The organism is Algoriphagus antarcticus, assembly GCF_002150685.1.
In the GTDB taxonomy this organism is placed as follows: domain Bacteria; phylum Bacteroidota; class Bacteroidia; order Cytophagales; family Cyclobacteriaceae; genus Algoriphagus; species Algoriphagus antarcticus.
Map to the genome: position 1 here is coordinate 1 of NZ_MSSW01000002.1, position 115,343 is coordinate 115,343.

General features: G+C 40.7%; 92 protein-coding genes, 2 tRNA genes, 1 other RNA gene and 4 pseudogenes (1 of these 99 running past the window's edge). 53 read left to right on the plus strand and 46 right to left on the minus strand.

The features are described 5' to 3' along the window. Positions 1-137: IS3 family transposase (locus BVH04_RS26535; protein ID WP_140160497.1), on the plus strand; the 137-nt coding region annotated here is incomplete at its 5' end. A gap of 188 nt (positions 138-325) precedes the next feature. Here BVH04_RS26535 and ispG read toward each other — a convergent pair. The 20 genes from ispG to BVH04_RS01260 form a co-directional block, all read right to left on the minus strand. Further along, the gene (gene ispG, locus BVH04_RS01165; protein WP_086539511.1) at positions 326-2,308 is read right to left on the minus strand and encodes a (E)-4-hydroxy-3-methylbut-2-enyl-diphosphate synthase; all 1,983 of its coding nucleotides are present in this window, start codon (positions 2,306-2,308) and stop codon (positions 326-328) included. 4 nt (positions 2,309-2,312) lie between these two features. Beyond that, on the minus strand, positions 2,313-3,017 hold the full coding sequence (locus BVH04_RS01170) for an SDR family oxidoreductase (RefSeq protein WP_086539512.1): 705 nt from the start codon (positions 3,015-3,017) through the stop codon (positions 2,313-2,315). A gap of 63 nt (positions 3,018-3,080) precedes the next feature. Beyond that, positions 3,081-6,545 carry a hypothetical protein gene (locus BVH04_RS01175; protein ID WP_086539513.1) on the minus strand — a complete coding sequence of 1,155 codons (3,465 nt, stop codon included), beginning with the start codon at positions 6,543-6,545 and terminating at the stop codon, positions 3,081-3,083. Between the two features lie 46 nt (positions 6,546-6,591). Beyond that, complete coding sequence (locus tag BVH04_RS01180) at positions 6,592-10,296, minus strand: sensor histidine kinase (protein ID WP_086539514.1); 3,705 nt, start codon at positions 10,294-10,296, stop codon at positions 6,592-6,594. A 56-nt stretch (positions 10,297-10,352) separates the two neighbouring features. Further along, complete coding sequence (locus BVH04_RS01185; RefSeq protein ID WP_086539515.1) at positions 10,353-10,604, minus strand: hypothetical protein; 252 nt, start codon at positions 10,602-10,604, stop codon at positions 10,353-10,355. A 34-nt stretch (positions 10,605-10,638) separates the two neighbouring features. After that, positions 10,639-11,193, minus strand: coding sequence for a DUF420 domain-containing protein (locus BVH04_RS01190; RefSeq protein WP_086539516.1), 555 nt, complete (start codon positions 11,191-11,193; stop codon positions 10,639-10,641). Then, positions 11,174-11,848, minus strand: a complete 675-nt coding sequence (locus BVH04_RS01195; protein WP_086539517.1) for an SCO family protein — start codon at positions 11,846-11,848, stop codon at positions 11,174-11,176. The genes BVH04_RS01190 and BVH04_RS01195 overlap by 20 nt, the downstream gene beginning before the upstream one ends. A gap of 77 nt (positions 11,849-11,925) precedes the next feature. Beyond that, positions 11,926-12,258, minus strand: coding sequence for a cytochrome C oxidase subunit IV family protein (locus BVH04_RS01200; protein WP_086539518.1), 333 nt, complete (start codon positions 12,256-12,258; stop codon positions 11,926-11,928). 18 nt (positions 12,259-12,276) lie between these two features. Then, positions 12,277-13,053: a cytochrome c oxidase subunit 3 gene (locus tag BVH04_RS01205; RefSeq protein ID WP_086539519.1), complete on the minus strand. Its 777-nt coding sequence runs from the start codon at positions 13,051-13,053 to the stop codon at positions 12,277-12,279. Positions 13,054-13,080: 27 nt separating this feature from the next. After that, positions 13,081-13,662 (minus strand): cytochrome c oxidase subunit 3, encoded by a 582-nt coding sequence (locus BVH04_RS01210; RefSeq protein WP_086539520.1) that lies wholly within the window; start codon positions 13,660-13,662, stop codon positions 13,081-13,083. 2 nt (positions 13,663-13,664) lie between these two features. Beyond that, on the minus strand, positions 13,665-14,567 hold the full coding sequence (gene cyoE / locus BVH04_RS01215) for a heme o synthase (RefSeq protein WP_086539521.1): 903 nt from the start codon (positions 14,565-14,567) through the stop codon (positions 13,665-13,667). 2 nt (positions 14,568-14,569) lie between these two features. Next, positions 14,570-15,646, minus strand: coding sequence for a COX15/CtaA family protein (locus BVH04_RS01220; RefSeq protein ID WP_086539522.1), 1,077 nt, complete (start codon positions 15,644-15,646; stop codon positions 14,570-14,572). After that, the gene (locus tag BVH04_RS01225; RefSeq protein ID WP_086539523.1) at positions 15,630-17,504 is read right to left on the minus strand and encodes a cytochrome c oxidase subunit I; all 1,875 of its coding nucleotides are present in this window, start codon (positions 17,502-17,504) and stop codon (positions 15,630-15,632) included. Before BVH04_RS01225 ends, BVH04_RS01220 begins: the two co-directional genes overlap by 17 nt. A gap of 18 nt (positions 17,505-17,522) precedes the next feature. Beyond that, entirely contained in the window at positions 17,523-18,554 is a 1,032-nt protein-coding gene (locus tag BVH04_RS01230; RefSeq protein ID WP_086539524.1) for a cytochrome c oxidase subunit II, read from the minus strand. A 22-nt stretch (positions 18,555-18,576) separates the two neighbouring features. After that, positions 18,577-19,869: a quinol:cytochrome C oxidoreductase gene (locus BVH04_RS01235; protein WP_086539525.1), complete on the minus strand. Its 1,293-nt coding sequence runs from the start codon at positions 19,867-19,869 to the stop codon at positions 18,577-18,579. 2 nt (positions 19,870-19,871) lie between these two features. After that, a complete protein-coding gene (locus tag BVH04_RS01240; RefSeq protein ID WP_086539526.1) occupies positions 19,872-20,594 on the minus strand; it encodes a c-type cytochrome in 723 nt (240 codons plus the stop codon). A gap of 13 nt (positions 20,595-20,607) precedes the next feature. Next, complete coding sequence (locus BVH04_RS01245; RefSeq protein ID WP_086539527.1) at positions 20,608-21,138, minus strand: DUF3341 domain-containing protein; 531 nt, start codon at positions 21,136-21,138, stop codon at positions 20,608-20,610. A gap of 2 nt (positions 21,139-21,140) precedes the next feature. After that, complete coding sequence (gene nrfD, locus BVH04_RS01250) at positions 21,141-22,505, minus strand: NrfD/PsrC family molybdoenzyme membrane anchor subunit (RefSeq protein ID WP_086539528.1); 1,365 nt, start codon at positions 22,503-22,505, stop codon at positions 21,141-21,143. Between the two features lie 17 nt (positions 22,506-22,522). Next, positions 22,523-25,606, minus strand: coding sequence for a TAT-variant-translocated molybdopterin oxidoreductase (locus tag BVH04_RS01255; RefSeq protein ID WP_086539529.1), 3,084 nt, complete (start codon positions 25,604-25,606; stop codon positions 22,523-22,525). Between the two features lie 39 nt (positions 25,607-25,645). Beyond that, positions 25,646-26,908: a c-type cytochrome gene (locus tag BVH04_RS01260; protein ID WP_086539530.1), complete on the minus strand. Its 1,263-nt coding sequence runs from the start codon at positions 26,906-26,908 to the stop codon at positions 25,646-25,648. Between the two features lie 365 nt (positions 26,909-27,273). On the opposite strand from BVH04_RS01260, the gene BVH04_RS01265 reads away from it, so the two are divergent. The 4 genes from BVH04_RS01265 (at position 27,274) to BVH04_RS25975 (ending at position 28,534) form a co-directional block, all read left to right on the plus strand. Next, positions 27,274-27,344: transfer RNA gene (locus tag BVH04_RS01265), tRNA-Cys, on the plus strand. Positions 27,345-27,618: 274 nt separating this feature from the next. Next, a complete protein-coding gene (locus BVH04_RS25965; RefSeq protein WP_240510787.1) occupies positions 27,619-27,786 on the plus strand; it encodes a 2Fe-2S iron-sulfur cluster-binding protein in 168 nt (55 codons plus the stop codon). A gap of 57 nt (positions 27,787-27,843) precedes the next feature. Next, positions 27,844-28,065 carry a (2Fe-2S)-binding protein gene (locus BVH04_RS25970; RefSeq protein ID WP_262481351.1) on the plus strand — a complete coding sequence of 74 codons (222 nt, stop codon included), beginning with the start codon at positions 27,844-27,846 and terminating at the stop codon, positions 28,063-28,065. Position 28,066: 1 nt separating this feature from the next. Continuing rightward, positions 28,067-28,534 carry a hypothetical protein gene (locus BVH04_RS25975; RefSeq protein ID WP_240510788.1) on the plus strand — a complete coding sequence of 156 codons (468 nt, stop codon included), beginning with the start codon at positions 28,067-28,069 and terminating at the stop codon, positions 28,532-28,534. 31 nt (positions 28,535-28,565) lie between these two features. On the opposite strand, the gene BVH04_RS01280 is transcribed toward BVH04_RS25975, so the two are convergent. Continuing rightward, the gene (locus BVH04_RS01280; RefSeq protein ID WP_086539531.1) at positions 28,566-28,973 is read right to left on the minus strand and encodes a hypothetical protein; all 408 of its coding nucleotides are present in this window, start codon (positions 28,971-28,973) and stop codon (positions 28,566-28,568) included. A gap of 194 nt (positions 28,974-29,167) precedes the next feature. Continuing rightward, complete coding sequence (rpsA, locus tag BVH04_RS01285; RefSeq protein WP_086539532.1) at positions 29,168-30,943, minus strand: 30S ribosomal protein S1; 1,776 nt, start codon at positions 30,941-30,943, stop codon at positions 29,168-29,170. Between the two features lie 621 nt (positions 30,944-31,564). Here rpsA and BVH04_RS01295 point away from each other — a divergent pair. The 16 genes and pseudogenes from BVH04_RS01295 (at position 31,565) to BVH04_RS26540 (ending at position 53,918) form a co-directional block, all read left to right on the plus strand. Then, positions 31,565-31,810 carry an ATP-binding protein gene (locus BVH04_RS01295; protein ID WP_086539534.1) on the plus strand — a complete coding sequence of 82 codons (246 nt, stop codon included), beginning with the start codon at positions 31,565-31,567 and terminating at the stop codon, positions 31,808-31,810. 2 nt (positions 31,811-31,812) lie between these two features. After that, the gene (locus BVH04_RS01300) at positions 31,813-36,570 is read left to right on the plus strand and encodes an ATP-binding protein (protein ID WP_086539535.1); all 4,758 of its coding nucleotides are present in this window, start codon (positions 31,813-31,815) and stop codon (positions 36,568-36,570) included. Next, on the plus strand, positions 36,570-38,885 hold the full coding sequence (locus tag BVH04_RS25980; RefSeq protein WP_240510789.1) for an ATP-binding protein: 2,316 nt from the start codon (positions 36,570-36,572) through the stop codon (positions 38,883-38,885). The genes BVH04_RS01300 and BVH04_RS25980 overlap by 1 nt, the downstream gene beginning before the upstream one ends. A 7-nt stretch (positions 38,886-38,892) precedes the next feature. After that, positions 38,893-39,072, plus strand: coding sequence for a hypothetical protein (locus BVH04_RS01310; RefSeq protein ID WP_086539536.1), 180 nt, complete (start codon positions 38,893-38,895; stop codon positions 39,070-39,072). 214 nt (positions 39,073-39,286) lie between these two features. Beyond that, positions 39,287-41,542: an ATP-binding protein gene (locus tag BVH04_RS25985; RefSeq protein ID WP_086539537.1), complete on the plus strand. Its 2,256-nt coding sequence runs from the start codon at positions 39,287-39,289 to the stop codon at positions 41,540-41,542. Further along, positions 41,539-43,497, plus strand: a complete 1,959-nt coding sequence (locus BVH04_RS01320) for an ATP-binding protein (protein WP_240510790.1) — start codon at positions 41,539-41,541, stop codon at positions 43,495-43,497. The genes BVH04_RS25985 and BVH04_RS01320 overlap by 4 nt, the downstream gene beginning before the upstream one ends. A gap of 285 nt (positions 43,498-43,782) precedes the next feature. Next, positions 43,783-45,084 carry a Fic family protein gene (locus tag BVH04_RS01325; RefSeq protein ID WP_205635775.1) on the plus strand — a complete coding sequence of 434 codons (1,302 nt, stop codon included), beginning with the start codon at positions 43,783-43,785 and terminating at the stop codon, positions 45,082-45,084. A 20-nt stretch (positions 45,085-45,104) separates the two neighbouring features. Beyond that, positions 45,105-45,857: pseudogene (locus BVH04_RS01330) on the plus strand (sensor histidine kinase); the annotation flags it as partial. 483 nt (positions 45,858-46,340) lie between these two features. Continuing rightward, positions 46,341-47,414: a two-component regulator propeller domain-containing protein gene (locus BVH04_RS01335; RefSeq protein WP_116116441.1), complete on the plus strand. Its 1,074-nt coding sequence runs from the start codon at positions 46,341-46,343 to the stop codon at positions 47,412-47,414. Positions 47,415-47,436: 22 nt separating this feature from the next. Further along, on the plus strand, positions 47,437-49,593 hold the full coding sequence (locus BVH04_RS01340; RefSeq protein ID WP_140160498.1) for an ATP-binding protein: 2,157 nt from the start codon (positions 47,437-47,439) through the stop codon (positions 49,591-49,593). Positions 49,594-49,698: 105 nt separating this feature from the next. Next, on the plus strand, positions 49,699-50,001 hold the full coding sequence (locus tag BVH04_RS01345) for a type II toxin-antitoxin system HigB family toxin (RefSeq protein ID WP_086539541.1): 303 nt from the start codon (positions 49,699-49,701) through the stop codon (positions 49,999-50,001). An 11-nt stretch (positions 50,002-50,012) separates the two neighbouring features. Further along, positions 50,013-50,375 carry a helix-turn-helix domain-containing protein gene (locus BVH04_RS01350; RefSeq protein ID WP_086539542.1) on the plus strand — a complete coding sequence of 121 codons (363 nt, stop codon included), beginning with the start codon at positions 50,013-50,015 and terminating at the stop codon, positions 50,373-50,375. 175 nt (positions 50,376-50,550) lie between these two features. After that, positions 50,551-51,645 carry a PDDEXK nuclease domain-containing protein gene (locus BVH04_RS01355; RefSeq protein ID WP_086539543.1) on the plus strand — a complete coding sequence of 365 codons (1,095 nt, stop codon included), beginning with the start codon at positions 50,551-50,553 and terminating at the stop codon, positions 51,643-51,645. A gap of 54 nt (positions 51,646-51,699) precedes the next feature. Next, the gene (locus BVH04_RS26330; RefSeq protein ID WP_086539544.1) at positions 51,700-51,837 is read left to right on the plus strand and encodes an ATP-binding protein; all 138 of its coding nucleotides are present in this window, start codon (positions 51,700-51,702) and stop codon (positions 51,835-51,837) included. Positions 51,838-51,845: 8 nt separating this feature from the next. Further along, entirely contained in the window at positions 51,846-52,067 is a 222-nt protein-coding gene (locus BVH04_RS01365) for a hypothetical protein (protein WP_086539545.1), read from the plus strand. A gap of 1,399 nt (positions 52,068-53,466) precedes the next feature. Beyond that, positions 53,467-53,918 (plus strand): annotated as a pseudogene (locus tag BVH04_RS26540) (sensor histidine kinase). A 49-nt stretch (positions 53,919-53,967) separates the two neighbouring features. Here BVH04_RS26540 and BVH04_RS25345 read toward each other — a convergent pair. Beyond that, positions 53,968-54,135, minus strand: coding sequence for a hypothetical protein (locus tag BVH04_RS25345; protein ID WP_169714337.1), 168 nt, complete (start codon positions 54,133-54,135; stop codon positions 53,968-53,970). Positions 54,136-54,763: 628 nt separating this feature from the next. On the opposite strand from BVH04_RS25345, the gene BVH04_RS01380 reads away from it, so the two are divergent. The 13 genes and pseudogenes from BVH04_RS01380 to BVH04_RS01445 all read left to right on the plus strand — a co-directional run bounded on the left by BVH04_RS01380 (position 54,764) and on the right by BVH04_RS01445 (position 73,488). Then, positions 54,764-60,931, plus strand: a complete 6,168-nt coding sequence (locus tag BVH04_RS01380) for a S8 family serine peptidase (RefSeq protein ID WP_086539547.1) — start codon at positions 54,764-54,766, stop codon at positions 60,929-60,931. Positions 60,932-61,597: 666 nt separating this feature from the next. Then, positions 61,598-63,769: a tetratricopeptide repeat-containing sensor histidine kinase gene (locus tag BVH04_RS01385; RefSeq protein ID WP_240510791.1), complete on the plus strand. Its 2,172-nt coding sequence runs from the start codon at positions 61,598-61,600 to the stop codon at positions 63,767-63,769. Positions 63,770-64,090: 321 nt separating this feature from the next. Beyond that, positions 64,091-64,615 (plus strand): nuclear transport factor 2 family protein, encoded by a 525-nt coding sequence (locus BVH04_RS01390; protein ID WP_240510792.1) that lies wholly within the window; start codon positions 64,091-64,093, stop codon positions 64,613-64,615. Between the two features lie 525 nt (positions 64,616-65,140). Then, positions 65,141-65,998: an SDR family oxidoreductase gene (locus tag BVH04_RS01395; RefSeq protein WP_086539549.1), complete on the plus strand. Its 858-nt coding sequence runs from the start codon at positions 65,141-65,143 to the stop codon at positions 65,996-65,998. Positions 65,999-66,107: 109 nt separating this feature from the next. Then, positions 66,108-67,148: a methyltransferase gene (locus BVH04_RS01400; protein ID WP_086539550.1), complete on the plus strand. Its 1,041-nt coding sequence runs from the start codon at positions 66,108-66,110 to the stop codon at positions 67,146-67,148. 646 nt (positions 67,149-67,794) lie between these two features. Then, positions 67,795-68,061, plus strand: a complete 267-nt coding sequence (locus tag BVH04_RS01410; RefSeq protein WP_086539552.1) for a hypothetical protein — start codon at positions 67,795-67,797, stop codon at positions 68,059-68,061. Positions 68,062-68,273: 212 nt separating this feature from the next. After that, on the plus strand, positions 68,274-68,798 hold the full coding sequence (locus BVH04_RS01415) for a YybH family protein (RefSeq protein ID WP_086539553.1): 525 nt from the start codon (positions 68,274-68,276) through the stop codon (positions 68,796-68,798). Positions 68,799-68,932: 134 nt separating this feature from the next. Beyond that, the gene (locus BVH04_RS01420; protein ID WP_086539554.1) at positions 68,933-69,325 is read left to right on the plus strand and encodes a RidA family protein; all 393 of its coding nucleotides are present in this window, start codon (positions 68,933-68,935) and stop codon (positions 69,323-69,325) included. 239 nt (positions 69,326-69,564) lie between these two features. Further along, positions 69,565-69,921, plus strand: a pseudogene (locus tag BVH04_RS01425) (nuclear transport factor 2 family protein); the annotation flags it as partial. Between the two features lie 223 nt (positions 69,922-70,144). Further along, positions 70,145-71,353, plus strand: coding sequence for an acyltransferase family protein (locus BVH04_RS01430; RefSeq protein WP_086539556.1), 1,209 nt, complete (start codon positions 70,145-70,147; stop codon positions 71,351-71,353). Positions 71,354-71,369: 16 nt separating this feature from the next. Next, positions 71,370-72,077 carry a DUF2306 domain-containing protein gene (locus BVH04_RS01435; RefSeq protein WP_086539557.1) on the plus strand — a complete coding sequence of 236 codons (708 nt, stop codon included), beginning with the start codon at positions 71,370-71,372 and terminating at the stop codon, positions 72,075-72,077. 10 nt (positions 72,078-72,087) lie between these two features. Beyond that, entirely contained in the window at positions 72,088-72,603 is a 516-nt protein-coding gene (locus tag BVH04_RS01440) for a lipocalin-like domain-containing protein (RefSeq protein WP_169714338.1), read from the plus strand. A gap of 60 nt (positions 72,604-72,663) precedes the next feature. Then, positions 72,664-73,488, plus strand: coding sequence for a sterol desaturase family protein (locus tag BVH04_RS01445; protein WP_086539559.1), 825 nt, complete (start codon positions 72,664-72,666; stop codon positions 73,486-73,488). 44 nt (positions 73,489-73,532) lie between these two features. Here the strand turns inward: BVH04_RS01445 and BVH04_RS01450 are convergent, their stop codons facing one another. Next, positions 73,533-74,264 carry a LytR/AlgR family response regulator transcription factor gene (locus BVH04_RS01450; RefSeq protein WP_086539560.1) on the minus strand — a complete coding sequence of 244 codons (732 nt, stop codon included), beginning with the start codon at positions 74,262-74,264 and terminating at the stop codon, positions 73,533-73,535. Further along, on the minus strand, positions 74,261-76,207 hold the full coding sequence (locus tag BVH04_RS01455) for a tetratricopeptide repeat protein (protein WP_086539561.1): 1,947 nt from the start codon (positions 76,205-76,207) through the stop codon (positions 74,261-74,263). Before BVH04_RS01455 ends, BVH04_RS01450 begins: the two co-directional genes overlap by 4 nt. Before the next feature lie 194 nt (positions 76,208-76,401). Here BVH04_RS01455 and BVH04_RS01460 point away from each other — a divergent pair, with 194 nt between their 5' ends. After that, on the plus strand, positions 76,402-76,920 hold the full coding sequence (locus tag BVH04_RS01460; protein WP_140160500.1) for a nuclear transport factor 2-like protein: 519 nt from the start codon (positions 76,402-76,404) through the stop codon (positions 76,918-76,920). A gap of 412 nt (positions 76,921-77,332) precedes the next feature. Here the strand turns inward: BVH04_RS01460 and aroF are convergent, their stop codons facing one another. The 8 genes from aroF to BVH04_RS01500 all read right to left on the minus strand — a co-directional run bounded on the left by aroF (position 77,333) and on the right by BVH04_RS01500 (position 85,347). After that, positions 77,333-78,352 (minus strand): 3-deoxy-7-phosphoheptulonate synthase, encoded by a 1,020-nt coding sequence (gene aroF, locus BVH04_RS01465; protein ID WP_086539563.1) that lies wholly within the window; start codon positions 78,350-78,352, stop codon positions 77,333-77,335. 3 nt (positions 78,353-78,355) lie between these two features. Continuing rightward, a complete protein-coding gene (gene trpA, locus BVH04_RS01470; RefSeq protein WP_086539564.1) occupies positions 78,356-79,129 on the minus strand; it encodes a tryptophan synthase subunit alpha in 774 nt (257 codons plus the stop codon). 73 nt (positions 79,130-79,202) lie between these two features. Next, positions 79,203-80,381 (minus strand): tryptophan synthase subunit beta, encoded by a 1,179-nt coding sequence (gene trpB / locus BVH04_RS01475; protein ID WP_086539565.1) that lies wholly within the window; start codon positions 80,379-80,381, stop codon positions 79,203-79,205. A gap of 9 nt (positions 80,382-80,390) precedes the next feature. Then, positions 80,391-81,044, minus strand: a complete 654-nt coding sequence (locus BVH04_RS01480; RefSeq protein ID WP_086539566.1) for a phosphoribosylanthranilate isomerase — start codon at positions 81,042-81,044, stop codon at positions 80,391-80,393. A 115-nt stretch (positions 81,045-81,159) separates the two neighbouring features. Further along, entirely contained in the window at positions 81,160-81,978 is an 819-nt protein-coding gene (trpC, locus tag BVH04_RS01485) for an indole-3-glycerol phosphate synthase TrpC (RefSeq protein WP_086539567.1), read from the minus strand. Positions 81,979-81,984: 6 nt separating this feature from the next. After that, complete coding sequence (gene trpD / locus BVH04_RS01490; protein ID WP_086539568.1) at positions 81,985-82,995, minus strand: anthranilate phosphoribosyltransferase; 1,011 nt, start codon at positions 82,993-82,995, stop codon at positions 81,985-81,987. Between the two features lie 30 nt (positions 82,996-83,025). After that, positions 83,026-83,592: an anthranilate synthase component II gene (locus BVH04_RS01495; RefSeq protein WP_086539699.1), complete on the minus strand. Its 567-nt coding sequence runs from the start codon at positions 83,590-83,592 to the stop codon at positions 83,026-83,028. A 342-nt stretch (positions 83,593-83,934) separates the two neighbouring features. After that, on the minus strand, positions 83,935-85,347 hold the full coding sequence (locus BVH04_RS01500) for an anthranilate synthase component I family protein (RefSeq protein WP_086539569.1): 1,413 nt from the start codon (positions 85,345-85,347) through the stop codon (positions 83,935-83,937). A 331-nt stretch (positions 85,348-85,678) separates the two neighbouring features. Between BVH04_RS01500 and BVH04_RS01505 the strand changes: the two genes are divergently transcribed. The 7 genes from BVH04_RS01505 to BVH04_RS01535 all read left to right on the plus strand — a co-directional run bounded on the left by BVH04_RS01505 (position 85,679) and on the right by BVH04_RS01535 (position 89,968). Then, positions 85,679-86,233 (plus strand): hypothetical protein, encoded by a 555-nt coding sequence (locus BVH04_RS01505; protein ID WP_086539570.1) that lies wholly within the window; start codon positions 85,679-85,681, stop codon positions 86,231-86,233. A 25-nt stretch (positions 86,234-86,258) separates the two neighbouring features. Further along, a complete protein-coding gene (locus BVH04_RS01510) occupies positions 86,259-86,489 on the plus strand; it encodes a hypothetical protein (protein ID WP_086539571.1) in 231 nt (76 codons plus the stop codon). A 119-nt stretch (positions 86,490-86,608) separates the two neighbouring features. Beyond that, positions 86,609-86,694, plus strand: an RNA gene (gene ffs, locus BVH04_RS01515) — signal recognition particle sRNA small type. A gap of 189 nt (positions 86,695-86,883) precedes the next feature. Then, positions 86,884-87,543, plus strand: coding sequence for a fructose-6-phosphate aldolase (gene fsa, locus BVH04_RS01520; RefSeq protein ID WP_086539572.1), 660 nt, complete (start codon positions 86,884-86,886; stop codon positions 87,541-87,543). Between the two features lie 43 nt (positions 87,544-87,586). Continuing rightward, positions 87,587-87,790, plus strand: coding sequence for a fructose-6-phosphate aldolase (locus tag BVH04_RS01525; protein ID WP_086539573.1), 204 nt, complete (start codon positions 87,587-87,589; stop codon positions 87,788-87,790). Between the two features lie 2 nt (positions 87,791-87,792). After that, positions 87,793-88,503, plus strand: a complete 711-nt coding sequence (locus BVH04_RS01530) for a cell division ATP-binding protein FtsE (RefSeq protein WP_086539574.1) — start codon at positions 87,793-87,795, stop codon at positions 88,501-88,503. Between the two features lie 67 nt (positions 88,504-88,570). Continuing rightward, positions 88,571-89,968 carry a S41 family peptidase gene (locus tag BVH04_RS01535; protein WP_086539575.1) on the plus strand — a complete coding sequence of 466 codons (1,398 nt, stop codon included), beginning with the start codon at positions 88,571-88,573 and terminating at the stop codon, positions 89,966-89,968. A 400-nt stretch (positions 89,969-90,368) separates the two neighbouring features. On the opposite strand, the gene BVH04_RS01545 is transcribed toward BVH04_RS01535, so the two are convergent. The 7 genes from BVH04_RS01545 to BVH04_RS01575 all read right to left on the minus strand — a co-directional run bounded on the left by BVH04_RS01545 (position 90,369) and on the right by BVH04_RS01575 (position 99,481). Next, positions 90,369-93,137 (minus strand): TonB-dependent receptor, encoded by a 2,769-nt coding sequence (locus tag BVH04_RS01545; RefSeq protein ID WP_086539577.1) that lies wholly within the window; start codon positions 93,135-93,137, stop codon positions 90,369-90,371. 18 nt (positions 93,138-93,155) lie between these two features. Then, complete coding sequence (locus BVH04_RS01550) at positions 93,156-94,241, minus strand: phytase (protein WP_086539578.1); 1,086 nt, start codon at positions 94,239-94,241, stop codon at positions 93,156-93,158. Between the two features lie 192 nt (positions 94,242-94,433). Beyond that, positions 94,434-96,077, minus strand: coding sequence for a tetratricopeptide repeat protein (locus BVH04_RS01555; protein WP_086539579.1), 1,644 nt, complete (start codon positions 96,075-96,077; stop codon positions 94,434-94,436). A 165-nt stretch (positions 96,078-96,242) separates the two neighbouring features. Then, a complete protein-coding gene (locus BVH04_RS01560) occupies positions 96,243-96,953 on the minus strand; it encodes a tetratricopeptide repeat protein (protein ID WP_086539580.1) in 711 nt (236 codons plus the stop codon). A 22-nt stretch (positions 96,954-96,975) separates the two neighbouring features. Then, a complete protein-coding gene (locus tag BVH04_RS01565; RefSeq protein ID WP_086539581.1) occupies positions 96,976-98,409 on the minus strand; it encodes a CCA tRNA nucleotidyltransferase in 1,434 nt (477 codons plus the stop codon). Continuing rightward, positions 98,406-98,876: a hypothetical protein gene (locus BVH04_RS01570; protein ID WP_086539582.1), complete on the minus strand. Its 471-nt coding sequence runs from the start codon at positions 98,874-98,876 to the stop codon at positions 98,406-98,408. Before BVH04_RS01570 ends, BVH04_RS01565 begins: the two co-directional genes overlap by 4 nt. A 269-nt stretch (positions 98,877-99,145) precedes the next feature. Further along, entirely contained in the window at positions 99,146-99,481 is a 336-nt protein-coding gene (locus tag BVH04_RS01575) for a DUF6249 domain-containing protein (protein WP_086539700.1), read from the minus strand. Positions 99,482-99,537: 56 nt separating this feature from the next. On the opposite strand from BVH04_RS01575, the gene BVH04_RS01580 reads away from it, so the two are divergent. Both BVH04_RS01580 and BVH04_RS01585 read left to right on the plus strand, forming a co-directional pair. Then, the gene (locus BVH04_RS01580; RefSeq protein ID WP_140160501.1) at positions 99,538-100,161 is read left to right on the plus strand and encodes an RNA polymerase sigma factor; all 624 of its coding nucleotides are present in this window, start codon (positions 99,538-99,540) and stop codon (positions 100,159-100,161) included. Next, the gene (locus BVH04_RS01585; RefSeq protein ID WP_086539584.1) at positions 100,158-100,565 is read left to right on the plus strand and encodes a hypothetical protein; all 408 of its coding nucleotides are present in this window, start codon (positions 100,158-100,160) and stop codon (positions 100,563-100,565) included. Before BVH04_RS01580 ends, BVH04_RS01585 begins: the two co-directional genes overlap by 4 nt. 64 nt (positions 100,566-100,629) lie before the next feature. On the opposite strand, the gene BVH04_RS01590 is transcribed toward BVH04_RS01585, so the two are convergent. Together BVH04_RS01590 and BVH04_RS01595 are read right to left on the minus strand one after the other, a co-directional pair. Next, positions 100,630-101,034: a hypothetical protein gene (locus BVH04_RS01590; RefSeq protein ID WP_086539585.1), complete on the minus strand. Its 405-nt coding sequence runs from the start codon at positions 101,032-101,034 to the stop codon at positions 100,630-100,632. A gap of 128 nt (positions 101,035-101,162) precedes the next feature. Beyond that, positions 101,163-101,939, minus strand: coding sequence for a hypothetical protein (locus BVH04_RS01595; protein WP_086539586.1), 777 nt, complete (start codon positions 101,937-101,939; stop codon positions 101,163-101,165). A 263-nt stretch (positions 101,940-102,202) separates the two neighbouring features. On the opposite strand from BVH04_RS01595, the gene BVH04_RS01600 reads away from it, so the two are divergent. The 3 genes from BVH04_RS01600 to BVH04_RS01610 all read left to right on the plus strand — a co-directional run bounded on the left by BVH04_RS01600 (position 102,203) and on the right by BVH04_RS01610 (position 107,136). After that, positions 102,203-103,819 carry a CTP synthase gene (locus tag BVH04_RS01600; RefSeq protein WP_086539587.1) on the plus strand — a complete coding sequence of 539 codons (1,617 nt, stop codon included), beginning with the start codon at positions 102,203-102,205 and terminating at the stop codon, positions 103,817-103,819. Between the two features lie 41 nt (positions 103,820-103,860). Further along, a complete protein-coding gene (yidC, locus tag BVH04_RS01605) occupies positions 103,861-105,666 on the plus strand; it encodes a membrane protein insertase YidC (protein WP_086539588.1) in 1,806 nt (601 codons plus the stop codon). A gap of 99 nt (positions 105,667-105,765) precedes the next feature. Next, complete coding sequence (locus BVH04_RS01610; protein ID WP_086539701.1) at positions 105,766-107,136, plus strand: glycoside hydrolase family 140 protein; 1,371 nt, start codon at positions 105,766-105,768, stop codon at positions 107,134-107,136. On the opposite strand, the gene BVH04_RS01615 is transcribed toward BVH04_RS01610, so the two are convergent. Further along, on the minus strand, positions 107,133-107,393 hold the full coding sequence (locus BVH04_RS01615; RefSeq protein WP_086539589.1) for a YgdI/YgdR family lipoprotein: 261 nt from the start codon (positions 107,391-107,393) through the stop codon (positions 107,133-107,135). The genes BVH04_RS01610 and BVH04_RS01615 overlap by 4 nt on opposite strands. A 303-nt stretch (positions 107,394-107,696) precedes the next feature. Here BVH04_RS01615 and BVH04_RS25995 point away from each other — a divergent pair, with 303 nt between their 5' ends. From BVH04_RS25995 to BVH04_RS01630, 4 genes and pseudogenes are all read left to right on the plus strand, one after another. Then, positions 107,697-107,894, plus strand: coding sequence for a type I restriction-modification system subunit M N-terminal domain-containing protein (locus BVH04_RS25995; protein ID WP_240510794.1), 198 nt, complete (start codon positions 107,697-107,699; stop codon positions 107,892-107,894). Positions 107,895-108,225: 331 nt separating this feature from the next. Further along, a complete protein-coding gene (locus tag BVH04_RS01620; protein ID WP_240510795.1) occupies positions 108,226-109,248 on the plus strand; it encodes a type I restriction-modification system subunit M in 1,023 nt (340 codons plus the stop codon). Further along, positions 109,248-109,880: a restriction endonuclease subunit S gene (locus BVH04_RS01625; protein WP_086539590.1), complete on the plus strand. Its 633-nt coding sequence runs from the start codon at positions 109,248-109,250 to the stop codon at positions 109,878-109,880. The genes BVH04_RS01620 and BVH04_RS01625 overlap by 1 nt, the downstream gene beginning before the upstream one ends. A 24-nt stretch (positions 109,881-109,904) precedes the next feature. Next, positions 109,905-110,663 (plus strand): annotated as a pseudogene (locus tag BVH04_RS01630) (type I restriction endonuclease subunit R, EcoR124 family); the annotation flags it as partial. A 257-nt stretch (positions 110,664-110,920) separates the two neighbouring features. Here BVH04_RS01630 and BVH04_RS01635 read toward each other — a convergent pair. Next, positions 110,921-110,994 (minus strand) — tRNA-Arg (locus tag BVH04_RS01635). Positions 110,995-111,175: 181 nt separating this feature from the next. On the opposite strand from BVH04_RS01635, the gene BVH04_RS01640 reads away from it, so the two are divergent. Beyond that, positions 111,176-111,931, plus strand: a complete 756-nt coding sequence (locus BVH04_RS01640) for a porin family protein (RefSeq protein WP_086539592.1) — start codon at positions 111,176-111,178, stop codon at positions 111,929-111,931. A gap of 54 nt (positions 111,932-111,985) precedes the next feature. On the opposite strand, the gene BVH04_RS01645 is transcribed toward BVH04_RS01640, so the two are convergent. Together BVH04_RS01645 and rpoN are read right to left on the minus strand one after the other, a co-directional pair. Beyond that, the gene (locus BVH04_RS01645; RefSeq protein WP_086539593.1) at positions 111,986-112,606 is read right to left on the minus strand and encodes a PA-phosphatase; all 621 of its coding nucleotides are present in this window, start codon (positions 112,604-112,606) and stop codon (positions 111,986-111,988) included. Then, positions 112,606-114,060: an RNA polymerase factor sigma-54 gene (gene rpoN, locus BVH04_RS01650; RefSeq protein WP_086539594.1), complete on the minus strand. Its 1,455-nt coding sequence runs from the start codon at positions 114,058-114,060 to the stop codon at positions 112,606-112,608. Before rpoN ends, BVH04_RS01645 begins: the two co-directional genes overlap by 1 nt. 178 nt (positions 114,061-114,238) lie before the next feature. On the opposite strand from rpoN, the gene asnS reads away from it, so the two are divergent. Further along, positions 114,239-115,343: the 5' portion of an asparagine--tRNA ligase gene (gene asnS, locus BVH04_RS01655; protein ID WP_086539702.1), read on the plus strand. 347 nt of this gene lie beyond the right edge of the window; only the first 1,105 of its 1,452 coding nucleotides appear in the window; the start codon lies at positions 114,239-114,241; the stop codon falls past the right edge of the window.

Consider the following 115,343-nt stretch of genomic DNA (forward strand, 5'->3'; position numbering starts at 1 on the left):
ATGTAAACCAAGCCCAAGCTAAAGCAGAAATATTTGAGTTTATAGAGATCTGGTACAACCAGAAAAGGAAACATTCCTACCTCAATTACCTCACCCCCGATCAATTCGGGCAAACAACAAAAAAGAAAGCCGCATAAAATAATAAGACTCGAAAATATCAGGGGGATTTTCCTTCAAAATCCTCCTGATATTTTGAGTAGCCCGCGGCAGGCGAAACATGAAATCAATTTCAAAACAAGCTTAAAATATTGTCCAGCTTTTTGTAGCAAATCCAAACCTTTGCTGTATAATTCCCCAAGATCCAATACCCATGGGGAATTAACAGTTAAATCAATTCTGGCTCGTTCCACCTTCCATCTTCCTTGATGATTTCTATAAGCTTATCAACAGCTTTTTCTGAAGGAACAGAACGCTTCATTACTTCTTTGCCTTTGTACAGTGTGATTTTTCCTTTTCCAGAACCCACATAGCCATAATCGGCATCGGCCATCTCTCCCGGCCCATTTACTATACAGCCCATTATCCCGATTTTCACACCTTTGAGGTGATCAGTTCGCTTACGAATCATCGCGGTAGTCACCTGAAGATCAAAAAGCGTTCTACCGCAAGAAGGACAGGAAATGTATTCGGTCTTGGACATTCTAGTCCGTGCAGCTTGAAGCACTCCAAATCCAACAGAATTATGAAGTTTGACATGATCTAGAATTTCTTCATGACTATGAGCCTTTTCCTTTTTTAAGGAAATAAAAATCCCGTCTCCCAATCCATCAATCAAAACTCCTCCGACGTCTGTAGCAGCATAAAGCATTGTTTCATCCTGTGTTTGATCTGGATAGCTTACTTTCACAATCACCGGAATCTCGGACTTGGCTTCCAGTAAACTTACGAATGCTCTTCTCAAAGCTGGCATTGTATGCTTATTCTCGGTCTCTAAGATAAGAACAGTGTCCTTTCTGCCTGAAGATAGCGCAATCGCTTCTGCAATCTGCGTATCAAAAACCTCTAGGAAATTTAATTCTGAATGTAGTTTCTCGGTAGTTGAAAAGCTGACCAAATCGAAAAGCGGGAATTTATTTTGCTGGTCTGAACCTGTAGTCCAAATAGCTGCATCCTGGATTTCCTTCATGCCATTTGGCAGCATAAAAGGAATAGGATTCGCGCCCGAATAAACGAAATCACATCCCTGATCATTCATTTTCCACTTATCCAGTTCAGGCAAATAGAAATGACCCACAGACTTCATTTCCTTTTCAGTGATCTTTTCGATCTTGGAAATATCAGTAATCACGCGAGGGACATTGTGTCCACCGAAATTGTAAATCTCTGCACTTTGACGCTTGAAATGCTCATATGGATTAACTGGGTATTCTTGAATTGGCTTGATATCAGCATGTCCAGCTCGGTGAGCATATCTATCTATCAATGCTTTAGCAACTGGTGCTTCAAACTCAGGATCTTCGGTAAGTGAAACCCGAACTGTATCTCCCAGTCCGTCTTCCAGCAAAGTGCCAATCCCAACAGCCGATTTGATTCGACCATCTTCGGCTTCACCAGCTTCAGTCACCCCAAGGTGCAAAGGATAAGGCTTGAAACCACCTTCGTCCAACTTCTGCACGAGCAAACGATACGCTTGCACCATCACTTGGGTATTGGAGGACTTCATCGAAATCACGATATCGAAGTAATTCTCGTCTTCACAAATCCTCAAAAATTCCAATGCTGACTCCACCATTCCCAGTGGAGTATCGCCATATCTACTCATGATCCGATCAGAAAGTGAACCGTGGTTGGTTCCAATCCGCATTGCTGTACCATTCTCTTTGCAGATTTTCACCAAAGGCAAAAAACGCTCACGAATACGATCCAATTCATCCTGATAAGTAGCGTCCGTATATTCTATTACTTCAAATTTTTTCTTGTCGGCATAATTCCCAGGATTCACACGTACTTTCTCCACAATTCTCGCTGCAACTTCTGCGGCATTTGGGGTAAAGTGAATATCAGCAACCAATGGTGTATTGTAGCCTCTTTTGCGAAGCCCATCCTTAATATGCCGAAGATTTTCTGCCTCTTTTATGCTTGGAGCAGTGATTCTCACCAGTTCACAACCTGCCTCGATCATTCGGATACTTTGCTCGATAGAGCCTTCGGTATCCATCGTATCCACCGTGGTCATGGACTGTACTACGATCGGATTATCTCCACCCACGATGACATCACCGATTCTAACAGGGATAGTTTTTCTCCTAGAGTAACTCGTCAAGCTATCGCAATAAAGCTGATCTAATGATTTGATAATTGGCTCCATGGGTTTATATATCTCCTAATTGAGGTCGCATTACTATTTCTTCAACAACTGACTGAGGCGAAAGGTTATAGGCAGCCCAGACACTTTCGGCTACATCTTCCGCTTTCATAAATCTTTCTTCTGGCAGATCTGATGCCTCCCAGCTGGACGTATAAGTCGCTCCGGCAAGAATGGAAGTTACTTTGATTTGGTACGGTTTTAATTCTTCCCGTAGACACTTGGTCATACCAAGCATTGCCCATTTGGAAACTGCATACGTCCCGCCATTTGGATAGGCAGTGAGTCCTGCTACCGATCCCATAGTGAAAATATGTCCTGATTTCTTTTCAATCATTTCATTCACAAAACCGCGGGTGAGATAATAAGCGGAATACAGGTTGGTCTGCATCATCAGTTCAAAATTCCCTTCTGGCTCATTGTGAATTGTGCCTGGCAAAAAGACTCCGGTGTTATTTACCAATACATCAGGAATCGCCGCAGCCTTGATTTCATTCACAAATCTGGTCACATCTTCCTTCTTGGAAAGATCTGCCTGTATTGTCAGCACCTCGATTTTCGGATATTTCTCTTCCAGAAAAGTCTTTAGACTAGCCAAATCAGCCTCATTTCTGGCGCAAGTGAAGATATCAAAACCCTCCGCTGCAAAGCGCTCAATGATTGCTCTTCCGATTCCCTTGGTACCTCCTGTGACGAGGATGCTTTTGCTCATTTGATTCGTAGTTTAATAGTTAGTATGACAACTATTTAGCTTACGCAAAGTTACATTAATTTATCAAAACAGAGCCGAAACTTGCATTCTCCCTACATGGACAATCCGATCCAATCCCTGTGAATTTCTACCTTCATAAACTAGATTAAGCTGCAATCCTTCTCCGATTTTTTGAAGCCAATTCACGTTCCAGGTAACATTTGTTCCCGGGGTCAAAGCCTGGAGCATTTCATATCCAACAGGAGAATTAGCAACGCCATTGTAATCGATCTGAATCAATTTGAGATTCCCCGTCAGCGTAGTTTTTACAGCTCGCGCAAAGCGAAGGTCAAGCCCAACTTGATTCAACAGAGCTTTTTCTTTAAACTCATCGTTAGCCGTATTGACTTTTCCAGTGAAGGAATACGTCGCAGTAGTTCTGAAATATGGGGTTGGCTGCCAGGAAAACTCTGGACCAATTTGATTTTGTGAAATATTATAATTTCTATTATCCAAAAAATCAGAAGACGAAATTCGGTTGCCCGTTCCACCCAGAATCCTCAAAGTTGTCTGCCCACTGAAATTATAACGCGTATTCAGCTTCCAATCTTTTTGAATCAAATCCTCGAAACCGCCTGAGAGTAATTGCTTGAACTGGGAATCAAAATACGATAAGTCAAAGCCGTACTTCGCAGATGCTCGATTAAAGAAAAAGCTGGAACGAATTACTTGACGAAGTGATAAAATATCTTCTCGATTCACTCCGCCTACAAATGGATTTATTCGATCCACAAAGTCGTCTGAAGTCACTTTTTTCTCCACACTCAGACTGGTGGTATTGGAAAATCTATGCAGAAAAGCACGCAAACCTCTAGATTCTTTCCATGATTCCGGAAATTTTGCCTGCAAACGATAATTCAAAATACTAGTATATGCCTGTATGTAAGTATCAGTCGGAACAAAAATCTTGATGTACTGTTTCTCTTCAGGATTTATAGCTAGATAAAATTCGTTCAATTGCTGCACCCCATCGCCGTTATCATCTCGCCAGGTGTGGGTTCCATCTCCATTTGGCGCTGGCAAATAGATAAATTCACGCTGCAATTCACGACCGTTCCCTATCGCATAGGAGATTTCATTTCGAATTAGATTTTTACCCAAACTACCCTGGTAATCCACTTTGCCCATTACCGTGAGTTCGGATTGCAGGTCGCGCTGCAAATATTCCAGTTCCCGATAAGTGAATGTACTGCTCAGACTATGCTGGGTCCATTGCTTGCGAAAAGTAAAATTGGAAGTAAATGCGCGTGTATCTTTTAGCAACTCTCCAGCATAAGGAGTCTTATCTTCACGCCAAGCAGCATCTGCCAAGAAGGAGTAGCTAAGCGAGTCATTGCTGCGCAAATAGATTAAATGCTGTTGAAAATTCATCGCAGTACTCACCACAGAATCTGTCTCGGCCCTTCTTAATGCATTTTGATCCAAAGAAAATTGATAGCCAGGTACGACGAGTTTGGAATTATAGCTCACATCACCCAAGTAGCGAGTCCAGTCAGAAGTAAGTGAATCCTGATTAGAATTTAACCGAAAAAACTCTTGCCTAAGTCGTAATCTAGATCCCATCTGAAGATTCCAATTCGCAGAATGCTGCGTACCATTCAGTACATTCGCTCTATTTCTTAGGTAAAAAAGGTAATCAAAACGATTGAGCGCATCTTTTTCAAAACCAATTCCTGCACGAAAAAATTGCTCGGCGGCAGCATTTTGCAAAGCCTGCTGACTCAGTCCCCAATCCCGGTCAAATTCAATGTATCTGAATCGATCGATGAAATTGAAATTGGTGGAATTGTATTCGTATTCTGTCTGGCCTTTCATGGTGTAGCCTTTGAAAAGTGATGATTCCCGACCTTCACTTTGCAGTCCAACCTTCATACCCAGCCCTTGATTGTTATCATCATTCAATTCAGAAAAGAGATTCTGATCTATTGAGGAAAGAGCTAATTCTGTGTAAACTTTCTCATGATCATTCAGCTTGATTCTTGTTCCTGCCGTCACCATTCGCTTGCTGTCAGGCAGTGGAAGTTGGGACAAAATGGAATAATCACCCTGAGGCTGTCCACTTAGCCTCGGCACATATTCATAAACTGTCCCGTTGGACAATTGACTGGAGCGACGATAATCCCCGAGACCGGCTCCCACTTGAGAAAAGCCCAACTCGTAATGCGCCAATTCAGGTTCGTTTGAATATTCAAAATAAATCAATGGATTCCCAAATTCATCAACTTCTGTGATTTTCGCATACAAAATCCTATTCTGATCAAATGCCACACTATCTATCCGCGGGATTCTAGCGAGTTCTGTGCTATCGCCCACAGAAGCCATAAGCCCTAGTTCCTGCTGGGAAAAATCAGAAAATAGTGGCCGGTTTCTATTGTCTTTCTCTTGGTAATAATTCAGATAAACATCAACTTTCCCATTGGTCTGGGTATGATTCGCACCGATAATGGATCGGGAATAATTGCGCTCCGCATATTCAAAATCCACTCGAACTCTGGAATATTGTGTAATCAGAACTTTCGGTGTAAAGGTGATTTCTGCCTGATTATAATCAATCACATAATCTTCATTGAATCCGCGCTTGAGCTGCTTTCCATCCAGAAACACGCGCTCAGAATTTGCCATGATGATTACAAAGCGCTCATTATTTGGTCCGCTGACTCTATATGGACCGAGTACTCCTTCCAAAATCGGTAATTGTATGGAAGCAAATTTCCCTTTGGCAATGGAGGCAAAAGCCTGAGAACTTGCCGTCCAATTATCATTCATTTTATAATTGGACGTAAACTGCAAGCCTTGCACATTTTTATAGTAGCGCAAAAACTCAGACTGTCTTTGCTGAAGCACCACATCTCCCGCGGCCAAGCTAAAATCATCGTTATACAATTCAATTAGTACATTGTCAAAGTCCTGAATTTGCTGGGTATTTCCTTCAGGCTGAAAAGGAACATTTTGATCAGTGATGCTTGCACGAATTTTAAGATTCTCAGCTATATCTCCTTCTAGCTGTAAATTGAGGGCAGAGTTCACAAATACATTTTGCGTATTTCCGAAGGATATCCCGCGCGTGAGACTTCCGGATTTATAGAGATTCGTGGTGGGAAAAAGCTCTTCCCGAAAGTCGAATGCAGGCAACTCGGCCATTCGATTATCCTTGAATTGGGCAGTGGAATCGTAATCCGCGAGTAATGTCCTGCGAGCAATCGGCTGATCAAAGCGAAGAGAAAAAGTCCGATAGCAAAGCAAAAGTGAATCAGGCTTACTGTCATTTTCAAAAACTACTTGAACCTTGTTCGTGCTGAGTTCATACTTGAATTCGTAGGATTTTCCATTTTTATCGGTAATTCTGATCGTTTCCTCAAGTATGGAAAGTGAGTCTGGGACAGTAGGATTGACAAACATTTCTGATTCTATCCATCGACATTTTTCCTGAGCTTTTAACGAAGTAAAACAGCCCAACAATAAAATCCAGAAAAGTAGCCAAACGCGCATGCTTACTTCGAAATACCTTTTGATTTGAAGATACTAATTAGATAAATTATCCTATCAATGGAAAGGTGAGATAGAAAGTGGTTCCCTTTCCCATCTCTGTTTCAAACCAGATTTTACCACCCGCAGTCTCCACTCCACTTTTTGCGATAGCCAATCCCAAACCTGATCCAGTGGACTTGGTAGAGAAATTAGGAATGAAAATCTTGTCCTTCAGTTCGTCTGTAATTCCTTTGCCATTATCCGTGATTTCCAGAAAAACTGCCTGATCTGTCAACCATAACCAGACTCTGATCACAGGCTTCACTCCTGGCTCCACGGCTTGAATGCCATTGATTACAAGATTTGAAATTACTCTTCCGAAAAGCTTATCATCGCCCATAATAGGAATATTCTTGGTAAATGAATCATCCTGAAAAACCAATTCCACCTCCTGGTCACCGCTAAAGAGATCCAATACTTGATTCACCACCAATTTGAAATTCATCAACTCACTATTCGGCAGCGGCATTTTTGCAAAAGTGGAAAAAGAAGAAGCAATACCACTCAGAGCATCCACTTGATGAATCAAGGTCTCCAGTGATCTTTTAAGCTTTTCCGCATCGTCTAATCTGCCCGCATCTTGGAGACGAATCAAATGCTGAAGCGTGAGCTTCATCGGTGTCAGTGGATTCTTAATCTCATGTGCAACCTGCTTTGCCATCTCCCGCCAAGCAGACTCTTTCTCTGTGGAAGCCAGCACTTTTTTACTGTTTTCCAGTTTGAAAAGCATGTTGTTATATTCGTTCACCAGCAAGCCAATTTCATCCTTGGAACCCCAATACATGGGTTCGTTATTCTCCAGATTGGTAGCTTTTAGCTTTTGCGTCAGCAACTTGAAAGGAAAAGTAAGATTGGTAGAAACGAAATAAGAGACGAACAAAAAGAGGATGAAAATCACCACAAAGGCATTGAAAATATTACTAAGCACATCTGCGATAAGCGTATTGAGCTCGGCTTCAGATTCAAAAAATGGCACAGCCAAAATCCCCAGATTCTCTTGGTTAGTAGTAGCTGGAATTGACAAATAAACTGTCTTATAAAGTAACTTCCCTATTTGCTCGTCGGCCAGGTATTGACTTTGCCCCATCTCTTCGATCTCAGCAATCGCTTTAGGATTGATCAGCGGGGCCAGGATTTTCTTTTCAAATATATTCGGACGATTGGTAGATTCCAGCTTGCCTTCCGCGCTATAGACGTGAATGTCACTAGCCGTAGTATTCGCCAGTTCGTTTACTTCTTCGTTGAGTAGATCCTCGTCCACATTTTCGGGCTTCTGGTTATTCAGGAAACTACCCAGATTACCTCTGATCAGCGCCGCCTTTTGCATATACTGTCGATCCAGATCATCGCGATAACTATTTGCCAAAAGCCCAATCGTAATGATACTGATGATAATGATAGGAAAGAAGAAAGCAAAGTTCAGATAAAGCTGAAGCTTAGTGGAATAATTGAATTCGAAATTCTTGACTCCAGTGATCAGCGTATTGATCAGAATAGTCAAAAAAGTCATGATCACAAAGAGTACGAAGAAGAGAGAAATATTTCCAAAAAAGTGAGCTAAGGAGATATTCCTGGAGGACACAATTACCAATTCACCTCCATTTTTTATCCCAAAATGATGAAATCCATTTTGATGAACTCCTTCAGTTAGCAATTTTTTTCGAGTCAAAGCTTGCTCAAATCCTTTGCTCAAATAATTAAATGTTCCAGAGTTTCTGATAAATTCAGAATCTTTGAAAATGGCATAATCATAAAGTATAAGATCAAGCTTGTCGTTATATTTCTTGTCCAATAATAGCTTAGGATAGACACTTGTTGGCTGTACGCGCAATTGTCGAAGTTCAAGAATGATTGTGCCTAACGATGAACCATCCTTGCTCATTGGGACAAATGCTATAAATCGATTTCCATTTGCAGATTCATTGCCTCGGATAAAATACAAGTCCTTCACACTGGTGGCGAAATCACTTTTGATATATTCCAATTGTATATCCTCTAGATTATCGGAGTTAGCAGAACCTAATATTTGTTGTCCTGATGAAGAGAACACGCGGACTTGAACCTCAAACTGATCAAAGTAATTATCCAGATAATATCTCCTGATTTTGGTTTCTATTGGATCTTTGGAGAAAAGTGGATCAGCTATCCTATTTTGAATGAATAAATCACTTTTGATACGAGTAAAGATTTCCCCTAAGAAAAACTCAGTCATCACATCATTTTCGATAAGATTTTGATTTGCGAAGCGGGTTTTGGATTGAATCAATTCACTTTTCTCTGTCTGAAAAGTGCTAATTCCTCCAATAATCGCAGTTACCAAACACGCAAAGAAGAAAGTGAGAAATGTATCTAATCCAAGTTTAAAGGCATTTTTGAAGAGCTCAAGCCGAATGACAGTGAGTAGAAATCCAAGATGAATAAGCCAAACTACACCGCCCCACACTGTAAAGAAGAATAATATACCGCCGATAGGAAACCCGATGATTGCTATCCATTTGTAATAAACTTTTTTGCGCTGATGGATCTCCAGAAGCAAACTAAACATCGTCAGCGTGACCAAAACATATACCGCACCCCAAAGGAAAAGCATAAAAAAGCTTATGCCTTTGAACCAATCAAATGAGGGAATGGAGCTAATATCCAAGGCCCACTGAGAATTGACCATCAAATCCCGTGGCAGAGACCACACCAAATACATACCAATGGAACTCACAAATAGTGTGAAAAAGTAGAATACCAGAAACTCACTGCGAGACTTCAAGACTTTTATTTTCTCGTGCATAGTCTTGGAAGCCAGCTGAAAAATTACCATCACCAAGATAAGAACCACACATAAAGTGTTGATCAGCAAATCCCCTAGACTTGGATTGAACCAGGACGACGCATAATTCGCCGAATCGAATAGCGACAAAGTGAGATAGTTACTTGGGAAATCCAGCAGCAGCATCATCATCCTAAATGCTGCAAGTATGAAAATGGCATAGCCGATAGCTTGCCATCTTCTGCCAGATTTCCACTTGCTCAGCACAAAATCTGAACTCAATAGAAAATAAAGCAGGAAAACAGAAGCAAAGAAAATTAGGATGGCAGGGTTCACCACCCTACCCGCAGGACTGTAGCCAAAAAGGAAATTGATTCCAAATAGCGGAATACCTACTGGATTCTTGACTACTGCTGACGCTTCTTCAGGATTTGCAAAAAGCTCAAACCGATCATTGCCAAAGATGTTAGGATTTGCACCAGTGATTAGATAATTGTTTTCAATATTGCCCGGCCAAATCAAGCGAAGCACATGAAGCATTACATAATCCGCCTTATTCCTTTTAACATTTCGAACCTTAAGCAGAAGTGTACCATAGGCATCTTCTATGAGTTGGTATTCTTTTGAAAGATCAACTTTAGAAAAATCAAGAGTAAGCGTGAAATCAGACCAATACAGAAGGTCTTTTTCTGGACTTAATATGAAAAAAGGATACTTGTGAATAGGCGTACTTATTTGCCCAAAGCTTAGGGAGTCATCTGGCCCGACATCCATGAGAATCTTAATAAAATCCTCATCAAATTCTTTATCTACAGCCTGCACACGATCCTGTAAAGCTTGCAAATAGGTTTCTTGATCGCTTTTCTGGAAGAAAAAGAAATTCAATACTAACACAGCAAGTAAAGAGAATATACTGATCAAGATGATCAGGCGACGTAAATCATGCTTCATTTAGACGTAAAATAAAAAAAGCAAAGTCCTTGATCAAACTTTGCTCTTCTATTCATTTAGTGCAAGGCTATTTTCGCCTTTCTTTTTTTAGCATTTCGATACCAGAAAAATCCCAGTACCATCGCTATTAGATATGGCATGACAAAAAGATACATGATTCCAAGGTTCAAACCAGCTCCAATGCTGGTATCTCCATTACTCACGTTATTTTCTACAGATGCTCGGCACATAGCACACTGAGCAAAACTGGCAGTGTGAAACAGAAAAGCAACGAGCGAAAGAAATCCTATTTTGAAAGCTTTTTTCATACTATTTCCTACGGTTTATAAGTAACGCAGGTTTTTAATGTACATAATAAGGACTGATCATCAAGTAAACTATCACGCCCGTGACAGTCACATAAAGCCAGATCGGGTAGGCAAATTTAACAACTTTTCTGTGCTTCGCACGCTGATCTGTATATCCATAGTAATATGCAAAGAGGATCGGGAAAAGCGCCACTGCTGCCAACACTATATGAGTGAGCAAAATGAAGTAATAGACGCTTCGGATCATCCCTTCTCCACCAAATGAGGTGCTTTCGGCTGCCGCATGATATATCACATAGGAAACCAAAAATATCGCTCCCAGCCCAAATGCCACCGTCATAGAGGCACGGTGATAAGGAATGCTACCTTTTTTGATAAATACCAACCCAGCAATCAGTGCTAAAGTCGCAGCGGAATTAATTACCGCATTCAGATGAGGCAGGAAATAAACCCACTCCGAGCCTAAATCAATTTTTGATGGCATGAAGATAAGCACAGCCACCGCTACAGGGATGATCACAGACATGGCAATAATCCACCCCTTCACCTTCCCCTCATTCTCTAACAAACTATTTCCCTTCGCTTGCATGCAATAATACTTTAGTCTCTAACATCAATAAATCCACATCCTCACGTGAGGTACCACTATAGTATCCTCTGATCCGTCCAAGTTCATCTATAAGCACAAACTTATCACTGTGTACAAAATCATCCGGAACGCCCATTCCGTCGACGGAAGGGATGATAAAACCGCATTTTGCTAAGTCATAAGTCTCTTGCACACCACCTGTAAGAAAATCCCATTTGCCAGCCTCGGCATTGTGCTTCTCGGCATATTCTTTTAAGATTTCAGGAGTATCGAAGGTAGGATCGATACTAATGGACATGATCTGAACACGATCTTCGTCCCTGAACATATCGTTTACGCGTTCCATTTCAGCAGACATTTCAGGGCAAATACTTGGACATGAGGTGAAAAAAAAGTCAACTATTGTGACCTTTCCTTCCATATCAGTTCTTCCCACAGTTTCCCCTTCTTGATTGGTGAAAGAAAACTCAGGAATATAATGCTGAGTGGTATCAGCAATTGGGCATTCTCTAAATGGATTATCTACTCCTTTTTCGAAAAAGACAGGAATATCGTAGTTGTTACTGCCGAAGCCTTTAAGAAATAGGAAAATCAAAATGGGGACTAATAGGATGCAAACCAGTACAAACCCTTGCAAAATTCTCAAACTTCTCATATTAATGGTTTAACAAAAAAGAAGGTCAAAGTGTCTCACTTCAACCTTCTTTTTTTATATATCTTTTTAACTTCTGATCAAAACCAGCGCAGAGAAAATATGTCTGTGCCTTCTTTAAAAAGGACTATGATTAGCCAAAACAGAAATATAATCGGAACGAGAATGGCATAGATCATCGGTTTCACCTCGTCGCCAAGGTGCATAAATTCCATCATGATATATTTAGCCTTCCATACTGTCAAAATCATAAACAATACATAAAGAAGTATACCTCTAGGCATTGTGAAGGCCATTATAAATTCTGCTGTCGTAATAGCAAGCAAGATTAAAGCAGTCTTCCAAATTTTCTTGATCTTCTCATTGTTCTTAGGGACTACATTGAGAGTTGATTTATTTTCTTGAATATCCATAATTCTAATTTTTAGTGCTTAGATCAGGTAGAATAAAGTAAATACAAAGACCCAAACAAGGTCTACAAAGTGCCAATACAAGCCGATTTTTTCAACCATCTCGTAGTGACCTCGTCTGTCGTAAACTCCTACAGCTGCCTGATAAAACACCATGAAAAGAAGCAACACACCGATAGTAACATGGAAACCGTGGAAACCTGTGATGAAGAAGAAAAGGTTGGCAAATGATGCTGGACCGTATTCATTTACGAGCAGATTGGCTCCAAATACTGTTTCCGTCACATATCGGCCGATGTCATTAACATACTTCAAAACTGCTCCTCCTTCTGATCCATGGATGAAGTGATTCCACTCCCAAGCCTGACAGCTCAAGAAAGTAATCCCTCCAACGAGTGTCCAAAGCATCCATTTTACTACATCATTTCTATCATTTCTGTGACCAGCTTCTACAGCCAGTACCATTGTAACAGAACTTGCAATCAAGATAAACGTCATCAAACCAACAAATACAAGCGGTGCGTGAACACCATGTACAAACGGTATGGCATCAAATACCAATTCAGGAATCGGCCAGTATTCGTTTGAACCTACAAATTCATTAGCAGGCCCAGCATAAGCAGGATAACTGACACGAATGGAGAGGTAGGTAATTAAAAAAGCAGCAAAAGTAAAGATATCCGAAAGAAGGAAAAACCACATCATTAGTTTTCCATAACTGGCTTTGAGGGGTTCATTACCACCTCCCCAGACGCCTCTTTTCGAGCTTACTCCTATAGCAGTAGAATGCGCAGACATAAGTTATTGATTTGTACTTGGTTTATTTTAATGATTCAAAAGCAAAAACATAAATAGATATAACCACAGAGCAGCGAGAAAATGCCAAAATGTAATTGCCATTTCAAGCGTATCCAATGACTTGGAATGTACTTTATATCTGAAAGTCGAAATTAATACAATAATCAGAAATATCACACCACTGATTAAGTGAACAGCATGCAATCCTGTGAACACATAGAGAAACGATCCCGAAGGATTGCCTACGAAAAACACATTTGCATCTACCAAAGCCACCCAACTATACCACTGACCAACAAGAAAAGCAATTCCAAACAGAAGTGCTAGCCCAAGACCTGCTCTAAGGCCTGTGAAGTTATCTTTTTTAGCCGATGCATAGGAATATTGGAGGAATATACTACTTAGGATCACAATACCGGAAGTGTACCAGAAAATTGTTGGCAGATCGTATTCCAGCCAATTGCCTTCAGACTGTCTCACTATATAAGCACTGGTAAGACCAGCAAAGATCATAACTATAGTCACTAAGAAAAGCCATAAAGCAAACTTCTTAGGATGCATTGCGATAGGCTGATCAACCATATCGACGTATTTAAGTTCTTTTTCCATCGTTAAGGCAGTTTATCTAATAAGTAAGCAATCTGTACGACTGGCAAATATAGAAAGGAGCCAAACATAATTCTAAGAGCTGATTTGCGCGAGCAATCTTTCATCAAAGAGAAAGTTTGAGCAAGAAATAAAACTCCACATACAGTCGCAACAATTCCAGAAGTCATCCCAGTGAGTCCAAAATAACTTGGCAGCAATCCCAGAGGCAACAGGAAAAGGGTGTAAATCATTATTTGAATAGCAGTGTTCAAGTCCTTCCCTCCGCCGCTAGGCAAAAGTTTAAAGCCAGCTGCTTTGTAATCTTCATCTCCTACCCAAGCAATCGCCCAGAAATGCGGGAACTGCCAGATAAATTGAATCCCGAAAATGATCAAAGCTTCATGTGAGATAGCTCCAGTAGCAGCCGTCCAACCCAAAAGTGGAGGAAGTGCGCCTGGTATAGCTCCAACAAATACTGCAATCGGGCCGACTCTCTTCAGTGGTGTATAAACAAACACATATAACACCATACTCAAAATCCCCAACCATGTGGTCAACGGATTGGTGAAATACCAAAGTAGGCCAACGCCAATAATAGCTACAATGGAAGTAACCCATAGCGCTTCTTGCAAAGAAATAAGTTTTAAGGGAAGTGGGCGGTTTTGAGTTCGCTTCATCAGCTTATCCAAATCACGCTCCAATATCTCATTAGCAGCGCAGGATGCACCGCTTATTAAGAAGCCGCCAAGAGTCAGTCCTAGAAATCCAGACCAACCAAAACTCACTCCTCGATCACCAAGTATGTAGCCAAATACTGCTGAGAAGGTAACCAAAGCTGAAAGCCTTAATTTGATCAACTCAGCGTAAGCTTTAATTTTGCTTAGAACTAAACTACTAAAATGGTCAGTTACTTCAACTGTCCTCATGGTCAATTTGTATTTAATCGAAACTGAATGTTATCTCTGATTTCAAGTAGCAAAATAACTTGCACTCCGATAATCAAAGAACCAAATAAGAGATGGATAGGCTGAAGAAATGCTGGGATACCGAAGTAAGCCATTCCCATTCCTGTAGCTATTTCCAGTATAATCAGAATCATCAAGACCTGAGACCAAAGATTTACTTGAGATCTTCTTAGGGTGTATTTGTATGCCCAGAAGAAGTACAACACGTGGATTCCTAATAGAACCAATGAAAAGGATCGGTGAATGAGGAAATCTAAACCTATTCGACCTATCCACTCGTCTCTAAGCATGTTCCCAAGTGAGGATGAGATTAAATCAATCTGCTCACGCACCTGCGTACCTAAGACAATCTGAACCAGCATTAAAATAGTACCTATTACTAATACCATCTCAATTTTTCGCGGAACATCCATTTTCACTTCTTTGCTTTTGATCAATTTGCCAGATCTATGATAAACGTAGATCAATAAAGAAACCAACAGCAAAGCAAGCATCATATGGAAAGTAATCATCCAGTGCAGCAAATTTGTAGATACTACAATAGAACCTATCCAGCCTATGAATACAACCAGAATAAGATTTAAAATAGACAAAATCGGTATCCATCGATCAGACTTTCCGAGTGGAAATGACTTCCAAACAGTAAGAACAATCAACAAACCAATCACAACTCCAGCCAACCGATTGAGGTATTCAATCCAAGTTTTGACTGGATTAAATTCTTCCTCGATAAGTATTGACTTATCATTGGCTATTTCATTGGCTTTTTCTGAGAATCCTAATTTTTCAAGTGTTGCCACGAACCGTTCATTCTTGGCTAATCTTTTATTGAGATAAATCTCCTGATAGTTTGCTGGCAGTTGATCCAAACTAGTGGGCGGAATGATACTCCCAAAGCATTTCGGCCAGTCGGGACAACCCATTCCAGAGCCGGAACTTCTAACTATCCCACCGATAAGAATCAGTAAATAAACAGCTATCACCGTGATTACACTTACACGGCGAAAGCTATTTAAAGACGTATCAGTGAATTGTTTCATTTGAAACCAAAACGTCTTCCTCTTCTTTCATTATATCCAATTCTGCCTGAACCAATTCCTGCTCGTGAGGAAGATTAGACTCAGGAGTGGCGGAAAGAGGTACAGTCTGCGGAATGAAATCCTCTTCAGCACCTGGCTTAGAATAATCATAAGGCCATCTATAGATGGTAGGAATCTCACCTGGCCAGTTGCCGTGTCCGGGATGAAGTGGAGTAGTCCACTCAAGAGTATTTGATCTCCAAGGATTCAATGTAGCTTTTCTACCTCTATACATAGAATAGAAGAAGTTGAACAAGAAGATGAATTGTGCCGCAAATGTGATGATAGCAGCTACAGAAACAAACATGTTAAGGTCGGTGTACATATTGGCAAACTCAAAGTTTGTCCAGCTATAGTATCTTCTTGGGAAACCAGCAATACCGATGTAGTGCATAGGGAAGAACACCAGATAAACGCCAACAAATGTGAGCCAGAAGTGAATATAGCCCAATTTAGCATCCATCATTCTACCAAACATCTTAGGGAACCAGTGGTATATACCAGCCACCATTCCGAAGAAGGAAGCTGCCCCCATCACCAAGTGAAAGTGAGCTACTACGAAGTAGGTATCGTGCAATTGAATATCAATAGCAGAGTTTCCCAAGAAAATCCCCGTCAATCCACCAGAAATAAAGAATGAAACTAGCCCTATTGAAAACAACATCGCAGGAGTGAAGATCAAATTACCTCTCCAAAGTGTAGTCAAATAGTTGAATACCTTCACTGCAGAAGGAATCGCAATGATCAACGTCAGGAACATGAAGATAGATCCAAGAAATGGATTCAAACCGGACACGAACATATGGTGAGCCCAAACCACAAAGGAAAGAACAGTAATACCCAGCAAAGAAATAATCATTGCTTTGTATCCAAAGATTGGTTTTCTAGAATTAGTAGAAATAACTTCAGAAGTAATACCCAAAGCAGGAAGCAATACAATGTAAACTTCAGGGTGACCTAAGAACCAGAACAAATGCTGATATAATACAGGGCTTCCACCAGTATTTGGAAGAGCCTCTCCGCCAATGTAGATATCAGAAAGGTAGAATGATGTACCAAAGCTTCTGTCAAATACCAATAATAAAGCAGCTGCAAATAAAACTGGAAAGGACAATAAACCGATAACTGCAGTCAGGAAGAACGCCCAAATGGTCAAAGGGAGTTTTGAGAAAGACATCCCTTTTGTTCTCAAGTTAATTACAGTAGTAATGTAATTGATACCGCCCATTAATGAAGAGGCAATAAACAATGTCATCGCAATCAACCACAACGTCATACCTAGACCAGAACCTGGGATAGCTTGTTCCAAAGCAGATAGAGGCGGATAAACCACCCAACCACCGGCTGCAGGGCCAGTCTTCAGGAATAGAGAAATAAACATGATCACACCGGAAAGGAAAAACAACCAATAAGAAAGCATGTTCATAAAACCTGATGCCATATCTCTTGCACCAATTTGCAAAGGAATCAGGAAGTTGGAGAATGTACCACTCAACCCTGCAGTCAGCACAAAGAATACCATGATGGTACCGTGCATCGTCACAAGTGCGAGATAGAATGTAGGATCTAGTGCTCCAGACTCGTCAATCCATCCACCTAAAATCGGGCGAAGGAAAGACATATCCATTTCTGGAAATCCCAATTGTAATCTAAATAAGATAGAAAGAAATCCTCCTAGAAGAGCCCAAAACATACCTGTGACCAAGTATTGCTTTGCGATCATTTTGTGATCTTGGGAGAAAATATATTTGGTTACAAAATTATCATGGTGCTCATGTTCTTGTGCTGCGTCATGATTTGCGACAGATGCTGTTGACATAATCTATAATTTTGTTTGTTACTTTTCGGTTAGTTGAATTTCTGCAAGCTCTTTCGTATCAGAAGGAAGTCCAGAGGCTAGTGCTGGATTAACTTGAATGAAAGATTTTTGTTCAGCATACCACTTCTGGTAGGCTTCTGGCTCCACTACTTCAATAACTTTCCGCATTGAGAAGTGACCACGTCCACAGAGTTCTGTACAGGCGATTTCATAGTTGAATTCTGGATTTCCAGTTTCTTCTCTCATCTCAGCTGTGGTCTTGGTAGGCACAAACCAAAAACGAGTCGGCATGCCTGGAACTGCATCCATTTTCAATCTCATATGAGGTGCGAAAACGGAATGAAGTACATCTCGAGCTCTGATTTTGAATAGAACAGGCTCTCCTTTTGGTATCACTACCACTGGAGATGGAAAATCATCTATAGAATTTTTATCGGCGAAATCAATCCCGTGAGAATTAGTGGCTGTAATCAAGCGATAATCATAATCTCCTAGCACCTTGTCTTTGCCGGGGTACCTAATTTCCCACGCAAATTGATATCCCATGATTTCCACCACATTAGCATTCTCAGGTGCTGGGGCGGTGATATCAGACCATGCCATCCATCCTGAAATAACCAAACCTGCAAGTACAACACCTGGTACAGCTGTCCAAATGACTTCAAGCTTGTTATTATGTGGATAGAAAGACGCTTTGCGCTTTTCACTGTATTGATATTTATACGGGAAGATGAAAAGCAACACGTGAGTAATCAAAAACACTATTCCAGTAACCGCCATTGTAATCCAAAACAGATTATCAGTAACCACACCGTGTTCCGATGCTATAGGCAAGTGATAGTTGTCAAATTCTTTAATAGAATACCAGAACATCAAAATGCCTGAACCCACTAAAAAAACAACAAATAAAATTGCATTAATTCTATTACTCCCTGAAGCGATCTTTTTATCAGATCCTTTTACTACAGAGACTAACGTTTGGATTCGATATACCATCCATATTATGGAAAATATCAAAAGAACCCCTACTCCAATCAGAAATCCGTACATACCTTAATTTTTTCGGCTGTTGTTAAATGTGATGATTATAGCTTTCTTCTAGCATAGGATGGTTTTTAGGAACTAGGTTCCCTTTAGCCAATCCAGAAAGAACTACGAATGTGAAGGCGGCTCCATAAATTAGGAACATACCAACTTCCATAAATCCTACGCCACCATTATGTCCCAATGTGCCTGGCTGTACCATTAGGAAGAAATCTACCCAGTGCCCAGCGATGATCAATGCACATACTAGTTTCAAAAACACTCCATGCCTTTTTGAATCTCTTGTCATTAATAACAGGAAAGGAAGCACAAAGTTCATGGCTATGTTCACAAATATGAACGGACCGTAAATATCGCTTGACAATCTCTCAACGAAGTAAACAGTCTCTTCAGGAATGTTGGCATAATAGATCAGCAAGAACTGAGAAAACCATAAATAAGTCCAGAAAATAGTAAAGCCGAAGATGAACTTACCTAAGTCATGGACATGATTCTCATTAACCATCTCAAGTAGGCCTTTGCTCTTCAAGAACATTGTAATCAAGGTAATAGCAGATAGTCCCGCAACAAACCAAGATGAAAATACATACCATCCAAATAGTGTAGAGAACCAGTGCGTGTCAATTGACATCACCCAGTCCCATGCAGCGATGGAAGATGATACAGCAAAGAAAATCAAGAAAAATGCTGACCAGCTTCTGATTTTATACCAATTAGTAGTACCACCGATGATATCTTCATTATAGGTAAAGCTTTGGAATTTCTTAAAAAAGAACACCCAGAAGCCAAAGAATAAAACCATTCTGAAGATATAGAATACAGGGAATGTTCCCTTTGCCATTGGCCAGTAGAAGAAAGAGCCTTTTCCATCAATAATACTGTCGTATTCTGGAGAAGCCTTATCAAATAGATAAGCATGAGTCCAGTGGAACAAATCATGATTTGCTATGAAGAAAGTAACGATCATCAAGATACCAGCAATTGGCAACCAGTTACCCAAGGAAAGCATTACTCTAATGATAGCTGTGGACCATCCTGCTTGCGCTGCATACTGAATAGCGAAGAAGAATACACCGATGATAGCAATACCTGTAAAATATACGTTATTGATCCATAGATTGGCGTAAAGACGCTCATACCAATGAAATGCATGACCTTCAGCTTCTGCTGCTTCCTCATGACCACCGCCAAATATCGCCATTACGATACCAAGGACAAGTAATGCTGCACCGATACCTAGAACCGTAAATACGATTTTTTTTGTCGCTGCGGTGAAATCAAATTTTTGATCCAGATTATAGTGTTGTACGTCGTGAGCCATAATTAATTAGCTGGAGTTTCTACTTGTGTAACTTCTTGGTCAGCCTCTACCTCTTCTACTACCTCTGCTGTTGTAGCTGCATTATCAGCATTCTGACCACCCTGGAGTTCTTGCTTCACGTAGTGAACAATTTTCCACCTGTTTTCTGGAGTGATCTGAGAACCGTGAGCTCCCATTCTGCCTTTACCTTTTGTGATCACATGATAAATATGTCCTTCTGAAAGGGTGATATATGCTCCACCTGTAAGGTTGGCTACACCTCCGATAATAGCACCTACTTTACCATCTCCTTGACCACCTGTACCATGACATGGAGTACAGTAAAGTTGGTATAATCTTTTACCTTCTGTCAAAACCTCATCATTCAATTCGATGGGATTTTTCAAAGTTGTACCTGCTTCTTCTATTTCAAAAGCTTTGTATCGGTATGGCAAATAACCGTTCTTAGTTCTAGGAACAGTATTAGCAACTGGCTCACGCATATTCATATTGTGAGGGTTGTTAATGTTGCTATTGAAATATTCGCCTTTACCATCTTCTCGATTGGAGATGATCTCGCCTTTAGTCTCTGAATCAGTAATTTGCGTCAAAGGCTCATAAGCTACGGAGTGATACATCTGCGGGGCAAATTCTAAGCCTTGGTTCTCTCCTCCTGCTCTACAGCTTGCAAGGGTAATCCCCGCTACTGCTATACCTAAAATACTTAGTGTTTTAGCAATCTTCATTTTTCCAGATTTACTATTCAAAACTTTTTTTATTAACCTCTGATGCTCCAGAAGATTTCAATATCTCTTCAATCTTAGCCAACTCTATAGCTGAATTATTAGCTATGTCGATTGCCATCACGTGCTTATCATCGGTGATTCTCAGATCAAAGATTCTAGGCTGAGCCCAAGGCTTCAGGTCAGTACTTACCATAAACACACCCACCATACCGAATGATGCCAATAAAACAGTCAATTCGAAAGTAACGGGAATGAAATCAGGAAAAGCTCCGTAATCCTTACCACCGATGATCATTGGCCAGTCAAAAGCCATCATATAATACTGCATAGTCAAAGCCAATGTAGTACCTAACAATCCAAACAAAAATGCTGCAATTGGCAATTTGCTTCTCTTATAGCCTAGGTAGTCATCTATCCCGTGAACAGGATATGGCGAATAAACCTCATGGATTTTTATGCCTGAAGATCTTACTTCTTTGATTGCATGAAGTAGAACATCCTCATCTTCATAAACTCCGGTAACAAAATGTGTATCTCTTTCCATGATTATTTGTTCACTTTTTCGGATGAAGACTTCAATACAGCTTTCACTTCTGCCATGTTGATTACCGGGAAGAATTTGGCAAACAAAAAGAACAGGGTGAAGAATAAACCAAACGTGAAGAGGTAAACCCCTACATCAGCCCAAGTTGGGTAGAACATCGCCCAAGAAGATGGGAGGTAATCTCTGTGAAGAGAAGTAACGATAATTACGAATCGCTCAAACCACATACCTATGTTCACTACAATAGACAAAACAAAAGTAGCTACGATGGAAGTACGAATTTTCTTAAACCAGAATAACTGTGGAGAAATCACATTACAAGTCATCATTGACCAGTATGCCCACCAGTAAGGACCTGTTGCACGGTTGATAAATGCATATTGCTCAGCTTCTACTCCTGAATACCAGGCCATAAAAAACTCAGTGATGTATGCAATACCTACGATAGAACCTGTGATGATAATGACAATATTCATCAATTCTATGTGACCGATTGTGATGTAATCTTCCAAGCTGTAAACTTTTCGTGTTACGATCATCAGCGACAATACCATGGCGAAACCAGAGAATATCGCACCTGCCACAAAGTACGGAGGGAAGATCGTCGTATGCCATCCTGGTATTACAGAAGTCGCAAAGTCAAAGGATACAATCGTGTGTACCGATAGTACAAGTGGCGTGGCCAAACCTGCAAGAATCAAAGAAACTGATTCGTATCTACTCCAAGATTTTGCGGCGCCATCCCATCCAAATGAAAGTGCTCCGTATATAATTTTTCTCAAACCAGTCGCTCTATCTCTAATGGTAGCGAAATCAGGAATAAGACCTATGTACCAGAATACAAGAGATACAGAGAAATACGTAGAAATCGCGAACACATCCCATAGAAGTGGGGAGTTAAAGTTTACCCAAAGAGATCCAAAAACGTTTGGAAGCGGAAGTGCCCAATAAGCTCCTAACCATGGGCGGCCCATGTGAAGAACCGGGAACATTGCTGCGCAAATAACCGCGAAAATAGTCATCGCTTCTGCAGCACGGTTAATGGATGTTCTCCATTTCTGTCTGAAGAGTAACAATACAGCGGAAATAAGTGTACCGGCGTGACCAATACCTACCCACCAAACGAAGTTGGTGATATCCCAAGCCCAGCCTACTGTTTTGTTAAGACCCCACATACCGATGCCTTCCCATAAAGTGGCGACAACAGCTATAGATCCTAAAGCCAAAACACCGGCAGAAGTAAGGAAAGCAAGAAACCACCTGATATTTGGCTTTGCTTCTACATGGCGCGACACATCATGTGTCACATCATGGTAGGATTTACCCCCGGTAACTAACGGCTCCCGTATGGATGAAGTAACCTGCATAGTTTAATAAATTTTGATTACGCTTCGTTTTTATCTTTATTTCTGATTTTGGTAAAGTACCAAACGTTTGGACTCACGTTGATCTCTTCCAAAACATGGTATGCTCTTTCCTCATTTACTTCTTTCAATGCTGAGGTAGAGTTCTCCTCAATCTTAAGAAGTTTGGAAAGCTTACTATTCATGTCATTCATATCTCCGAATACCAAAGCATCAGTAGGACAAGCCACAGCACAGGCTACATTGATGTCACCATCTTTCACTTTGCGCTTTTCACGCTTAGCCTCTAGCTTACCGGACTGGATTCGTTGGACACACATAGAGCATTTTTCCATCACACCACGTGCACGTACAGTTACATCCGGATTCAAGACCATTTTACCCAAATCATCGTTTTGAGCTACATTGACTACTGCAAAGTCTTTATTATCATGGTATTTGAACCAGTTGAAACGACGCACTTTATACGGACAGTTGTTTGCACAATATCTTGTACCAATACATCTGTTGTAAGTCATTTGGTTGAGTCCCTCAGAAGAGTGGGTGGTTGCAGCTACTGGACAAACTGTCTCACATGGAGCGTTATTACATTGCTGACACATCATCGGCTGGAAAGTTACCTCAGGATTGCTTGCTGCTATTTCCATAGCACTCAAATCATCCGCTGGAGCATCTGAGGAGTAGTAGCGATCAATTCTGATCCACGACATCTCTCTTCTGTTCAAAACTTCCTGCTTACCTACTACTGCCACGTTGTTTTCCACCTGACATGCGATAGAGCACGCAGAACAACCGATACAAGAGTTCATGTCGATAGCCAAACCCCAGTGATGCTGAGAATATTGGTGTCCAGACCATAGAGAAATCTTGGACGGCTTCACGAATTCACCATCCTTGTAGATCTTTGGATGGTATCTTCCAGCTGAAGCATCTTTTTTGTACTCACTCAATACCGATTCCTGGATTACGTTTTCACGTCCCATGAAGGTCTGGTGAGTTTGTGTTCGTGCAATTTTATAAGAATCTCCAGTAGCAGCTACTTCTACTCCAGAGGTGATGTCGAAATTGACAAAGCCTTTGGAAGCATCTAGCAATTCGTAAGCATTAACTCCTACTCCATTTGCTACACGTCCAGCTTTAGTTCTTCCATATCCCACTGCAAGACCGAAAGTTCCATCTGCCTGACCTGGCTGGATCATGATCGGTACGATCAACGATTTTCCATTTACAGAAATGGAAGCTTTGCTTGTCTCTCCCTCATACATGGTGACACCGTTATCAGTAGCCCATTTCTGAGACACTGTTAAGTAATTATCCCAAGTTGCTTTAGACATAGGATCTGACAATTCTTGAAGCCAAGGAATATTTGCATAAGTACCGTTGCCGATACCCACTTTAGTGTAAATCACCAATTCATTAGAAACATTATCAGCAGAGTAAACTTTTGCTACAGCAGAGGCAGCAGCACTTACATCTCCTACTGGTGCCAAAGCCTCAGAAGTAGAGTTGATAGCTAATACACCATTATATAGTGTTTGATCCCAGAATTCCTGGAAATCTGCAGCAGTCTCCACCTGAGTGAATAAACCCGCCTGCCAGTTGGTCTGAAGGAAATCGTAATAGGTAGTGGAATCTCCAGCCCAAACCAAGAATGACTCTTGCGCTTGTCTAGTATCAAAAAGTGGAGTAATGGTAGGCTGCGCCAAAGAAAAGTGACCTTTCTTAGGTTCGAAATCATTCCAAGACTCTAGGAAGTGATGATCCGGTGCTACTATTTGTACCAAAGATGAAGTCTCATCTAATGTGCCATTGGTAGCAATACTCACTTTTGCTTTGGAAATTCCCGCTGCGATTTCCGCTCCTCTGGCAAAATCATACACCGGATTGCAATTGTAGAAAATGACTCCTCCAACTTTTCCAGCATTCAAATCAGTTACAAACTGACTCATTTTAGCATCATCTCCTTTTCTATAATATGCAGGAGTAGAGAAATCTACTGTTGTTCCATTACTTCCAAGTAATTCGTTAATCGCATTGATTACTACTTGTACATTTGGATCATTTGATCCAGAAACAACAAGTGAAGCTCCTTGGCTAGCCCAAAGGTCAGCAGCAGCTTTATCTAAATGTGCAATTTCAACTGCTGGAGTGGAAACTGAAGATGCACCTGCTTTCTTGGCAATTGCATTGTATAGAGCAAGAACAGCCAAACCGCTTTGAGAAGCTTTGATAGGAGTTCTATAGTCAGCATTGGCACCTGTCATTGACAAGTTGGATTCGAACTGATAATGTCTTGACATCTCAGGTTTTTCCTTGCTGATTTTTCTTGTTTTAGCATATTGAACAGCAAACTCAATCGGAGAAATCCAAGACCCTAAGAAGTCAGCTCCGAAGGATACGATTGTCTTTGCTTTGTCAAATGAATAGGAAGGAAGAACTGCTGAACCATAATAAGTCTCGGCAGCCTTTATAATACCGTAATTAGAAAGTGGGTCGTACATGATCACTTCCACGTTTCCATTTGCGGCAGCAAACTGCTGAATAGCTTGCATAGAAGAAGGTGACATGATCGTATTTGCTACGATTTTCACAGATCCGGCAGAAGCTAAAGCAGACTTGGCTTGTGCATCTACGGTTTTCCAGTCAGAAAGCGTACCTCCGCTGTATGGACCTGCAAGTCTTTCTTTATCATAAAGAGAGAGTACAGATGCCTCTACGATAGCATTTACTTTTCCTTTGTTAATAGGTGATAGTTCGTTTCCGTCGATTTTGATCGGACGACCTTCTCTAGTCTTTACTACGATAGAAGCATAATCTCCACCAGTAGCATAAGTAGTAGCGTAATAATTAGGAATAGATGGGTTGATATCAACCGGCTTATTCACATAAGGGATCATCTTTCTGACTGGAGCCTCACATGCTGCCAAAGAAGCTGCTGCTAAGCTGAATCCCATTACTTTCAGAAAATCTCTTCTGGATGCACTACCCTCTTCATTGAGTGTAGAAGGAAGCTCAGGGAATTCCCTGTCCGCGTTCTTTACAAACTCTGGGTCGTTGTTGAGCTGCTCAAGCCCTTTCCAGTACGTTTTTTTATTTTCCTTCATTTTATGATATAAGAATGAATTTGCGAAAAGAATAATGAATTAATAGTGGCACTTAGCACACTCCAAACCTCCGATGTCCTTCACTTTGAGAGCATCTTTGGAGTCCGTGTGAAGCTGAACCAACTTATCATAATAGGCATTGCCTTCAGTAGTGATTTCTGTCTGTCTATGACAATCAATACACCAGCCCATAGTAAGTGCGCTATGCTGACCAACTACTTCCATCTCCTGAATAGGGCCATGGCAAGTTTGACACTCGACCTCGCCTACCACAACATGCTGAGAGTGATTGAAATAAGCCAAATCAGGAAGATTATGAACTCTCACCCATTCAATCGGCTGATTATTGTCTACAGCATCGTAGATTTTCTGAATTTCAGGTGAAACTCCTTCTTTGCCTTGTACATTCTGTACATGGGTGTGACAGTTCATACAGATGTTAGCCGAAGGAATATTTGCGGATTTCCCAATTTCTACACCAGTATGACAATACTGACATTCGATCTCTAAAGTACCTGCGTGAAGTGCGTGTGAATAAGCGATAGGCTGCTCAGGTGCATACCCTTGCTGAATACCTACAGAATACAATCCATCCAAAGCAGTTTTGGCAACTAAAGCTACCACCAATGCAGTCACTATAACTACAAACATGTCGCTTTTGAAGACTTTACCTAGGTTAGTTTTCTGAGTGACAAACTCCTTATCTTCTACGTCAAGGTCCTGTTTAGTGAGGTATTTGGTCAATACGGAGATAATCAAACCCAATACCACCAAAATCAACAGAAGGACTACAACTAATACACCCAGGATAACCGTCAGGTACTCGTTTGGAATTCCTCCACCCGCTGCAACGGCACCCCCATCTGCACCTGTTGTTGCTGCTGCTGCTGCGGGATCTACAGTATCGCCATACTCAATGTATGAAAGCAGATTATTCAGATCTTCATCACTCAAAAATTCGTGAGAGATCATAATTGTGTTATTATACTCCTTGTACAGATCGTTGTAATATGAATTACCCGATGCGATTACAGCTTGAGAGTTTTTAATAAAGGCCTTTACGATTTCGATAGGTTGTCTCTCCGAAGCTCCTCGCAAAGCCGGACCAATCATCTTCTGATCTAACTTGTGGCATGTTTTACAATTTGCATTGAATACAGCCTTTCCTGCTGCTATTGCTTCATCGCTATTAACCACTGCCGGATCTGCTGCAAAAGCCTGCGTCCCGATCAGCATGAAAAACAGCACTGCCAGTGTGTGGAAATTCAATCGAACCCCTACTAACGAGCGTTTAGATAACATATTATAGCTAATTAAATAGTTTATGCGGTTTATTATAACCCCTGCAAAGGTACTACCCGAAGCCAATTTTTCAAAGTTGCATAGATGTAAGGCAGATCGCATATATGACCTCTTTTTGATTTCATATAGCACTGTATTCCAGTTAATTAAGGTTAATATTTTGATTTGATTTTAATTTAGAATCATTATAAATAGAATGTATTTCGCAAGCTTTTTAAGCTTACTTGGAAATCCCTCGGTAGAAGGCTCCTCATTCTTGAATTTAAATTAACAAGGAAGCTGCTTTTGGAGCAAAGATTTAAAATATTTAACTGCTTTATTGCAGGGGAAAAGATAATAACTACATTTGCATTCCAATTGTGATTGGTCGAGTGGCCGAGTGGCTAGGCAGAGGTCTGCAAAACCTTCTACAGCGGTTCGAATCCGCTCTCGACCTCAAAACAAAAGCACTCACTAAGGTGGGTGCTTTTTTGTTTATGAAATTTCAATAATCACTTCCTCTACATAACCTTCTAAAAGTTCGAACCTGCCTTTGCCGGCAGACAGGTCCACTCTCGACCTCAACCAAAATCATCCTCTCTCGGGTGATTTTTCTAATTTTAACCCTTTTGCTTTTTCAGGCAGAAATAGCAAAAGTGACATAATTATTTTTTCCATCATTGCAATTCAGGCAGACAGTCTTTAGTTTAAAAATCAAACGACTGAATATCATGCCTCAAGACTTCACTTTGCGGGTAAATGGAAAATCCAAAACCATTTCCGCGGATCCTGAAGAACCCTTACTCTATATTCTAAGGGATGAGTTTAATTTGAAAGGAGCAAAATATGGCTGCGGGCTTCAGCAATGCGGCGCATGTATGGTGATCGCCGACTCCTAAGCAGAACCCACCTATCTCAGGCCTTGTGCGAGTTTAGAAAATATAGAAATCACAACGCTGGAAGGACTTGCACAAAACAGCAAGCTTCATCCGGTACAGCAAGCATTCATTGACACCCAAGCAGCACAATGTGGCTATCGCCTGAATGGCATGATCATGTCGGCGGTGGCTCTTTTGGAAGAGAATCCTACTCCTGCGGAGAAAGACATTCGAGAAGCACCGAATCAGGTAATATGTCGATGCGGGACACATTCAAGGTTCATCAAAGCTGTCCATTGATTTGACAGAGGTAGAATCTATGCGGGGCGTTTTGAAAGTAATTAGTAATGGAAGTTTTTTGGCAGTGATCGCTGTGCGGGAATACCAAGCCGTACAAGCGAGGGCAAAGCAAAAATCACTCGCTTTCTGGGATAAAACGCCCATCGGTACACTTCCTGATAAACTTTTTGAATCCATTAAAAACACTCCTGGCACGGAAGGAGGTATGATCCAATCTGCCAGCTGGACAATGATGGAAGAAGTCAATTATGACCAAAATGAAATCACAAGCTTTGACTGGACTTCCTATCCAATTATGCGGATGATGGATGTACCGGAAGTAGAAGTTCACATTTTAGATAGACCAAAAAAAAAACCATGGGAGCAGGTGAAGCAGCGATGGGGCCAGTCGCTGCAGCTATTGCCAATGCGGTTTTTGATGCGTCGGGGATTCGAGTCAGGAATTTGCCGATTAAGGCTGAGAAGATAGATTGGGAATCGATCAGCTAATCCAGTTGTGTTTAATCAATCTTTTTGAAAATATAGGAACATCCTTCAATGCACATATAAGGAGCTTGTGGAGCAAGGACCAGATCATCGTCATCTTTTCTCATAGAAAAACTCTGCTCGGGTACTTCTTCTTCACTGTGAAAAATTATGGTGACAAGTAGATCTTTTACTTGGTATTCCCCTTCACTACATCCAAAAAATGCTACAGATCTGAGCTCTCCATTTGAAAGAAAAGTAATCGTCTTACCTGAAGGCTCATAGGCAGTTCTATAATCACCTCCTCCAGTATTGCCCTGATATTGATAGAGTTCCCAAGTTCCTACCAAGCCTTTAGCAGATAGCTCAAAGGGCAGATCATCTTCTTTAGCACAGGAAGAGATAGAAAGCAATACGACAATTCCTATCCAAAAATATCTCATAGCTATTTGTTAATTCAAACTTAGGACGGAAACAGCATCTAGAACGCTACCAGATTAGCTAGATATCCTAAAAAACCTCTACTTCTTAAGAATTATGTTTTGATATTTGGCACGAAAAAAACGCCGACTTTTCAGCCGGCGTTTCCTATATATTAAGTAATCAGTCTTGATTTAAATAGCTAGAATCTAACCTCTTACTTCTTTCCTTCCATTTGCTCTTTCAATTGAGTCAATGCGTCTATGTCACCAAGTGTTGACTTCTCAGCTGGAGCAGAAGATGAGGAAGAAGGAGTAGAACCTGACTCAGTTTTCTTCTTAACATCCTTCTTAGCTGGTTTCGCATCTTCTCTGAACATTGCAGTGTGAGAAAGAACGATTCTCTTATCATCTTTAGAGAATTCAGAAACTTTGAAATCCAAAGACTCACCGACCTCTACCTGAGATCCTTCTTCTTTTTCCAAATTCTTTATTGTAGCAAATCCCTCAAGACCGTATGGCAATTCAAGAACTGCACCTTTATCGTTCTTAGATACTACAGTACACTTATGAACTGATCCGATAGGGAATACAGATTCAAAAGTATCCCATGGATTTTCTTCCAATTGCTTATGACCAAGAGCAAGTCTTCTGTTGTCTACGTCAAGCTCAAGAACAGCTACAGCTAGCTCGTCTCCTACTTTCACAAACTCAGATGGATGCTTGATTTTCTTAGTCCAAGATAGGTCAGATACGTGAACCAAACCGTCGATACCCTCTTCCAATTCAAGGAATAGGCCGAAGTTCGTCAAGTTTCTTACCACGCCTGTGTGCTTAGAAGCTACAGCGTACTTAGTACCCATGTCATTCTTAGTCCATGGATCTTCTGTCAACTGCTTGATACCAAGAGACATTTTTCTGTCGTCTTTGTCAAGCGTCAATACTACAGCTTCGATTTCGTCACTAACTTTCACAAAGTCAGCTGGATTTCTCAAATGCTGAGACCAGCTCATTTCAGATACGTGGATCAAACCTTCTACACCTGGAGCAAGCTCAAGGAACGCACCGTAGTCTGCTACGTTTACGATCTTACCCTTAACTCTAGATCCAATTTCAAGGCTAGATGCCAAAGAATCCCAAGGATGAGCAGTAAGCTGCTTCATACCCAAAGAAATTCTCTTCTTATCATCATCAAAGTCAAGAACCACAATCTGAACTTTCTGATCAAGTTGCAATACTTCTTCTGGATGATTGATACGTCCCCAAGAGATATCTGTAATGTGAAGTAGACCATCCACACCACCAAGGTCGATGAATACACCGAAGTTGGTCATGTTCTTGATCACACCTTCCAATACTTGACCTTTCTCGAGGTTGTTTAGAATCTCAGCTTTTTGCTTCTCAAGATCCTTCTCGATGAGCACTTTGTGAGATACTACTACGTTATCATTTGCGTGGTTGATTTTCACCACTTTCACTTCCATTTTCTTACCTACGTAGATATCGAAATCTCTGATAGGCTTCACGTCGATCTGAGAACCTGGCAAGAATGCTTCTACACCGTAGATATCTACGATCAAACCACCTTTAGTTCTTCTTTTCACCAAACCTTCGATCACGTTGTCATGCTCAAGCGCATCTTCGATGTCTTGCCATGCACGTACGATCTTAGCTTTCTTACGGGAAAGGATCAACTGACCAAGCGCGTTTTCCTGCTCTTCGATGAATACTTCTACCGTATCACCTGGCTTGATAGACTCAAGATCTCTGAATTCAGAAAGAGGAACCAATCCATCAGATTTGAAGCCGATGTTGATGATTACGTCCTTGTCATTCACACCTACTACAGTGCCTTTGATTACTTCTTTCTCAGTGATCGTGCCTAATGTATCTTCATACATAGCAGCCATTTGCTCACGCTGTTCTTTGGAATAGCCTTCTCCAAAACCTTTGGTTGCGAAGTTGTCCCAGTTAAATTCTTCTTTGTTAGACATAATAGTACAAACCCTGAATAGCAATAGTCCTCGGGTCAGCGAACTATCGTTTTTAGTTGTAAATCAATGCGTTAAGCAAGCTAAACACACTCCATTCACCCGAACGGACTGCAAAGGTAGGGAATTATTGGTAAATGAGGTGTTCTGGTAGAATATTTGGAATGGAAAGTTTGAGGGTTAAGGGATTATAGGTCATGGAAATCCTCCCTTCTTTTTGATACATCAAAATAATTTCCCTTTTCACTTTTAGTTTTAATAATACCAATGCAGCAAAATTTGCAAAAAGAAAATTACTAAAGCTCAACTCTACTTTTTTACTAGGATTGATCTGCAACTGACCTTCTTTTTTTAATCTCTTTTTTTAAAAGAATTTTTGACCTCATCAAAATCTCCACGCTTTTACTTTTCCCTAGGTCAATATTTATAAAATCCAATGCATCACTCGAAAATTCAATTACTCAATTCTTAACAAATTCTCTTTAAAGAACAGAAAATCAATTATTAACTGACTATTTTCAGAATTGAATATTGTATTTTAATAACACCAATTAAAAATTTGCTAGACTTTTCATGTGCTATATCTTTAGTCTAGAATCACAGGTTAATTTTTAAGAGACTGACATGCTTACTTTTTGCAAACTACTCAGACCGTTTCCTTTTGCAGCAAATGGACCCGATTCCATCAAAGGACAAATCTTTTGCCTGTTCTTTGATGCCATTTCGATAGCTAGCGGGACTTCCGGTAAGGGAACAGGCTTAAGATTGAGCTTATATTATGCTATAGTGAAGGCGCTTGGAGGGGAGTTGATAGTAGATTCACTGCCTGAAAAAGGCTTAATATTTACTATTTCTATTCCTATCAACTAGCCATGAACATCCCATCTAAACTAAAAGCCGAACTCGCCGAGTGGCTTGATACCTACTGGAAAACGTACCTCAGTGGAGACCTGGATACTTGGGCTACTTTCATCAAGGAGGACTACTACAATATCGGTGGCACCAAAGAAGAGATCTGGCATAGCAAGGAAGAGATTTTGGCATACAGCAACTCAATCAAAGACCAGATGATCGGTCAGGCTGAGGTTCGAAATCGGAAAATCGAAGCAACACCTTATGGTGATCATGTCATGGTCAATGAGTTTACTGATCTCTATGTCAAAATTGATGGCGAATGGTCGTTCTATGGACCATTTAGAATGTCCTCGCTTTTGGAGAAAACCGATACCGGATGGATCGCCTTGCATCAGCATGGTTCCTATCCAGACATGAAGGCTACCGAAGGAGAGGCTTTTGCTGCTGATGCCCTTCGGTCTGAAAATCTACGATTGCAAGCTGCAGTCGATCAGCGGACAGCTGAATTGGTAATTAAAAACAAGGAGTTGGAAATTGAATCCGCTTTGGAGCGGGTGCGGGCCGTAGCGATGGGTATGAAAAGCCCAGACAATATGTTTCAAGTTTGTCGGGTGATATCCTATGAACTTAGCCAGTTTGGAATCCAGGGTATTCGGAATGTTCAGACCGTCATCATTCAAGAAAAAAGAAAGATTTATGATTGCTACCAATACTTCCCCGCCTATCAGCGCGAGATCCTTGAACACACGGAATACTTAAAAAATCAAGTGGAAGGGGCTTTGGTCAATCGAATGCTGGAAGCCAAGGATGGCTACTTTGAGGGAAACTTAGCTGGGCAGGAATTCCAAGAATTTCGAACCCATAGAAAAGAAGAAAACCATTTAGCAGATCCTTTGATGGATGGGGTAGATGAGATCTTTTACTTTTTCTATTCCATAGGCCCAGGAGCTTTAGGGATTACCTTGTATCAGGAACTTTCACCCGATGGTTTAGCTATTTTAAAGCGTTTCCATCAGGTATTCTCGCTGGCGTATTCCCGATTTCGTGATATCGAAAAAGCAGAAGCTCAGGCACGGGAAGCCCAAATAGAAGCTGCTTTGGAGCGGGTCAGAGCAGAGACTATGGCCATGCATAGCAGCGAGGATGTAGGGAAATGCATCCTAAAAATGTTCGGAGAACTTACTGCTTTGGGGGTGCATGAAGGCACCCGTTTTGGTATCGGTATCCTGAATCATGACAACAATAACAACCAGCTTTGGACGGCTAGAAAGGATGGGAAGGACGTCAAAATGCATATTGGTAATCTGGATATGAATTCTCATCCTTTGCTGAAAAGTGCCCGTAAAGCCTGGAAAGAGCAGATTCCCTTCCATCAATATATTTTGGAAGGCAAGGATTTGCTGGATTACTACCAAATGCTGAATAATGCTCCTGACTATAAAATTCAAATAGCAATTGAAAAATTACCAAAAATAGAAATCCAACTCTGCTTCATCTTCGAACATGGATTTTTTTATGCATTCAGTCCCCATGAATTCCAGCCTGAGTTAATCCACACCATCCAACGGTTCACTTCGCAGTTTGCGCAGACTTATAGAAGGTATTTGGATTTGGTGATGGCTGAAGCGCAGACAAGAGAAGCCCGGATTGAAGCTGCCTTGGAAAAAGTGCGCTCCCGTTCATTGGCCATGCATAAAAGTGAAGAACTCAAAGAAGTCATCCAGGTGGTGTACGATCAATTTCTTCAATTAAAAATTCACATAGACCATGCCGGGTTTATCATCGACTACAAGGAAAGGGATGACATGCACATCTGGCTGGCAGACCATCAGCAAGGCGTACCAACAGAGATCACAATTCCTTATTTTGATTCGCCCCATTGGAACAGTTTCCGTGAGGCAAAAGCAAACGGGGATAATTTCTTTGCCAACCTCCTACCCTTTGAAGTAAAGAATAAATTTTATCGGAATATCTTCGAGTTGATTCCGGAAGTGACCGAAGATGCCCAACAAACCATTTTCAGTAAACCGGCCCTCGCCATCTCCACCGTGTTACTGGACCATGTAGGATTGTATATGGAAAACTATGCGGACACACCTTTTAGCGACGAAGAAAACGGGATTTTGATGCGATTTGGTAAGGTGTTCGAACAAGCCTACACGCGTTTCCTAGATCTGCAAAAAGCAGAGACCCAAACCAGAGAATCTCAAATCAACCTCGCAGTGGAACGGGTGAGAGCTACTGCCATGGCCATGCATCAAACTTCAGATCTGGATAAGGTAAACAAAGAGATATTAAATCAACTCAATTGGCTTCAGGTTCCCGGCCTGAGCGGGGTTACTTTTTATTTGATAGATGAGAATGGATGGGTAAAAGCCTGGGATTTTTCAAGCCCGGGAAATATGGGGGAGCAGAATAGTTATACGCTTCATTACGATTCCAACAGGCATGAAATGCTGGGATTTCCATTTAAAATTCTCCAGCAAACCGACTTAAACTATTTCGTTGCTGATTACCCCCTCGAAAAACTTGAAAAGGCTGTTTACGAGTTGGAAGAAATTAATCCAGCCATTGCTAAAATAGTAATGGAAGCTTTGTCAACTGGGGCTTTAACCCATCAATGGGGTGCATGTTGTAGAATATCCAATGGGTTGCTGGGTATCGATCTGGTAATTCCTCCCTCCGAGGACACCAAAACCATCGGACTAAAAATAGCGGGGGCATTCAATCAGGCCTATATCCGCTTCCTAGATCTCCAAAAAGCAGAAGCGCAGGCAAGAGAGGCACAGATAGAAGCGGCTTTGGAAAGGGTAAGAAGCCGAACCATGGCCATGCAGTCATCGGAGGAACTTGCAGATGCTGCTTATGTCCTTTTTGAGCAATTGAATATCCTTGGGGTAACCCATGAGCGGATCAACATCGGCATTGTCGACGAAACGAGCCAAAGCATTGACTTTTGGGCAACCGAACAGGGAGGGAAACAACTCAACACCAAATTTTCGGGAAGAATCAGCGAGCCCACCACTTTGTCCAAATCCTATCAAGCCTGGAAAAAGGGAGCAAAATCCCTTGTGGTGGATCTGCAAGGTGAAGAGCTAAAAAGCTGGCTTCAATTTATGGCTGAGGAGATCAAGATACCGTTCAACAAATCTTTTCTCCATGACAGACGGGTGCAGACAGCAGGTTTCTTTTCCAAAGGGATGCTGGTAGTGACGAGTCCCGAGCCTTTGGGTGAGGAAGCCCTTTACCTTTTGGAGAAATTCGCCGGCGTATTTGACCTGACTTATACCCGCTTCAGCGACTTGAAGCAAGCAGAGGCTCAAGCAAGAGAAGCAAAGATTGAAGTGGCAATGGAGAGGATCAGAACCAAAGCACTTGCCATGCAATCCTCCACCGAACTCAGCGAGGTAGCCAAAGTACTGCGGGAACAAATGGGAATCCTGGGACATGAAGACCTCGAAGCATCTGTGGTACACCTGTATTTGGCAGATTCTCCCACCTTCGAATCCTGGTATGCTTTCCGGGCAGGAGATCAGATTATAGAAGGCAATGCCACATTCCGACTTGAAAACTCGGCCTTGGCAAAGGAATTTTTGAAACTCTACGAGGACGAAGTCACCGAATACACGATGGAAGTGAAGGGTCAAAAGTTAGAAGAATGGCTTGCTGAAATTAAAAGAAACGCCCCTAAAATCGCTGCCTATTGGGGAGATTTACCTCCCGAAAGGCAGTTCTATCATTTTTCTGATTTTTCCGGGGGAGCCTTATTGATGGTATCTCATCAGGATCCCACTGACGAAACCAGAATGCTGCAGAAGCGCTGTGCCTCGGTTTTTGAACTGGCATACAAACGCTTCCTTGATCTGCGATTCAAAGAGGAGCAGTCGGTAAAACTTGCGCAGGAAAAACAGCGCCTCGAAATCACACTCCGTGATCTTCAGGATACCCAAAAACAGCTTATCCAATCTGAGAAGATGGCCTCCCTTGGTGAACTCACCGCCGGCATCGCCCATGAGATACAGAATCCGCTGAATTTTGTCAATAACTTCTCAGAAGTCAGTAATGAGTTGATAGCAGAGATAGAAGAAGAAAGAGCCAAGAGTCAAGAAGCGAGAGACGAGACTTTGGTTAGTGAAATATTAAGGGATGTCAAAGAAAACTTGATTAAAATCTCCCATCATGGCAAGCGGGCAGATGGGATAGTCAAAGGGATGCTTGAGCACAGCCGGAAAAGCGAGGGAACCAAAACTCCTACCAACCTCAATGGGTTGGCGGATGAATTTCTTCGCTTAAGCTATCACGGACTTCGGGCCAAGGATAAGAGTTTCAATGCTGACTTTGAGTTGGACCTAGATCCAAATCTCCCCAAAGTCGATGTTATCCCTCAGGATATTGGGCGTGTGCTTCTAAACTTGATCAATAATGCGTTTTACGCAGTGAATGAAAAAGCAAAGGCTACCAACCAATCTGAAGATTATAAACCCACCGTCAAGGTGAGCACTAGCTACTCCCCCCTTCAGAGCCTGTCCCGAGATATCGGGAGGGGCGGTAGCGTACAAATCTCCATCTCCGACAACGGCCCCGGCATTCCCGACGCTATCAAAGATAAAATCTTCCAGCCTTTCTTTACCACCAAGCCCACAGGACAAGGAACGGGATTGGGATTATCACTAGCTTATGATATTGTGAAGGCACATGGGGGAGAGTTGAAAGTAGAGACGAAGGAGGGGCAAGGGATAACATTTATTATTCAAATACCAAATCATTCATCATAATGAAACACAAACAATATTTTAAAATTTTCTTCTTCCTGTTTGTAAGTGGATTCACAAATGAAGTAGGTGCGCAGCAAAGCAGGGTGGACTCTATCATTACAATGCTGCAGAAAACGAAATCTCCTGGGGGAGTTGACAGCACTGCTTTTACTAGTGCAATGAACTATATAGAAAAAACCACACTAAATGAAACAACTATTGCTCAATTAGAAAAAGCCGGCAATTTGTTTATCAACGGAGCAAATGAGTATTGGAGCTACAGCGTAAAGTATAGTATTCTGCGTAGTTTAGTTGCAACTGATATGGATAAAGCGATTACCTACGGCAAGTACCATTTTGAAGCAGCAAAACAAAATAAAACCCCTAATGCTTCTTATATAAGCAGTGCATTTTTTAAGCAATTAAGATTGCCCTATCGTAATTCAAACAGGCTGGATGAGGGGTTTCAGTATTTCAATGAAAAATTGAAAGAATACAAAATCAATAATGATTCTACGGGACTTTCTGATTGTTACTATGTGCTGGCTGGTTTCTACCGCACAACTGGCTTGGTTGACCAGGCTATTTATAATATGAAAAAATCGGTAAGCTATATCAATTTTAACGGACAAAATGATAAAGCGATGAACACATTTGCAAACCCGTTGGGAAAGCGGGCATGGCTAAATAATAATGATGCTATAGGTGCATATTATTTACAGAAAGGAGCGTACACTGAATCATTAAAATATTTTTACCTTACATTAAATGAATTTAAAATTGGTAATGTAAGAACTGTTGGAGGTACTGCAACCAATATGGCTTATGCTAAAATATTAGCTGGCCAGTTAGACAGTGTTTCGTATTTTTTAAATTTAGTTCTTAACGATAAAGAAATGCAAAATGAAAAAGACGTCATTTCCCTTTCTTTACAGATTAAAGCTTTTTATAAAATAGAAATTGGCGCTTTAGATGAAGCAGAAGAACTAATAAAAAAATGTTGGAAGTTGATAGAAGAAAATAATATTCCTGTTAATGCAAGAGCCGGAACAATAGCACCTGATTATTATTTCGCATTGGTAAGGATTAAGCAAAACAGACTGAATGAAGCCATAGAATTACTTACAAAAGATATTGTCCGATTAAAAAACTCTCGCCTGGATATACTGAGGGATTATAAAATGCTGGCAGCATTGTACGAACAAACAGGAAACTATGAAAAAGCGAATGATGCCCATAAGACTTTTATTTCTTTGCAGGATAGCTTACAGGTAGACCAAAATAAGTATCGCTCCTTAAGTTTTGAAACCGAACAGGAGATGAATGAAAAGGAATTATCCATTACCAAACTGCAAAGTGCAAACAAAATATCAACACTTACAAAAAATTTCACCTTTGGCATTGCAGTACTCGTGTTGCTGTTAGCCGGAGTCGTTTATTATCGATACAAATCAAAACAAAAGGCGAATAAAGTTTTAGAAGCAACACTTGCCAATTTAAAATCCACCCAAGCCCAACTCATCCAATCCGAAAAGATGGCCAGCCTTGGTGAACCCACCGCAGGCATTGCCCACGAGATACAGAATCCTCTCAATTTTGTGAACAACTTTAGCGAGGTCAGTAATGAATTGATAGCAGAAATCGAAGAAGAAAGAAGCAAGAGCAAAGAAGCGAGAGACGAGACTTTGGTCAGTGAAATCTTATCGGATATCAAAGACAACCTTTCCAAAATCAACCATCATGGCAAGCGGGCAGATGCCATCGTTAAGAGCATGCTTGAGCACTCCAAAACTGGAACCGGAAGCAAGGAGCTCACTGATCTTAATAAGCTGGTTGCGAACTTCACCCAATTAGCTTACCAAAATCACCAAGCTAAAGACAAGACATTTGAAGCGGATTTCACGCTAGACTTGGATCCTCATTTTCCCAAGCTGGAGGTCATCCCTTCTGACATTGGGAAAGTGATCCTCAATCTGGTCAACAATGCCTTTTACGCTGTGAATGAACGAAGCAGAAAAGACCTTCCAGGTTTTCAAAACCTGGAAGGTCTCGAACATTTCAAACCTCTAGTAACCATCTCCACCAAGAACCTTGGCGACAGAATAGAAATAGCAGTAAGCGACAACGGCCCCGGCATCCCCGACTTCATCAAAGAAAAAATCTTCCAACCCTTCTTTACCACCAAACCAACTGGGCAGGGAACGGGGTTGGGATTGAGTTTAAGTTATGATATTATAAAAGCACATGGTGGAGAATTGAAAGTAGTAACAAAAGAAGGAGAAGGAAGTATGTTTATTATTCAATTATCCAATGTTAGAATTACGGATTTAAATTAATTAAAAGATGACACAGAAAAATAAACAAATTCAACAAATCAGTGAAATCCAAAAATCCCTTAAATCCGTGATTCAGATAAAAGGGTATGGTGGAGAATTGAAAGTGGATACGAAGGAAGCCCGCCCGAACGACCCGGTCGAACGGGGGGAAGATAGTGTGTTTACTATTGTGTTACCTGTTGGCTAAAATACTTATTGCAAAGAAAAAAGAATGACCCAGAAATAAAAAATAAAACTGAACAAATAAGTAAAATCATTTTATCTATGAAATTCATGATTCAGCCGGGTGATGCTATTTAAACACTCCTTTTATGATAAATAAAACAATCATATAAGTCACTATATTTTTAATTTATATTGTATTTAATTTACAACAACAAAATATCAAAATAATATTCACCATGACCATAACTGCTACTATCAAATACAAACTACTTTCCTTAGCCTTGCTCTTTAATATCCTCTGCGCCACTGCGCAGGATATTGTAATTGATAAATTAAAAACCCAAATAAGCAACCATCCCAAACAAGATACTTTTAGGGTGAACCGCTTAAATGAACTTGGCAGATCATATGGGTTGGCATCTGATTTAAAGGAAGATGCGGCCAATGAAGCGATAACTATTTCCCGTAAAATAAATTACGCTGAAGGCGAAGGCTATGCGTTGTCAAATCTCGGAACTGCATACACACAGGCCGGCGACCAACCCAAAGCTGCTATTGTTTTACAACAGGCAGAATCCATTGCAAAAAAAACCGGTAATAAAAATCTTCTCAGCCTTATATTGTCAAGAATGGCATTCAATGCGAGAGTTGTTGACAATAAAAAGGCATTGAGTTACGGGCTACAGGCAGAAAAACTTGCCCTGCAAACAGGCAATAAAGAGTTTGAGTTTTTGGCACAGAAAATAATTGGAACTATATACAATGTTTCACTGACTGATTACCCCAATGCCATGAAATATTATTTAAAGGCCCTTGCTTCTGCAGAAGCTACCGGCAGTTTAAAAAACCTTGCCCTTTCATGGAGTGATTTAGCCACGTTGTACAGTGTGATAGGTGATCAAGAAAATGCGCTGCTATTTTATGAAAAAGCAGTAAATGCAAATAAAATATTGGGCAATAAAGATTTAGCGAGAATTATTCTTGCTAACATTGGCGAACGATATCGGTTAATGGGCAATTACCCCGCAGCCATAAAAAATTATAAAGAAAGTTTAGATGGAGAAACTGATGCAAATTCTATTGCAGTAGCAGAAAGCAATCTTGCAGATGTGTACACAAAATTAGATAGTTTGCCCTTAGCTTTCAAATACGCTTTTAATTCATTGGCCATGGCAAAAGAACAAGATGATAAGGAAGGTGAGAGTTGGATTTATGGGATTTTATCGCGGGCTTATTTAAAGAAACAGATGGTGGATAGTGCCATCTATTACGGGCAGCAAGGTTTGGCTGCTGCAAAAGAAATGGGAACAGTAGAATATTTAAGAGACAATACTTTTGCTCTTGCCAATGCCTATACTTATAAAAGAGATTACCAAAATGCTTACCTCAATCACATACAGTACATCGCTTACCGGGATAGTATGCTCAACAGTGAGATCACCAATAAAACCAGCATGCTTCAATACAATTATGATCTTTCCAAAAAAGAAGCGCAGATAACAGAACTAAACGAACAAAAAAAAGGGCAGCGTAATTTTTTAATCAGCGCATTAATTGTGTTGGGTTTAATTATTATCTCGGTAATTGTATTAATCCGCAGTAACCGGATAAAACAAAAAGCCAACACCCTTTTGCAAAAGCAAAAACAAGAAATTGAATACCAACGGGACCAAACAAATAAAGTGTTAACCGAACTAAAACAAACCCAAACCCAACTGGTACAATCCGAAAAAATGGCCAGCCTCGGCGAACTCACCGCAGGCATTGCCCACGAGATACAGAATCCTCTCAATTTTGTGAACAACTTTAGCGAGGTCAGTAATGAATTGATTGATGAGATAGAAGAAGAAAGAAGCAAGAGCCAAGAAGCGAGAGACGAGACTTTGGTTAGTGAAATCTTATCGGATATCAAAGACAACCTTTCCAAAATCAACCATCATGGCAAGCGGGCGGATGCGATAGTCAAGGGAATGCTTGAGCACAGCCGCAAGAGTACTGGAGAAAAAGTACTCACCGATATCAATGCCTTGGCAGATGAATACCTGAGACTTTCATTTCATGGCATGCGTGCTAAGGATAAGTCTTTTAAGGCAGATTTTTCAACAGATTTTGACCCAACTCTTCCGAAAGTCAATGTGGTACCTCAGGAAATTGGAAGGGTGCTGTTGAATATCATCAACAATGCTTTTCAGGCTTGTGGAAATTCAGAATTCAGAATTCAGAATTTTGAATTAAAACCTAAAGTAGAGGTTTCTACAAAAATAAAAGGTGATAAAATAGAAATCTCCATCTCCGACAACGGCCCCGGCATCCCCGACTCCATCAAAGAAAAAATATTTCAGCCATTTTTCACCACCAAACCCACCGGCCAGGGCACCGGATTGGGATTATCACTCAGCTATGATATTGTGAAAGCACATGGAGGGGAGTTAAGGGTTGAAACGGAAGAAAATAAAGGTTCAGAATTCACCCTCGTAATTCCTGAAAAATGAAAAAAAAAATATTGATTGCCCTGTTTATGCTTGCCACTTGTAAAAGTTTTTGCCAGCAAGCATATACCGACAGCCTACATCACGAGCTCGCGAATGCAGGGGCAGATAGTTCCCGGCTTAAGATACTGAGTAGTCTGATTGAGGAGTATTCAAACTCCCAGTTTGATTCTGCAATCTACTATGCCCCGGATGCCTTTAGCTTGGCCCGTAAGCTTTCAGATAAGAAACGGGAAGCGTGGTTGTTCTTTCGGATGTCCCTTTCCTATGCAGGTTTAGGTAACCTGGCAAAAGCGGCGGAAATGGACCTTAAAGGTTTACACCTTGCGGAAGAGAGCAATGACCTTCACTTACAGGCTAATATTCTCAACACATTGGGCAAATATCATTCAGAATTTAAACAGTTTGATAGAGCATTGGATTATTTAAGGAGGTCATTCCGTTTGTACGAGGCAGCAGGAAGTGAAGAATTCTCATGCCTGAGCCTGAATTTTATAAGCGACACCTATCTGGAATCAGAACAGATAGATTCTGCCGAATATTATAACCGGCAGGCATTTCAAAAATGGAATGATTCCCAAATCAAAAACCCTACGTTCATAAAAATGACAATGCTCCGTACCAGAGCCGCTATTGAAGCCCAAAAAAAGAATTACGATGCGGCAATCAAAGATCTTCATGAAAGTTTGATAGAGGCTGGGAAAACCGATTTAATTGAGGGTAATTATCTACTAGCTAAAGTATTTCTTGAAATAAATCAGGCTGACTCAGCGATTGTATATGCCCGTAAATCCCTTTTGCTTGCTGAAAGTATCGTGCAATACAATGGCATGGCCGATGCAGGTAATATATTGGCGACCATATACCAACGGCGTGATCCGCAACAGGCAATCTTATATTATCAAAAAGTAATTGCTGCCCATGATTCTGCCAGCTCCCAGATGAAAACGAATGTGATCAGCAACCTGGTAGGTTTTGACGAACAGCAAAGACAATATGAATTTGAAACAGCGACGACAGCATACCAAAATAAGGTAAGGCAATATGCATTAATCTCCGGTGTGGCCGTGCTATTGCTCATTGCGTTTATCCTCTTTCGCAATAACCGGCAAAAGCAACACTTAAACTGGACGCTTCAACAAACCCTGACCAATTTAAGATCCACCCAAGCCCAACTCATCCAATCAGAAAAAATGGCTTCGCTGGGTGAACTCACCGCCGGCATCGCGCACGAGATCCAGAATCCGCTGAATTTTGTGAATAATTTTTCAGAAGTGAGCGCAGAGCTTATTGATGAAATGAATGAAGAGCTTGGAAAAGGAGACATCGAGGAAGCCAGAGCGATTGGCGTAGATCTCAAAGACAACCTTTCCAAAATAACACATCATGGAAAGCGGGCAGATGCGATTGTCAAAGGGATGCTTGAGCACAGCCGCAAGAGTACTGGAGAAAAAGTACTCACCGATATCAATGCCTTGGCAGATGAATACCTGAGACTTTCATTTCATGGCATGCGTGCTAAGGATAAGTCTTTTAAGGCAGATTTTTCAACAGATTTTGACCCAACTCTTCCGAAAGTCAATGTGGTACCTCAGGAAATTGGAAGGGTGCTGTTGAATATCATCAACAATGCTTTTCAGGCCAGTGCGCAGGAAGACCTTTCAGGTTTGGGAAGCGACGACAAAAGAAACCTGGAAGGTCTACACCCCACCGTCATCGTCTCCACCAAAAACCTTGGTGAAAAAATAGAGATTTCTGTAAAAGACAATGGCCACGGTATCCCAGACTCCATCAAAGAAAAAATCTTTCAACCCTTCTTTACCACCAAACCCACCGGGCAGGGGACGGGGTTGGGATTGAGTTTAAGTTATGATATTGTAAAGGCGCATGGGGGTAAATTGGAAGTGATTTCGTTGGATAGTCAGGGTGCAGAGTTTTGTATCAGATTGCCGATTTGACAAAAACTGATCAGTATTGTACTGGAAAATAATCTCCACTTATGCCGATTTGTTGGAATTTTTTCGTCATATTAACTGCATTGATATGCTATTATGGAAAAAAATCTCCCGATACATTTACAAGAAGTAATTTTTGGGTCGTCTAATAAAAAAATTTCCAAACAGATTTCAGCTTTGGAATCCGCGGGGAAAATTAGAAAAATCGCCCAACGGTTATATTCATCTAATCTTAGCGACCCTGTAGATGACATTGTGAGGCGTAATTTGTTTCAAATTCTGAGCAAATTGTATCCTGGGGCAACCCTTAGCCATCGATCGGCTTTTGAGTTTCAGCCAACCAAAGCCGGGCATATTTTTCTTACTTACAAATACACCAAAAAAGTGTCTTTGGCGGGTATCACCATTCGGTTTTTGGAGGGCCAAACCCCCATTGAGGGAGATAACCCATTTTTTGATACCCTTTTTGCCTCACAAAGGGCAAGGGCTTTTTTAGAAAATCTCCAACCTTCAAGAGGTGTTGGTCCGACAGCAAAGAATTTGACTTTGCCCGAACTTGAAGAAAAACTAGAAGCTATCATTCGGATCAATGGCGAAACGGCCATCAATGAGCTACGGGATAAGGCCAAAATTGCGGCGGAAACACTCAATATGAGAACCGAATTTGAAACTTTGAACAGCATCATTAGTGCTTTGTTGAGTACACATTCTTCTAAAGTACTGTCATCTCCGTTGGCAATGGCAAGGGCTTTTGGGTTGCCGTACGACCCTGCTCGATTGACATTGTTTGAAAAATTATTTGTTACCCTTCAAACCCAAGAGTTTGCCAACCGCCCGGATAAGAACGACTCCTTGAAGTCCTATCGGAATTTTGGGTTTTTTGAAAGCTATTTTTCAAATTATATCGAAGGAACTATTTTTGAAGTAGAAGAAGCCAAAGAAATTATTGCCACCAACCAACCCATGCCCACCCGAAATGCAGATAGCCATGATATTTTGGGAACGTACCAATTGGTGGCAAACAAGAAAGAAATGAGTATAACGCCTGCTTCGGGTGAGGAGCTAATGCAACTGCTTTTGTACCGCCATAAAGTGCTGATGCGTGCTAGAATTGATAAGAATCCCGGTGAATTTAAAGACAAAAACAACCGTGCCGGCGAAACCGAATTTGTTGATTTTAATTTGGTAAAAGGCACGCTAATAAAAGGTTTTGACTATTATAATGCAATTCAACAACCATTTGGAAGGGCAGTTTTTATGATGTTTTTGGTAAGTGAAGTCCATCCTTTTTTAGATGGAAACGGCAGAATGGCAAGGGTAATGATGAGTTGCGAATTGACAAAAGCAGGGCAAGCCAAAATGATTATTCCAACCGTTTTTAGAGATGATTACTTAGGGGCTTTACGCAAACTTACCCGCCAAAATTCACCCGATGCCTATATCAGAATGATGCAAAGAATACATGAGTTTTCTGCCAATATCTATGGCGAAAACATAGATGCGATGGAAGATTATCTGAAACAATGCAACGCCTTTATGGAACATACCGATGGCAAATTGACTATTATTCCAAGAGATTTTAGCTCTTAAAGGCAACTCATCCAATCCGAAAAATGGCTTCGCTCGGAGAGCTCACCGCAGGCATTGCCCACGAGATCCAGAACCCGCTGAACTTCGTGAATAACTTTTCGGAGGTAAGCAAAGAAATGATCTCGGAGATCCAAGATGAAAGAAGCAAGAGTCAAGAAGCAAGAGACGAGATATTAATCAATGATAATTTAAAAGATATCAAAGAAAACCTCAACAAAATTCAGCACCACGGGAAGCGGGCTGACTCTATAGTCAAAGGCATGCTTGCCCATAGCCGCACAAGCAAAGGTGAAAAAGTACCTACAGATATCAATGCCTTGGCGGATGAGTATTTGCGATTGTCTTACCATGGCATTCGAGCAAAAGACAAGAATTTCAATGCGGACTTTTCTACCGACTTTGACCCCAATCTTCCAAAAATCAATGTTATCCCACAGGATATCGGAAGGGTTCTGCTCAATATCATCAACAATGCTTTTCAGGCTTGTGGAAATTCAGAATTCAGAATTCAGAATTAAAACCACTAGTTACCATCTCCACCACCACCCTTGAGGGGGGGCAGGGGGGTACAAATCTCCATCTCCGACAACGGCCCAGGCATCCCCGACGCCATCAAAGACAAAATCTTCCAGCCTTTCTTTACGACCAAACCTACTGGAAGCGGCACAGGCCTCGGCTTGAGTCTCAGCTATGATATTATTAAGGCGCATGGAGGAGACCTTCGGGTAAAAAGCACCGCAGGCGCAGAGATGATTATATTTCTACCAAATTGAACAGGAAATGAATAAAAATACTTGGCTTTCCCCAACCTGAAACCGGAGGACCGGCAAATATTGTAACAACGGATTTTAATCCGTTGCAAGGAAACGAAAAAGTAACCGCAGAGAACCATAGGTTCGGTGCATATAAAAGATCAAATGAAAAATACTGAAAGCCACATTTTTGTAAGCTATGCATCATGTCTACGGCACTCCATGGACCTTCCCCAAAGTATGCTAGGGGTTTTAAAACTCCTAGTTAAAAAATATGTCAAGCCTAAGGCTTTCACTTAGCCAGAACCGGAGGTTCTGCAAATATTGTAACAACGAATTTTAATCCGTTGCAAGGAAACGAAAAAGTAACCGCAGAGAACCATAGGTTCGGTGCATTTAACTAGGGATCGCAAATAGTTTTTAATTGTAAAAAATGAAATCGATAAAATATTATATTGTAATGTTTCAAATTCAACGGGTTCCACAATAGTAAACAGCGACTACATGACTTTAAAGTTATCAATTACCCACTTCGGACGTTTTTTTCTTATGCTCTTGTTTTTGGCTTTTTCTGCCACAAACGTATCAGCCCAATCAGTGTATGAGGAGATCGGAAGACTGCCCATCACCACCTATACCGCTGAGGACTATGGGGGAGACCCACTTGTCCGTGCTGCCATACAAAGTAAAGAGGGGCTGATGTATTTTGGAACTAATTTGGGATTACATGAATATGATGGCGTCTCCTGGAGATCTTTATTTAAAAATACTGAAGTACAAGGAATACATGGATTTGCCAAAGATACCAAGGGCAGGATATTCTATGCTGGTGTGGGCTTTGGCTACCTGGAAACTTCCTCCACCGGGGAGACCAAAGTCATTTCCCTTATTGAAATTATCCCTGAAGAACTTAGTGGAAACGCATTTTTTAGCGTTCATTGCATAAATGGGTATGTTTTTCTTCAGACTATAAATCATCTCATTCGTGTGGAGCTTGATGCTGAGTTAAAGCTGAAGTCCTTAAAATCCTGGCCGACAGAAACCAGGTTTTTACGGGGTTATTTAGTAGATGATCAGTACTTTGTTCGTCAGACTGAAAAGGGGTTATTTCGACTCGAAGGGGACGACCTGCAATTGTTACCAAACACCGCGATTTTTGGCAAAGATCCTTTACCATTCGTGCTCCCATTTCCCGGAAAAGAAGACCGTGCTCTCCTGCTTGGAGGACGAGGCACGGGCTTTTATTCCTATGAGGGAAACACCTTAAGGCCATTTGCCACGGAACTGGATGATTTGATGGAAGAGGGTTTCCAGCTTAGTTCAGCAATTCGGTATAAAGAAAATATACTAGTGGGATTATCAGGGAGCGGACTGGTCATGATGAGCCCCCAAGGTAAAATACTTAAAAAAGTTGCTGCCGCTCAGGGCTTGCCATCCAACGTGGTCAATGGCCTCTTCCTGGATCAGACAGGAGGGCTCTGGGTGACGACAGAGGACGGAATTGCGCGGATAGACATAGATTCTCCTATCCTGCGTTTTGGTAAGGAGTCAGGAGTTACCCGGTATAAACAGCATTGAAAAAAAGGGGGAAGAGCTCTATTTGGCAACAACAGCAGGCCTGATAGCATTTGATCCCAAGGCAAAATCCTTTCAGCCAAGATCAGAGCTCAATACCAGAGTATTATATGACTTGGTGAGAGACGGTACCGATTTGATCATTCCCGGGAATCAATTGCAAGTGCTCCGAGGAGACCGCAGCATTCTCCTGGATGGTCCAGAAGATGGCAGCCGTTCCTTTTTGGCCTTGATCCCAAAAAGCAGCCCCAACCAACTTTTTGTAAGTTCGACAAGCGGGTTATTGGTCTATCAAAGGGGCCTGAGCGCAGAGACTCCTTGGGAATACATAGGGAAAGCTCCAAATACTGACAAGAAAGGTATAGATTTCATTTTAGATTTGGGGAATGGAAATCTTTTTTTGTCGTCAACCGCAGGACTCATTATCCTGAGCCAAGGAGCGCTCGGATTGGAAACAGTTAACCTGAACAAAATAAAAACAAAGTCATTTGACGTTGACAATTCAATAACTACATACTCGATGGTTGACGGGGAGTTTTTTATTTTTGATGGGGAAAAAATGCAGAAATATTCTGAGGAGGAGAAATTTGTCACCGCTGAGGAATTCAGTGCTGTTGAAAGTGAATTGTTTGATTTTAATCAGCATAAATCAGGCTTAGTCTGGTACCAATCCAAAGACCTAAAGAAACACCTACTCACCCGCAATTCGGATGGGAAGTATGTCAAAGACGAAAAACCCAATGCTATTGCCCCTTATTTGTCGCAAGTGGACTTTATAGATGAGGACAGTATTATGTGGTTTGGATCGCCCAGAGGCCTCATCCGCTACGATCCCAAAAAGGAGAATCAGTTAGCCAAGGAATTTTTTACGCTGATCCGCAGGATAGAGACCAAGACTGATACGCTCCCGCTGATTGGCTATGGCAGAGTCAAAGGAGTGGCAATCGAGGAGCGGAAAGAAAATTCGTATCGCTTCGAGTTTGCGGCCCCATTTTTTGAAGATGAAAAGAAAACGACCTACCAGACCTACCTTGAGGGCTTCGAAGGCGACTGGGTGGATTGGAATGAAAACAAGTTTAAGGAATATACCAACTTGTCTCCCGGTACATACACTTTTAAAGTAAGGGCCAAGGCATTCACCGGAAGAATTAGCGAAGAAGCGGGCTATTCCTTCGTTGTCCTTGCGCCTTGGTACGCCACCTGGTGGGCTTATTCGTTGTATGCGTTTTTTCTGTTTGCTTTGATTGCCACGATCGTGAAGTGGCGCTCCCAACAACTCAAGTCCGAAAACCGCCGCTTGGAAGAAAAGGTTGAATTACGCACTTCGGAGCTTGAAAAATCCCTGAACGACCTCAAATCCACCCAATCCCAATTAATACAATCCGAAAAAATGGCAAGTTTGGGAGAACTCACGGCAGGCATTGCCCATGAAATTCAAAACCCATTAAACTTCGTGAACAACTTTTCGGAATTAAGTAATGAGCTTATTGATGAATTGAACGAGGAACTGGATAAAGGGGGTATTGAAGAGGCAAGGGCAATTTCCACTGATATCAAGCAAAACCTCTCCAAAATAAACCACCACGGCAAGCGAGCAGATGCCATCGTGAAAGGAATGCTCGAGCATAGCCGCAAGAGCGCAGGTGAAAAAGTAGCCATTGATCTCAATGCACTTGCAGATGAGTATTTGCGGCTTTCTTATCATGGCCTGAGAGCAAAGGATAAGAGCTTCAATGCGGACTTTGAATTAGACCTAGATCCCAGTTTGCCCAAAGTGGAAGTCATTCCACAGGATATTGGAAGAGTATTGCTGAATCTGATTAATAATTCGTTTTACGCTGTGAATGAACGAAGCAGAAAAGACCTTCCAGGTTTTCAAAACCTGGAAAATCTGGAACATTTCAAACCTCTAGTCACCATCTCCACCAAGAACCTTGGCGACAGAATAGAAATCTCAGTAAGCGACAACGGCCCCGGCATCCCCAACGCCATCAAAGAAAAAATCTTCCAGCCTTTCTTTACTACCAAGCCGCCGGGAAGCGGAACAGGTCTTGGACTCTCACTCAGCTATGATATCGTAAAAGCGCATGGTGGGGAGTTGACGGTGGAGTCCCAGGATTATGATGGCATTCACTCCGGAAACACAGGAACCGTGTTCTATATTTTATTACCTATCCTATAAATCTTAAATTATTGAATATCATTATGATAGAGGGTTTTTCGAATGTAGCCCAAAATTAAATATCTTTGTTCCAAATATTGGAACTTTTAGTATATTTATAAACTTATGAGAATAGTGGCTAAAAGCACTTTAAAAAACTGTTGGGAAACCTACTCGGAGTCGAAAACTGGATTACTATTTTGGTATGAAAAAATGAGTTTTTCTAATTACAATACGCCGCAGGAGGTAATTGCGGACTTTAAAGGGGCAGACTATATTGGTAATGAAAGAATAGTTTTTAATATCGCACGCAACAAATATAGACTAATAGTCGCCTTCAATTATGAGTTTAAAACCTGCTGGGTAAAATTTGTAGGTACGCATAAAGAGTACGATAAGATTGATGCAAAGACGATAGAACTTTATTAAAAAAGTAAGACATGGAAGATTTTAAAATTAAGCCCATAAAAAACGAAGTGGAGTACAGAGCTACTTTGAAGGAACTAGAAAAGGTTTGGAACGCAAAACCCAACACGAAAGAGGGTGACATTTTTGAGTTACTTGTATTGGTTATTGAAAAATACGAAGACGAACATTACCCGATTCCACATCTTGACCCTATAGAGGCAATAAAATATAAAATGGAAGAAAATGGCTTAACTCAAAAAGACCTGGTTAAGTATTTTGGCACAAAATCAAGGGTGTCAGAGGTCTTGAACAGAAAGAAGCCTTTAACTCTCAAAATGATCAAAGCACTTTACAAAAACTTTGGCATACCTGCAGAAACGTTGTTGTCCTATTGAATTGTAAGACGGGTTTAGGTATTTTTAGACGGGTTTTAAACCCGTCCTACCTCAATAAACCCGTCCTACAGTTATGAATCAAAGATAAAATCTTCCAACCTTTCTTTACGACCAAGCCTACCGGGCAAAGGAACGGCATTGGGATTATCGTTATCTTATTATTTTGTAAAAGCGCATGGGGGGAGATATTAGTGGAGACCCAAAAAGAGGAAGGCAAGCATGCAGGACAAGCAGGAACAACCTTTATTATCAGACTATTTGTATAGCAATATATTATTTACAAATACTTGAAAAACTCAAAAGCCAAATCCGTCTTGCCCGGCTTCAGACTGTTGTATCAGCCAATGCGGTCCTGCTTAAGAGTTATTGGCAAATAGGCAACACCATTTTGCAGCAACAATCTGAAGAAGGCTGGGGCGCAAAAATTATTGACAGGCTTTCCTCAGACCTCAAAGAAGCATTTCCTGATATGAAAGGATTATCTGTTCGGAACTTAAAATACATGAGGGCTTTTGCCGGATCTTACCCTGATGGAGAATTTGTGCAAGGCACACTTGCACAAATTACCTGGTACCATCACATCACTTTATTGGATAAAGTAAAAGGCAATCAACAGCGCCTTTGCTACATTGGAGAAACTGCCCGAAATGGATGGTCGAGAGATGTGATGGTACATCAAATTGAATCAAAGTACCTGGAAAGAAAAGGCATTACCCAATCAAATTTTAAAGAAATTTTACCTGCACCCTTCTCAGATTTGGCTCAGCAATCTTTCAAAGACCCTTATTTGTTTGACTTTCTTACACTGGCAGACAATCACCGTGAGAAAGATTTAGAAAATGCATTGATTGAAAATATTACCAAATTTCTGCTCGAATTGGGGATGGGATTTGCATTCATCGGCAGGCAATATCCTATTGTGGTATCTGAAAAAGAATTTGCGATTGATTTACTTTTTTACCACATAAAACTCCGTTCGTATGTGGTGATTGAATTAAAGGTTGTTGACTTTGAGCCCGAGTTTGTATGCAAGCTCAATTTTTATCTTTCCGCTGTTGACGCCCAACTGAAAACCGAACTCGACCAACCAAGTATTGGCTTACTGATCTGCAAAACAAAAGATAAACTGATGGTAGAATACGCCTTGAAAGATATTTCAAAACCAATTGGCATTTCTGAATACAGGTTAACGGAAATGTTGCCGGCGGATGTAAAAAGTTCTTTGCCTACAATTGAAGAGATTGAACAAAAACTGGCAAACGAAAAATAGCTTACAAAAATATGAAAAACAAAATCTTCCAACTCTTCTCCCCCCTCCCGAGCTATCGGGACAACCGCGCAAGGAACAGGATTGGGATTGAGCTTGAGTTATGACATTGTGAAGGCGCATGGGGGGGGAATAAAGGCGGCGACTGAGGAATGCGAGGGAACGACATTCATTCTACAATTACCAACAGCTTAAAAAAGATTATGAAAACACTGTTGAAAATCGCATTATTTCTTCTACTCCCTTTCATTGCAAAGGCACAGCAAAGCAAGCTCGATAGCCTGCGAAATATTTTGCAAACGGCAACGACAGATTCAGCCCGGCATAACGCCTCATATAATCTATACTTATATTTTATTGAAGCTAATAGAGATTCAGCTCTTTTTTATGTTGAGCAACGCTTAACCCTTGCAAAAAAAAAATAATATGAAGCTAGCTGAAGCAGCTGCTTTAACAAGCAAAGCGTATCAGTATAACGCTATGGGCGGATATTCAGAAGCGTTCCAGCACTTATTGCAGGCTCTAAAGATTGCGGAAGACCCCAAAAATGAGGAGGTACAGGAATGGAAAGTAACCCAGTATCCTATTCCCGGCAAGAACAGACTTATTGTTATATCCACCACACACCATGTATTGGGAGGCCTGATGCGTAATGCGGAGAATCCTGAACAGGAAATACTTCATTTAAAAGAGGCATTACAAATTGCTGTTCAAATCAATCATCCAGACCGCCAAATGACATCAAACATGAATTTGGCAAGCGTTTATTTTAAATTGAATCAGCCTGATTCAGCATTTTATTTTGCAAAAGTGGCGCAAGTGCTTTCAGAAAATCCGTTGGCACAAGGGTATGTTGGCAATAATATGCTCACTATTGGTGATATCTACTTAGCAAAAGGAGATACTGTACAAGCCAAAAAAAAATATTATGAAGGTTTGAAGTCATCGAATAAACAAAACAATCAAGCTGATATAGCAAACCTAAGTCATCGGCTGATTCGGGTTTACCTGATGGAGAATAGCAAGGATTCAGCACTTTCCTACGCTGTAAAAAACTCGCCTGTAATAAAATCAATAGCGGGAGTGGGATACATGGAAATTGATATGGGAGTTGCCTATGAAGACCTATACCTCGCCTATAAATTAAACAACCAACCAGACAGTGCCTACAAATACCAAGGTCTTGCTTTGGTAACCAAAGACAGTTTGTATAAAATTAAAATCAAGAACCTGGCTGATTTTCAAAAACTATCTCTTGGAGAAGCGCTTCGTTTGGAGAATTTGGAGAAGGAAAAAATCCAGACGCAATCAAAAATCAGAACCTATGGGATGATGGCAGGGCTTGCCGTTCTTTCGATTATCGGGTTCATTTTATACCGCAACAACTGGCAAAAGCAAAAAGCGAATCTTGTTTTGCAAGAACAAAAACAAAAAGTCGAAACTATTTTACTGGAGCTCAAATCCACCCAATCCCAACTCATCCAATCTGAAAAGATGGCTTCGCTCGGAGAGCTCACTGCAGGCATTGCGCACGAGATTCAGAACCCGCTGAATTTTGTGAATAACTTTTCGGAAGTCAGCAATGAACTGATAGGAGAAATCGAGGAGGAAAGAACCAAGAGCCAAGAAGCTAGAGATGAGGAATTGGTCAGCGAAATACTTAGAGATGTCAAAGAGAACTTGAGTAAAATCGCCCACCACGGTAAGCGGGCTGATGCGATAGTGAAAGGGATGCTGGAGCATAGTCGAAAGAGCTCTGGAGAAAAAGTTCTCACCGATATCAATGCTTTGGCCGATGAGTATTTAAGGTTGAGTTACCACGGAATGAGAGCAAAGGACAAAACCTTCAATGCGGACTTCAAAACTGAATTCGATCCCAATCTACCCAAAGTCGCTGTTATCCCACAAGATATCGGAAGGGTGCTGTTGAATATCATCAACAATGCTTTTTATGATTGCAGGGAGAAAGACCTTCCAGGTTTTGTAGGCGACAACAAAAGAAACCTGGAAGGTCTACCCCCCACCGTCATCATCTCCACCAAAAACCTGGGCAGCAAAATAGAGATTTCTGTAAAAGACAACGGCCCCGCCATCCCCGATGCCATCAAAGACAAAATCTTCCAGCCTTTCTTTACTACCAAGCTACCGGTCAGGGGACGGGATTAGGGTTGAGTTTGAGTTATGACATTGTGAAGGCACATGGGGGAAATATCCATGTCAGTTCCAACAGGGAAATGGGTACCGAATTTATTATAGAACTTCCATTAAAACCATGATCAAATGGTAGCTAATTAGGTTGTTATCTAGCTATGTGATTAAGGTCTACTAATATTTTTTAAAGCGTTTGATGGGGATATCATCGACAGTTCTGACAACAAATGAGCTGACGAAACCTTTTCCTGACTTAACATCCAAGAAACCTGCCTGTCCGACCTTTCTGTTTTGCGTTTTTGCTTCTTCCGAATCTTTCAGAAGCATTGTTTTAAAGTTCATTTTTTTGTTGTTGTAAAAAATCGAGAAAATACTCGCTGCATTTTAGGATTCTTTTTGATAGAGTGGTGGCTTCCTTCAGTGTAGGGGTTTATGGCCAGGCGTCCAAATTATTCAAGTATTCCCGTCATGCATCTTGGTATTAAATAGGATTTCCGAATCCGTGTGGAAAGTGTCAGTTCATGGATTAGTCAGCGAGAATCGGACAAAACTGATTTTTAGCAATCATGATCAAACACAAGCGCTCACTCATCCTGAAACCCTTTTTCAAACAAAAAACTACCGAAGCATTACCAATAAAGCCCTGCATTTTTACAAAAAAATAAATTTTAAAATAATGGCATATTTCTAAAGAAAGAAATTGTAAATCAAAAAGTTAAATTTTTTAGCGGATTAATCTTGTTATTCTATTTAAGAACTCAATTGAAAGTTTTTCCTTGTATTCCAAAATGTTGACTATGAATATTTTGGACAAAAATTTCATACTTTAGGTATGTTTTTTACCAGAAGTAAGCTGCATTTTATTTATAAAAAAAAGCAGTTTTTCGACTTAGATTTTGGGTTCTATATTTTATCAAAAACCCTATCACATTTAAAATGTATTTTGACTCTTTGAACTAAAAATAACTTTATGCAAAAACTCTTCACATTTGGCAAGAGGATAATGGTAGTATTGCTACTTGCAGCAAATTTTTCTTATGCCCAAACTGTCAAACTGGAGCAAGGCCAGAATGGCGGGATTGATAAAAATCCTGTAAGCCCTGTAAACTGGGCTTCCGGAAATTCCAATTCTGGCAACAGCCATTTCTTTGAAGGGCAGTCCATCCCCTATCGTTTGACCATTTCAAAGTTGCGGGCTGGAAAACATACTGTAGAAATTGAATGGGACAACCGTAAAAATAACAAAAACGCTATCGACTACATCACTAGTTTCGACAGAATCTGTGAGGACGTAATACCGAGTTCTGGTAATCCAAGATTTGGGGCAATACCGACACCAAATGGAATACCGCAACCTTCAACCAGTTTTAATCAACTTTCTGATGATGAAAGGAAAATCGCCATTTATGGCGGGACATTGGGTGAAATAAAATATGTCCCGCAGAAAAAGAAATCAGCTAGTAGCACTATCACCAGATTGAGGATTTCTTTTACCACCAGCGAAAGTAAAGGATATTACAACACGGTTGTAATTGCCTGGGGAGGTCACCTTGCCAGTGCAAAGGATTGGAGCAAAGGGAATTCTGCCTCAAGCATAAGTGGATCTCCCTACCATACTAGGGTAGTTTCACTAAATGGAAAATCCGTAGGAAGCCAGAGCCGTTCAGTGAAGGATGTCTCTGAAGCTAGTGAGTTTGATATGGATTGTACTATACATGGAGACAGTGAAGTTTGTGCTGGTGCCTCAACTACGTATTCGGTAGTAGCCGGAGCAGACCACTACATTTGGTATGTTTCAGGTGGCGGCATTGTCTCAGGCCAAGGTACTAATTCAATCGCAGTAAATTGGACAAGCTCAGGAACCGTTTCAGTGGATATAGACAACAAAGGGGCTTGTTACCCCACTCAATGCAGCCTACCTGTCACCCTTACCAACCCTCCTGCTTTGTCAGTTGTCGATGCTGTACTCTGCAGCACTGAGAATGGCGGTAATACGGCTATTGCAAATTTATATGATTATGTCAAAGTCGATTTTGGAGACCTGATTTTTGCACGTAATGGTCATGCGGTAGAAACTCCTGAGCACGTAGTGGTTACTAATGGCGATGAGATAGAGGTTTCATCTACGGGTAGTTGTTGCAGCACTGAAACATTTACAGTTATAGTCAATGACCGGCAGGTTTTTGGTATATGCTCCCAGGGAAAAGTTTATGAACCAGTTGGCGCTGAACTTTCAGCCCTATATGAAATTTTTAATAGAGGTCAAACCGTTGAAACCAATGAAGTCTTCTACATATTCGGAGACGAAGTTCTGATTGAAGTCATCTATTTTAAGGATAAGTTTGCTGAAGCCAAAGCAATTCTGGAAGATTTAGGATTCTTTACTCCAACTGAAGAGGAACTAAAACAAGACCCTAATTCCTTGATAATCGCCGGATTTATTCCAATAAATAAGTTGTTGGATTTGAATCAGTATTCTGAGGTAATCAACTACGTGCGCCCGGCAATCCCCGGTGTTCCAAATAAAGGAGCTACCACTACGCAAGGTGACCGAGTAATGCGATCTAACCTCGTTAGAGCAGGATATGTACACTTTGGGGGAGACCAACCTATAGACGGAACCGGGATTAAAATCGGCGTACTTTCTGATAGCTATGCCACACGTTCGGATGCCGGTGTCAATACATTGGCTACCGATATATCCAATGGCGATTTGCCTGCAGACCTCTATTTTTCGAGGGACTTACCTAGCCGATTTGGAATTGGTACGGATGAAGGTCGCGCGATGCTGCAGATTGTCCATGATGTAGCCCCGGGTGCCACGCTTGGTTTCCGAACGGGAGTGATAACAGCAGGAGATTTCGCACAAGGAATCCGCGACTTGGCTGCAGCGGGAAGTGATATTATAGTTGATGATATTACATACATCACAGAACCTTTCTTTAGTGATGGCAAGGTGGCAAAGGCAGTCAATGAAGTTGCTGCCAATGGAGTTTCATATTTTACTTCTGCCGGAAATTTTGGAAGCAAATCCTTTGAAGGTGTATTTACTCCCGTTCCTAATTCGTCCATTGACTTACCACTGAACAGTGGTGAATGGACAGGACTTGGACGAGTCCATCAATTTAGTAGTGGTAATACTACTCAATCCATTAAAGTCTTTCCGGGGGAAAATGGTCCCGCAGTTTACATGATTGCCCTTCAATGGGATGATCCACTCTATTCAGTTGACCAGATAGGTAGCTTATATGACCTGGACATTTATCTTAAAGACTTTGGTGTTCCCCTCTTTGGCTTCAACCGTAACAATGCCAATGGTGACCCAATTGAAATTCTTTCCTTTAGCGTTTCGGAAGAAACCACAATCGATCTTTTAATTGCAAGGGAATGCGAAAGTTGTACAGACTTGGATTCCAATACCGGTATTAAGTTTAAGTATGTTGTTTTCAGAGGTGAACTTGACCCGAACGATCAGAATGGAATAAATGCGTCCACTATTTTTGGACATGCCAATGCAGACGGGGCAATGACTGTAGGCGCAGTACTTTATTCCAATACATCAGTTTTTGAATTTGACCCAGTACCAAGTGGAATCGAACCTTTCACTGTTGCTACCTTCTCTTCAAGAGGTGGAACTATTAGCAATGGGGAGCTTCGCAACAAGCCGGATTTCGCAGCACCGAATGGTGTGAATACCACCGTTAACTTTGGCGCACCAAATTTGGAAGATGATGATTTTCCAAACTTCTTTGGTACCTCATCTGCAGCACCGCATGCGGCTGCAATTGCGGCATTGGTCAAGCAGGCCCGTATTAAGTATTATCCGGGAACCGGTCCACCAGATTGGGTTGGGGGAGTTGGCATCAGTTTGCCTGCCGACATCCGGAGAGTACTAAAAACTACTGCACAAGACATGCATGAACCCGGAGATGATACCAAGTCAGGATCCGGACTTGTTCGGGCTGATAGGGCATTACTCTCACTCGCCGCGCCAAATCCTGATAACATAGAACTGATTTATGGAGCGGATGTCAATCCCGGTGAAGTTGAATTTAAACTGAGAATTAACGGGACTAATTTGTATGAAGGTTCAAATGTTTATTTCCGGGAGGAACTGTTGAGTTCCACCCACGAAATAGATGATCGGGGATTTGACTATCTAGAGGTAACGGTTCCCCCATTTGAAGGGAATCCCGGAATCACTGTGGTTAATAATGCCATTTCAGACAGTGGATTGGACGGTGGTACCGCCGGCCCGGAATTCTTCTTTGATATCGTTAAAAAAACAATCGCTATCCGTGCAAATGATGTGACCAAAAAGTATGCACAGGTTTTAAAGCCTTTTACAGCCAGTGTATATGAAAGATTTGACAACAATTGGGTGCTAAGTCCTCTGACTTTGGAAGGAGTTGGTCTTACTCTAAATCCTGAAAATGAAGACCCTTCATTAGAACCACTTACACTATCAAGTCCAATTGGTGGTGATTTGGCAGATGTGGGTACTTATGTAATAACAGCTTCTCATGCTCCAACCGGTTTTGCATTCTCAGACTTTTTCAATTATGTAGGCGTAGTACAGCAGGATGAAAATCTTTTATATGATGGAACAAATGATGCGTTCGGCAATTATGGCCCGGGAATCATAACAGTAGAAACATTACCCATTACCATCAAGCCGGTGGACCTGACAGATCAATTTGCTGTAGTGTATGGTGAATCAATAAGCGATGCGTTGCAATTCGAAGTGATTATACCTGAGGGCTTGATTGGATCTGAAGAAGAGGTTAAGATTGAAAACGTTCAAGGGCTGAAAAGTGGCATTCTCTCCCAATATTTTCAAGATCTTGCCTTGGCTAAAAAACCCGGGGACAATAGTCTGCCTTTGGGTATTTTTAATGGTCGTACTATAATTAACAAAGCTGGTTTTATCAACAAAAGTTTTATGGTCAGTGCTCGTACCATAATCAATGGACGCACCATCATCAACGGACGCACACTCATCAATGGTAGAACGATAATCAATTCTGCATTTGATGTTCCTGGAGCTTCTTTCCTTGAATATCTTGAAGATCAGGAAAATCAGGAACTTAAACCTGTAAACATCAATGGCAGAACAATGATTAATGCACGGACTATAGTCAATGCACGAACCATTGTCAATGGACGCACCATTATCAATGGGCGCACCATCATCAATGCCCGGACGATTATCAATGGAAGAACCATCATCAATTCAAGGACAATCATCAATAGTAGTGAAGGTGAAGGAGAAGATGTGGAGGATAATAGCTTGGTGATTTTTGGTGAAAAAGATCTGGAACTTGCTGAAGAAGGCGAAAACGCAGCAATCGGAAAATATTATGACTTCGGTGAAGAAATCGGTGAAAATGATGATGATTTCAACCTTGAATTCTTCTCTATAAATATGGTGACGGGATCAGATGTAGGTCAACATTTTATTATTCCAGGAACATTTGAATCCAGGAACTTTACTGTGTCCTATTTGCCAGCAGACCTCACTATTACTCCTGCTACGCTTACTGCTAAAACAGCTGCCAACCCTGATGTGATTGCTTTTGGTAATACAGCACCGGAATTTACAACTGAATTTGAAGGATTTGAAGTCAGTACAAGTTTCCTTGATCCTGAAGGAAATGAAGTGATCCTGGATGATGACGAAGAATCGGTGGTTGGATCAGTCGACTATTCATTACTGATCAATGAGACAGCTTTCCAATGCATTGGATTGATTTCAGCGGGAATTTATGAGATTAAGCCAATCATTAGCCTGATTGAGCCTTCTAATTATATCGTCGGTAATATTACTAGAGGTCAGCTAACGGTAGAAAAAGCAACCCCAACGGTATCAGTTACTGGGGGCAGGTTCGAATTTGATGGAGAGCCTGTAGAAGCAACTGCCTTTGCATTGGGAATAGGGGGAATGGAGGATATACTTGATATAAATCTAATTAGTCTAGAATATCAAGGAACTGGTCAAACTAATTATGGTCCCACAACTTCAGCTCCTATATTCCCGGGTACATACCGTGTAATTGCGAATTTTGCCGGAAATGAAAATTACAGTCCAGCCAGTTCTGAATATGGTTCTTTGGTAATTGTAGGATGTCTCAACGAAGCACCGAAAATCGGTAATTTTAAGACTGCAAAGGGGTCATGGTACAACAGTTTTATTGCAACCATAAAAAGGCCTGCCAATACCCAAGTCGGAGATTTGCTGATTGTAGCCGTGATGTTTGAAAAGGGCCAATCACCTTCTGTGACTCCTCCGGATAAAAACTGGGTACTTATCCAACGTGTCAATCAGCAGAATCAAGTCGCAATGGTCACTTATTACAAAGTGGTGAAAAGCAGCAAAGAACCGGATTATTATTGTTTCCGAATCAGTCAGGGTCCAAAATGGAGTATGGGAATAACCCGAGTCAGCGGTGCTGACATCAATCATCCTGATGGTCCTATAGTTGCGTTCAGTGGAGCATCAGGATCCCCGGCATTCATTGCCACGGCACCTTCCTTGACCACCACTGCTTGCAATACTATGATAATGATGTTCTATACCAACAAGAAAAATGCTACATGGACGCCACCATCCGGCACAATTGAGGTTTATGATGATCCTAATTATCACCATGGTTCGAACTCTAATATGATGTCATATTATATTCAAAATGAACCAGGACAAACAGGGGATTTGAGTGCCACCGCTTCAATTAGTGAGCACTGGGCGACTCAGGCAATAGCAATACGGCCTCTTGTGATCAATCTGGAATCTGCCAGGACAAAACCACTCTCCAGCGAAACCATCACCGAATTGTCTATTTCAGAAGGATTTCCCACCCTTCAGCAAGAGGAAGTTTCAGGTGAATTGAAAGCATATCCTAATCCGGTAAAAGACAGACTGAATATCACCCTTAAGGGTCTTGTTGCAGAAGAACCTAATGAGTCTTCACTGGTGATAATGGATGCAATGGGAAGAATACATCAACTGTCAAGAATTTGGTATGAAAATGAAAGCCGTCTGGAGTTGGATTTCTCCCAGATGCATGTTGGGTTTTATATCATCAATATCAAAACCTTAACCGGTGTTAAATCCATCCGTGTGATCAAACAACCAGAGTAAGTGTAAAATCCATGGAATATCAAAAAAGAATGCAAAGGAATTCCATTCTTTTTTGTTTTACCCCAATTAGGCCATTTTATCAAAAAATTCTTCGAGTGCTGAATTTCAATTATTACCGAAAAACAAAAGACTAGAAAACAATTAACCTGAAAGCTTTGGGATTAAAATTGATATAATTTCTCAGGTTTCGATCCCCGTGTTCCAATGTCAAATATTTATGAGGGTATTAATTGCATTTTGTTAAATTTGATAGTGAGCATTTTTAGCCTGTGCTTAGCGGGTCGAACTGTTTAATGGCAGTGTTGAAGTATTATTGCCCTCTTAAACTAAGATTCGGGAGTGAAAAACAGGAAATGGAAAACCTGTTATTTGTATGCCAGTAAGAAATTAATCTTCGAATTGTTGGAAAAGACCAATGAAAATAAGATTGATTAAATGCATAAATTTTTTCCTGAAACGATCTTCCAAATGAGTCGGGTAATACAATGCTCGCCTCACTCATTCAGCCTCGAAGTTTATTTTACTTCCAAAACCATTTGTGATGGGACAAGTTTGTTTTTTGGCCAATTATATGGCATTTTTAAATTCATTTTGATGAAATTTTGGAATATCCCCAATCTAACCAAGACAAAAATCTAGCATTTTCTTAGGTATATGAACCGATATATGAATTTTTTTAAATACCTACTCCTAATATTTTTATTGTCTGTTACTTTTATAAATGGAAGTTTGGCACAAACTACCAAGACTGATAGTTTATTGCTTGCTATTAAAAAACTAAATGACGATAGTGTAAAAGTTACCTATTATTTGGATTTGGGGCTGGAATTGATGGGCTCGAATACCAAGCAGTCAATTTTTTATTTAGATGAGGCTATTAAGTTAGCCTCAAAAATAAACTACAAAAAAGGTCTGGCAAATGCTTACAATGCCAAAGGGAGGGCATATGCCCAACAAGGCAATTTCCAAGAAGCTAGTTTAAACTTTCCAGAAGCATTGAAGTATTTCCGTGAGATTAATGATAAAACTGGTGAAGCCAATATGCTAAGTAACCTTGGTTCCATTTACTTTATGGTAGGTTATAATAGCAAGGCGTTGGAGCTTCATTTTGAATCCCTCAAGATTTCAGAAGAACTCGATAACAAATTAAGAATAGGAACTTCCTTAAATAATATCGGAACAGTTTACCTTGAAAATAGAAGCACCATAAATGAAGCTTTGACTTTTTTCACGAAATCACTAGAGGTATTTCAGGGCATAGAAGAGCAAACAGGAATGGCTATTGCAGCCATGAATATAGGGGAAGTTTATTTTATAGAATCGAAATATGATTCAGCCATTTATTTTCATCAAATGGCTTTGGAACTTTGTGATGAGACCATTGACGCCACGTTTCCCCTTACACAGCTAGGGGAGATCTATACCGCACTTGGTAATTTTCAAAAAGCATTTGGCTTTCACAGGCGTGCTTTGGAAATATCCGAGAGATTCGATGCCAAATTCGAACTGACTCAAGTTCTTATTGGTTTGGCAAAGACGCAAAAAAAGCAAGAGGATTTTGAAGGCGCCATAAATACTTTGGAAAGAGCCAAATTACTGGCAATTGAGATTGATGCCAAAGATGAACTAGTGGATGTGTATATAAATTTGGCAGAGACACAAGCCCTTGTTGGGGATTATAAGGCCGCCTATGAAAATGGAGTCAATGCAAAATCTAAAAAGGAAGAAATAGCAAAATCCAACAACCAAACAACGATCCTATTGCTTCAATTTGAATTTGAATTGGACAAAAAAGAAGCAGAAATAGCACTCCTCCAAAAAGATACTGATTTAAAAAACGCTGCAGTTTTCAACCAAAGGATAATCATTTTTGCGTCTTTGGTAGGGCTGTTTATGTTTGTTATTATAAGTATTTCTCTATTCCGTAACAACATGAGTAAGCAAAAAGCTAACCGCTTACTCCAATTGCAAAAAGAAGAAATCCATGCCCAAAGGGAAAACGTGGAATCCGCTTATGTTCAATTGAAATCTGCCCAGGCCCAATTGATACACTCCGAAAAAATGTCCTCTTTGGGAGAATTGACTGCAGGAATTGCCCATGAGATTCAGAATCCATTGAATTTTGTGAATAATTTTTCCGAGGTGAGTGCCGAGTTGATGTTAGAATTGAAAAGTGAGAGGTCAAAGGAAAATAGTGATAGGAATGAAACCGTTGAGGAGGAGATTATAGGTGATGTGATTCAGAACCTAAACAAGATTACCCTCCACGGCAAGCGTGCGGATGCCATTGTCAAGGGCATGCTCGAGCATAGCCGGAAAAGCGAAGGCAGCAAAACCCCAACGGATCTCAATGCACTGGCAGATAAATATTTGAAACTTTCCTATAACGGTTTAAGAGCAAAGGACAAAAATTTCAATGCGAACTTTATAACTGAATTAGATCCTGACCTTCCTATGTGCGAAGTAGTCCCTCAGGATATTGGTCGAGTGCTCCTTAACCTGATCAATAATGCCTTCTATGCAGTAAACGAAAAGGCTAAATCAGGAATCGCTGGTCCCGATTATAATCCCACCATCAAGGTGAGCACAAGCTACTCCCCCCTATCAGGGGGGCGGGCAGGTTCTGTAAAAATCTCCGTCTCCGACAACGGCTCCGGTGTTCCCGACTCCAACAAAGAAAAAATCTTCCAGCCATTCTTTACTACCAAACCAACAGGACAAGGAACGGGATTGGGCTTATCACTATCCTATGATATTGTGAAAGCACATGGGGGAGAATTGAAGGTGGAGTCCAAGGAAGGTGAGGGATCGGAGTTTATGATTTTGTTACCGCTTTGATATTATCAGTCTGGAGGCACTCAATTGATATTCGACTCTTAGCAAAGATTAAAATCCCTTGCTACAAAATCAGCCGATCCCGTGGCTCTCAAAGAAAGTCTAATTCCACTATTCCAGTTCCTGAAACCCAAACTCATAAAAAATACTTTCCACAATTCTTTGCACTATCCCACTAGCTATTGACCTCTCCCTAAAAAAAAGCTTTGGAAAGAATTAAGTATGCCCCGGACATATTATTAGTTACTTCGTCCAAAGCAGTTTTTTGTTTTCGTAGAAATTCAATTGATTGGCGTAACATTTTTACACTAACTCTTTACTATTATGAAAACGTTAAAAGCAACTCTGATTTTGATCTTTTTTATGGCCTGGCTGCCAATCATCGCAGAAGCTCAGCAAGGTGAAGTAACCTTGGAATTTAAAAATGCCGCAACGGCGATGGAGATTGTTCAGAATTACACCAAAGCACTTCAGGCAGGTGATGTGGCCAAAATGGATGCGCAACTGCATGCGGACATCATGGTATATGGTTTAGGGGGTGGATTAGATTCCCTCACGAAAGCTCAGCATAAGGAATATTATACCACAAGTACAAACCAATACAAGCATACGCTAACTAATGAGCTTTATCTCCCTGTCAAAGTAACTAATAACTGGAATGAAGGCGAATGGGTGCTGGGTTGGGGAATCAATACCATCACAGATAAGGTTACTGGCAAAACTATACGCATCCCTTACCACACTGCCTCTGTAGTGGTAAATGGAAAAATTGCGCAGATGAACTACTGGTATGATATGTTAAATATTTTGAGAAATCAAGGGTTTGAAATCAAACCGCCGTCCAACTAGAATATTTTTTTTACTAGGGTGATTACATTTTTCTATCAATGCTACTGATAATTTTAAAATTACAGTTAGCGTTGATTTTTTGTTTAAACTGCCTGCCAAAAAAAAACTCCAATCTCAATAGGAGCGTATTTGAGCCAACGGCGACGGGCTCAAACCTTCACCGCAAATCCGGGGAAAAACCCCACGATGCTAGGACATTTTTAGCTGGTATTCGTCCAAGACCTATTTCCTCTCTTCTTATAATAAGTTAGCTTATTATCCAGTAAGAAATTTTCGATGTGGCCCCTGCCCTACAGACAACTAGAATGTCTGAAGCAGGTTCTCCAACACTGTATGATTTACCGCATGTAAGCACTATAAAAGTTTTTAACAATTCGATTCTTAGAACATAAATAGGCCCATTCAGGATAGCGAAATGGCAATCATAAAATTTAATCCAATGGCTAGGTAGGTTTAGAATATATCCTCCGTATCTATTTCAATTTTTAATACAGTGTTAAAGACCCCATTTCAACTTCATTTCTTATGAAAAAAGTAATTGTCACAGGCTGCAACAGAGGAATAGGCTTAGAAATAGTACTCGCATTTGGCAGAGCAGGTTTTCAGGTATTCGCAACCATGCGGTCACCTAAAAAAGCAACAGGTCTTTCTGAGAAAATCGAAGTAGAATCCCTTCCCATTACACTGCATAAGATGAACGTCAATTCAGATATTTCAGTGAAGGCTTGTATGGATGAAATACTCATAGAAAATGGAGGAATTGATATTTTGGTTAATAATGCAGGAATAGGATTGAATGGATCCATCGAAGAAATGCCTATTTCAGATTTTAAAGCAGTATTTGAAACCAATTTCTTTGGTGCTATTCGCTGCATGCAAGCAGTACTTCCATCTATGCGAGAGCAGAAAAGTGGCTGTCTAATCAACATTACCTCCGTTTCGGGTCGTTTGACCAGCTCTCCTTTAGGGTGCTATTCGGCAAGTAAGTTTGCTTTGGAAGCAGTCAGTGAGGCTTTGGCTCAAGAGGTGAAGCCCTTCAATATCCGTGTGGGAATCGTAGAGCCAGGAATCATCGACACCGATATGGCCCATGAGATTGAAGAAGAGTCTGTTTCGATCTATCCGAGTTCCAAACGAATGGCTGATCTTTTCTTTGCCTCACTCAAAAACCCAACTCCAGCAACTTTGGTGGCGGAAACAGTTGTGGCATTTGCAGCAGGAGATTCATGGATTCTTCGCCATCCTGTCGGACCGGATGCACTGCCATTTATTCAATGGCGTTTGTCCATGACCGATGAGGAATGGACAGATCGGAATTCACTGCCTGATGAAGAATGGTATGATGCTGTTGAGCGGGATTTTGGGATGAATGCACGGAGGTAGAATTAGCTCCTTGAATTGACAATTTTTGATCTGGGCAATACACTATCAAACAAAATATAAGGCTTGTCCAAAAAACAGAACTGTTTGAGCACAATGACTAAACAAGACCATGGAACATAACGAAAATAATCCCACGCCTGAAAACATTATGAAAATCGGCACAGGATTTTGGGCTTCCAAAATCCTTTTATCCGCTGTCAAATTTCAAATCTTCACAACACTTGCCGAAAGGAAATCAATGTCGGCTAGCGACATTAAAACCCATTTAGGTTTTAAATGCACCGAACGAAATGTATATGACTATTTAGATGCCCTTACTACGTTCGGTTTTCTCAATCGTGATGGTTTGTTGGAAACAGCCATGTATTCAAACCACCAAGACACCGATTTTTTCTTAGACAAAAACAAGCCAAGCTACATCGGAGGCATGTTGGAAATGCTCAACAATCGTCTTTACAACTTCTGGGGAACTTTGGAAGAAGGTCTGCTCACCGGACTGCCGCAAAACGAAGCAAAAAGTGGAGGGGATTTATTTGATGCAATTTATTCAGATCCCCAAAAATTGAAAGAATTTATCCATGCGATGAGTGGTATCCAAATGGGTAACTTCATGGGCTTTTCGCAAGCCTTTGACTTCTCTAAGTATAAAACATTGGTGGATGTAGGCGGTTCGGGTGCTTTACTTTCTCTAATGGTAGCCAAGCATCAGCCACACATGAGTTGTGTTTCTTGGGATTTGGCTGCAGTAGCACCCTTTGCAAATGAAAACATTCAAAAATTTCAATTACAAGACCGTGTTAAAACTGCCAACGGTGATTTCTTTAAGGATTCCTTTCCAAAGGCGGATATTTTGGTGACGGGAAATATTTTGCACGATTGGGATGAAGAGACCAAACTGATGTTGATGAAAAAAGCCTACGATGCGCTTCCAAAAGGTGGTGCGTTTGTCGCAATTGAAAACATAATTGATGACGAAAGAAACAAGAATGCTTTTGGTCTAATGATGAGCCTGAATATGCTGATTGAAACAGGAAAGGGTTTTGACTATACGGTCAGTGATTTTAAAGGCTGGGCAAATACCGCTGGCTTTACCTCAACTAAAGTAGTGCCGCTGGCAGGACCGTCTAGTGCCGCTATCGCATTCAAATAAAACTTGGCCGGGAAAGTAAATCGATGGTTTGGGACAATATTCGGGTGCGTTCGTTCCGGTTTGTTTCAGATATACAACCTTTAATGGATATTCATGCCATATGTAAACAATTAACCACATAACACTATGCATATCGGCTTCCATCCGCCACTATTATAGCTACCGATATGAAGTCCCTAAAGCGACTGAAGGGGATAACTTTTTAGGTTTTTTGGGAATTTAAAATCAGTGCCTATCTAAAATTTGTTCGTAAAAAAAGCCTTTCTCCATCCTGTGTCCCTTTAGGGATTGGATATTGGTAAAAAGATCAAATCTAATGAGAATGCCTAAATGTCCCTTTAGGGAAAAGATATGGGTAAAACGAACAATCAACACATACCCACCCGTGCCTTTAGGTACGGGATATATTAGGTCTGCCTGGCGACGCGGCCTAAGATTAACCCTAGGGATGAATTTGAAAAAATTCCCAATCCAACAATTTTTCATTCGATAAATAAACCCGTGAATAGGGACAGAAGAACAGCTGCTTCGTCCTTGATTGGTTTCATTTGAAAAAATCAAAAGGTAGATTTAATCATGAATAAAATTATTAAGGGGAAGCCAAAAACCTTTTAAGTGAAGGCAAAATATTTTAAAAACTAACAACATGGCAACAGTAGTAGCAAGACACAAAGTAGGTGATGCAAAGACTTGGATAGCAGGTCATCAGGATAGGTTGGACCTTTTTGCCCCGGCGATAACAGGATACAAGGCTTTTCAGGACATGGACAACCCAAATTCAGTCGTGTTGGTGATCGAGGTTACAGATCTGGAATTATTAGAATCTATCATCAATGACCCAAAAAATCAGGGAATAAAAGATAAGCACACCGTTTTAGAACCTATTACCATGTCAATGGAAATTAATTATTAGTTGATTGGTTTAAGAGCTGATTCCTTTTGGACGCCCATGTCTGATATCATTCACCCCCCGTTAAAATTAATCTCATATTTCAGGAACATGGGGTTTGCATTGCACAGGTTTGGTCCTCAGCAGGAAAAATGATGGCAGAACAAAAATGGATACAAAAGATAATTATGGAAAAGCCGAAAACCGATCAGGGTAGGCACTAAACAACAAAAAAAATGGACAAGAAAAACTATTTCCAAATTGCCTCAGCGTGTATCGCTCTTTCTCTTTTCAGTGTTGCTTGCACCTCCTCTGATAAGCAGGAAGCCGCCTCTTCAGAAATGGTTGCTGAGCCGGTTGTGGCCAAATCTGACATGGCTGCTATCAAAGCTGAAATTCAGGCAGTAGAAACTGCCTTTGCGGCTGCTGATAATGCAGGGGATGTAAATGCAATACTTGCTTTTTACAGTGACGATGCTGTAAGTATGGGAAGCGGAAACCCCATGGCTGTCGGTAAAGCTGCCATTCAAAAAGAAATGGAGGAAAGCTTCGCTAAAAGACCCGAAGGAACTAGTGTTAAATACGAAGTATTGGACGTTTTTGGTGCTGAAAACACAGTTACGGAGACTGGTAAAGCAATTCGAAAGGATGCCTCAGGAAAAGTAATTTCCAACGGTAAATATATGGCCATCTGGGAAAAGCGCGATGGCAAATATATCTGTGTAAGAGATATCAGCAATAGTGATGAGGATGAGGACTAATATCCAGGACTAAAAAGATTTTGTCTAAGGCTGGGGAGGCATATATTTTTACCTCCTCAGTTTCTGATTTTTTTACAACAATAGGATGGGGAAGCTGAAAACCGATTAGAGTAGGCACTAAAAATAGCATCATTATGAAAAAGGGGATACCAGAATACTTCAGCCTCAGACCTGAAGTCGAAAAAGCCTACGGATATACCCATGCCGTGAAGATTGGAAACAGTATCAAAGTTTCCGGTGCGGTCAGCATGGATGATGAAGGAGGACCCACCGCCTTGGGTGATTTTCTGCAGCAAATGAAAAATTGCTACGCCGATCTGGAAAAAGTATTGAAGCACTATGGATGTACTTTTGACGATGTGGTAGTAGAGAATGTTTTTACCACAGATATGGCCGCATTTTTAGAACATGCCGGATACCGAAACACCATCTATACCAAGCAGTTCCCCACAGGCTCCTGGCTTGAGGTCAAAGGTTTGGCTTTGCCCGAATTTTTGATTGAAATCGAATTGGAAGTACATAAATGATGCATTCCAAAAAATTATATGATTATCCGCAATGATGCAAGTCAACTTATATTCTTTGCTTATCTGGTCGGAAGACCGAAGACCGAAGACCGAAGTTTACCTCAATTCTTAAGTTAAACAAATCCTATTTTGCTTTTGCCTCTTTACTGGCGGAAAAGCGGATATACATAAAAAATTAAATAAACTGATAATAATTAGAAACATGACAACTACGAACATGTTATGGACTTTACAAAGCATTTGCTGTCGGTGATATCCCGACAGTCTTGGGAAGTATGGATTCCCACATAGTTTGGAATGAAGCAGAAGGCAATGCCTATGCGGATGGTAATCCTTATATAGGGCCTGACGCGGTATTGAATGGCGTTTTTGGGCGGATAATGCAGGAACATGAATATTTTAACTTGAAGGATATCGAACTTCACGAAATGTCAAATGATAAGGTATTGGCAACCTTACGCTATGATGCCAAGCACAAAAACGGGAACAGTTACGATGCGCAAGCTGCCCATTTCTGGATATTGAAAGACGGGAAAATAGTTGCCTTTCAGCAGTATGTGGATACGAAAAAATTGCTCGAGGCCACAGGGAAGTAAAACCCATATAACGCTGGCCATATCGCTTTGTGGGTTTCCTGAGCAACTCCTCTTTTAATCGCTGAAATCATTTTACAAGGGAAAGAGAAATAATTCTACCACATGACCTATTGGGAGATAAGAAACCATAAGGGAGTCGGTTAAATCAAAATTTTACCCTTCTCTAATCAGCTTTTGCAGCATCCAGATTAGAAAATAAAAGTTCCATCCTAACAAAATCAAAATGAACACACTCCTTCCAAAAACAGAACGGCTTCACGCCTTAGACTCCCTAAGAGCCATTATGATGCTCCTAGGATTAGTTATCCATTCTTCTATAACGTATGGCCTCTATGAATATGGAGATGCATGGAGTTTAAAAGACCCCAACTCCAATAGTATGCTCAATGATCTTATCGTGTTTTTTATCCATTCCTTCCGGATGCAAATATTTTTTGTAGTATCCGGTTTTTTTGGAGCCATGTTATTTTATGAAAGAAAACCACTGGCTATGATTAAAAATAGGATTTCACGAATTGTGTATCCCTTTATTGTATTTGTGATTTTGCTTTGGCCTCTAATCTACTTCTCTTTAACTTATACCGGATTTGTTTTTGCTGGTGATCCAAATGCTTGGGCAGAGACGATGGCTACCATAGGAACTCCTTTATTTTTCATTCCTCAGAAAACATATCATCTATGGTTTCTGTACTATCTTGTCATGATAATAGGGGTTTCAATTCTGATTGCCTTTGCTATTAGAAAGACTCCCAGCTTGGCTCGCTCCATCTCTAAGGCGTTTAGCTGGATTATTCAAAAGCCAGTTTTACGCGTATTCTTTTTTGCCATGATCACTGGCCTAGCCTATCTAGTTATGGGGATATCGTCGGTAGAAACCTCTCTTTCTTTCGTACCTGATTTCAATACCTTCATTTACTATTTCACTTTTTTTATAGTAGGGTGGGTTTTGTTTAAATCTAAAGAGCATTTAGACAGCATGAAGCGTTTGGATTGGGCATGCACTTTATTGGGAACCGTTCTCTTTTTCGGATACGCACTAAATGTTCCATCCTTTAGCTTTGAGATGACAATCCTAGTCAAGTCATTGGTCGTTTGGCTCCTGATCTTTGGATTTACGGGGCTGTTTCTCCGGTATGGAAGTGGACATTCGGCTCGGATGCGCTATATCTCCGATGCATCCTATTGGGTTTATCTCGTTCACTTGCCGATCGCAGGATTTATTCCTGCGCTAATTTTCGAGTGGGAAGTACCAGCCATGCTGAAATTTTTAACTGTACTATCAGGGACTTCAATCATCTGCTTTACTACTTATCATTTATTTGTTCGAAGCACCTTTATCGGGAAGTTTCTCAATGGTCGTAAATACTCGAGAAGTGTAGCAGATATCCGGCATGCGGAGGAAGCAAGGAAGGTGACAGCTACATTGACTTAACTATAACTCTATACTAATGAAACAGACAAGTATCCTGAAACCTTCCAGTCCTAATTCCTACCTGTACTTGGTATTATGGATTGTCCTGATCGGATTTGCTGGAAAATTTGTGCTTCAAGCCCTTCCTTATTTTGGTCTCGACCAAGAAGTATTTGGAAGGTATTGGGATTTCAAATGGTCTCTGATCGGGCATATCTCTGGCGGAATCTTGGCTTTGCTGATCGGTCCATTTCAGTTTTGGAAAGCCTTACGGGACAAGTACCGGATGACGCACCGATGGATGGGTAAAATCTACCTCTCGGCAATTCTAATTGCAGCAATTTCCTCCACTCATCTAGCATGGACCGTTGGAGTGGCGATTCATTGGACTTGGGCTTTATCCCTTCAAGGCTTGGCTTTTGCTTGGATAGTCACCGCAGGCATGGCATTCCTTCAAATCAAGAGAGGTAAAGTGACTCAACACAAAGAATGGATGATCCGCAGCTATGCAGTCACTTTTGCCTTTGTTTTGTTTCGATTTATCGATGAACTGGAAAGCGTCAGAGCGCTAGGGAGTTTTGTTGAAAGAGGACCGACCATGATTTGGTTTTCATGGACAATTCCGCTCTTGATCACAGAGATTGTCCTTCAATGGAATAAAAAAATCGGTCACGTCTTGAATCTAACAGTACAGAAATCAAAAAATAGCCCCAAAAATACTTTCCCAACTTTTGACAATGGATAAAATGCCTAGTATGAAACTCTTTGGCTTTTTCCCATTAATGAATGTTGGATTATTTCTCCTGACTGCATTTGCGTGCATTTCAAAAGAACCGAAAAATGATCCCCGCTTTCATGGAATGTGGAAACTAGACATCATCGAATCTTATGATTCAATATCCGGGAAATGGAGCCATTATGAAACGGATCAATACCACGACGGCTACATTTTGTATGATGGAAAGGGACATATGGCAGTTCATTTGACTTCAAAAGGTTATCGGGATTTTGACGTCTCTAAAAATGTAGACAGCCTGGATATGGAAGGTTTGAAGGAACGATTGAAGCGCTATCAAACCAACTTCGTGTACTTCGCTGACTACCAAACCAAGGAAAATGTCATTGATCACAACCGCCTTTCGGCAACGGATCCATTCAATTGGGGGACGGTGCTGACAAGGGATTTTGAGTTCAAAAATGATACATTAATTCTTTCAGCCAGAGAAAGCATTGATGCAAACAAGTTGAGGTTGAGATGGGTGAAATATTAAAATTTTATAAAATGCTTTGAAATAAATCAACAAGTAGAATTAAACCCCCTAACCTGAAAGATGAAAACTCTGGAATACTTACTGTCTATTGATCTTAATTACATCGTAATCGGATTAATTGTAATCTTTTTTACGTTGGAGCAGGTATTAAGCACCCAATTCAGTTTCCAAAAACGGGGGCGGCATTTTTGGAATAGTTTCTTGTTCCAGGTAGTTTTCTTCATTGGGAATCTATTCTGGGCAATCGCCTTCGTTTTCTGTATCCAATGGCTCAATGAAAAGGAATTCGGATTGTTTTTTCTGGTTGAACTCCCGGTTTGGTTGAAGTTGGTTTTGGGTGTTTTGCTCTTGGATTTGGCGACTTATTGGTTTCACAGGATTTCCCATGTTGTCCCTGTCCTTTGGCGTTTTCACAGAGTACACCACAGTGATACGACGATGGATTCCTCTACTTATTTCCGAGCCCATCCGATTGAGGTATTCTTTTGGTTTGGAAGTGCCCCCATTTTGATGGCTGGTATTTTTGGATTGGATCTGCTTGCTGTGGGCTTGTATTTTCTGGTGGTGACCCCCTTTGTGATTATCGAGCACTGCAATCTCCGCTTTCCATCCTGGTTGGACAATACAGTAGGTTTAGTCATCACCACACCGAACCTGCACAAGATCCACCACGATCAGGATCAAAATTTTACCGATTCAAATTTTGCTGACATCTTCATCCTTTGGGATCGGATTTTCGGCACTTATACTTACAAACCTGCAGATCAGGTCAAATTCGGGTTGAAAGAATTTGAGAAAGAAGAGAAACAGACTTTCTGGTATTTGTTAAGAAGTCCTTTTATAAGGATTGAGAGGAATGGAAAGGATGGGTTGGAAAAAAAATGAATTCTTTAAAACTGAGTATCATCGCGCCCTTTTTATAACTTCAATCAAAGTTTATTCAGCATTTTATGTAGATATTCCTTGTATTGCTTTCCTATAGGAATCAGCTTTCCTTTCAATTCTACACAAGAATCTGTGACTGCGTCAAGCTTTGAAAAGTTGACCATAAACGAGCGGTGAATTCGAATAAACCGCTTTTGTCCTATTTTTTCACAAAACTTGTTCAAGGGACTCACAATCAAATAAGATTGCTGAGCAGTGATTATTTTACAATAATTCCTTTCTGCCTCCACCCAAAGGATATCATCAAGCATTACTTTGATTAACTTATTTTGGTTTCGAATGAAAATCCTATCCTCATACACGTCAGCACCTGTTTCCATGGAAGAAATAGCCGCGGGGTTTACTTTGATTCTTTCCTCCACCAGTGCAATCGTTCTTTCTAGGATTTGCTTGGTGAAAGGCTTGGAAATAAAGGCGAAAGGATGGGTCTCTTTCGCTTTTTCGAAGGTAGCATCATCCTGATTTGCAGTGAGAAATATCAAAGGAATATCGAGAATCTTATGAATTTCATGAGCTGCATCTATACCTGTAATTTCCCCTTTTAGATGTATATCCATCAGGATTATGTCCGGCTTAGTCTCCAATGCATGGTGGATTGCCTCCTCACCTTTGGTCTCTATGCCGGTGACCTCATAGCCAAGATTACTTAGCTGCAAACTGATATTCGCAGCGATGATCATATCATCTTCCACAATCAGAATTCTAGTTGTACTCATGCTGCTTTGTTAAGTAAAAATTCAAAAGTAAATGCAGTACCTGCTTCATTTGCCAAGGTCATTTTCCCGTCCAGTTGACGAGTAAGTAGGCTAATTAACTCTCTTCCAAAACCAGTGCCCTGTGTCGTGGAATTTTCCATGATACCTATTCCATCGTCAGACACTTTCAAGAAAAGATTACCTTCTTTTTCATCTAGTTGGACGCAAATCTGTCCTGATTTTTGTCTGGGAAAAGCATATTTGAGTGAGTTAGAGATCAATTCGTTTACGATAAGGCCGATAGGAATTGCGACATCTACGTCCAATTCCAAAGTATTCATTCTTATCCTAAAATCAATCCTATCAGACGCATCAAAAGTTTCCAAGATAAATTTTCCCAAGCCTTCAAAAAACTCCTTCATCTCCACACTTTTTAGGTTGTCTTTTTTATAAAGTCGGAGATGGATCATCCCCATACTTTGGACTCGGAGATAAGTTTCTTCCATGATTTGTTGAAAATCCGGATTTTTAATTGAGGCGATTTGAAGCGTGAGAAGACTTGAGATGGTTTCTAGATTATTTTTTACCCGATGATGGATTTCTTTGAGAAGAAATTCTTTCTCTTCGTTCTTTTTTTCCAAGAGGCTACTGTATTTCTTTTTTTTGAGGAAAACCCGATATAGTAGAAACAGAAAAAATAGTAACACACCGGCTAGCGTAAGGTAGAAAACTTGAATAACCCACTGCCTACTCAATTCTGCTTCTTGGATCTTAATCGTGTTTTCTTTTTGGGCAACTTGCATTTGAGTTTCTAGCACAGCGACCTTCTCCTCAGCCTCAGCGGTGAATACTTCACCTCGAAGCCGACTGGATATTTTGGAGGTGTTGAGTGCATTTTCATACGCTTTGGCTCCCTCATATGATTTGCTCAATTCATCGTAAACTAGGCTTAGGTAAAATTTATCCCCAAAATTGGTGGTTGCTTTTTCAATACTTGTTCTTAGGTATACGGCGGCATCTTCGTAGTCTCCAGCCATATTACTAGCCTTACCCAAAGCCATATAAGAACGCATGATCATAAATTCATTATTGAGTAATTCAGCATATCGAAGTGCCTCTAAGCCGGATTTCCTGGCTTCAGAAAAATCACCCATTTTAGCTTTTAAGTTGGCTAGTGCAATAAAAGTGTCGCTCAAGTTATTATAAAACCCATAGCGCTCTCCTATTTGCACCGATTGCTTAAAATATTCAATCGCATCCTTAGGTCTATCCAAATCCACCATATACTGTCCCACTAGATGGAGCGTAAAATCATAATCCAAATCATTGAGCCCTCTTTTCTCAAATAGTTCAATAGACTTTAATCCATAATTCAATGCAGCATCGATTTTCCCCTGCTTCCAAAAAAGATTGCTCATATCTGAATAAGCCATTGCAATGGCTTTGGTGTCTCCATAGTTTTCGCCAATCTCAAGTGTTTTAGAAGCATAGACAAAGGCATCTCCGAGCATGCCCTTTCGTTCGTACACATATCCCAGATTGGTATAAAGCAACCACGCTTCGCTTTCGGGGATTTTGAGAATAGCTTCCTTGAGTACATACTCAGCCAATTTCAATTCCTCCATTCTGAGTAAAATAGCGCCTTGAGAAACCATTAGATTCCCTTCCCAATAAGAATCTTCCTTCTCTCTAGCTTCCTCTAGACCCATCTCAATGTATTCAAGGGCTACGTTAAGGTTACGTGTATGATAGTGATATCCCAAGTCGTTTAAAACCTTTAATCTAAGGGGCGAATCTTTGGAAATTGCAGGCAGAGCTTTTTCCAATTCTTCGAGATATTCAGTCTGAAAATCATCGGTTTCTACAAAAACCTCTTTGTATTGGAAAAATCCATTTCTTAATACAATCTGCGCAAATCCCACAGTAGAAATCAGAAAAAAGCCTACTAAAAAAATCTTCCTCATTCATAAATATAACAAATTGAGGGGCTTGAAAACCAGTTTATTGTGTAATAAATATCTCTTGGGAAATAAATACTGCATGTCGGGAAGTATTATACTACGTTCATACCATCTCATTTTTTACTATGCTTGAAGAAGTCCAACTTATATGGAATAAAGTCAATTCTAAATTTTTGAATTTTTATAACCCGATACGTATGAAAAATTTCCTTCTCCTTGGATTGCTCCTTATGGCTATTGGATGCACTTCAAAAACAAAGTACACACAACAGTCCCCTGAGATTGATATTGTCAAATCAATAATCGGCAATTATGTCAATGGAGAATGGGATGAATATGCAGCACATTATGCAGAGGGAGCCACCGTCTTCTTCAATACCACTGAAGAGAATCCATCCTCGATACAGGAAATCATAGCTGGACAGAAGCTGAGCATTGAGCCACTTTCATCCTATTCCTTTGTAAGAGACAAGGAGGAATTAGAGATGGTATTGACTGACGAAGGCGAAACCTGGGTGAATTACTGGGGGCTTTGGAAAGGAACCATTGCTGCCAACAACAAAACTTTTGAAATGCCTGTGCACATCACTTCTCAATTTGTAGATGGGAAAATAGTAAAAACATTCGGCTATTGGGAAAGCGCTCCTATGCAAATTGAATTAATGAAAATACAAGAGGCAGCAGCGGAAATGGCTGAAATAGAAACGCCTGAATAAGAAACCAAACGGATTTTTTTGTTTCCAGGAAGAGCTTCAATTTAGGTGTTGAGCTTTCTTCCTGGAATCCTTTTTTTGGGGATGGAGGCAAGTCTTTTTCTTGAGTTTTTTTCAATAGTTAACTGTGCTGATGAATATCTAATAATTGATTTTGTGACGGGTGATCTACAATTGGCGCACGTCCAATGAATCTCTCAAAATGGAAGGAAATATAATTTCACTCTTACAGAGCTACAATTACATGGGTTTTGCTACTAAGCCAGACCTTCGAGCTGGGCTTAGCTATTTAGGGTCAGCCCTTTTCTCAAAAAAGTGATTACCCGCATCGATTGGGCTAAGAGCGGAAAACCCATCGTCCATCACGGTCAAATAGAACAAAAAAGCCAGCGTTTCCACTGGCTATTGTATTTCTTTACAACAAATCAAATCCTTTTCGCATCGCAAAGCTCTCTCTGATCCAGCCTGCAAGTCTTGCGCTTTGGGCAAAGTCAAGGGTTTGCTGTCCATCGGAGTAAGCTTTTTCAGGAACCTCATGAGATTCATAGATTATCCCGTCTGCTCCAGACATCACGCCAGCAAGTGCCATTTGCGGCACATAAGCACGTATCCCAATTCCATGCGAAGGATCCACGATCACAGGCAAGTGGGATTTTGCTTTCAAAATCGGAATTGCATTTAAGTCTAAGGTATTTCTAGAAGCTCGCTCATAGGTACGAATCCCTCTCTCGCAGAGAATCAGTTTCTCATTTCCTCCTGAGAATACATACTCAGCAGATTGCAAAAGCTCTTCGATCGTACCGGAAATACCCCGCTTAATCATCACCGCTTTATCTACTTTTCCCAATTCATCCAAGAGGTTGAAGTTTTGGGAATTTCTGGCTCCCACCTGATACACATCCACATAAGGATACATTTCTTCGATTTGGGAAGTTTGCATCACTTCTGTGACAATCTTGATCCCGGCTTCATGAGCGATCTCATACCACAGCTTTAAGCCGTCTAAGCCCAAACCACGAAATGCATACGGGCTACTTCTAGGTTTAAATACTCCACCTCGCATCATCTTGATGTCATTCTCCACACAATGGGCTACGACAGAGCGGATTTGTTCTTCAGATTCAATAGAGCATGGCCCGGTGATTACTGCCATTTCACCTTCTTTGATGAAAATATTATCGCCCAAATCAACGGAAGTAGGTTTCGCTTTCCACTTTTTAGACACCAATTTATATTCATCTGATACAATATGGATATCTATTATCCCATCCATCTGGCCTATTTGGCGGATATCGATTTCCTTTTTACCGATCCCGATCAGATAGTCTCCCAATTGGGTTTTTACTTCGGTAATTTTATACCCTATTCCATTGACTTTTTGGATCAAATTCTCCTTTTGGCTATTGGAAATATCGGGTTGAAGCTGAATAATCATTGCTTACTTGATTACAGTTTGAATGTATGCCTGAATGTCTTCACTCAGGTTTTTAGAATTTTTTACGGTTTTGATGAAAGCTGAGCCAATGATCGCTCCATTGCTATATTCTGAGGCTTTGGAGAAAGTTTCGGAGTCAGAAATCCCAAAACCAATCAATCTCGAATTTTTCAATTTCATAGCCTGCACCCGCTTAAAATAAGTGATTTGCTCCTCAGTGATTCCGGTTTTCGCACCTGTGACACCATGTGAGGAGACCATGTAGATAAATCCATTGGAGTGCTGGTCAATCTCCAAAATTCGTTTTTCTGAGGTCTGTGGGGAAATCAAAAAGGTATTGACCAAACCATACTCCTCGAAAAGTAATTTGTAGTCATCCAAATATTGCTGCATGGGAAGATCTGGGAGAATCAACCCATCTACTCCTACTTCCTGACATTTCTTGCAAAAAGCCTCCATCCCATATTGCATGATTGGGTTCAAATAGCCCATCAATACTACAGGTAGAGTGATTTTCTCACGAAATCCAGCCAGTTGATTAAACAGTTTTTTCAAAGAAATACCATTCTCTAAAGCGATCATATTGCTATCCTGGATAGTTGGCCCATCAGCAATAGGGTCGGAATACGGAACTCCAATTTCTATGATATCAGCTCCGCCGGCCTGGATAGCTTCCATAATAGGAAGCGTATCCTCAAGTGCTGGAAAACCAGCTGTAAAGTAGATGGAGAGAACGCGGTTCTTTTTGGATTCAAACAGTTTATGTATTCGGTTCATATAGATAGATGATGGATGTCGGGTGTCCGATGACCGATGCAAACACCTTTCACCGGACATCCGACATTAAACTTTAATAATTTCCCCATTTGATATAAGTGTCCAGATCCTTGTCTCCTCTTCCTGACAGGTTGATCACGATCACATCGTCTTTTGAATATTCGATCAAATTGAGCGCGTAGATCGCATGTGCAGTCTCAATGGCAGGAATGATCCCTTCCAATCGACTCAATTCTATACCAGATTTCATCGCATCTTCATCTTCTACGGCTACGAATTCGCCTCTGCCGATATCAAATAAGTGCGCATGAACAGGTCCGATGCCAGGGTAATCCAAACCCGCTGAAATTGAATGTGGCTCTACCACCTGTCCATCTTCAGTTTGCATTAAAATCGTTTTCGATCCGTGTAAGACTCCTGGAGTTCCTAGCACCGTCGTAGCTGCAGATTTTCCAGAAGAAATCCCCAAACCTGCAGCCTCAGCCGCTACCAATCTCACTTCCGGTGTATTATAATAATGGTAAAAAGCTCCAGCTGCATTGGATCCTCCACCCACACAGGCGATGACGATATCTGGATTTTCTCTTCCTTCCTTTTCCTTTAGCTGCCATTTCATTTCCTCGGAAATCACGGACTGAAACCTCGCCACCATCTCAGGATATGGATGCGGCCCCACCACCGAACCGATGATGTAATGTGTATCCACTGGATCATTGATCCATGCACGCATAGCTTCATTTGTGGCATCCTTTAAGGTTTTTGAACCTGAAGTCGCAGGAACAACTTTAGCTCCCAAGATCTTCATTCGCTCCACATTGGGATGCTGACGGGCTATATCTACCTCACCCATATACACGGTGCAGTCCATTCCCATCAAGGCACAAACTGTCGCTGTGGCAACTCCATGCTGACCGGCTCCGGTTTCTGCTATAATTCGCTTTTTGCCAAGCTTTTTCGCTAGGATGATCTGACCAATGGTATTGTTCACCTTGTGAGCTCCGGTATGACATAGATCTTCCCGTTTCAAATAAATTTTAGCTCCGTATTTCTCAGAAAGTCTGGAAGCAAAATATAAGGGTGTTGGACGACCAACGTAGTCTTTCAGCAAGCCTCTGAATTCATCCTGAAATTCCTTCGACGCCATAATTGACTCGTAATTATCCTTCAGTTCTTCGATATTGGGATGCAGCATTTCGGGGATATATGCCCCTCCAAATTTGCCGTAAAAGCCCTTTTCATCTACTTTGATCATTTCATTTTGTTAGTTATTGGCCGTTGGTCTTTTGTCATTACCAAGTAATCTATTCTTAAAACTCTTCAGTTTTTCAATATTCTTTAATCCCGGAGCATCTTCAAACTTTGAGTTCAAATCCACTCCCACAAATTGTGGCATTCGTTCAGCAAGGATTAAAACCTCCTTCACGCTTTCCTCGTCCAAACCTCCACTCAGCAGAAATCCCTTTTCAAAAGGATAGGTTTCCAGCATATTCCAATTGAATTTCCTTCCCGAACCACCATGACCTGCAGTTGCCGTATCAAAGAGGAAGTATTCAACCAAACCCAGATAATCTCGCAATGTTTCCCAGTCTATACTTTCTCCTACTGAAATGACTTTCCAAACCTTTTTGTTCGTTTTCAATTTCAACTCCCGCACATATCCAGGACTTTCATCGCCATGGAGTTGAATGGCTGAAAGTTTGAATTCATCGATTTTGGATAAAACAAACTCAATTTTTTCATTCACAAAAACTCCAACTTTTGGTACTTCTGTCAACTGAATTGACGCTGCAGAATCAGATGAAACGTATCTTGGTGATTTGGAATAGAAAATCAAACCCATCCAATCAGGTTTAACTCCCTGAATCAGGTTTTGGATATTTTCTGGATCCCGCATCCCACACACTTTGATTTTCATGTGTTTATAATTTGATTCTCATAGGGCACATAGCCTGTCCGGTACTCTTTTCGGGAGAATCTCGTATGGTAAATAATCATCTCTCCGTGTGACTTGTGAGTCATGCTCGATTTCATCAGGCGTTTACTTCGTTCTCTTTTTTCAAAAGCTTCTTATACTCTTTGATGAAATTGTAGGCTGCTTGTTCCGGACGACTGGATTTCATGAAATTCTCTCCTATCAAGAACCCGTCGAATCCTGCTCTTTTCAAGGTGATTAAAGTAGAAGGATCAGAAATTCCACTTTCAGAAATCTTCACAAAACCAGATGGGATTTTATCCACCAAGTCCATTGAAGTTTGCAAAGACACATCAAAAGTCTTCAAATTTCTATTGTTCACTCCTACCAAATCCAAGTCGTCACACAGGCTTCTTTCCAACTCTTCGCTATCGTGTACTTCCATTAACACTTCCAGTCCAAGGCTTTTTGAGAAAGCAGCCAACTCCATTAACCTCGTTGGCTCTAAAGTCGCTGCAATCAGCAGTATGCAATCAGCGCCGATAGATTTTGCTTCCAATATCTGATATTCATCCACTATGAAATCCTTGCGAAGGATAGGACAAAAGTTAAACTTTCGGGCGTCCTTAAGATCAGCATTGCTTCCTCCAAAGAAATCCGTATCCGTCAAAATCGACAATGCTGATGCGCCAGCTTGCATGTATCCGATACTCACAGCTTCCACCGAAGCAACGCCTTTGATCAAACCTTTGGAAGGCGACTTTCTCTTGAATTCAGAGATGATTCCGGATTTCTCAGGATCACACACGTACTTTTTCATGGAGACCACTGTTCCTTCGAAAAAGACACTTTTTTCCAAAAGTTTCACTGGCACCAAGCTGCTCCTTTCGGCTACCTCGAGGTGTTTATGAGCAATGATTTTATCTAAAATATTCATAAGATTTTATGCTAAAGAAACTGTTGTTTTTGGATTGACCAGTCCGTTAAAGACATGAAGCGCTTTTTGGCTCAATAATGCTTCTTCTGCTACGCTTACCGCCTCCACAAAAGATAGTCCTTCACGGGCGGTGACCAGTGCGGCCGCTGAATTGGCAATTACTACCGCATTTTGACTTTTGGTGCCCTTGCCCTTCAGGATATTTTCAAATATTCTGGCAGATTCTTGGATGGACTCACCACCCTTAATAGAGGATGCAGTTAGTTTTGGCAAGCCAATATTTTCTGGGCTATAGACTTTTTCCCCATTATTTGAAATCATCTTAAAATCACCCGTAAGCGAAATCTCATCATAGCCATCCAAGGCGTGAAGAATAGAGAATCTTCCTTCCATATCCTGATAGAGATAGCCGTATAATCGTGCTAACTCTAGACTAAATACGCCTACCAATTGTTTTGTCGGAAAACTTGGATTCACCATTGGGCCAAGCATGTTGAAGAAGGTTTTTACCCCTAGGTCTTTTCTGATCGGACCGACATGCTTCATTGCTGGGTGAAAAAGTGGGGCATGCAAGAAGCAAATCCCAACTTCATCTAAGCTCCGACGGATTCTATCCAGATTACTTGTAAATGCATAACCAAAGTATGCAAGCAGATTAGACGAACCACAGATGGAAGAAACACCGTTATTTCCATGTTTTGCCACATTTTGTCCAGCAGCTGCAACCACAAAGGAAGATAGGGTGGAAATATTAAAGGTGTCTTTGCCGTCTCCCCCAGTTCCGCAAAGATCCATCGCATCGTATTCGGAGATTTCCACCGGAATGCATCGCTCAAGCATGGCTTCACGGAATCCCGAAAGTTCCTCCACAGTGATACTCCGCATCATATACACCGTCATAAATGCGGCGATCTGGCTTGTATTGTAATTTCCGGCTGTAATGTCTTTCAAAACCTCTTTCGCATCGGCTCGGGTAAGCGTCCGGTGCTCGATGAGATGATTCAAAATATCTTTCATAATTGGGGGTATTATTTGGTGGTTCTGTTCTTAATTCTCCATCCAGTTTTTGATTATTTGCACTCCGTTTTCGGTAAGAATGCTTTCGGGATGAAACTGTAAACCCCTGACATCAAACTTCTTATGTCTTACTGCCATAATTTGGTTGTCAGGCGTACGAGCGATCACTTCCAAGTCTGGTGAAAGGGTGTTTTCATCAACAACCCAAGAGTGATATCTACCAATACTAAAAGTATCGGGAACGTCCTTGAAAAGCAAGTCATCTTCCACTTTTACTGTAGAAGCCACGCCATGAAGAACCTCAGACAAATTTATAAGTTCACCACCGAATGCTTCACCGATTGCCTGATGCCCTAAACACACGCCCAAAATTGATTTGGTCGCAGCGTACTTTGTCAAAAGCTCAGGCATAATTCCCGCATCTTCCGGAACTCCAGGCCCCGGCGATAGAATTATTTTATCGTATTGAGCTACGTCTTCCAAACTGATTTTGTCATTTCTAAAGACTTCAAGCTGTCCTCCATAGCCCAACTGTCTGACAATATAGACCAGGTTGTAGGTGAAGGAATCGTAATTATCCAAGACGAGTATTTTCATTTTTGTGATCAATTGTAAAATTGAAAAATTAGAAGATTGGAAGATTCTGTAGAATTGAGCGCCTTCCTTTTTCTTGTTTTCAAATTCATTTAGGTATTTGATTAAGCCTTTTAATTCACTTAATATGTTTGCTCTTATATTTTTATAGCATGTTACCAAACTGGCAAATCTTCAAATCGCTCATATTTTGCCATAGTTTTTCATTTTAAAAATCTTGCAATTCTCCAATTATCCAGCTAAATATTCAAGTTGAATCGATGGATTTTTGCCAAACTTTCACATTTATAGATCGTTCTACTTTTGCCACAATCTTCCAATTTTTCAATCCTAAAATCTTCCAATTTAGATCTTCTCTGCCGCCCTCAACGCCACTCTGAGCGCCTCCAACTTATTAGCTACTTCTTGCAATTCGGAAGGTATGGTTGATTTGGCAACCACACCAGCTCCTGCCTGGAATCGAAGTTGGTTGTTTTCGGAGACAAAAGACCTGATCAAAATCGCATGGTTGAAGTCTCCATTGAATCCCAAATAACCGATTGCTCCACCATAAAATGTTCTTGAAATATTCTCCAGCTCATCGATCAATTCCATCGCTCTATATTTTGGAGCCCCCGAAAGTGTTCCCGCAGGAAATGTGTCTGCTACAAGCTGAAGTGGATTGGTGTTTTCCGGTAATTCACCAGTCACTTTGGAAACCAAATGGATAACATGTGAATAATATTGAATCTCTTTGAACACTTCCACGGTAACCTTTTCGGAAGATCTACTCAAATCATTTCTAGCCAAATCTACCAGCATCACATGCTCTGAATTTTCTTTCGGATCATTATAAAGCTGGCGAGCCAGAACTGCATCCTCCTGATCGTTTCCAGTTCTTCGAAATGTCCCCGCTATCGGATAAATAGTGGCTTTTTTGTCTTTCACTACGATCTGAGCCTCTGGCGAGCTACCAAAAACCTTAAAGGAGCCATAATCGAAATAGAACAAATAAGGAGAAGGATTCACTGAACGAAGCGCTCGATAAACGTTGAATTCATCTCCCTTGAAAGCCGTACTGAATCGGCGGGAAAGTACAATCTGGAACACATCACCTTTATAGCAATGCTCACGGCCCTGATTCAAAATCTTTAAAAATTCCTCATCTGTGTAGTTTGATTCTTCTTCACCTATCCGCTGAAAGGAGTAGCTCGGAATATTCTTGTTATTAAGGATACGCTCGATCTCCTCCATCATTTCAGCATTTTCAGATCCGGCTACCCTATGCTCAAGCAGATGCAATTCATTCTTGTAGTGATCCACCACGATTACATTCTGATAGACCGAATACTGCATCATCGGCACCTCCGATGGCTGTGTGTTTTGAAGTTTGATGTCCTCAAAATAAGCGACAGTATCGTATTGAATATATCCAAAAAGCCCATTGGAGCTGAATTTGAAATTATCCGGCGCTACATCAAACTTATTTCCAAATGCACGAAGACATTGCATCAGATTCTGGTCAGAACTCACTTCATAGCTTTCCTTTTTTCCTGAAGGTAGCTTCTCTGTCACCTTACCCGCATTAAAGGAGAAAGTAGCCAAAGGATTAAAACAGATATACGAATAGCTGTTTTCATGCCCATGATAATCGGAACTCTCCAGTAGGATAGGATTTGCAAAACGATCCCTGATTTGTAAATAAATACTTACCGGCGTGATCGTATCTGCCAGTCGTTTTTGGTAAGTAGTCAGTATTGAAAATTTTACTTGAGTCATTCGTGGTTAATTTTTCATTAAAAAAGGCTTACTGGAAATCCAGTAAGCCTTTTTTACTATGTAGTAGCGCAAAATTAAATGCAGGGGCTTTCTAAACTTCCTTTTGGAAAGAGTAAGAATGCCACCACCAGTTTTTGTTTGCGATTGTTTTCATTAGATTGAGAGCAAATTTAGAAAGGGATTGCTAAGGACAAAGCATCAATCCGTTTTTTTTATAAAAAAAATTGACTCTCTCTAAAATATACCTGGTGAAAATGTTGCTTGAGAACTAATTGACTGAAACTAACACCGCTTTAAACCGTTGATAAAAAGCAAATAAACTTAGCTCAAAATGAATAATACCCTACTCGTTGTTACCTTATTCTTCATCAGCTTTAGTTCGGCAAGTGCCCAGTCTTCTGCAGAATGGAAAGCTCCCATGTACCAAGTCAACTTTGGTTCCGATAATGGGGATGAAGCAAAAATGGAAATTGACAAAGGATATCGGTATGCAGATCTTGATTTTGACGGGCGAAAATTCCACTTGTTTTTTAATCTCGATATTAACAAAATAAAACAGGCGAGGATCGTCGAACCAAAATCCAACCTACAAATTGCCAGAGGAAAAGGAAGCTATTTCTGGGGGAATGCCCGGTTTGAATTTGTTGATGGTGAAGTGTACAAAGTCATAAAGAAAGGTAAGGCTAACGGCTATGAAATCATCGGTCCAAATGGAACCCTTTTCAAAGTGGAAAATCATGCCATAAGCCCTGTAAAACCTATAAATGAGAAAGATTTTCTAATTCAAGCTTTCTATGTATTTAAAAGGATCAAAATAACACAAAACAGTCCTTCGGACGTGACGATATTTTACTCCAGCTATAATTCATTCGGTCCCAATGAGTAGTTTTGCTAATTACAAACAGTAACCTATGGCTAAAACATTTCCACAGTATTTCAAGCGGATTTTTGACGATTACCAGGTTTTGGTACAGGTAAATACTGACACGTTCACTGGAATAGAGCTGATCGTACATCCTGACGGGAGAATCGAAAAAACCGAAATGGAATTTGACGAGGACATCTTTGATGATCTGGCAGAAGATGAATTCATCCAATGCAATGTGCTGGAATTCCAGATGCACTTGGCGAAAACACATTAATTTTAAATTTTATATTTCAAATTTGAAATTAATGAACCTCATAATCAGGAGGAAATCCCGATTCAACCTGAAAATGGACAAGGAATATTGTAAGGGAATATTTTCTCCTTACTTTTGTCCCGGCGGCACGACCAGCTCCTGCTGAATCCCCCAGGTCCGGAAGGAAGCAAGGGTAGGTGGTTGAGCGGTGCGATGCCGCTTCTTTTTTGTGCTATTTTTTTCCCGGGCATCTCTAATCAGGTTCCAAATCTTGATTTATCTTCTAACTTTGTTTCCTACAATCAAATCCATTTGGAATCATCCTTTTGAATGGCCTTAACCTTGTTTTTAAATTTAGGACGAGAAAAGCAAGGTCTGAGAAAAGCTGTTTCCAAACCTATTAAACAATTCAAACATGAAATTCTTTATTGACACAGCCAATCTAGGTGAGATTCGCGAAGCTTTTGACCTAGGGGTTTTAGACGGCGTAACTACCAATCCTTCCTTGATGGCCAAAGAAGGCATCAGCGGAGACGCAAAAGTAAGAGCTCACTACAAAGCGATCTGCGATATCGTAGATGATAAAGTAAGTGCAGAAGTAATCTCTACAGATTACGAAGGAATGATCAGAGAAGGAAATGAGCTTGCGAAGATAGATGACAAAATCGTGGTAAAAATCCCGATGATCAAAGATGGCTTGAAAGCACTAAAATATTTTCAAAGTGAAGGCATCCGTACCAACTGTACGCTGATTTTCTCCGCTGGCCAAGCCCTCTTGGCGGCAAAAGCCGGTGCATCTTATGTATCTCCATTTATCGGGAGATTAGATGATATTTCATTCGATGGAATGGAATTGATCGCCCAAATTGTACATATCTACGGTAATTACGGTTACGAGACAGAAGTGCTTGCGGCGTCAGTTAGACATAGCATGCACCTGCTTAAATGTGCCGAGGTGGGCGCAGATGTAGTGACTTGTCCATTGAAAGTAATCACCAGCTTATTGAATCATCCCTTGACAGATTCTGGTTTGGCAACGTTTTTGGCAGATCATGCCAAGGCAGCCGGAAAATAACTAGTAAAAGGCCGGCTTTGTCGGTCTTTTTTTAATTTCCCTTATGTATATCATCAAAGTAAAAGGCAAAGCAAAAATCCCTGATTACATTCAGATCAGAGATGAGAACTTTGTATTAGTGGCCTATTTCAGAGCAGATAGGCCATTAAAAAAAATGGAGAAATTTGGCCTAGAAGGAAAGGAAAAAGAACTGGAAACGTTAATTAAGGATCTTCCTTTTGGGAAATTGCAAAAATTAGAATTATAGGAATGGATTTTAGTACACAGCCTGTGCTTCAGGTAAACCAAGCGACGATCTTTCAGGGAATAGACCCTATTCTAACCAATGTGAACTTCTCCGTGGAGCAACACGAATTTGTGTTTCTTATCGGTAGAACAGGCAGTGGAAAAAGCTCCTTGTTAAAAACACTTTACGCCGATTTGGAGTTGAAAAGCGGAAGTGCAGAAGTAGCGGGATTTAATCTGGAAAATATCAAGACTAAAGATATTCCATATTTAAGAAGAAAAATCGGGATTATTTTTCAGGATTTCCAACTCTTCAATGATCGCTCAGTAGCTGAAAATTTGGGTTTTGTCATGAGAGCAACTGGCTGGACTGATAAATCAAAAATAAATGACCGCATGGCTGAAGTTCTGCTTTTGGTGGGTCTGAACAATGCATCAAGTAAAATGCCTCATCAGCTTTCAGGTGGGGAACAGCAGCGTGTGGTAATTGCGAGAGCTTTGCTCAATGAGCCTTCGATTTTACTTGCTGATGAGCCTACAGGAAATCTTGATCCAGACGTAGCTGATGGGATTTTCAAGCTTTTCCAAGAAATAAATAAAAAGGGAACTGCTATCTTGATGGCAACCCATAATTATGATTTACTTCGTAAGTACCCATACCGAGTATTGAAATGTGAAAAGGGAGAGCTGCAGGATAGTCAAACACATGATGTGTCTTTTGGTTCTATATATTAAAATTTCGAGTTACTAATCCAACGCTTTTGCAAAATACTACGTTTGAAATTATCCAAACTTCCCAAATATGAAATCTACCCTACTCTCAAGAACTTTCTTCCTTGTAATCCTAAGCGGACTACTTTGGAGCTGTAACAAAGATGATGAAAAAGATCCTGTTGTGGAGCCCGAGCTTACACTAGAGGAAGAAATCAACACATGGATTTACGATGTTATGGATGAAGTTTACTATTGGAGACTTAATCTTAGGACACCTATAGCAGCCAATTCGGATCCTACTGCTTATTTCAAGTCCCTACTATTCACTCCTACAGACCGCTTTTCAGTAATTTATCCTGATTATCAAGAGTTGATCAATTCTCTAAGTGGTATTTCTTTGGATCCAGGATACGAGTTTAAATTATATAGAATTACTGATTCTAACGATATATATGCAGAGGTACTTTATGTGAAGAAAGATAGCCCTGCATCTTCAAAAGACCTAAAGCGTGGTGATGCGATAGTAGCTATAAACGGCACAAAGTTAACTGTAAGCAACTATCGGGATCTTCTAGGTCAAACGGAGGCCACTCACACAATTTCACCTCGAAGATATAATGAGGAAGCTGGAGCATATCTTGCGATGGAAGACATTTCTATCACCCCCGTTGAATTCCCTGAAGACCCGAATTTCCTTGATACGGTGTATACAATCAACAATCAAAAAATAGGGTATGTGGTTTATAATTTCTTCGCCCCAGGTACTGCCACAGACAATACCAAGTACGATAAGGAGATGGATGCAGTATTTGAAAAACTGAAAGCCGAAAATATCAACAATTTAGTCTTGGATCTGAGGTACAATGGTGGTGGATATGTTTCTTCTGCAGTAAACCTTGCTAGTTTAATAGGCCCTGGCGTTACGAGTTCTGATATTTTCTCAAGAACAAAATACAATAACTTATTAGCTTCAGAAATTCCCGGCCTAAGCAGTGTGAAAACTGCGTTTTTGAACAAATCTCAAAATCTGGGAACTACCCTAAGTGGCAATCGTATTTATGTTCTTACCTCTACTGGAACTGCATCTGCATCTGAGCTAATCATCAATGGGCTGAAACCCTACATGGATGTATTCTTAATTGGTGATGTCACTTATGGGAAAAACGTGGGTTCAATAGCCATTGAAGATGAAGACAATCCAGATAATGCGTATGGCCTGCTACCTATCGTGACTCAAAGTTTCAATAGCTTAGATCAATCTGACTACAGCACTGGCTTTACACCAAATATTACTGTCAAAGAAAACACAGAGAGGCTAAGAACATTAGGAGATGTAACCGAAATCATGCTCAGAACTGCAATCGAGCAAATCACAGGTGAGCCATCATCAGGTAGATTTGTCAAACTCGACCGAGAAGTGATAGCTAATACACTGGACACTAAGATTAGAACTGGTAAGATGATAGAGTCTCCTATCATTAAATAATCAAAAAGCCCCTAAATTAGGGGCTTTTTCTATGCTTACTCATTATCAAATTGTTAAGTTTCTGATTTCAAAATGCTTGCTTTAGAATTACTGTTAAATTTGTGCCCATGGAAACCGCAGCAAGCTTCATCCTTATATTATCTGTTTACTTTTTGGGTTGCCTAGCACTGGTGCAAGGGGTAGTTAGACCTAACAGAAAACTGGTGCTAGAAGCCAATCACAAGAAAGCACAATGGGTCACGAATTACCCAAAAATCATTTCCCTGAGCTTTGGCATCTCTTTACTCACCACATTGATTGCATACTACTTATTTCTTAGCTGAAAAAAAAACATACTTGACAGAAGCAAAAAGGGCTTCCAATTCATTTTGGCAGCCCTTTTTGTATTGATAGCTTTCAACTAATCGAATAAGTCAAATTTCAACCCAAAGTTGAATCGAGCACTGTAATATTCTGCTTGCATTGTTCTGGATTTGATTCCCTGATAATATCTCAAAGGCTGATTAGTCAGATTATTCCCTTCGAAAAACACACGCCATTTAGGAGTGATCGCATAGGAAGCATTGACGTCTAGAAATGCTTGCTTGTCGTAATAGCGGTCTTCAAAGCTATCGCCTCCTAATTCGTCCAAGTAATCAGAAGCATAATTCAAGGAAACACGGATCACCAATCGCGTATTTTCGTAGGACAAAGACGCGTTAAACATATTATCAGCTGTGCCTGGCAGCTCAATATCATCCTCATCTCTATCTTCAATGCCTGTGGTAGAAGAATTGGTATAGGTATAGTTCAGATAAACTCCAATTCCCTTCCAAATCTGACGCTGAATGGATGCTTCTAAACCGTATATTTTAGCAGTTCCCCCGTTTTCTGGACGGGAAAATTGAAGATCAGACCCAAACTGTGGATCACTATATCCCTGTGAGGTGATAGTATAGACGAAGTCGTCAATATCTTTATAAAAACCACCTAGGGACATAAGTCCCACATTATCGAAATACTGCTCTGCCATCAAGTCAAAATTCATAGCTGTAGCAGGCTTTAGATTAGGGTTTCCTCTCGACAGTTCCTCATCTTCTGGACTTAACTCCGCATAAGGAACTAAGTCAAAATAATTTGGCCTGGCAATAGTATTAGTCCAGGCAAATCTCAAAACACTGTTTGGATTCATGTTATACTTCAAATGTACCCCAGGCATGAAATTAGTATAACTCTGATCGCCTTCAGCTGAAGAAATTTCTTCATTGTCTATATCAAAGATATTTCCTATATAGTCAATAGAAGTATGTTCTATTCGTACACCGGCAATAGCAGAGAATTTATCTGAAAATTGATGATCTGCCATTACGTAGCCTCCGGAAATAGTTTCTTTCGCTGTATAATTACCCGGCGCATATTCCTCAGGAATATCACTTTCCTCAAATAGATTGGAATTTTTGAAATCTAACCCTCCCAAATACGCTGGAGTCATAAATGTACCAACTTGATATTGAGAACCTACCAGGAAGCTCGCATCGGAATAATTTTCATTTGGCACATTTGCAAGAGTTTCACCAAAAGCTTCCTCATCTAGCGGCTCGTACTCATAGAAGTTATTGTCTCTCTCTTTGTCTTTTCCACGATACCTCACCCCGAACTGGAAAATCCCTTTGGGACTGTATGGTAATTTGAAATCCAGTTTCCCATTCAGGTCGCGGTCAAACGTGTAGCCATATTGTTCTGACAATCCATTGAATGCAATTGCAAGGTTATCGGCAGGATTTGTTAGATAGGCAAATGGTTTCTCAGGATCTGAAACATCTAATGTCACATCCTGGCCAGAGGATCTAAATGAAGTATATCGCTCAAATGGTCTTTCTTCTGATGCTTTTGCATAAGTGAGAGACCAATCCATTTTCAAATTATTGAACAAATGACTACCGCCTAAAGTCGTGTTATAAACTCGTTGATCCTCAAGTCTGGCAGCTTTATTTCTATCGCTGTCTAAACCACCTTTCGTTTCATATTCCACGCGACCCTTGGTCAAATAATTCCCAGGGCTAACTTCTGTGAAATCCCCATCATCAAAAGAATCGTCCAGCTGACTAACCCGCATTCTAAACCTATTTTCCCAATCGTCTCGGTGGTTATACATTCCAGATAGAAATAGCTTGTGGCTATCATTGATAGCATAGTCAAAAGCGATAGTAGCAGATCGACGAACCCGCTGAACTTTATATTCTCTAATATCAAATTCCTCAAGGGCAGCTCCATTATCATAATTTTTCCAAACCGCTTCAATATTGTCTGATCCAAAGAGGTGATTGTTATAAGAACCTGAAAAAATCACGCCCAATTTATCATCGAAAAAACGATTGCCAATGATCAAGCCACCAGTCCATATTGGTTTATTGGAAAGTAAATTTATACCAGAAGCCGCCGTTCCAGAAACACGAAGAGCATTTGGAGCCTGGCGCGTCACCAAATTCACAGAGCCGCCAATGGCATCCGCATCCATGCTCGGAAGTACGGCTTTATTCACTTCTATGGTCTGAATCATGTCAGAAGGAATCAAATCCATCTGCACATTTCTGTTATCGCCCTCGGCAGATGGTAGTCTTTCACCATTCAGCGTCACTGAATTTAGCTGTGGAGCGAGGCCTCGGATAATAATATTTCGCGCTTCTCCTTGATCATTTTGCATGGTGATCCCTGGGACTCTTTTGAGCGCATCACCAATATTGGCATCCGGAAATCGCCCTATCTGATCAGAGGACACCACATTGGTGATATTAGCATTGTTCTTTTGCTGATTGAGCGCTTTTGCCTGTCCTTTTAACCGGTCGCCCATCACTACAAATTCCAGACTCGCTATAGTCGTTTCATCCAATTTGAAATTCAAGATAGTTGTTTGTCCATCTTCTATAGTAGTTTCTTGTACAATAGAACCATAGCCCAAGTAGGAAACCTGAACTTCATATGAACCCTCAGGAAGATCCACGATGGAATAATCTCCCGTTTGGTTAGTGACGGTTCCCAAAGAGGTGTTTTTCAAAATCAAATTTGCCCCAGGCATAGAAAGGTTTTGTGCATCTATCACCCTACCTTTTAATACTCCTTGTGCCAATGCCTGATGGCTCAGACAAGAAAGAGCTATAAAGGTAATTGCGCTCAGTAACTGCTTTTTCATAATTATGAGGATTAATAATTAGTTTTTTGATTTTAAAATGTCGCCCGCCATATCTTCCCAGCGATAGATTTGGAAAGTCTTGTCTTCCGACATGGCTACAAAAAGTCCATGTGGAAAATCTGGCCCTAAAGCGGTGCTGATGGATTCTGATCCATCGCTTGATGTGGTACTGGTAGCTATCTTGGTTATTAATGAGTGCTCATTTGGGTTTGTTGCACTTCCTTCTCTCGGAAATACATGAAAAAGATTTGACCCTTGATCAGACACCAAAATATACCCTGTGCCATCATCAAACTTGTAAATCGAAATACCTTCGTGATCATCTGAGAATCCTTCCTGAGCAAAATGCGCTAGTTCTTCATTCCCCTTTTCTGGATCTGCATAGTATTTCCTCACTCCTACTCCTTCATCAGAATAATAGATGAACCCAAGCTCCGCATCGACAGCTATTGCCTCGATCTCCTTTTTTCCAGAATATGCTCCAAACTTCCTTACAAGATTCAATTTGATCTCTCCCTCTTGCCCCAAAATCTCATATTGCCATAAGTATGTCCCATCTATGGGACCACTCTTCCTGCCGGCGATGACAAAGTTTTTCGCTGTAGTTTTATCTTGAAAGAGAGCCACACCCATTAAATCTCTAAAGTCTGGGTACATTTCGCCCTGAAACACTTCGATTCCTCCGGAATTGATTTCTTTCATATCAGGAAGACTGAAAAATCTCAATTTAGATGTCATTCGCTCTCCAGTGACTGCAAAGTCTACAATCCGATCACCCAGATCCAAACGGTAGCCCACATCCACATTGTTTGGACGCTGAATATCTCTTACGATCAGCGAGTCAATTGCATTTCCCTTCAGATCGAATACATAAAGCGCTCCATCTGCATCTTTGTCCGTTCCGATTATAAGGCTTTTGGATGGATCTGTTGGATTTATCCAGATAGCAGGATCGTCTGTGTCATGGATAACTGAATCAGATATATAAACTGGCTTAACCAGATTTTGCTGAATCATTTCTTCTTTTTGTTGGACTGTCTCACTACACGAAGTCGCTAAAATCCCCAGCGCAAACAGGCCATAAATTAGTCTACATTTTATCATAAGATTTGAATGGTTTTGATGCTACAATTTTAGCTTGAGTAGTAGGTTCTCACTACTAATGGCTGTAATCAATTTGGCAACAATTGGAAAAGTGACCGTTAACAAAACCTAAACAGAATCCGAAAAAACAGTTTCAAAAATTTGATTTTCAGGTGATTATGGAATGTTAAAAAGAGATTAACAAATTGTAAATCATATACAAAGAAGATATTGCTGTAAGCTATCCCCTTTTTCCAAGTCCAATTTTTTACGAAGTCTATACCTGGAAATCCGTAAGCTATCCATCGAAATCCCCAGTGAAGAAGCTATCTCTTTTGAATTCAGATTGAGTCGCATGAGACTGGCGAGCTTCATTTCTGCAGGTGTCAGCCCACCAGTACGCTGCTGAATATTGCTGAGGAAGTCCTGGTGTACTTTTTCAAAACTATGTTTAAAATCTTCCCAATCTGTATCATGAGAAAAATTGAAATCTATTTGCTTGATGAGATTTCTAATCTTTTTCTTCTGCTCTTTAGGATCTTCCTCCAAGATACTTTTCAACCTCACCAGAATATCTTCCATCATTCGATTTTTATCGATCACATGTAATGTTTGTGCAGTGAGTGCTTTAGAATGAGCCTTATCTTCAGCTTCCATTTTTAATTCCAGCAATTGCATATTCTGTTGTTCTGTGGCAATCAATTGTTCCTTCACCTGAAGTATTTCCTGATGACGCTGCAGCAACTCCTTATTACTTCTAATTTTCAACTTTTGGCGATTGAAAATCACCCAGCCCAATACGCACAGCAACCCCACCAAAAACACTAGAAGCCATTTTACGATAGAGTCGAAATCCCGCATTTGCTCAAGCTGATTGATCTGTTGATTTTTGGCATACAACCTATTCTGAACCTCTTGTATAGCCAATTGTCTAGCTGACTCTTCTGAATAAACCAAGTCACTCAACTGACGACTTTGCTCCAAAAACTTATATGCATTATCATAGTCTCTCATCTCTGCATATGCCTTGGATATATCTACAATCGCGCTTTTCTGCTGATATAAAAAACCAAGCCTTCTACTCATCTCAGCTGCTTTTACAGAATAAAGCAAGCCTTCCTCTGGTTCCCTGGTTTTGCGAAGCACATCTCCAAGATTATTCAGGTTACCGATAATCCGAAGACTATCACCAAGTGCCGTATTCAGCTCAAATGCCTTATGAAAATTGAAATAAGCAGAATCATACTGCTCCAAATCTTCATAAATACTTCCAATATTTTCTCTGACAAATGCCAATTGACTCTTTAGGTTAAGCTCCTTAAAAATCAAAAGTGCTTCCCTTTGATTAGCCAAAGCTTTTGGGTAAGAGCCTATTTTTTCATACATCCCACCTATAAAACTTTTTGTTTCAGCCTCACCTTCTGCATCATGAAGTTTTTGATAGATCGTCAATGCTGTTTCATGACGGAGAAGAGCGTCTTCTGGAGTCTTGATTTTGTAATAGACTTCCCCCAAAGCATTGTTAACCTCCGCCAAAAGGGAAGGCAATTCATTGTTTTGGAATATATGCTCCGCTTCATAAAATGCCTCTGACGCAGGCTGAAATAGACCGAATTGCAAAAGAATCTGACCCCGGACCAATTGTGCTTTTCCTACTAAAGAATCAAACAAAGTAAGTTTACTCTCTTCCAATACTTCTGTGGCAAGCAAAAAAGCTTTGTCAGGTTTACTCTTTGCTAACTTTTTTGCTGAATCAAGTTGGAAGTCAATATCCAATGGGCTTTGTGCCTGTGCAATAGGTGGAAAATACCCAATGAAAATAGCAGCAGAACATGTGAGTAGAATCAATCGCTTCATAATCAATGAAGTTCCGCGTATCACAGGTAAAAAGCGTTAAGTAAAAGTTGTCTTTTGATTAAACTTCTCCTTGGATTAGGGTCTAGTTTGAAGAAAAAAACTGTATTCATTATGACAAAAAAAAACCGACATAAATGCCGGTTTCATAATCAGGGGTTGAGTTGATCAATTTGTTTTTGCAAGGTTTTCTTTGGCAAGATCAAATTCAGGATCCAGAGAAATAGCTTCTTCGAAAGCAGCTTTCGCTTCAATCTTTGAACCTTGATCCAAATAGATCATTCCTTTTAGGTTCAACGCAGCAGCTTTCATACTAACTTCTTGCGTTTCAACCTGAGATTTTGGGAAACCTACTTTCTCATCAGGCTTGGCATTTTTCACCAGAATATTCATAGAGTTCAACGCCTCAGGATATTTCTTTAGGCTGTATTGGATAAAACCAGATTTATAAAGGCTGAAATTATCTCCACTAAGTAAATAAAGGCTTTCGAAATAGGGAAGAGACTTCTCCAGTGCTCCAACCTGCTCCAAGGAGTTAGCTGCAATCTCCAAAGATTGGATACTCTTGTCATTCACTTTTAATACTTCCATGGAAACCAATGCAGCAGACATCGATTGGCCAGCCTCGTAATAAACCGATCCCAACATCTCTACATATCGTAGATCTTCCGGATTTCTGACGATCAAGTTATAAAGTGACATTTTGGCAACACCTATATCATTGAATCGTAAAGCCAGTTGATATGCGGCCTGATCTGAAGCATTCAATGTTTTCTTTAGTTTTGGATCGAGCTTAGCTACAGAAGCGGTGTCGGCAGTCTGGGCAATTGTTGTGCTGGCACAAAGGGCCATAATCAGCATGAATAATACGTGCTTCATTTGAATTGAATTTTGATTTAGTTTATGAATTTGGGCGATCTAACACTGGAGACAATCCTTTGGATTTGGCAATCTCTAGCATAAATTCTCGTGCCTGTACAGGATTGTTGTGAATTTTACCCTCCAATATAGCTTCTTTAATTTCTTCTTTAATATCTCCGACGATTTTAGAAGGTTCCAAACCAAAAATTTCCATGATTTCCTCTCCTGAGATGGGCGGCTGGAAGTTTCTGACCTGATCTTTCTCCTCCACTGCAATTAGCTTCTGTGCTACTTTATCGAAATTTTCCAGGTATCGTTTTACTTTCCTGTTGTTTTTAGAAGTGACATCTGCACGACAAAGCTTCATCAGATCATCTATGTCGTCACCCGCTTCGAAAAGCAATCTTCTCATAGCCGAATCTGTCACTTCATCTTTCACCAGTGCGATGGGGCGAAGGTGCAACTTCACTAGTTTTTGAACATATTTCATTCGTTCATCCATCGGAAGTTTCATCCTGCGAAATATGTCTGGGGTCATGCGCGCACCTTTATCTTCATGCCCGTGGAATGTCCAGCCAACTTTGCTATTGAAGCGCTTGGTGGCTGGCTTAGCTATATCATGCAAAATAGCAGCCCAGCGAAGCCACAGGTCATCACTCATCAGGCAGACATTATCCAACACCTGCAGGGTATGATAGAAATTATCCTTGTGCGATTTATCATCCACCGAATCTACGCCCTGCAGCTCCACCATTTCTGGAAAAAACTCCTGGAGTAACTTACCCGCAAACAGCAATTTGAAACCGTAGGAAGGCTTTTTCACTTGAATAATCTTATTCAACTCCACAATCACCCGCTCTCCGGAGATGATGTTCAAGCGATGCGCATTTTCACTTAATGCATGAAAAGTATCTCCATCAATATCAAAATCCAGCTGAGCCGCAAATCGGACTGCACGAAGCATACGAAGTGGATCATCAGAAAAGGTGACATTTGGATCAAGCGGGGTAAGAATCAACTTCTTCTTAATATCAGAAAGTCCATTAAAGGGATCTAGCAATTCACCATAATTAGCAGCGTTCAAAGAAATTGCCATGGCATTGATCGTAAAGTCCCTTCGCTCCAAATCTTCTTGCAGTGTGCCTATTTCCACGGTTGGATTACGGGAGTCTGAGCGGTAAGACTCTTTACGAGCACCTACAAATTCCAGTTCCAAATCTTCCAGTTTCAGCATGGCTGTACCGAAATTCTTGAAAACTGATAGAGGCACGTGGATATCATATTGGTTAGCAACTTCCTTCGCTAATTCAATACCACTTCCAACGCAGGTAAAGTCAATATCTTTGCACGATCTTTTCAAAATCAGATCTCTCACATATCCGCCGACCACATACGTTTCTATGCCCAAATTGGCTGCAGCTTTTGCAACTTTCTTAAAGACTTCGAATTCATCAAGATGCGATTTGAAATTCATCCCTTAAGAATTTTGACATCGCCATCAGGTCCCAAAAACATCTCTTTGGTACTAGGACTCAAAAGTGGAAATAAGATAGGTGTCTGGTGTGAAGTAGTTTCGTTAGTGTCTATTTTCACAACCACAGGCTGAGAAATCTGAAATAGCAATTTATTCCAGTTGGGCTCTAGGATCAGACTGAACTTCAGCACTCCGTCCACTATAGGCCCATTTTTAATGATGCGATTTGCTGGACTATGATATACAGTTGGTTTGTTTGCATATTCTACGATATCCAGCGAGACCTCCGAGAAAGGCTCACAAATCGTACGGATTTGGAATAAATCAAAAAGTAAAAACGTCCAATCTTCACCCATCTCAGGCTTCCAAAGCTCTGTTTTCATGAAAGTGATTACTTTCCCGTTTCCTTCTTTCAGGTGCAAAATTCCTTTTTCCCTAAAAGCAGATAATAATTGTGCGTGATCCAAGGTGAATTATTTTTTCACAAAAATAATCAGAAAAATGAGAGCAGACGGCAAAAGCGTGTAAACCGAATATGAATATACGCTTTTCAGCCAGTGGACGAATTTGCCCAAGGGAATGGGCTGGAAGACCCAGGAAGTTCAGAATCCAGCGTATCCCGGTTTTTACCGTTGTACAAAGTACCTACTTGACAATTAGCGTATACTCACAAAACCAAAAAAAACCCATCCTTTTAAGGAGAGGTTTTGAGAATCTTTCAGGCAAGACATAAATCCTATTTCTCAGTTAAATTCCTGTTGACAAAGAAGCTAGCCATAAGGCCAATCCCTCCGAAAATAAATATACAGGCTGAAAACGCTACTCCATCATCCATTCCGTTTTGTCTAAATAATGCACCAAATAGAATCCCGGCACCAACGCCGATAGCTAGAAGTGCAATACTCAGGATAAATTGGCCAAAGCTGTATTTTTTGCCTGAGTTGAAGAGTTTTGCGTCAGCACCATTTTCTATAAGTGCGAGCCTTTCCTTATTTCGTGTAGTCAAGAAAGTGAAGATGACTCCGAAAATGCTGGAGAAAATAATAAGTACGACTAAGATAGTATCTGCCATGTCCTGTTTGTTTTTTCTTCTTGGATGTAGGTACTCAGGGAAAAGGTTACAAGTGTGTGGAAAAAACTGTAACTTTTTTTCAGGTACTTGCATCCAATGTGAAAATGCGATTCCAGGAAGACCACCACTATATAGAGAAAACCCTTCAGGGTAATTTGAATGCTTATGGACAATTGATCCTAAAGCATGAAAAATATGCATTTACTCTGGCCCTGCGTGTTCTGAAAAATAGAGAAGAAGCTGAAGAAGCAGCTCAAGATGCATTCATGAAAGCATTCCATTCTTTAAAAACCTTTGAGGGAAATTCTAAGTTTACTACTTGGCTATACAAGATCGTATATAATGAGGCTCTGGGGAGGTTGAGAAAATCAAAAAACTATACCATACAATTGGATGAATTACCTGAGCTAGCTAGCGGTTCTATTGATTACTTGGACGGATTGAAGTCACTTCAGCTAATCGAAAGAAAAGAACTTATCCAGCAAGCTCTCTTTACAATGAAACCCGCAGAATCAGCTGTACTAACTTTGTTTTACCTAGAAGAACAAAGTATTAAAGAAATTGAAGAAATTATGAGCTTGACTAGCTCGCATGTCAAAATACTATTGCATCGTGGAAGAAAGAATCTTTTGGAATCATTGAGAACTATCACAAAAAGTGAATTAATTCATCTACTATGAAAAATCTAAGCAAGGAAGACATATATATCCGACAGTTCATCACTGAGGTGGGAACAGAAAACCCTTCTGCGGGCTTTAACAAATCTATTTTAAAAAGACTTAAAAGCAATCGAACAGCAGCAGACTACAGACCTGTAATCTCATCTTTAGCCTGGAAAATAATCGGTGGTGCTATTACAGCTGTAGTGATCTCCGTACTACTATTCTTACCTTCTGGAGAGAATACTTTAATTTTATTTGATCAAGTACCAGCAGGTTCTATTCCTGATCTAGCTATTTCACTACCGAAAATCTCATTACCTGTAATAAACCTATCCTCCATAGTAATTCAATCGTTAGTGGTCTTTATTTTATTGGCTTTTCTTGCCGTAATCACCACATTTAAAAATTGGCAAGTTTCGTAGCTAACTAATAAAACAAAAAAAGGCAGCTTAACAGCTGCCTTTTTTTTGTTATTGTAAAAAGGGGTTAACCTCTCAACCAATTGATAAACGTTTGGTAACCAACTCCAATTTCTCTAGCAAATGCTGCTTTGGTTTTTTTACCTGCAGCTTCTACTTTTTTCCACTCTTCTACGATTTTGCTTTTCTCAGCATCAGAGAATGTTCTTCGTTTAGAGGTTTTTGAAGTGACACCGTTTCCAGTAACAAGTGAAATCAATTCATTCAATTCATTCAAGAATTTACCGTCATTCAAATGAAGTCCAGCAGCTTCCAATTTTTTAATTACTTGGTTTTTAGGGTTAACAGGTGTAACTGCTATTCCTTTGCTAGCTGCGTCATGCAAATCAATCTTGCTACCGTCAGCGGTAACATAAATAAATCCATCACCTTTCTTAAGGTCAGCAATAGCGTCTTTGATTAAATCTCTCATATTCTTATACGTTAATTATTATTTATTTCAAACTCGCGTGCAATATATATAATAATTAACCTTAAGATAAAATTAAGTGATAAAAAAAAACCAATTTTAACAAATAAAAACTTGTGGCCCTCTACTTTCTAATTCTTAGAGTAGGTAGATATCCATTGTTGTACTAGATTAGACGATTGAAAATTTTGGCAAAAAGCACGATAATACTGCTTTTCTAGTGCGCTATTAGAAAAGTTAGCACTAAATTTTTTTATATCAATTTCACTTTGGAGTGAACTCACAAGCTCATTAAAACTTGAAAAAAGTACGGCATCCTCGCTGCAAATCATTTCTGATAAATCTGATTCTGATTTAAACCCAAACAATGCAACTTGAGATTTTAAATAAGAATAGTGAATCATGTCATTCTCACTTATACTGAAAATCCAAACACTCTCGCTGTCGCATTTCAAAGTTCCTATATCCTCTATGGCTTCATTCACCTTAACATCTTCACATAATGATTCAACGATAAACAAAATGAAGCTTTTCCATAATCCTTCAAATTCAGGAAGCATTTTATCTTCATTCGCCAAATGATGATTTACTTCACCTACTTCTATATTTATTCTGGACGCTCGACAATATTCGCTTAGCTTAATAAAACCATGGTCATGAAAATCCTCATTAGGCCAATAACATAAAAGCCTCTTCCTAGCGATCACAAACTCATCAAACAACATAGCATAAACCGAGTTTAGCACATCAAGGTCATCTTCAAACTTTGTCCAATCTAATGTACTATACAAGAAAACTGGATCTAAGACAAAACACTTATTATCATCAAGATGTGATTTATGTTGCTTGCAATTTTGCTCATTCCCGATTTCATTTACAAGGACAATTTCTCTGCGTAAGGAGTACATATACTAGTTAGTTTAACTGAAAGGAAAGTAAAAACCAGATCAAAGCCTTGAAAGAACTCGACTTCGAATCATTATAAAATTACTATCATACCCATAATGATCAAAACTATTGACACGAATTGTCACAAAATACTTTTAACCAATATTGAAGAGGATTCGAGAAAACTGATCTATTTCCTATTCAAAAAGCCATTAATCGGGAATTTTTCCATAATTTTGAGCCCCATAAGAATCCAATCAAATATCCACCCTCCCCCATTCTTATGGCTTCAAGCACCAAATACATATTTATTACCGGAGGAGTTACTTCCTCTCTCGGCAAAGGCATTATAGCAGCTTCTCTAGGCAAGTTGCTCCAAGCCAGAGGTTTCAAAGTAACCATCCAAAAATTTGATCCTTATCTGAATATTGATCCTGGGACTCTAAACCCTTATGAACACGGCGAATGCTATGTGACTGACGATGGTGCTGAGACTGATTTGGATTTGGGACACTACGAGCGTTTTTTGAACATCACTACTTCTCAGGATAATAATATCACTACCGGTAGGATCTATAATAATGTGATCACAAGGGAGCGTAAAGGCGAATTCCTTGGAAAGACTGTTCAAGTCATTCCCCACATTACTGATGAAATCAAAGCCAATTTTTACAAATTGGGTGAAGAAGGAAAATATGATGTGGTAATTACCGAAATCGGTGGATGCGTAGGTGACATCGAGTCCCTTCCATTCATTGAAGCAGTAAGACAAGCCAAATGGGATCTTGGTCCAAATAACTTCTTGGTTATTCACCTGACTTTGATTCCCTACCTCAAAGCTGCCCAAGAATTAAAAACCAAACCTACTCAGCACTCTGTCAAGCAACTGCTAGAAGCGGGTATTCAGCCGGACATCTTAGTTTGTAGAACGGAATATCACCTTCCTTCTGACGTGAAGAAAAAGCTCGCACTTTTCTGCAACGTACAACTCAACAACGTGATCGAAGCAATGGATGCCGACTCGATCTACGATGTGCCTTTATTAATGAAAAAGGAAAAACTGGATGAGCGTGTGATGACTAAGCTGAAGCTTACATCCAAAGAAAATACAGACCTTGAAAACTGGAAAGATTTCCTCGGAAAGCTTAAAAACCCAACTCAGGAAGTTACCATCGGCTTGGTTGGAAAATACGTTTCACTTCCGGATTCATATAAATCCATCATAGAATCATTCACACACGCTGGTGCGTCTATAGAATGCGATGTAAATCTTCGTCTGATTTCTTCCGAAGAAATCAACTCCGACAACATCGCTTCAAAATTGAAGGATCTAGACGGAATTGTAGTGGCTCCAGGGTTTGGAGAAAGAGGTTTTGAAGGGAAAATAGAGACCGTTAAATTTGCACGTGAAAACAATATTCCTTTTCTGGGGATTTGCCTTGGAATGCAAGTAGCTGTGATCGAATTCGCTAGAAACGTAGTGAACTTGAAGGACGCGAACAGTACTGAAATGGATCCTAAAACCACTAATCCAGTCATTGGATTGATGGAAGAACAAAAAAATATTGATCAAATGGGTGGAACCATGCGATTGGGTTCGTATGCTTGTGACCTCAAAAAAGGAAGCAAGTCATATCAGGCTTATGGAAAGTCCAAAATCCAAGAGAGACACCGACATAGATACGAATTTAACAATGAGTATCTAGAATTAATGGAAGAAAATGGAATGATTGCTACCGGTAAAAACCCTGAGACAGGTTTGGTAGAAATCGTGGAAATCAAAAACCATCCTTGGTTCGTTGGGGTTCAATTCCACCCAGAATATAAAAGTACAGTACTTACCCCTCAGCCACTTTTTGTGAAATTCATCCAAGCGGCTGTGGACAAAAAAATTAAATAAAACTCCCCGAATCTTCTTTATCGGGTTTACGATTAATCTTTATGGACAGAAATCAAGCAACTGGTTTGATTCTTTTTGCAGCCGTCATCCTAATTTATTCGCTTTTCTTTGCGAGCACGCCGGAGATCCCTGCAGTGGAAACAGCAACTACCACACAATCAGAATCGATTCAATCTAATCCTGCAAGCCAACCGGCAAGTACAGAGAATATTTCTGAAAACGATAGTACACTAGATGCCGCTAGACTTGCAAAATATGGTGTTTTAGCAAGCATGACTGTAGGAGAAGAAGAAACTCTTACTCTTGAAAACGACCTGATACAGGTGGAAATTTCCTCTAAAGGTGCTCAAGTCAAAAAGGTAATTCTAAAAGAATACAAAAGCTGGAATATGGAGCCTTTGGAACTTATCAATGAGGAAAGTTCGAAAATGGACTTTATCATCGAAAGCAAGAATGGCCCATTAGACCTGAATGACCTTTATTTCACATCTTCAATAGAAAGAAGCCAAAATGAAGAAGGTGTAGAAACGCAGACACTGACGTTAAAAGCGGGGACAGAAAGTGGTCAAATCATCCACTCTTTCACCTTAGCTGACGGCAGCTATCAAGTGCAGAAATCCTTCGAAATAGATCGCTACCAAGGAATATTTACTGGAAATACACTGGCACTCAACTGGGAAGATCAAGTAACTACCCAAGAAAGTAACCTGGCAGAATCCAGAAGACAGGCTAGACTTAATTACTATACTACTTCTGGATCTTTTGACAATCTGGGAGCTGGTGATGACTTAGAGCAGGAAACTATAGCTGAACCGGTGAAATGGGTGAGTTTTAGTCAGCGATTCTTCACCGCAGCGATGATTGCAGATACAGACTTTCAAAATGTATCCATCACTCAAAGTACACCAGAGGACAGCACTATCGTACGTACCATGTCGACAAGCCTATCTATCCCTCTTCAGGATGGTAAGGCTGGATTCACTTACTATTTCGGTCCAGACGAATACAAAACTCTTAAGAAAGTGACAGAAGGATTTGAAGAGAATGTGGACATGGGTTACTTCTTTGTAAGCTGGGTAAACAAGTACATTATCGTTAACCTTTTCGCCTTCCTGGAGAAGTTCTTCACCAATTACGGCGTGATCATCATCATCATCGTATTCCTGATCAAGCTGGCACTTTTCCCGCTTACTTATAAGTCATACATAGGAATGGCGAAAATGCGTGTGATCAAGCCTGAAATCGATGAGCTGAAAGAGAAATACGGAGATGACGCAACTAAGATGCAGCAAGAGCAAATGAAGCTCTTCTCGAAATTGGGAGTGAGCCCAATCTCTGGTTGTCTTCCAATGGTGCTTCAGATGCCATTCTTGTTTGCATTGTTCTTTTTCTTCCCAAATGCAATCGAACTTCGCCAGGAATCTTTCCTTTGGGCTACTGATCTTTCCACTTACGACACCTTTTTCAATCTGCCATTCACGATTCCCTTCTATGGATCGCACGTGAGTATGTTTACGTTACTGATGACGGTATCACAGATTGTTTACACTCATTTTAATAATCAACTGACCACGGCAACGGGACCAATGAAAAATTTGGGCTACATCATGCCTGTAATGTTTATGTTTATTTTGAATTCATACCCTGCTGGATTGAGCTTCTACTATTTCGTGTCAAATATGGTGACATTCGGTCAACAGGCTATGATTAAACTATTTGTAGATGATGAGAAAATCCGTGCAAAAGTGGAAGAGAGCAAAGCGAAGAACGTAAACAAAAAGAAATCAAAATTCCAGCAAAAACTGGAAGATGCGATGAAAGCTTCCGATACTAGTCGCAAAAAATAATTCAAAAAACAGCCTTCGGGCTGTTTTTTTTTGCTTCTACTTTTTTGAATGACCAAATTGATTTCACATTTGACTTTCACTTATTCAAACCTATTCCAGATGAAACGAATACTCAGCACTTTATTATTACTTTTTCTATTCAGTCAAATCCTCCTTGCACAGCAAATCACAGGACCTATTCAAATTCATGAAAATCAACGTTATTTCACTAACGCTGAAGGTGAGCCGTTTTTCTGGATGGCGGATACCGCATGGGAATTATTCCATCGGTTGGATCTGGAGGAAAGCAAAATTTATCTCGATAAACGCGCGAGCCAAGGATTCAACGTGGTCCAAGCGGTGGCTTTGTCCGAACTCGATGGCCTCAACGACCCCAACGCAAATGGAGATACCCCTTTTTTGGATGATCAATATTCCAAACCAAATGAAGCCTATTGGAAACATGTGGATGCGGTACTCAACCTTGCAAAAGCGCGTAATATTCACATTGCTTTGCTTCCTACTTGGGGTGATAAGCTAAATAAATCTTCTTGGGGAACAGGGCCTGAGATTTTCAATTCCAAATCGGCATATGACTTTGGCAAATGGATCGGAAAGCGATATTCCAATCAACAAAACATCATCTGGGTTTTGGGTGGAGATCGAAATCCTCGAAAGGACACAAATGATATAGAAGTGTGGAATCGGATGGCCAAGGGAATTCAAGAAACGCAGATTCCCGCCAACAAGCAATTGATGACTTTCCACCCTCAGCCCACCGAGCCAGGTGGAAGTTCTAATTGGTTTCACCAGGAATCATGGATGGATTTCAATATGCATCAAACAGGTCACTGTCCCAATCAGCCCACTTACCAAAAAATCGCTCATGATCTGGCGCTCACTCCAAAAAAGCCAACTGTGGACGGAGAACCCATGTATGAGGAGCATCCAAAATGCTTTGATGCCAAAAATCAAGGCTATAGCGAAGCCACCGACATTAGAAAAATCATGTATTGGAATGTATTTGCCGGTGCTGCAGGTCAGACCTATGGGGACCATGCTGTATGGCAAATGTATGATTTGGATAAAGCTCCAATAAATGCCCCTCTGAAGCCTTGGAATTTGTCGCTAGATCTGGAAGTTGCTAATCAAGTGAAGCACTTGAAGAATTTAATTCTTGAATTCCCTTTTTTCACTAGAATTCCAGCTCAGGAACTCATTGCATCTGCTCAAGTAGATGATGAATACTACGTAGCTGCCACTCGAGACGTGGATGGAAGCTATGCCCTACTCTATTTCCCCGCAGGAAATCAGACAAATCTTAATCTTAGCAATTTGGCAGGAAACTCACTTTTGGGGGCTTGGTATGATCCGCGGACTGGAGTAAAAATTCCGGTTGGGAAAGTGTCAAAAACGAGTAAAACAACGGTAATTCCTCCAAGTCAAGGAAGAGGGAATGACTGGGTTTTGATACTGGAATCAGTGGATTAATTGCAGGTATAGCTCTGGTAATCATCCATGAACAGCGACCAAAGCTTGCCAGCCTCGTCTCGATAAGTGATCGTACCTGTTTTTTTCTGGATCTCGATATTACCACTTGAAATGATGGTACTCCCATCCGGCAAGATAATGGTGCAAGGCCCATTGATCTCATTGACATCCTGGAGGGTGTCGCAGGCAGAGATCGAAACTGGTATTAAAAGCGATAGCAGTAAATTGAAAATGGAATTTCGAATTGGTTTTTTCATTGATTAAAACAGGGTTCTCAAAAATAACCAACAAAAACCAGAATGAGCGTCTTTGCTTTAAAAAAGGAAACTTGGAAGTTTGATTTTCTTCAGGGACGACCGGGAATAAGATTATAGAAGTCTAGATGAAATACTTGAAAGCCCTCCATACCGAGAAGTCTTTTTTATTCCACGGTGGTTTGACTTTCCACCGAAAAACCTATTTTTAAGCAACCAAACATTTTTTCGATGATCAGCCACTGGCACTTATGCTGCATCAAATCGGAATAAGTTTTTCAAGTACATCAACCTCAACATAACTAAATGTCTGAAGATCAAAAACGCCAGCTGGAAACACAACTCTGGGGAATAGCAAACTTACTACGGGGCAAAATCTCTGCTGACGATTACCGTGACTACATCCTAGAATTTAATTTCTACAAGTACCTCTCAGAAAAACAGTACATCTATGCCAATACCCTTTTGGTAGGGGAAGCGGTGACTGACTTCACTAAACTATAAGACCCCGAACTCTTGGATGCTATCAAGGAGAATCTTTGGAAACCCTCGGATACTTCCTACCGAGCTCTTTTCCGCACTTGCAGCCAGAGGGAAAGCTGATACAGAAACCGAAAGCAACTACATTCTCGAAGACCTTAAAGCAGTCCTGAACCATATCGAGCAAAGTACCATGGGAACAGAATCAAAATAGGACTTCAACGACCTCTTCGACGATTTAGACCTAAACTCTACCAAAATCGGTAGAACCGTAGGTGCCAGAAACACGGTCATCTCCCAAATCCTTAATTAACTGGACAAGATTGACTTTAAGCTGGAAGACATCAAATCCGATGTGCTAGGTGATGCCTATGAATACCTGATCGGTAAGTTTGCTGCAGGAGCAGGGAAAACAGCTGGTGAATTCTACACCCCACAACAGGTTTCAAAAATCTTGGCCAAGTTGGTCACCACAGGGAAGGGAAAACTCAAATCCGTCTATGACCCGACTTGTGGGTCTGGCTCTCTCCTACTCCGAGTAGCCAAAGTCAGTGAATTCTACGGCCAAGAAATGACTCGCACCACTTATAACCTGGCTCGGATGAATATGATCCTACATGGAGTTCACTACCGAGAGTTCGATATAAAGCAGGAAGACACGCTGGAAAACCCCATGCACTTGGATCATAGATTCGAAGCCATCGTAGCAAACCCACCTTTTTCTGCACACTGGAAAGGAGACGATAATCCATTGTATAGCAATGATCCGCGATTCAGCCAATACGGAAGACTTGCTCCCAAGACCAAAGCAGACTTCGCTTTCATGCAGCACATGCTCCATCAACTGGCTGACAATGGCATCATGGCCAGCGTCTTCCCGCATGGGGTACTTTTCCGTGGAGGAGCCGAAGGCATAATCCGCCAATACCTGATCCAAGAAATGAATGTGCTCGATGCGGTGATCGGTCTTCCAGCAAACATCTTCTATGGCACTACTATCCCCACCTGCATCGTGGTACTGAAGAAATGCCGTGAGCAAAATGACAATATCGTCTTTATCGATGCCAGTGGAGCAGATCACTTTATTAAGGTGGGGAACCAGAACGAACTACGCGAAGAAGACGTGGAGCTGATCGTGGAAACCTATCGCAAACGAGAAACTCTGGACAAATACAGCTTTGTCACCACACTGGCAGAAATTGCCGAAAACGACTACAACCTCAATATCCCTCGCTATGTAGACACCTTCGAAGAGGAAGATGCCATCGATCTTGATGAAGTAGCCGAAGAACTGGTACAGCTGGACTCAGAACTGAAATCCAACGAAGTGTCGCTGATCGGATTCTGCAAGGAACTGGGAATCAAAACTCCTTTTTGATGATGAGAGAAAAAAGAAACATGCCGAAGTTGAGGTTTCCTGAATTTATTCAAGAATGGAAAACTTCAAAGATTGGAGAGCAATTCCAACTAGTTTCAGGTCAACACTTAAATCCTGATCAATACTCGAATATTAAGGAAAGCGATGCATCAACCCCTTACTTCACAGGCCCTTCAGACTTTACTACTGATCAAGACTTACTTACCAAATGGAGTATTAAACAAACCCGAAGTTCCCTCAATGGAGATCTTTTATTCACTGTTAAAGGCAGTGGTGTAGGATCAATGATGATTCAAAGTTTTCCGGAAGTTTCTATTGGAAGACAACTAATGGCTCTAAGAACATCAAAAGGAAACACCTTTTTTCTCTTTCAAAGGCTGCATGCCCTCAGAAATTACTATGTAGCTCTTGCAAGCGGAAATATGATCCCTGGCTTGACAAGGGGTGATATAATTTCAACAAAACTTAATTTCCCCACTCTCCCCGAACAGCAAAAGATCGCCACATTTCTGACAGCTGTGGATAGAAGGATTGCCTTGCTGAAGCAGAAAAAGGAGAAGTTAGAAGCCTACAAGAAGGGAGTGATGCAGCAGCTTTTCTCCCGCCAAATCCGCTTCAAACAAGACGATTGATCGGTATTCCCGGACTGGAAAGAGAAGAAGTTGGGGGAGGTGGCGAAGGTTTTCTCAGGAGGAACTCCCTCGTCTTCCAATCCCAAATTCTACGGTGGAGACATTCCCTTTATCCGATCTGGAGAAATAAACTCAAGCGAAACTGAACTCTTCCTCAAAGATGAAGGATTGAATAACTCCTCGGCAAAATTGGTGGAAAAAGGTGACTTACTTCTTGCAATATATGGAGCAACGAGCGGAGAAGTTGGAGTTTCAAGAATTAAAGGTGCCATCAATCAAGCCATCCTGAACGATGTAGATTTTGAGCTGGAGCTCATCCATCGTGACGACATTAATGTCACCTACATTCTGAAACTTCTGGCAAAGCTGAAAGACGCTGCTCCAGCAGATCGGGAGAAGCAGAAAAAAGCAATTGTGGAACTCATTGTCGGAGAGTCCCAGCTCAGAAGCAAGCGGGAGCTGATCGAGAAGTTCATCAATCAGACCCTTCCTGTGATCGAAGATTCAGAAGACATCCCAGAGGAATTCTTGAACTTCTGGACCAAGGAACGCGTGGATGCCATCAAAAATCTGAGTGAGGAAGAATCACTGGATGCGGAAAAGTTGGAGCAGGTGATCGGTGACTTCATATACACCGAAAAGGAACCACTTCGAGATGATATTATCGGAATGATGACGAAGAGGCCATCGCTTAGGGATCGTAAATCAATTGCTGAACGCGTGAAGACCAAAATCATGGACTTTGTGGAGACTTTTATTAATGGGATATCGGCAGCGGCGTAAGTTTAAAAACAAAAAAGCTCAATAGTTACCTATGAAGCTTTTGCTATGTAACCCCGTCAGGATTCATACCTATAACGATAAGTAGCGCGGATTGAAAACCTCCCAAACTGGAAAAGACCTGAAAAAGAATAAGCTCACCCATGGAACTGGGCTTTGTCTATTCGTCAAGATTCATCCCGATTGCTATCGCGGATTGAAACCTCCTAAGCTGCAAAAGTCCTAAAAAAGGAAAAGCTCAGCATAAATGCTGAGCTTTGTGACCTCGTCAAGATTCAAACTTGAAACCTCCTGAGCCGTAATCAGGTGCTCTATTCAGTTGAGCTACGAAGCCGAATTGGAATGCAAAGGTATTTAAAATTCGATTTTATCCAAATTCTCCTGCATAAGAAATTTACAATTTTATAGGTTGACCAACGTTCCACCTTAAGAATAATTAAGATCAAAAAAAGGGTAAATCCTCTGGGATTTCCTATTTTTGCCCGCATTGAATGCATTATAAGTAAACCAATTTGATGAAAAAATTATACACCTTCCTACTAGCCTTTGCTTTGATTCAAACAGCTTTCGCTCAGGACACCCAGGAAATTACAAAAAAGTCAAAGACTCCCATCGGAGGAAGACCTAACATCCCAAGTGATTTGAAGTTTGAATTCGGCTTTAATCAGCTTAACAACAAGTCAGAAGATTTGAGCATGAATTTCTTTGGCTCACGTACATTCAATGTTTACTATCAATATCCTGTTTCCATTTTTGGTGATGCTTCTGGATTTACCATGGACATTGGTATTGGTGTAGGAACTGACAAATATGCATTCAAGGATGATCAGACATTGTATAACAATCCTGCAGTGGGGCCAGAATCCAGCTTACTGAGAGACATTACAGATGTATTGGGAGATAATATCACAATCAAGAAGAATGTAGTGGCTGCTAATTATTTTGATATTCCGCTGGATTTCACTTACCACTTCAACAAGACAAACTATACTAAAGGTTTTCAAGTAAGTGTCGGTGGAAAATTCGGATACTTATATGAATCACATACTAAAGTGAGATATGAGGAATCTAATGATCTCAAAAGACAAATTAAAGATTCTCAGAATTACGGTTTTGAAAAATTCAGATATGGTTTATCTGTGAAAGCAGGATCTCCCGGTTTTTATGCTTGGAGTTATTTTGGTTTGAATCAAGTCTTTCAAAAAGGTATGGGTCCAAATGGTACTGAAGCAACTCAAATCAACTTTGGTATTGCTGTAAACGTTTTCTAAGGAAACATTCTTAAAAGAAATTTTAAACCGGGCAGATCAAATGTCCGGTTTTTTTTATGCCCATATCCAGCTAAAGCCGACATAGCAGAGAACAAACCCAAAGAGCAAACCGACATAAATTTCGATAGGCTTGTGCGCTTCTAGGTACAACCTCACACTTCCCACCAATCCTGTCAACACTAAGGAAGCCAATAAGGAATACAGAGGCTTAAACGTAGGGAATTTGAGTCCAAGTACCACAACAGCTGCAATCAATCCACCCATCCCAATCATATGTGCGGACATTTTCCAAAAAAAAGTAACTATCGTCAACACGACTATGGCCAACGTAATTATCCCCAAGACTTGCCATAGTATCGGGTCAAATTGTCTTTGTTGATATAAAAGATATACTGTGAGAATGTAATAAATACTAGTTACCGTGAAAGGAACAGCTCTATCCTTCAACTCAGCCATGTGAATACTTTTCAGTGTCCCACTTAATCGCAATCCGAAAATTGTGATCATCGGGATAACTAAGGTGGACAAAGCTATGAGATAGAATAATCGTTTTTTGAAAGAGTCTGGGATACTGGTTGCCTCAGGCACCACAAATAAAGCCAAGCCAAAGACTAAACTTGGAATAACCAAAGGCTGTAATACGACCGAAATAATCAATGAAAAAATTCTACGCACTACAATTCCTTTCTTAGTCTGGCAACTGGTATTTGAAGCTGTTCGCGATATTTCGCCACAGTCCTTCTAGCGATATTGTACCCCTTCCCATTTAGCATTTTGACAAGTTTATCGTCAGAAAGTGGCTTCTTTTTATCCTCAACGTCCACCATGCTTTGTAGTACAGATTTCACTTCTCTGTTACTCACATCTTCACCACTATCTGTAGCTATACCTTCAGAGAAGAAATATTTCAATGGATAAACACCAAATTCTGTCTGGATAGCTTTACTATTTGCAACCCTGGATACTGTGGAGATATCCATATCAATTCTCTCAGCAATATCTTTCAATATCATCGGACGAAGATTGGTCTCATCCCCATCTATGAAAAATTCCTTTTGATACTGAAGAATCGCTTCCATAGTTCTCAAAAGTGTATTCTGCCGTTGCTTGATCGCATCAATAAACCACTTAGCGGCATCCAACTTTTGCTTCACGAAAGTAACCGTCTCCTTTAGCTTCTTATCTTTTTTATCGCTTTTATCATATGCATCAAACATCTCAGAGTAGGATCTTGAGATTCTCAGTTCTGGTGCATTTTTAGAGTTTAGACTGATTTCAAATTTGCCAGCAGTACTGGTAAGCATGAAATCAGGGATAATGTATTGCGTTCTCACCAAGCCATCAGCTACTCCTCCCGGTTTTGGATTGAGTTTCGTAATCAGATTAACAGCATCCTTAGTCTCCTCATCATTAAGATCACAGCGCTTCTGAATCTTGGAGTAATGCTTTTTGGTGAATTCATCGAAGCAACCATGAATTATCCTCAGCGCATTTATGACGATGGGATCTTCGGGATGTTCCTTACGCTCAAGCTGTATCGTAAGACACTCCTGAAGGTTTCTGGAAGCAATACCTGCCGGATCAAAATTTTGAATTTTTCTCAAAATTTCCTCCAATTCGTCCACATCAGTTTCTATATTTTGGCTAAAAGCCAAGTCATTAATAATAGCCTCCAGGTCTCTACGGATATAGCCATCATTCTCGATACTTCCGATCAGCTGCTCGCCTATAATCTTTTTTCTTTCATCAAGTCTGAGGAAATTCAACTGGGAGACTAGCTGCTCATGCAGAGATGATTGACTGGAAATCGGTATTTCCCGATCTTCCTCATCTGCATTGTAATTACCATCGCCTTGCATTTTGTAACCACCATACTCATCATCCAGGTAGTCATCGATATTTACATCACGATCATCCTGAGGAGACTCCTCTTCGTAATTATCGTCAAAGTTGTCATCCTCACTTTCTTTTTCTTCTGTTTTTCCTTCTTCCAGCGCTGGATTAATCTCGAGTTCCTCTTCTATTCGAGTATCTAATTCGGCCGTCGGTACCTGTAGCAATTTGATAAATTGTATCTGCTGAGGTGAAAGCTTCTGTGAAAGTGATTGGCTAAGATTTAACTTTTGCATTCAATATTGGGTAAAACCTGCTGTTTGGGTTCAAAAAAGGCCTTTTCACTAGAAAAATCCCTTGTGCCAAAGTTATGAAAAACGAGCAATTTTTTGATATAAAGCTTATTTAATCGTTTTTTTGCATTCCTTTAAAATATTCACAGACTTAAAAAATCCTGCATTAACAAATCACCAAATGGCATTTAACAAAAGAGTCAAAATCAAGACCATCCTGGATACAAATCCGATTGGATCAGAAGTGACGCTGATGGGCTGGGTTCGTACAAAAAGAGGAAACAAAAATGTTTCATTCATTGCACTAAACGACGGTTCCATCATTACCAATTACCAAGTGGTGGCCGACCCAAATCTGATTTCAGAAGAAATTCTAAAAAAATGCACCACTGGCGCTTGCCTTAAAGTCACTGGTAATGTAGTCGACTCTCAAGGCGCTGGACAAAGCTCTGAGTTAAATGCAACTGCTATAGAAGTGCTGGGAGAGGCAGATCCTGAAAAATATCCACTGCAGCCAAAGAAGCATTCCATGGAATTTCTTCGGGAAAATGCTCATTTGAGAATGCGTACCATTACGTTCAGCGCAGTTTTCAGAGTAAGACATGCCTTGGCTTTTGCTGTTCATAAATACTTCAACGACAAAGGATTTTTCTATATCCACACACCGATCATCACGGCTTCAGATGCTGAAGGTGCTGGAGAAACATTCAAAGTCACTACTCTTGACTTGAAAAACCCTCCAAAAACTGACGATGGAGCGATTGACTATAAGCAGGATTTCTTCGAAAGAGAAACGAACCTAACTGTTTCTGGTCAGCTGGAAGGAGAATTAGCAGCCATGGCGCTTGGTGACATCTATACTTTCGGCCCAACTTTCCGGGCAGAGAATTCAAACACAACCCGTCACTTGGCTGAGTTCTGGATGATCGAGCCGGAAATGGCTTTCTATGATGCGGAAGACAATGCTGACTTGGCGGAAGATTTCTTAAAATATGTAATCCAGTATGCTCTACACAACTGCGCCGAGGATTTGGCTTTCCTGGACCAGAGACTTCAGGAAGAAGAAAAAGTAAAGCCTGCCGATCAGCGAAGTGAGATGAGCCTGTTGGATAAACTGAGTTTTGTGGCAGATAATAACTTTGTAAGAATCACCTATACTGAGGCCATTGAAATTCTGAGAAACTCCACGCCTAACAAGAAAAAGAAATTCTCTTATCTGATCGACGCTTGGGGAACTGATTTGCAATCTGAGCATGAGCGATTTTTGGTGGAGAAACACTTCAAGA

Coding starts and splice junctions, on each gene's coding strand:
- BVH04_RS01410 (WP_086539552.1), top strand. CDS start 67,795: ATGGCAACAGTAGTAGCAAGACACAAAGTAGGTGATGCAAAGACTTGG.
- rpsA (WP_086539532.1), bottom strand. CDS start 30,943: ATGTCTAACAAAGAAGAATTTAACTGGGACAACTTCGCAACCAAAGGT.
- BVH04_RS01235 (WP_086539525.1), bottom strand. CDS start 19,869: ATGGCTCACGACGTACAACACTATAATCTGGATCAAAAATTTGATTTC.
- aroF (WP_086539563.1), bottom strand. CDS start 78,352: ATGATTATTCAGCTTCAACCCGATATTTCCAATAGCCAAAAGGAGAAT.
- BVH04_RS01260 (WP_086539530.1), bottom strand. CDS start 26,908: ATGTTATCTAAACGCTCGTTAGTAGGGGTTCGATTGAATTTCCACACA.
- BVH04_RS01355 (WP_086539543.1), top strand. CDS start 50,551: ATGGGGGGAGATATTAGTGGAGACCCAAAAAGAGGAAGGCAAGCATGC.
- BVH04_RS01255 (WP_086539529.1), bottom strand. CDS start 25,606: ATGAAGGAAAATAAAAAAACGTACTGGAAAGGGCTTGAGCAGCTCAAC.
- BVH04_RS01385 (WP_240510791.1), top strand. CDS start 61,598: ATGAATTTTTTTAAATACCTACTCCTAATATTTTTATTGTCTGTTACT.
- BVH04_RS01510 (WP_086539571.1), top strand. CDS start 86,259: ATGGCTAAAACATTTCCACAGTATTTCAAGCGGATTTTTGACGATTAC.
- rpoN (WP_086539594.1), bottom strand. CDS start 114,060: ATGCAAAAGTTAAATCTTAGCCAATCACTTTCACAGAAGCTTTCACCT.
- nrfD (WP_086539528.1), bottom strand. CDS start 22,505: ATGCAGGTTACTTCATCCATACGGGAGCCGTTAGTTACCGGGGGTAAA.
- trpC (WP_086539567.1), bottom strand. CDS start 81,978: ATGAATATTTTAGATAAAATCATTGCTCATAAACACCTCGAGGTAGCC.
- BVH04_RS01625 (WP_086539590.1), top strand. CDS start 109,248: ATGATGAGAGAAAAAAGAAACATGCCGAAGTTGAGGTTTCCTGAATTT.
- BVH04_RS01460 (WP_140160500.1), top strand. CDS start 76,402: ATGAAAAATTTCCTTCTCCTTGGATTGCTCCTTATGGCTATTGGATGC.
- trpA (WP_086539564.1), bottom strand. CDS start 79,129: ATGAACCGAATACATAAACTGTTTGAATCCAAAAAGAACCGCGTTCTC.
- BVH04_RS25995 (WP_240510794.1), top strand. CDS start 107,697: ATGTCTGAAGATCAAAAACGCCAGCTGGAAACACAACTCTGGGGAATA.
- BVH04_RS01300 (WP_086539535.1), top strand. CDS start 31,813: ATGAACATCCCATCTAAACTAAAAGCCGAACTCGCCGAGTGGCTTGAT.
- BVH04_RS01280 (WP_086539531.1), bottom strand. CDS start 28,973: ATGAGATATTTTTGGATAGGAATTGTCGTATTGCTTTCTATCTCTTCC.
- BVH04_RS01430 (WP_086539556.1), top strand. CDS start 70,145: ATGAACACACTCCTTCCAAAAACAGAACGGCTTCACGCCTTAGACTCC.
- BVH04_RS01450 (WP_086539560.1), bottom strand. CDS start 74,264: ATGAGTACAACTAGAATTCTGATTGTGGAAGATGATATGATCATCGCT.
- BVH04_RS25985 (WP_086539537.1), top strand. CDS start 39,287: ATGACCATAACTGCTACTATCAAATACAAACTACTTTCCTTAGCCTTG.
- ispG (WP_086539511.1), bottom strand. CDS start 2,308: ATGGAGCCAATTATCAAATCATTAGATCAGCTTTATTGCGATAGCTTG.
- BVH04_RS01345 (WP_086539541.1), top strand. CDS start 49,699: ATGAGAATAGTGGCTAAAAGCACTTTAAAAAACTGTTGGGAAACCTAC.
- BVH04_RS01350 (WP_086539542.1), top strand. CDS start 50,013: ATGGAAGATTTTAAAATTAAGCCCATAAAAAACGAAGTGGAGTACAGA.
- BVH04_RS01545 (WP_086539577.1), bottom strand. CDS start 93,137: ATGAAAAAGCAGTTACTGAGCGCAATTACCTTTATAGCTCTTTCTTGT.
- BVH04_RS01400 (WP_086539550.1), top strand. CDS start 66,108: ATGGAACATAACGAAAATAATCCCACGCCTGAAAACATTATGAAAATC.
- BVH04_RS01500 (WP_086539569.1), bottom strand. CDS start 85,347: ATGACTCAAGTAAAATTTTCAATACTGACTACTTACCAAAAACGACTG.
- BVH04_RS01185 (WP_086539515.1), bottom strand. CDS start 10,604: ATGAAAAAAGCTTTCAAAATAGGATTTCTTTCGCTCGTTGCTTTTCTG.
- trpB (WP_086539565.1), bottom strand. CDS start 80,381: ATGATCAAAGTAGATGAAAAGGGCTTTTACGGCAAATTTGGAGGGGCA.
- BVH04_RS01420 (WP_086539554.1), top strand. CDS start 68,933: ATGAAAAAGGGGATACCAGAATACTTCAGCCTCAGACCTGAAGTCGAA.
- BVH04_RS01440 (WP_169714338.1), top strand. CDS start 72,088: ATGAAACTCTTTGGCTTTTTCCCATTAATGAATGTTGGATTATTTCTC.
- BVH04_RS01365 (WP_086539545.1), top strand. CDS start 51,846: ATGAAAACACTGTTGAAAATCGCATTATTTCTTCTACTCCCTTTCATT.
- BVH04_RS01220 (WP_086539522.1), bottom strand. CDS start 15,646: ATGAAACAATTCACTGATACGTCTTTAAATAGCTTTCGCCGTGTAAGT.
- BVH04_RS01175 (WP_086539513.1), bottom strand. CDS start 6,545: ATGCGCGTTTGGCTACTTTTCTGGATTTTATTGTTGGGCTGTTTTACT.
- BVH04_RS01200 (WP_086539518.1), bottom strand. CDS start 12,258: ATGGATATTCAAGAAAATAAATCAACTCTCAATGTAGTCCCTAAGAAC.
- BVH04_RS01590 (WP_086539585.1), bottom strand. CDS start 101,034: ATGAGAGATTTAATCAAAGACGCTATTGCTGACCTTAAGAAAGGTGAT.
- BVH04_RS01555 (WP_086539579.1), bottom strand. CDS start 96,077: ATGAAGCGATTGATTCTACTCACATGTTCTGCTGCTATTTTCATTGGG.
- BVH04_RS01295 (WP_086539534.1), top strand. CDS start 31,565: ATGCTTACTTTTTGCAAACTACTCAGACCGTTTCCTTTTGCAGCAAAT.
- BVH04_RS01225 (WP_086539523.1), bottom strand. CDS start 17,504: ATGTCAACAGCATCTGTCGCAAATCATGACGCAGCACAAGAACATGAG.
- BVH04_RS01395 (WP_086539549.1), top strand. CDS start 65,141: ATGAAAAAAGTAATTGTCACAGGCTGCAACAGAGGAATAGGCTTAGAA.
- BVH04_RS01445 (WP_086539559.1), top strand. CDS start 72,664: ATGAAAACTCTGGAATACTTACTGTCTATTGATCTTAATTACATCGTA.
- BVH04_RS01415 (WP_086539553.1), top strand. CDS start 68,274: ATGGACAAGAAAAACTATTTCCAAATTGCCTCAGCGTGTATCGCTCTT.
- BVH04_RS01380 (WP_086539547.1), top strand. CDS start 54,764: ATGCAAAAACTCTTCACATTTGGCAAGAGGATAATGGTAGTATTGCTA.
- BVH04_RS01535 (WP_086539575.1), top strand. CDS start 88,571: ATGAAATCTACCCTACTCTCAAGAACTTTCTTCCTTGTAATCCTAAGC.
- BVH04_RS01640 (WP_086539592.1), top strand. CDS start 111,176: ATGAAAAAATTATACACCTTCCTACTAGCCTTTGCTTTGATTCAAACA.
- BVH04_RS01335 (WP_116116441.1), top strand. CDS start 46,341: ATGACTTTAAAGTTATCAATTACCCACTTCGGACGTTTTTTTCTTATG.
- BVH04_RS01180 (WP_086539514.1), bottom strand. CDS start 10,296: ATGAAGCATGATTTACGTCGCCTGATCATCTTGATCAGTATATTCTCT.
- BVH04_RS01455 (WP_086539561.1), bottom strand. CDS start 76,207: ATGAGGAAGATTTTTTTAGTAGGCTTTTTTCTGATTTCTACTGTGGGA.
- yidC (WP_086539588.1), top strand. CDS start 103,861: ATGGACAGAAATCAAGCAACTGGTTTGATTCTTTTTGCAGCCGTCATC.
- BVH04_RS25345 (WP_169714337.1), bottom strand. CDS start 54,135: ATGAACTTTAAAACAATGCTTCTGAAAGATTCGGAAGAAGCAAAAACG.
- BVH04_RS01530 (WP_086539574.1), top strand. CDS start 87,793: ATGGATTTTAGTACACAGCCTGTGCTTCAGGTAAACCAAGCGACGATC.
- BVH04_RS01480 (WP_086539566.1), bottom strand. CDS start 81,044: ATGAAAATCAAAGTGTGTGGGATGCGGGATCCAGAAAATATCCAAAAC.
- BVH04_RS01230 (WP_086539524.1), bottom strand. CDS start 18,554: ATGTACGGATTTCTGATTGGAGTAGGGGTTCTTTTGATATTTTCCATA.
- BVH04_RS01560 (WP_086539580.1), bottom strand. CDS start 96,953: ATGAAGCACGTATTATTCATGCTGATTATGGCCCTTTGTGCCAGCACA.
- BVH04_RS01320 (WP_240510790.1), top strand. CDS start 41,539: ATGAAAAAAAAAATATTGATTGCCCTGTTTATGCTTGCCACTTGTAAA.
- BVH04_RS01495 (WP_086539699.1), bottom strand. CDS start 83,592: ATGAAAATACTCGTCTTGGATAATTACGATTCCTTCACCTACAACCTG.
- fsa (WP_086539572.1), top strand. CDS start 86,884: ATGAAATTCTTTATTGACACAGCCAATCTAGGTGAGATTCGCGAAGCT.
- BVH04_RS01585 (WP_086539584.1), top strand. CDS start 100,158: ATGAAAAATCTAAGCAAGGAAGACATATATATCCGACAGTTCATCACT.
- BVH04_RS01505 (WP_086539570.1), top strand. CDS start 85,679: ATGAATAATACCCTACTCGTTGTTACCTTATTCTTCATCAGCTTTAGT.
- BVH04_RS01595 (WP_086539586.1), bottom strand. CDS start 101,939: ATGTACTCCTTACGCAGAGAAATTGTCCTTGTAAATGAAATCGGGAAT.
- BVH04_RS01575 (WP_086539700.1), bottom strand. CDS start 99,481: ATGGCAGATACTATCTTAGTCGTACTTATTATTTTCTCCAGCATTTTC.
- BVH04_RS01565 (WP_086539581.1), bottom strand. CDS start 98,409: ATGAATTTCAAATCGCATCTTGATGAATTCGAAGTCTTTAAGAAAGTT.
- BVH04_RS01615 (WP_086539589.1), bottom strand. CDS start 107,393: ATGAAAAAACCAATTCGAAATTCCATTTTCAATTTACTGCTATCGCTT.
- BVH04_RS01195 (WP_086539517.1), bottom strand. CDS start 11,848: ATGAGAAGTTTGAGAATTTTGCAAGGGTTTGTACTGGTTTGCATCCTA.
- BVH04_RS01240 (WP_086539526.1), bottom strand. CDS start 20,594: ATGAAGATTGCTAAAACACTAAGTATTTTAGGTATAGCAGTAGCGGGG.
- BVH04_RS01310 (WP_086539536.1), top strand. CDS start 38,893: ATGACACAGAAAAATAAACAAATTCAACAAATCAGTGAAATCCAAAAA.
- BVH04_RS01600 (WP_086539587.1), top strand. CDS start 102,203: ATGGCTTCAAGCACCAAATACATATTTATTACCGGAGGAGTTACTTCC.
- BVH04_RS01610 (WP_086539701.1), top strand. CDS start 105,766: ATGAAACGAATACTCAGCACTTTATTATTACTTTTTCTATTCAGTCAA.
- BVH04_RS01390 (WP_240510792.1), top strand. CDS start 64,091: ATGAAAACGTTAAAAGCAACTCTGATTTTGATCTTTTTTATGGCCTGG.
- BVH04_RS25965 (WP_240510787.1), top strand. CDS start 27,619: ATGCCTCAAGACTTCACTTTGCGGGTAAATGGAAAATCCAAAACCATT.
- BVH04_RS01170 (WP_086539512.1), bottom strand. CDS start 3,017: ATGAGCAAAAGCATCCTCGTCACAGGAGGTACCAAGGGAATCGGAAGA.
- BVH04_RS01525 (WP_086539573.1), top strand. CDS start 87,587: ATGTATATCATCAAAGTAAAAGGCAAAGCAAAAATCCCTGATTACATT.
- BVH04_RS01550 (WP_086539578.1), bottom strand. CDS start 94,241: ATGATAAAATGTAGACTAATTTATGGCCTGTTTGCGCTGGGGATTTTA.
- BVH04_RS01190 (WP_086539516.1), bottom strand. CDS start 11,193: ATGCAAGCGAAGGGAAATAGTTTGTTAGAGAATGAGGGGAAGGTGAAG.
- BVH04_RS01205 (WP_086539519.1), bottom strand. CDS start 13,053: ATGTCTGCGCATTCTACTGCTATAGGAGTAAGCTCGAAAAGAGGCGTC.
- cyoE (WP_086539521.1), bottom strand. CDS start 14,567: ATGAGGACAGTTGAAGTAACTGACCATTTTAGTAGTTTAGTTCTAAGC.
- trpD (WP_086539568.1), bottom strand. CDS start 82,995: ATGAAAGATATTTTGAATCATCTCATCGAGCACCGGACGCTTACCCGA.
- BVH04_RS01435 (WP_086539557.1), top strand. CDS start 71,370: ATGAAACAGACAAGTATCCTGAAACCTTCCAGTCCTAATTCCTACCTG.
- BVH04_RS25980 (WP_240510789.1), top strand. CDS start 36,570: ATGAAACACAAACAATATTTTAAAATTTTCTTCTTCCTGTTTGTAAGT.
- BVH04_RS01210 (WP_086539520.1), bottom strand. CDS start 13,662: ATGGAAAAAGAACTTAAATACGTCGATATGGTTGATCAGCCTATCGCA.
- BVH04_RS01245 (WP_086539527.1), bottom strand. CDS start 21,138: ATGGAAAGAGATACACATTTTGTTACCGGAGTTTATGAAGATGAGGAT.